This is a genomic window from Butyrivibrio sp. VCB2006, assembly GCF_000420945.1.
In the GTDB taxonomy this organism is placed as follows: domain Bacteria; phylum Bacillota; class Clostridia; order Lachnospirales; family Lachnospiraceae; genus Butyrivibrio.
In genome coordinates this window covers 1-115,343 of record NZ_ATVX01000004.1, presented here as the reverse complement: position 1 = coordinate 115,343, position 115,343 = coordinate 1, and the positions used below count along the sequence as shown (strand labels likewise).

The following is a 115,343-nucleotide window of genomic DNA, read 5'->3' as shown; positions in this document are numbered from 1 at the left end:
GATAATCTTTCTGAGTATAAGCCTTCTGTAGAGGATTTAAGGAAGGAACTTAAAAGAGAGAACAACAAAAAAGAATATAGAAATGTTCTGAGAAATACACTTATTGTTGTGGTATTTGTGGCTGCTATAGCAGTGTTGATCTCCAGCTTTTACGTAACAGTTCTTAAGGTTACTGGAGATAGCATGACACCAACTCTAGAAACTGGACAGATAGTAATCGCCCAGAACAGTAAAGAATTTGAGGCGGGAGATTTGCTTGCTTTCTACTATAACAATAAGGTTTTGGTAAAAAGAGTAATCGGTTCACCGGGAGATTGGGTGAACATTGACTCAGAAGGTAAGGTTTCAGTAAATGGCGTTGCACTTGATGAGACCTATGCATCAGATTTCAGTTTGGAACCAACAGATATTGAATTTCCTTATCAGGTTCCGGAGAACAGATGGTTCGTACTGGGGGATCACAGAAGCGTATCCATTGATTCCAGATCAAGCGTTGTAGGTTGTGTGACCAAGGAACAGCTGATCGGTAAGGTTGTTTTCAGAGTATTTCCATTCAATGTATTTGGTGGACTTTGATATAAAGATTTGAAGGTAGTCAAAAAAGATATTAGAGGTATATCGGCATGCGCATAGTTGATGAGAATCGCGCACAAAACTACATAAAGAAGCATCGAAATAACAAGAGATGGCTTGCTTTTGCATTATGCGTTTCTCTCTTTACTGGTACGGTGACGCTGTATCTTTTGAACAAGCCGGCAACTGCTATGACAGAAGACGGTGCGGCGCAGGTTGGACTTGTTTTGGAAACAGCTGATTCGGACTTTGAAATGGGTCTTATTGAGCAGATGAAAGATAGAGAGTCAGATGCTCAGAAGGATACAACGGTAACAGATTCATCTGACAACATTGTTACCGTAGATGTTTCACAGCTGGGTGACGGGGACCTGGGTGATGGTGAAACGTCTAAAACCTGGGAGGATATCATAGAAGCAATTCCGGAGGATGAAACTGGGAAGAATGCAAATGCTGCAAACTCAGCTTCATCCGGGGAAGCTTCTGCTGCTTCTTCCAATGCTTCTTCAAACGAGAGCACGGAGGCAGTTTCAGATTCTTCTTCCGATGCTGATGCGGCATCAAGTGCTTCGTCAGATGCGGCTGCAGCAACAAGCGCTTCTAGCGCAGAGGTAGTAAAGGTTGACAGCTTAGAAGATGTCAAGGATGTGGCTCTTACAGCCAGGTATGTTGATAATTCGGAAAAAGAGATCGCGCAAAGCGGTGAGCTCTTCGGTGCTGACGAGGAGAACGACAAGACAGCACTTGATTTTACCAAGGAATACAAGGTAATTGAGAATTACTACTTTGTAGATGCCAAGTATGATGGCAAGAAGATAGTAAGTCTTGAGAAGAAGACCGGAGAAGCTGAGGTAAAAGCCGAAGCTAAGGATTCAGACAAGACAGACGAGGCAGCAGCTCTTTCAGCAAGTACTGATGATGAGATTACTTCCTCAGATAAAAAAGTAAAATTCACCTATTTCGAAGCTAAGACTTCCGAGGGTGAGAAGATAGAGATCAAAAAGGATGCTGAAATAGTATTTAACTACGTGGCAGCCAACACAAAAGAGAGCTTTGAGTTCAAAAATGATGAAGTTACAGTAACAGTTAAGCTCTCCAAGCCGGGAATACTTCCTGAGGGCGTAGCACTTTCAGTTAAGACAGTAGATAAGAATACAGAAGGCTACAACTACGAAGCTTATATCGATGCTCTTAACAAGAGCGCGGAAGAGATAGCTAAGACCACCGGTGATGACAAGCAGGAAACATATGATGAGAACAATGTAGTTCTTTTCGATATCGCATTCATGCTTGATGAAATCGAATATGAACCTAAGGATGGAACAGTTTCAGTTTCAATCAGCTTTAACAATAAGCAGATTTCAGATGGACTTGGAACGACAGATTCTGAAGAGGTTTCACTGGTTCACCTTCCTGTTGCGGAAGAAGTAATGCAGGAACTTGACACAACCAGCGAGGCTACAGAGATAACAGCAAGTGATATTTCCGTAGAGATTCTTACAGGCAGCAATGTAGAGCTTGGTGGCAGCAAGGATGTAGTTTCTTTTGAAACAAATGCCTTTTCAATGTACGGTGCCATCAAGAATAGCTCAGAAGATAGCTGGGATGGTAATAAGATATACACAGCCAAGGAAATAATTAAGTGGCTGGGTGATGCTACATTCTTTGGCGTAGTTGCCAATTACTATGACGGTGGTAACAACCACAGTGAAGCAAACATTGCAGTAAACACTATCGGAAAAGTTCAGAACTATACAATTGGTATTTCAACGCAGGTTCTGACAACCATTGATGATTTTAAGATCACTGTTGAGAAAGTTGTAAAAGGATCTCCTAAGGTTGGAACATTTAACTTCGGATTATTCTCAGATGTTAAGGGCAAGACCAAGATAAATGGTGGCGATTTCACTATAACAACTGATGGAAACGGTAAGGGAACATACACCTTTGATTTGTCCAAGCTTCAGAAGGATAATGGCACTACATATCCTAGAGTTTATGTATACGAGCTTGATGATGAAGGCAATGCTGTCATGGACGGCGATGTTTCCGGAGCATACAAGGTAACTTATGGCGGCGATGCCATAGAGGCTCCTGCTGATGCAGTTGGATTTTTCAGTGACAACTACATTATCAACATGAACGGTTATGATCCTGTGAATGTTCTTGAGAAGGTCGATGGAGCAACAATCTACTATGCAACAGGTTGGGATACTTACATCGGCATAACCTACTATCAGAATCAGGTATATGGTAAGAAGCCGGACGGCACAATGGGATATACCAATTATGTTCGTACCGATTACAACAAGCGAATGCCTGTTGATATCGATACTATGAGAAACCAGGCTCGTGAGGCTTCACAGAAACTTGCTTATGCGACATCTAGTGGCGATGTTGAGGTTGTGAATATAGTTGCAACCAAAACTAACGGCGATTTACAGACAGACCTTAGTACCAAGTACTTCAAGAATGAACAAGATAAAAACAATTATGCCGTAAATACTGGTTTCAACTTAAGTGATGATAAGATCCTTGTTATAAATGTTGATTTGACCGGAGCTACAAACTATACGCTCCAAAAGATTAAATACAATGGTAAAGGAACAGGAGATTGGAGCGAAGCTGCTAATCACATTGTTCTTAATCTTGTACAGAGGGATACTAACGGAGACTTTGTTCCATATACAGGATCTGTTACAGCCAACATAATGTCAGGAACTTTGATAGCACCAAATGCTACCATAAGGACTACAGGTTCCTACAGCGGAACCATTGTAGCAGATTCAGTTATCAAGGAATGTGAGATTCACAAGATGGATATGAGACGTTACCTTGATGCTTCTGCAGACATTACTATTACAAACGAAGGTAACGAAGAAATCGTTCCTTTTGAAATCAAGGCATACAAATATGTTAACGACGTTGAGCCAGATGGCAATGAAGTCTTTGATTTCACTTTGAGATTCCTCGATGCGAATAAAAAGTGGAAGGTAGTTAAGACAGACTTACATAATGACAGCGATGTTATCAAGTATGCAATATCTAATCCGAGTGATGAGCTTGGAATGCACTATGACAATGGCAAAGATAATAGCACCTATTACTTCCTTCTGACTGAGAATGATACAACAGGTTATTACGAGAAGGATGAGACAGGAATTCTTGTAAAGGTTAAGTATTATCCTAAGAGAGACATAAAGGGTGATGTAACCAGGGTAATAGATGAGGTCAACTATTACAGAGTACCTGCTGAGGGCGTCACAAACATGATAAACTCAGGCACCATCGATAATACCTATAATGCTGATAAGTATAGGATTAAGGCTGACAGAGAAGCCAAAGATGGTAAAGAATACGGTAAGGTTGCATTCTTTAACAAGAATACCAAGACAACACTTCTTAGAATCCACAAGATGGTAGTAAACGATCTGGGATCCAAGGTAGTAAGAGATGCAATTGATGGAACGGCGCTTCTTGATACTGTTATGTTCCGTATTACCAATAATGATACGGGTAATTATATAATCCTGGATGGATTTATTGCTGAAAAAGGGCAGATTAAAACTAATCCATGCTATGAGTATGATGCAAAGACTCATAAGCAGACAGGTAAGGCATATACTGCAACATACAATCAGAGTGCACAGTGGACAATAGAAGGACTTCCTTCCGGCATTTATACGGTAGAAGAGGTTGCGGATGGAAAGACCTTTACCTACAATTACGACACCAATACCAGCACGGTAAAAGAGGACACAGCAGTCTGCCGAGTTACCAAATATGATGTAACTGTTGATGATGAAGAAACAGGACTTGCAACATACGGAACAGGCGGTGAGAACTACAGAAAGGTATTCTCCTGTGACTTTAACAGTAAGAGCGATAAGCCACCTGCCGTTGTAAAGGTTGGCGGTGCGGTTCAGACTGTTCAGGTATGTAACTACTACAGTAGCCCTGTTGGACCGATTCAGGTGACCAAGAACTTTACTGGTGGTACTTGGACTGACAAGATGAATTTCGAATTCAAGCTTGAGGCTATAAGCTGCGAGGCACACGATTCGGAAGGAAATCCAATATCGATTTCCAAGGAAAATATTCCGATGCCGGCAGGTGGTAACACTGTTACATTGACATCAAGTGATGCTACCTATGATGAAAACACCGGTAGGTACACAGCTGTTGCAGAGTTTGATTCAATACCTTACAGATATGAAGGTACTTACGTATATAAGATTACTGAGACACCCGGTGACATAAAGGGAGTAACCTATGACTCTACTGTCTACTATGTAGAGGTTAAGGTTTCCAAGAAACACACTACTTTTACGAACAGGCATAATATCAAGAACCTGACACATCCTATGGCTGACCACAATTATGGCGGCAAGTACGATGTGGATGGACAGACAGTAGTAACGGATGATTTCTTCTATCTGGGAGCAGACATCAGGTATGCGACAGATGAAGGCTTCACCAATGTCATTCACGAATGTGAACTGTACATTAAGGAGAATCCTGATACATCCAAGCCTGAAGAACTTAAGTTCCTCGTTCGTACTAAGAGCGGCTCGGTTTCAGATGTAGCCTTTAACAACTCGATAGCAGGAAAGCTTACTGTTGTAAAGGAATGGTATAACTCTGAAGGCAAGAAAAATCAGGACTCTCACACATCTTTGACTCTCCAGATTTGGCAGAGAACAGTAGATAAAGATGGAAATGCATCTGATTGGAAGATATATGAAGGAACAACAATTCAGCTGTCCAAGGACAATAAATGGAAGCAGAAGGTTGAGAATCTTCCACTTCAGGATGAGCACGGTAACTCCTATGAGTACTGCGTAAAAGAGCCGGATGAATACCTGTTAACCTATCAGGTATCCTACTCCTATGGCAAAGATACTAAAGGCAATGCAAAGACTTATAACGGAAATGCGCAGAGCAAGATAACCGTTGGACAGTCTGAAGTTACAGATACAGGATATGCCATGTCGGTCAAGAAAAATGGTACAGATTATGGCACAGTAACTATAACCAACAGATCTCTTGTGACCAACACACTTCCGTCAACAGGCGGAATCGGAGAAGGTCCGGTCAGAGCATTTGGAATTATGCTTCTTGCATTTGCACTTATGGGATACGGTTTATACCGAATCAGCTTTAGAAAAAAGCGTAACTAATAACATGTATTTAGAGCACACAGCGCTTTAAAGAATAAAAGATCAAAAGACAAGATTCAAAAGGAGAAGAAAATGAAAGCACTTAAGAGACTAGTAATTGCACTTCTTGTATCAGTAATGGTACTTGGTGCCAGCATCACAGCCTTTGCTGCTGATGGAAGTATTAAGATCACAAACGCAAGAAAAGGTCAGGAATACAACGCATACCGTGTATTCGACTTTGTTGTAGCTGACGAGACAGATGTAAATGATAAGAACCAGTATACTGGCGGTATTTACAAACTTTCAACAAAATTTGCAGACTTTACAAGCAGCTATTTCACAGTAGGTGATGGCGGAATCCTTGATACATCAAATATCGCTACAGAGACTGACGCTAAGGCATTTGGTCAGGAAGTTCTTGCATATGTAGCAGAAATGAAAGCTAAGAAAACACCAATTGCACCTGATGCAACAAAGGTTGCTAACGGAGAAGGTGAAGAGCAGGTAGTAGAAATGCTCGGTCTTGAGTATGGTTACTATGTAATCGATTCTTCACTTGGTAGCGTAGTTACTGTTGATACAACTCGTCCTTTCGCAGAAGTAACGGAAAAGAATGATGTTCCTGATATTGAGAAGGAAGTAATTGAGAACTCAACAGGCAAAGCTGGACAGAACAACGATGCTCAGATTGGTGACACAGTAGTGTTCACTATCAAGGCTACTCTTATGGCAAACGGTGAGAACTACGAGATTGTCGATACAATGACAGAAGGTCTTACACTTGTTCAGGATAAAATTGAAGTATCATTTGAAGAGGGCCCTGCTGTAGCATATGATGCTCCTGTTACAAATGAGCATGGTTTTTCAATTAAGTTCACAGCAGTTCCTACAGCTAAAACAGTATGTAAAGTTACATATCAGGCTGTTGTAAATGAAAATGCACTTATTTCAAGCGATGTAAACAAGAACGAAGCTTATCTTAAATATGGTAACAACACAGAAACAACACACAAAGAGACTGAGACAAAGACTTATCCATTAAAGCTTACAAAGGTTGAGACTGGTAAAAACGTTATTCTTCCTGATGCAGAATTCAAGATGATCAGAAAGTCAACCGGAGAAGTTCTTAAGTTTACAGTTTCAGCAGATGGTACATATAGAGTAGATCCTAACGGAAATGAAGTGATCAAAACAGTTGCTGAAAACGCATTACTGATTGTTGGTCTTGATACAGAGACATATATTCTTCAGGAGACAAAGGCTCCTGCAGGATACAACCTTCTTGATACAGATGCTACAGATGCTAAGGGAACCAAGTATACACACGCTACTGAAGTAACTGTTAGCGCTAACTCATCAATAGTTAAGGATGAGGAGGGCAATGTAAGCTTCGAAAATGTTCAGAATGCAAAGGTTGAGGATAGCACTGGTTCAGTTCTTCCTTCAACAGGTGGAATCGGAACAACAGTATTCTATATCCTTGGTGGTGTTCTTATCATCGCTGGTGTAGCATACTTCATGCTTCGCAGAAAAGCTCAGGCAGAGTAATCGGCCCGGTATCGAAAAGTTTTGTATATTTGAATCTTGTTTCTGAGATATAAAGAAACTTCCTGTATTTTCCGAAAGAGTTATATATGCTCTTTCGGGAAGTACAGATTTGATTCAAAATGATTTGTTTTTACTGATGGAAGTAGGATGAATAAGAAACTTAAAAAACAAATACCCAATATAATATTTGCTTTGGTGTTTTTGGTTGGATTAGCAATCTTCCTATACCCTTCAGTTAGTAATTACATTAACTCCAAGCATCAGAGTAGGGCTATTTCCAATTATGAGGAAATGCTTAATACCATATCCAAGGAAGATTATTCCAAGTTTTGGCAGGAAGCAAAAGCCTACAACGAAGAACTGGCTCAGAAGACCTTGAATTTTTCTCTTACTGACGAGGAACTTGCCCAGTACAACAAAATCATGGATCCTACGGGAACCGGAATTATTGGATATATTGAGATAGAGAATATCGGAGTCAACCTGCCGATATACCATGGAACAACGGAATCTGTTTTACAGGTTGGAATAGGACACTTAGAGGGAACATCTTTCCCAACAGGAACAAAGAGTACTCATGCAGTGCTTTCAGGCCATAGAGGCCTGCCATCTTCCAAACTGTTTTCTGATCTTGATCAGATGATAGTTGGAGATACATTTTTACTTCATATATTGGATCAGACTTTTGCATATCAGGTTGATCAGATTAACATTGTGCTTCCCGAGGAAACCAATGACCTGGCAATTGTCGATGGAAAAGAATATGTCACGCTGGTGACTTGTACACCTTATGGTGTCAATACTCACAGGCTCCTTGTAAGAGCAAAGCGTGTTGATTATAGCGAAGAAACGAAGCTTATCGTTCCGGCGGATGCTACAAGGTACGGAAATATGATAGTAGCACCATTTATCGGAGCACCGCTTCTTTTGATAGCATTTATTTTGTATTTGGTATTTACATCCAAGTGGTTTAGAAATAGAAAGAAGACTAAAAATAAGCCGCATAAATGAGGAATTATTTGATGAAAAGAAAATTTGCGTGGCGAAAACTTAATATACCGGCACTTCTGCTGATTGCCCTGATAGTTTTTCTTAGCTTGCCTGTTTCTGTAAGCGCGAGAAAACCATTAGATACCAACCAGGCCGGAGATTTGACACTGCAGTATCTGTCAAATGAAGCAGAGAACTCGGATAATATCATTCCAATCACAGGAGTTCCTGTTAAGATTTATAAGGTTGCAGAGATCAATCCTAATGGAAGCTTTACTCTGTGGAATACTTATAAAAATATCTCTAATTTCCCGGTTACTGACATCAATAAGATTGATAATCAGGACACTTGGAAGCAGGTAGCTAATGTTATCGGTGGATTTATTTATCAGAATAAAATCGGGCCGGTAGCAACAATGACCACAGATGGTGAAGGAAACGTTCATTTTACAGGAATAGATATGGGTCTGTATTATGTTGGGCCTGTTGTTAAAGAGGCTAATGACTGTATTTACTCTTTTGATCCATTTATGATCTCTGTTCCAGGACTTGACGATGATGACAATTGGGTCAACCCTGTAAATGCTGTAGTAGCTAAGGTTAAATGTAAGATAACAATGCTGCCTAAGGATGTTTCCTATGAGGTACTTAAAACCTGGAACGATTCCGGCTACGAGGCATACAGACCATCATCAATTACCGTTACATTGTACCTTGATGGCGCAGAGTATAAGACTGTTACACTTAGTGCAGCTAATAATTGGAGATACTCCTGGACATATATGGAGGGCCATATATGGACTGTTTCTGAGCATGTGACAGGAAGATATACAGTTTCACTTACAACAGGTGGTAATACCTTTAGGATTACAAATACCTATAATCCGCCTGAGACACCGGATACTCCGGATACTCCTGATACACCGAATACACCACAGACTCCGGACACACCACAGACACCTCAGACACCTCAGACCACAAGCTCAACTAATGTGTTCCCTGGACTTCCTGAGGTTTTGGGCGCTGTAAGAGATAAGCTTCCACAGGTTTTGGGCGCAAGGAGACTTCCTCAGACCGGACAGCTTTGGTGGCCACTTCCTGTTTTGGTTATCGTTGGTATTCTTTTGATCATTAGGGGAATCAAGAAGAATAAAGAGGCTTGATAGTAAGGAGCTATAGATCAGGGGATAAAAAAGATCTATAGGGTATGATGCAGATGTAAAGGGCATCATTTATGAAGAAGATAGTAGGTTATATTTATATACTGATGGGTGCGGCGTGTATATTGATTGCAGCCATTATCATCAGAAACAATTTAAATGAAAATGCTCAGGCAGGAAGCGCTTCTGATGAATTTTTGGAGGGCGTTATTGCTCAGATTCCCGACACGGTTCTGGCAGCTAGCGGAGATATGCCTGTAGTTGATGTGGAAGGTCATAGCTTTATCGGTACCGTAGAAATTCCTTCATTGGGACTTCTTTTACCGGTTCAGAATGAATGGGATAAGGCTAATGCCAAGTATGCTGTCTGCAGATATACAGGATCTGTCTACGACAATGATCTTATCATTGCAGGTCACAACTATGATGAACACTTCGGTAAGCTAAAAGAGCTAAATACCGGAGATGATGTCATAGTAACTGATATGAACGGTATCAGCTTTTACTTCAAGGTTTCGAATATTGAGACCCTTGGACCAATGGATTCAGATAAGATGAAGTCCGGAGACTGGGATCTGACACTATTTACCTGTACAATCGGCGGAGCAAACAGGGTAACAGTAAGATGCGAAGCAACAGGAGAATATACTGAAACCGGAGCAACTCCTGATGTACTTGACGCAGCTGAAAAGAGCAAACATATAAGAAAATAAGAATATATAAGACCATCGATTTTCAACTAAATCGGTGGTTTTTTCTTACGTTTTTTTCATAATAGTTTAATACAATAAACATACAAATTTGATTAAGAATGCTGGCTTTTTTGGTATAATTACCTTAGGAAAGGATAATTTTTTACCGATATAGCAAATATAGAACACACGCCATTTTAATTTTTTAAAATATAATTAGCACTCTCGAGTAGACAGTGCTAAAAAACGTGATATAATGTCATCAAAGGAGCAAGTTGTCATTGTGCGGATGAGACAGTTACATGAAGTAACTGAGCACGATGTATTCCAGGGAGAGGAGTTGATGCGTAGTGATTATAGTAAAAATGAATGAAACGACTGTAGAATGCAGTATCGCGGCATCAGAACTTCATGAGATTGGTCTTACTCCGGAGGCAGTAATAAATGGCGCAGAGAACACCACATCATTTTTTGCCCAGCTTAATAAAGAGGTTGGAGCGCAGCTTGATTATGACCCTGAGACGGAGGTTATGATGATGAGCAAAAATATGATGATGGATGGTAGTGTTCGTATTTTTGCGGTTAAAATGAGCAATGAAGATATTCAGAAAGCAACCGAACGTATTCGCGGAGCAGCTGAGACTATTCTGAAGATGCTGACTCAGGAGAGAGTGGACGAGATCAAGTCCAAGACAGGAAGAGATAAGGGCGTTGCGCTTAATGAGGTCATCACTAACGTAACAGATACTATTAACAGGATTTACGGCAGGGATATGGAACCTGAGTTTTCACCGGAAGGCTCTCAGGCAAGATATCAGCCTATTTCCGAGTATGCCAGATACATGATGGAGTTCGATGAGCTGGAAGAGGCAGAGAGGTTCTCTAAGGTTGTACAAAGGCTCCCTATTGTGGATTCAGTTCTTTACAAGTACAAAGACCGGTACTATATGCTTGCGGGACTTATGTCTTCGGACGAGGGCATCATTTATGAGATGAGAAGAGCCGGAGTTGAGTACTCACAGATGCTGACAGTTAATTCACCGGAGTCCATGTTCATAGCCGAACACGGAGATTGCCTGATTGGAGAAGATGCCATAGTTCACTTGGCAGATCTGACTAGATGAAGAAAAAAGTTTCAGTTTTTAATTTCACTAATGTCTATGAGAAACAGAGCTTTTATCAGTTTGATAAAAGCTCTATTTGTGTGTCTGATAGTACAATTCCGGATGCGAAGAAAGTAGACCTTACCGGTATTTCAGGCACCAATTGTATGTGTGACGACGCTGCTATGGATGCAATCAGGAAGGCTATTTCTGATAACAATATTGGAGCTGATGAAATACACTTTATAGATAACGGCAATTACCACTACATGTCTGCAATCATGCTTGAGCAGATTATAGAGCCTATTTCACTGGTTGTGTTTGATCATCATCCGGATATGCAGCCACCAATGTTTGGAGATATCTTAAGTTGCGGAGGCTGGGTTTTATACGCGCTTGAGCATAATCCTAATATTAAGGATATTCATATCATCGGAGCGGATGAGAAGCTTATTTCTGAGCTTCCTGAGGATGTGAGAAGCAGGGCTTTATTTTATAGTGTAAGTGATGTTATCAGAAAGGCGGATTCTGATAGCGAAGAAGCTTGTGTGGTAAATCTTCCTTCAACGCAGTATCCGGTGTATCTTTCAATAGATAAGGACGTTTTGTCAGCTGAGGAGATCACAACTAACTGGGACCAGGGAGAAATGACAAGGAACCAGCTCTTTTGCCTGATAAAAGAACTATTGACCTGCAGAGAAGTTATTGGGGTTGATATCTGCGGTGAATGCGCTCTGGACCAGGAGGGTATTAACGTGGATGAGGCTGTAGCAGAAAATGATAAGCTTAATAAAGAGCTTCTTGGCATATTGCTGAATTCATGAAAGGTGAGGATTGAAAATAATGGTTTGTTTTGGGGTTACTATGTGTGCGCTCCTTGTTCTGAGCGTTTATATTGCTGGTAAAAACAAAGTAAATATCGGTGATGGACTGGCTGTTGCAGCTTCTGGGCTTATTCTTTCGATGTATGCATTGGCTTTTTTCAGGGCCATGAAGCTTATATGGGTCGTGGCTGCAATAGTGATACTTGTGGTTTTGGCAAATGTCCTTCGGGCAAAAAAGCAGAAGGGTGATGCTGATTCCAAAAAAGATGCGGTAGTTAAGATGCTATTTTCTCTGTTTCTGTTTATAGCTTCTGTATTTGTTGTATGTATGCTTGCTTCAGGAAACGTGTTTTCCTGGTGGGATGACATTAATTTCTGGTCTTCCGATGCAAAGCAACTTTTTTATATGAATGGCTTTCCTGGGAAATACGGAAATGTTTCGCCTGAGTTTGGAGATTATCCACCTGTTACTTCGATTTTTAAGTGGCTCTTTTTACAGATAGGAGGAAACACTTATATTGAGGGGCTTCAGTTTGCGGGATATTATGCGTTAAATGCAGTGTTCCTGATGCCGCTTGCTGCTAAGGTTGTAGATTACATCTGGGATAGCAATAAGGCAATAGGATTCAGAGTGGTTTTCTCAGTAATATCATTTCTTGCAGTAATGGCCTTTCCTGGGGTTTTCAACGGGATTATCTATTATGGCACACCTGCTGATATTACCATGGGAATAGTGTATGGAGCTCTTTTACTGGCTATTTATGAGCAGGATAAGTGTACTGAGGCTTTCTACTACGTTAGGATAACACTATATACAGCGGTTCTTTTGCTGACCAAATCAGTGGGAATTGAGTGGGCAGTTTTTGCGCTGATTTTCTATGCTCTGGTTGCTAAAAAGAATGTGAAAATGATCTTTGCAATTGCCGGAAGTGGACTGTTCTACGGAAGCTGGCTTGTCTTTTGCCTGATTAACAGGAGAGTTGCCAAGCTCACCGGAGCGGGAATTAAGATGGCGACGTCAGGAACCTACACAGCACCTCAGAATACGGCAGATAAGGCCGGATTTTTCTGGGAAGGACTTTGGACCATGCCTATGCATGCAGATCGCAATCTGACCCTGGACCTTCCTACGGCAGTTATGGTGCTGATCATATTTGCGTTCATGGCTTTCCTTTTATGGAAGAAGATTTTTGATAAAAAGACTGGTGTAAAAATCCTTGTATTTATGCTTGTTACAGGTCTTTTGACCTATGGAATAATATTCTTTGCCCATATCTCAATCTTCCAGGGAGAGGATCAGTACCTTGATGCCTATGCAATGGCAGTGTCTGTGGCAAGATATGGATTTCCTTTTGCATTTGGTTGTAGCTACTTCCTGATAGGGGCTGCTATGCAGAATGGCCAAGAAAAGAGTATTCCTGCCCCAATTGCTATAATTGCAGGCTTTTGCGTCTTCGTACTGCTTACCGCTGATTACGCAGGCATGTACAAACATCTTTTGGGCTATAGGGCTTCAGCTTCGGAAATTCAGGCTAGTAACAACGAGATGGTTGGAGATGATGGTAGAGTAATAGTTAATGCTGTTCTTGAGGATGACAGTCTCTGGGGAAAAAGAGTTCTTGTAATGCGTGATGGACATACCTATCACTGGGTGCACGATACCTACATAAGCAAGGAAGCATCGCCTGTTCCGCTGGTGTATGATGCCTTTATGGCAGAGAGTGAGGACAGCGCAACCATGACCAAAAAGATATTGGAAAAGCATGCCTCCTATGTATATGTGGAGGATGAAGAAGGTCTTTCCAAGGACTTGTTTGAGCCGTTGATGGCAGATGGTGTGGAATATAAGCCCGGAACGATATACCAGGTTGTTTCGTACAATGAGTACATAAAACTCATAAATAAGAAATAACGAGATTGCAGATAGTGTGCGTAATAGCGTATAATAATAATTGCGTATATCGCATAAAATCAGTGGCTGGGGGATTCGTTATATGGAGAAGAGATTTAGAGAGTATCTGAAGCACTTTGAAAAGCTTGATTATGATGTTTTGTCCGATGAGGAGATTCAGGATGAAAAGAGTAATCTTGAGCTTAAGATGACGATTCTGCATCAGGAGCTTGTAAGAATACTTATTGTCATGATTGGTATGCTGATCTGTACCTGTATTTTCCTGGCAAATGGGCTTTGCGGCAGCAATCTTATATGTCTTATTCTGGCGGTAGTAACAGGGCTTTGTGTTATCTGCGCAGCTATACTGTATAAATCTATTGCGGGAGTTATAAAAAAGTTGGATATGTTTGTAGACAAACTCACATTGTTGTGATATTATAATTTTTGTCGCTCGCAGGAGTGGCGGAATGGCAGACGCGCATGGTTCAGGTCCATGTGTTGGCAACAACATGAGGGTTCAAGTCCCTTCTCCTGCACTTTCTTTATGAGCGGCTGCGAATTCAATATATGGAATGCGGAAGTGTCGGAATTGGCAGACGAGCAAGACTAAGGATCTTGTGATGCTTACATCGTGAGGGTTCAAGTCCCTTCTTCCGCACTACAAAAAGGATCAACTCAGATGAGTTGGTCTTTTTTTTATTGTGCGAGCAAGGAATGGTATAATTGTTATAATAGACTAGATACTAACAATACTTGATTTCGGAAAGGAAAAAGCAATGGGAGTATTTTCAAAAGTACATCGTTTCAGAGAAGCCGGAGAAGACGCTAACGTTAATAACGTGGAGAGATTTGGAACACCGGCAAAATCAATGTTTACTACATCAAAGGTATTTACACTGCACAGACTTATTGATATCACCGATGAAAACGAGAATGTGATCTATCATTCTTCAACAAAGTTTCCGTCAATTCGTGACAAGACTGATATTACTGATGCCCAGGGCAATCAAGTAGCACATGTTGAGAGAAAGATATTTACTATCCATGAAAGACACTTTGTTACCATGGCAGACGGACTATCTTTTGAAATCTCCAATGAGGTCATGCATATAGTAAAAGATATAACCAACATTGTGGGCCTTGGATGGCAACTTAAAGGAAATGTATTGGGGCTAAACTTTGAACTATATGATGAAAATGGCGAAGTTATTGCTGTAATATCTCAGAAGATGTTTTCAATCCATGATAAATACTGCATTGACATATATAAGCCTGAACATGAGAAGGCAGTAGTAGCTATCCTTGTTACACTTCAGCATATGATCAGGGACAGACAGGCTGCTTCCGGTGCATCAGGCTCATCATCTTCATCAAATTGACGCTAATAATACATGGGGTAAAAAAATCGAAAAAAAGTTTATAAATTTTTGTTGACGTTTTGGATTATTCTTGCTATTATATACAAGTCGCCGCGAGTTAGCGACGACGGTTCGCGGAAGTGTCGGAATTGGCAGACGAGCAAGACTAAGGATCTTGTGATGCTTACATCGTGAGGGTTCAAGTCCCTTCTTCCGCACTGCAAAAAGGATCAACTCAGATGAGTTGGTCCTTTTTTCGTAGTGCGAAAGAGGAACTTAACCCTGTGTTGTTACCAACACAGGGTTTCCTGGCAGCAAAGCTGTCAGGACTAGGAACATGCAGTGCATGTTCCGTCGCAAGTCCCTTTCTTTCGCGGTGTATTTAATCGCTAGGTATTTCCTAAAGTCACCATCTTTTTAATTTAGAGTTATCTTCACGTTCCGACCTATGATTTCATCGATTCCACTTACGGTTACAAAGCAGTTAAAGTCAGATAAGATGTCTCTAAGCTGTCTTAGTTCATAGTGGCTTATTACTACGTACAGAGCCTTGTTCTGGCCACCTATGTAGCCTTCGGTGTTCCATTCGGTACAGGTTCGGCCAAGCTCCTGGTAAATTTTATCTTTTATGGCAGATACATCATCGTGGGTAAAGATAAGGCAGCCTCTTTGGGCATCAAAGCCTTCTTCCACCTTGGTCATAACGATTGATACCAGGACATAAGTAAGGATTGAGTAAAGACCTCTGTCCCAACCATAAATGAATCCGACAATAAGATAAAGAACTATGTTGAAACACAGGACCTGTCTGCCGATGGAAAGATGAATCTTGGGACTTAGGATTGAAGCTATTATCTCAGTTCCGTCAAGGCAGCCGCCATATCTGAGAACTATACCTACGCCAACGCCCAGGATAAGTCCGCCAAAAGTTACGGCCAAAAGATAGTCTTCTGTAATTGCGGGAGTCTTTTCGAAAAAGGCTACAGCGATAGCGAAAACAGTCATGGCGAAAACAGAGCGTATTACAAACATATGGCCCTTCTTTTTCCAGCCAAATAAAAGAAATGGCACGTTAAAAAGCCAGGTTACGATACTTAGCTTAAAACCTGTCATGTTGGCAGTAATCATGGAAACACCGACGATTCCGCCATCAAATATATTATTCGGACCAAGGAAATCTTCTACTGAAAAAGCAGCGATGGTTGCACCTATTGCAATCATGATGAAACAGAATACTTCTTTTCTAAATGCTGAAATCTTTGATTCTTTTAGCATCTGCAGCTCCCCACTTATATGAAAAGACGTCTGACGATTTATAGTTGTAATAATATTTTATCACAATAATGCTCGGTAAAACACGCACCATGTCTTTGCAACTATCTTTGTGTTAATATTGTTTAGTTAATAGAAAACGTCTGGGGGATTATTATGCATATCCTGGTTAATATCAAACAAATTGGAAAAAAGAAAAACAAGATAGACAAGATGTCTTTTTATCTTGAAAACAAGCCGCAAACGGTCAGAGATCTGATAACTGAGTGTGTTCGTACCTGTGTGTCTGATTACAATGAGCAGGTAAAAAAGGGCGAAGTGTACAAGCCGTTATCTACTGAGGAAATTGATGATATGGCATCTATAGGAAAGATAGCCTTTGGAATCAATTACGGTGGGAAGCTGGCTGATGAGAAAAAGGCTGTAAAGAATGCTTTGCAGAGCTATGAAGACGGACTGTTTTGTATCTTCGTGGAAGGTAAAGCGTTGGGATCATCAGGGGATATTATTGAGGAAGAAGTATCAGACAAGGAAAGCGTCCTTGATGAAAGAGTGACCATAGAAGAGAACACGGAAGTGACCTTTATTCGCCTTGTAATGCTATCGGGCAGAATGTGGTGAGAAATGATGCTGAGCAGGGGAAGCTTAGCCATAAAAATATATAAATAAATTGTTGGGGAAAAATACAATGGCGCAGATTACAAATGAAGAAAAAACGAGACTATCCAAACTGGGTTTTCACTATTCCTATGAGGAAAATCAAAGAAGGCAGGAATATCTAAAAACTCTTCCGGAGAACATCCAGAAGTTCCTTGAACCTTACAGAACTAACTTTTTAAGTACTCAGTATGCAAAAGAACTAGTGGAGAATCTTAGAAAAGATCCTTCTTATAAGCCCTCGGATTTTGTTAAGGCTAAAATGCCACAGCTATTTAATGGCTTTCTAAATCCCGATCACGCAGAGGGGATTTTCTACACAATCGATCATATTCCCGAAAGAATTTACTCCTATGGCTACGGCAGAAGGTCTCTTAGAAGCGCTGATCCAGAAATTGTAGCAAGCGTAGTAGCAAGAAAACTACAGTTTTTTGGTCAGTATGATTTTGCAGATGACAATTTATGTGATTACCTGGAGGGGAAAGTCAGTGATGAAGTTCTTGGTTACATGCTTTATGACTTTAACTCAGGACTTATGCTTGGAGATCTTATCGCAGCAGAAATTGATTTTGGTAATGAGAGAATGATCAAAATCCTTACTGACTGCATCAATGGTGAAAATGAGGTTTCAATCAGAAGGGCATTTTTCCAAGCTATAGTTAAAGCTCATAACACTGAGCTTTACGAGCTTCTAGGTAAGCTCCTTTGCGCAGCCAAGCTTCAGGAAGGGCTTCGTCAGTCAATCTGTGAGTCCATGGATGAAGGCACACCAAAAGCTTTTATGTACCTTCTTAAGGTTATAAAAGACAATAACTTCATCAGATTTTCTTCTGTGAAAAGAGCTTTCGCAGTCTGGCTTGGATACATGACAGAAGACAGTAGTAAGCTTGAGAGAATTTCTGATAAGATGGTTGACTACGTATACGACTGTCTGAGCGATACTACTAAACGCGATGAGTATCTTCACAGCGAAGACTCCATGAAAATGCACATTGCCCTTTGGTCTATCGGGTTCTATGAAGTTACGGATCTAATGAATACTATGCAGAGACTTGCCAAGGAAGGCACCAGACACCAAATCCTTACCATGTCCTTTAGCATGCACCTGTTAAATAACAGTTCTTTTGCCCATAGAACTGCAAAGCCCATCATTGATCAGTATTACGAAGACCCTGAAATAGTTACGGCCTATATGAGATATTTCATGCCGGGACTACGCCTTACTGACAAGGAGGATTTGCCAAGAGTAGATAAGTATTTCGATGATGAAAAGCAGGCCCTTCATTATTACAACAGGTTAAAAGAAATCTATGATAACTTCCAAGGCAAAAAACAGGCCTATGACCCATTCATTTTCCCATGGTACTCGGCAGAAATTACAAAGGGAGAACTTGTTTTCAAAATGGCATATATTGCCTGCGCCTTGAAAGACGAATTGCTAACCGATGATATCTGCAATATGTTTGCGGACGCCGGTGCTGATGGCCGTGGCTATATTATTCTGGCCCTTTTGACAAATCCGACTACTGAGCTTCAGAGAAAAACACTCACCGCAGCTCTTTGCGACAAGGCTGAATGGACCAGAGACAAGGCCTATGAGGTTGTATGCGATGCGAAAGCTCTTTTAACCTCTGATAATTATCTTCAGATGGAGGAAATGCTCAAATACAAGGCTGCAGATGCCAGAGAGAACCTGATAAAACTTCTTCTTGAGCAGGAGGATAAGGCTCTGGAGGGGTCAATAGCTAGGCTCCTTTCTGACAAGAAGGAAGAAAAGAGAACAGCAGCCCTTGATATGATCCTTAATTTGTCCAAGGATACTGCAAGGAAGAGCCTTTACAACAGATGCGTTATCCTGGCAAAAGAGATGGAAAGCCCCACTACCAAGGAGCAGATTCTTCTTCAAGGAATCCTTCCTGCAAAAGAAACCGAACGAACAGTGGAAACGGAAGTTCTTTTTACTGACAAGGACAAGTACGAACCTGAAAATGTTAAGGACAATCCTATATTGAAAGACTGTGTGGATACCTTTATGAGGTATTTCCCGGAATCCTCGATAAAGGCAGATCTATATCCGGAGCCTACTAAGGGTGGACTTATCGGCAAGATAAAGGAAGCTCTGCATGGAACGGAAAGCAGCGATGCAGCCCAAAAGGCTAAAGAAGATCTTAAGGCCCTCGGTAACTTCGTAAAGCTCCATGAAAAGGACGAATTTGAGTTTAACGGGGAAAAGCACCTTGTAGGCGGCGATGTCGGATTATTCCATCATTGGGATCAGGAGGGACACAGAATTATTCCGTTTACAGAGCTGTGGAAGGGATATCTAGAAGAAAATGTTAAGAGTCCTGAACAGTATCTTAGAATGTGTCTTGCAAATTATCCCGTAAACCAATGGAATGAGTCAAATTCGGCTACAAGTCCATATGCGCATAGGGTTTACGGCGAGGAATATTTCGAAGCCTTTGCATATGAATATCCGGGGCATTGTCACAGGATTCTTGCCACACTTTTGGACGACTTTGTTCCGAAAAAAGACCGCCAGAAGCTTGCAATTGCCATTGCTGCTTATTTTACCTATGGAGTTAAGGGGGCAGGTCTTTATACCAATTATCAGTCAAGAAGAGGCGTTTTAAGTACCAAGACAATTTCAAATGAGCATATTACCTGGTTGCTGTCCAAGATAGATAGAACTGATGAAGAGACCATGAGCGTTACATTCCCCATGATCACAGAAATGTTCAGAAATCATGTTGATGCATACCCGGAAAATAAGAGTTTAGAAGAGTATTATTATCCTACATCTTCAAATCGCCATGCCAGAACAATGTATCCTGATTACATGAAACCAAATGCCAAGGTGACAATCCTTGCTTGCTATAGAGGCGTCATAACAAAGGGGCAGATGTACAGTCTTTTACTTGATCCGCCGGATTTATCGGATACCCTGACGTTCATTTCTTCCGCAGTATCAGCCATCAGGGAAAAAGACAGACTGGTTTCCACAAGGGGATATATTCCCTGGGAAAAGGTAAGAGTTTTAAGAGATATTTCTGCTGAAAACGACGAAAAGCTCCTTAGCTTCATTGATGAAATATACGAGAAGGTTATTGCTCAGGTTCTGGCAGTAGAACTTACGAGAGGTGATTCTCAGACCATTTATTCAAACTGCATTAAGCAGATTCACAGAGTATATGGAGTAAAGACCTTTGTTTCTATAATTGCTGCTTTGGGAAAAGAGACATTGGAGAGATCCGACTATTACTCAACTGCCAGCAAAAAGGGTGCGCTGTCAAGGCTTCTTGCTGTGTGCATCCCTGACGCAACCGATAATGCCGATAAGCTTCGAAAAGAACTTGAGGGAACTGACATCACAGATAAGAGGCTTGTGGAAGCATCACTTTATTCTACGGAATGGCTTGAGATAGTAGGAGAGTACCTGGGCTGGAAGGGCTATGTATCCGGCTGCTATTATTTCATAGCCCACATGAACGAGCGATTTGATAACAAAAAAACAGCTGTAATAGCCAAATATACTCCACTTGAGACAAGAGACCTCATGGGCGGAGCCTTTGACGTCAATTGGTTTAAGAGCGTTTATGAAGAGCTGGGAGAAAAGCGCTTTAATGTAATTTATGATGCAGCCAAGTATATTTCAGATGGCAGTAAGCACTCAAGAGCCCGCAAATATGCTGATGCTGTTCTTGGAAAGGCAGATGTAAAAGAAACAGAGGCTGCTATTTCCGATAAGAGAAATAAGGACCTTCTCATGTCTTATCCGCTTATTCCGCTTAAGGGTGAGGATGATATCTGTGCCAGATATCTTTTCCTTCAGAAATTCCTTAAGGAGAGCAGGCAGTTTGGTGCTCAGAGAAGTGCCAGTGAAAAGGCAGCTACAGAAATTGCCATGCAGAACCTTTCAATCAGCGCCGGATATAGCGATGTGATGAGACTTACCCTCAGAATGGAGACCAAGCTTGTTGAAGATATGAAGGAGCTCTTTGAGGAAAGAGAAGTTGGCGGAGTAACTGTTAAGCTGGTTATTGACGAACAGGGAAGCGCATCTCTTGTGGCCATCAAAGATGGAAAGACTCTTAAGTCTGTTCCTGCAGCAATTAAAAAGGATGAGTATATTAAAACACTCACAGATGCCAAGAAAAAGTTGACTGAACAGTACAGAAGAACCAGAAATATGTTTGAGCAGTCTATGGAGGACAGGACATACTACACTGTGGGAGAATTGGGTATTCTAAGTAAGAACCCGGTAGTTGAACCTATCATCAGAGACCTTGTATATGTTACGGAAAAAGATAATCAGGTAGGATTCCTTAGAGAATGCATTCTTACTGACTATGAGGGAAAAGAGACCAAGCTTACAAAGGATGATCAGGTAAGAGTTGCCCATTCCTTTGATGTTTATAAGGATGGTCATCTTTCCGATTATCAAAAGAACCTCTTTGACAGAGGCGTAATACAGCCCTTCAAGCAGCTGTTTAGAGAACTGTACGTCAAGACCGAGGAAGAAATGGAAATGCTTGACAGCCGCAGATATGCAGGCAATCAGATTCAGCCCGGAAAGGCTATTGCTCTTCTTAAATCAAGACGCTGGACACCTGATATTGAGGATGGAATACAGAAGGTTTATTACAAGGACAATATCGTGGCAACTATCTATGCTTTGGCAGACTGGTTTTCTCCTTCAGATATAGAAGCACCAACCATGGAATGGGTGGCCTTCTATGATCGTAAGACGGGTGCGGCAATTAAGATAAAAGATGTGCCTGACATCATCTTTTCCGAAGTAATGAGAGATGTAGATTTGGCTGTAAGTGTAGCTCATGCAGGTGGTGTTGATCCGATGACAACTCACTCTACTATTGAGATGAGAGCAGCGCTTGTGACATTTACAATGCCTCTTTTCAAGCTTTCAAATGTTACTGTAGAAGGAAGTCATGCTCACATAGAAGGCAAGTACGGAAGCTACACGGTTCATCTCGGAAGCGGAGTTGTGCATAAGATGGGTGGTACCATGATAAACATTCTCCCGGTACATTCACAGCACAGAGGAAAGCTCTTCCTTCCTTTTGCAGATGAGGATCCCAAGACAGCAGAAATTGTAACAAAGATTCTGTTTATGGCCCAGGATAGTAAGATAAAAGACCCAACTATCTTAAGTCAGATAAAATAAAACAAAAGATGTCGAAGTTGTATAAACAACTTCGACAATTCTTTACATAAAAAAGTAATATAAAATACCGATTTAGCAATAATATCAATTGAATAGCGGCTTGAATTGTGATAAAGTACACGTGAAATTTTATTCTAAATTTAGGGGGTATATATGGAAGAAAATTTTAACGAGTCTAAAGACAATGAGATCAAAAATAACGATACGTTGGCTGAGCTTTTAAAACTGACCAAGAAGCAGCTCTTTTTCCAGAGAATAGCAGCAGTAAGCTTGGCAGGTGTGTTTGTTGTAGTGGCGATTGCCATGCTTATCATGATTCCACGAGTGACAACCACTCTTAGCCATATTAATAGTGTGGCTGTTAAGGCAGAGGCATCACTTGATAAGGTTGATACCATGACTTCGGATATATCCGGATCGGCTCAGAACTTCGATAAGCTTTTAAATGACAATGGCAAGAAGCTTACTGATGCCGTTACTTCAATTTCGGAAATTGATTTTGAGGGACTTAACACAGCTATCAAAGATCTTCAGGATGCAGTGGGACCTATGGCTACATTCATGAATAGATTCAGATAAATATTATTTTTTTATGATATAGGATTCTTCATCAGTGCTAAGGGGGAAAGCGGTATGAGGTATCTGGTTTTGCGGGAGGAAAGAGTTAATGAAATGCAATTTGTTGAGGAGAATACTGGTATGTGCTCTTGCATTTACCACTGTATGCTCCGGTTTGGGGACTACTGTCGTTTACGCAGGCGATGTTGACGAGACTGCTATTGTTTATGATGCCACTGAGGCTTCAGCTTCGGACGGCTCTACATATACAGAAGAGACAGAAGAGACTGCTGAGCCTGAAGACTTAGAAGATTCAGAGGAATCAAAAGGATCAGAAGAAGTAGAAGAGGCTTCAGCAGGAGATACCTATGTAGCAGATGAGGCGACAGAAGAAGATTCTGAGATAACAGACGAAGCAGCTGAGGAAGATACAGGCATAACAGACGAAGCAGCGAAGGAAGATTCAGGTGTTTCAGACGAAGCAGATGAGGAAAACAGTGGAGTAACAGATGAGGCTGCAGCGGTAGATACAGTATCTATCCTTGATTCCAAGGTTGCAAAGGCCGCAGCTCTGACTCAGAGTGCGGGAATCGTTACTGACCTTAGCAATCCTGAATTTGGCTATATAGAGAAAATAACCGTACCGGATAGCATTTCGAATATTGGTGAAAAGATATATTTGGGATTTAACTTTTTTATCAAGAATGCAGAAACCATTCCGGATGGAAGGTTTACTTATACATTACCTGATAGCTTAGACTTTTCTGCAGTTGTTGGCAAAACTATTCCTGTAAGCGAAAATGGCGTAGAGATCGGAACAGCTATTGTAGGAAGTGATAATGTTATATCTTTTCAGATCAATACTGACGTATTGGAGAAAAAGCCAAATGGTCTTCATGGAAGTGTAGGTCTTACCTGTGTTGTTAATTCCAACAAGACAGGGGGAGATGAGAACGTTAAGATCTCATTTTCTGATGGCACAGATGTTGAAATAAAAGTAATTAACCCGGTTATTACTGCAAGTAAGGGGAATGTTGATATCCAGGTAGGCAAAGCTACATGGAAAGTGGAATTTAATGTAAGTGCTGCGACAGACGGCTTTGTAATTACTGATGAACTTGGAAGCAATCTGATTTTTGACGGGGATGTTTATTTTGGCAACATAAAGGGTGAGATTCAGGATGGCAGAGTGCTCACAATAAATGTTGGACATATCGAAAAAGGAACTTATACTCTGCGTTACAATGTTAAGGCTGTAGGTGACCTTAGTACTGCAGGAATGAGCGCTGAGGAGATTTTTAAGGCGGGAAATGGTAATGTATGCACTTGGACATGGACCGGTGCCACCGGAAATCATAGTGTTTCTGGATATGCTACTCAGTCTTCTGCTCATTGGCTTGATAAGTATGGCGCAAATATGTCTAATCCTGGACTTATTTCTCCGAGTGGAATTGCGGATTGGCAAGTATATATTAACCGAGGATCAAGACCTAATGATATTTCAGGATATACTTTTGTAGATGTGCTTGATTCAAGGATGAAGTTTTCTTCATTTAATCCAATCATAAAGATTTCCTATGACAATAAAAAATGGGCAAACTACAAGCAACTTGACAGTTCTAATTTTGTTTTTGAGGATGGAACCTGGAAAATTAAATATACATTTCCTGAAACAGCTCCAATAGCGTATTATAAGTTGTTTTATAGTACAGAGATAGTTGGAGATCTCCCTAACACAAAAACTCCCTATTTCAATACTGCATATATTTATAAAGGCGATGTAAAAGTAGCAGAAGCAAAGGCAAGAAATGTATATGATTATTCTGGCAAAGTTTCTGCAGGTATTTCAAAGTTTATATTGGATGAGACCAGTGATGACGGAGTCCTTCTTGATAGAAACGAAGATGGTATAGTACGTTGGGAGTCCATTTTTACTTTAGAGGGTGCTAAGAACAATTATACGGTAACAATAACAGATAAAATAAATCCTAATGCCGGAAATAACGCGATTAATGGCAAGCAAGTAGCGGCCAAAGTCCTTCCGGAGACAGTTGAGGTTTATAAACTTGATGCTGCTTATAATCCTGTGGGGAAGGCGCTTACAAACGTAACAGTAACAACCGAGTCGGCTAATTCCTTTAAGATAGTTGCTAAAAACCTTACTTCCGGACAATATGGAATCTTTTATCGTACTCAGGATTATTATGATTCTGTGGACAACCACGTATTCCCAAGTGGAAGTACTGTAAGATTTGATAATCATATTGAAATGCTTGTAGATTGGACAACATATAAAGCAGATGCTTCATATATTGTTGAGTCAAAAGGCCTTCCAATGAAGAAAACGGCTTCAGAGGGATATTATGATTCCTCCATTAAGCAATATGTCATTCCTTGGAGTATAGTTGTTAATCAGAATGATTTTGGACAGGCTAATGAGAGTATATCTGCAGGTATGGATACTACTATTAAAGACTATCTTCCTGACAACCTCGAATACAAAAAGGGAAGTGCTAATCTTAACACTCTTGATGGGACATTGATTAGTAGTATGGAGCCAAGTGGTAATAAAGAGCTTACTTGGACATTTAAGTGGCCTGAAGGGGTGCAGGGAAATGGCAATGCTTGTGTAATTAGTTTTGAAACTGTTGTGACCAAAGATTATTTTGATTCATTAAAGAATCAAAATGGTGGTGGAATAGTCACTTTCTCTTTTGAAAACAGTGTAACTGGTCAGGTAGGCGGAAATGCCGGAATGACTAATGCAACAAGCGTTAATTCACTTACGCTTATTGATAAAACGGCATCTTTGGACAAAAAGAATCAACTTATAAGCTACTCCATTGTTATTAATGACTCGAGTGTTGACTTGATAAATGGATATGAGATTAAGCTTTCAGATAATCTTACCAATGGAACACTTGTAGCCGGATCACTTCATGTTTATGAGTATGCTAATGGAAGCAAAGGTACAGAAATTGTTCTGGGAGATGGCAAGATTACTACCGGAAATAAAGGAAAATCCTTTGAAATAGTAGTTCCTGATGAAAAAGCTTTATTGATTGAATATCAGGTTATGGCTGATATGGAAGAGGGGGATAATCTTGCTAATGGAAAAACTTCTGTTACCGTCAGCAATAAGGCTACTCTTTTTGGAGAAGGTGCAAAGAGCGATGCTGTTGAAGATAAGTATACATTTGACAGGGTTTCAGCAAACATCACCAGTGAGAGAGGCGAAATCAAGATTACCAAGGTAGAGACAGGTAATATTCTCACAGGACTTGCCGGAGCTAAGTTTGGACTTTATAAGGTTGATCTTGATACCGGCAAAGAAACCAAGGTTTCAGAAAAAGATACTACAGCACCGGGCTACTGCATTACCTTTAGTGAAGATGGCAAGTATGATTCACTGATATTTGATACACTTTACTACTATCAGGAAATCAAGGCACCAAATGGTTATAAGCTTGATGATACAAAGCACTATGTAGTGTTCAAGGCTAGAGACTTTGAGTCAGTTGAAGCTAAGATAAATGCTTATCTAAACAGCCTTCAGAAGAGTGTGGATTTCAAGATTGTGGATGTTACTTCCGGAGATTCCACTGTTGAGGCAGTTGTAGAAAACAGCAAAATAACAAAGATTCCTGATGATCCGGACAAGGACAATGACACACCGGAGGATGACACAACATATACTCCTTCAGAGGAGACTTCCGTTGTGACACTTACAACTACAACAACTACAATAAATGGTTCTACTGTAACAATGCTTGATCTTCCTGAGGTTCTTGGCGCAAGCAGAAATCCTGATGACCTTCCCGAGGTTTTGGGAGCAAGAAGATCAAGAACAGAGGATCGAGGCATGGCAGGAGCATTTGGGGCAATTATCCTTTCATTTATCGGACTTGCAGTTCTTTTGACTAAAAGAAATAAAGAAAGCAGAACAAGTTTGTAATTCTAACGGAATAGGCAGGATTTAATTTATATCATGGCAATAGAGCTTAATACTTTCTTTAATCTGATGCACTATGAATACGGAGAAGCTTTTTTTGGCAGCTACAAGGGAATGCGCTACAGACTTGCAAGAGAACCCCTTGAAAATGTCAAATTCGTGCCTGTTGATAAGAGAGGGCCGGCGACACTTATGGCTACAGTTTGGCCGGAGCCTTACTCCTATGGAATGACTGATAAAGAGCTTATGACTTCAGAAAACTTCGAGGTTTCCCAAGAGGGACTGGAGGCAGCAGTAAAGTGGATAAATGATCAGTACGAATCCAGGCAATGGCAGTAATTTTAATTGCTACAACTTTTCTAAAAATTTTTTACAATTAAAAAAAGGATTTTCAAACCCCACGTCGAATATTAGTAGATGTGGGGTTTCTATTTACAAGTGTAGTATTCTTTGCAGAGTGCGAGGAGACCAAATGAAAATCAGAGAGCAACTAGAAGAAAGAGAAGCACAGATACTTAGTAAGTATGCAACACTTAGTACTAATTCCAAGGGAAGAGACATTGATGAGAAACCATGCGATATAAGGCCCTGTTTTCAAAGAGACAGAGACAGGATACTTTATTCCAAGTCCTTTAGAAGACTCAAGGATAAAACGCAGGTTTTCCTGGCTCCGGAAGGTGATCATTACAGAACCCGTATGACACATACCCTGGAGGTTTCACAGAATGCCAGAACTATTACCAAGGCACTTAGGCTTAACGAAGATCTGGCAGAGGCAATAGCCCTGGGACACGATCTTGGACATACGCCTTTTGGCCATGCAGGCGAAAGAGCACTTAATGATGTATGTCCCTTTGGGTTCAAACACAACGAACAGAGCCTTAGAATAGTGGAGAAGCTTGAGAATTACGGTCAGGGTCTTAACCTTACCTGGGAGGTAAGAGACGGAATCCTTAACCATGAGATGAATCTTCAGCCCGCCACACTGGAAGGCAGAGTTGTGAGATTATCAGACAAGATAGCTTATATGCATCATGATATGGACGATGCCATAAGGGGCGGAATCCTGGTGGAAAGCGATATTCCTGAGGATCTTGCCAAGGTCATCGGTCATTCCAACAGAGAATGGATTGATACCTTTATCCATGACATCATCCTTAGCAGTATGGATTGTGATGACATCAAAATGTCTGACGAAGTTTTTGATGCATTTCATAAGCTTCGTAAATTTATGTTTGAAAGAGTTTATACCAATCCTGTGGCCAAGAGCCAGGAGGGTAAGGTAGAAGATATGATCAAGATTTTGTATCAGTACTATCTTGACCATATAGACATGCTTCCACCATATCTAAAAACTATGTTGGAGGAGGGCGCTGCCAAAGAGCGTCTGGTATGCGATTATGTCAGCTCAATGACTGACAGATACGCAGTAGCAGTATTTGAAGAGGTATATGTACCTCGTTCCTGGGGAGTATTATAACAATGCGATATTCGGACGAAATCATCGAAGAAGTCCGCAGTAGGAATGACATTGTTGATGTGATTGGGCAATATGTCCATCTTCAGAAGAAGGGAGCCAACCATTTTGGCCTTTGCCCTTTTCACAACGAAAAATCCGGGTCCTTTTCCGTATCGTCCCATAAACAGATGTATTACTGTTTTGGATGCGGAGCAGGCGGCAATGTCATTACTTTTTTGATGAAATATGACAACTTAACATTTCAAGAGGCAGTTAAACAATTAGCCGACAGGGCAGGAATCAAACTTCCGGAGGAAGATGATTCGCCGCAGGCCAAGGCTATGAGAGACAAAAGGCAGATACTTCTTGATATCAACAAAGAGGCTGCCAAGTATTATTACTATCAGCTAAGAGGCAGAACAGGCCAGAAGGGCATGGAGTACTTCAGGGAAAGAAAGCTTACCGATGAGACCATGCAGCACTTTGGACTGGGATATGCCAATATTACAAGCGATGATCTGGTCAAACACCTTAAGAGCATGGGATATGAGGATTCGCAGATAATAGATGCAGGTCTTGCATCCTACGATGAGAAGTACGGGACCCATGATAAATTCTGGAATAGAGTAATGTTCCCTATCCAGGATGCATCTCAGAAAGTTATAGGATTCGGCGGCAGAGTTTTGGGAGATGGCAAGCCCAAGTACCTGAACTCACCGGAAACACTGATCTTTGATAAGAGCCGTAACCTGTTTGGTCTTAATTATGCCAAGAACTCAAGGGCAGGTTACATGATAATCTGCGAAGGATATATGGATGTTATAGCAATGCATCAGGCAGGCTTTACGATGGCTGTGGCATCCCTTGGAACTGCCTTTACTACGGGACAGGCAATGATCCTTAAGCGATATACGGATGAAGTTATTTTGTCCTACGATAGCGATGAAGCCGGAACCAAGGCAGCGCTTCGCGGAATCGGTATTCTCAAGGAAGCAGGACTTAAGGGTAAGGTTCTTGACCTTCGCCCTCACAAGGATCCCGATGAGTTTATCAAGAATGAAGGAAAAGAGGCATTCGAGGAGCGAATCCGTAATGCTCAGAGCACTTTCTTCTTTGAAGTAAGGGTTATGGAATCTCAGCATAATATGGCAGATCCCGAAGAGAAAACCGAATTCTACAGAGATATCGCCAAGAAGCTCTGTGAATTTGAAGAACCCTTAGAAAGAGAAAACTATACGGAAGCTGTGGCAGCCAAGTACAACATAGCCATAGCAGATCTTAAACAGCTTGTTGCATCTTATGCAGGACAGGCCGGAATGGTAACCAAGGCATCAAGACCGCAGTCAGGAATACAAAAGAAGACAAAGCCTGAGGATGGAGCCAAGAAAAACCAAAGACTCCTTCTGACATGGCTTACAGATGAGCCTGAAATCTATCCAAAGGTCGCAGCCTGGGTTAAACCGGAAGACTTTTCTGATGATCTGTACAGAAAGGTTGCAGCAGAAGTCTTTTCCGGAATGGAAAACGGTAACTTTTCCCCGGCAGCTATACTGGATCACTTCACTGAAGAAGAACAGTATGGTCAGGTAGCAGAGATGTTCAACACCAACCTGGTGGACATAGAGACCAAGGAACAAAGGAAGAAGGCCTTCAGGGACATTATCCTAGGAGTAAGACAGGCAGGATATGACAGGCAAAAGAGAGAACTCAAACCTGACGATCCCGAGTTCCTGACTAAGACAATCCAGGGCAAAAAAGCTTTGGAAAAACTGGCACACGCTGATATTTCACCGGATGATTAAGAAAATAACAGAAAAGGAATATAAAAAATGGCAAAGAAAGAGACAACACCAAAGGAAACAGAAGCTAAGAAGACTGTAAAGGCTGCCGCTAAGAAAGAGACAGCCGCTAAAGAGACAACTAAAAAGGAAACTGCTAAGAAAACTTCAAAGAAGGCTGCAGCAGCCAAGGAAGAGGCAGTAGTAGAAACAAAGGCTAAAAAGTCCAAGAAGGCAGCTGAAGCAGAGACCATTGACGAGGCACCTGTAGAAGAAAAGAAACCTGCAAAGAGAGGCAGAAAGCCTGCAGCTGAGACTGCAGCAGCCAGCGAGGAACCAGCTAAGGCCGGAAGAAAGTCCAAGAAGGCAGAAAAGGCAGAGGCAGCTCCAAGCTCTGACGATGGTGAGATCGATGAGGCTACCAAGGAGCTCTTTACTCAGAAGGTAAAAGAAATCCTTGCTCTTGCCAAGAAAAAGAAGAACGTTCTTGAGTATGCCGAGATCAGTGATTTCTTTGCTGAACTCAACCTCAATGAAGATCAGTTTGACAATGTCCTTGAAGTTTTAGAGAACTCAGGAATTGACGTACTTAGAGTATCTGAGGACGATGTTGATGATATCCCTGATGATGAGGATATGCTCCTTGGGGATGACGATGAAGAAGTTGATATGGAGAATATCGACCTGTCAGTGCCTGATGGAATCAGCATCGAGGATCCTGTCAGAATGTACCTCAAGGAAATCGGTAAGGTACCTCTTCTTACAGCTGATCAGGAAATTGACCTTGCTAAGGCAATGGAAGCCGGAATTGAGGCTGAAAAAGAACTGGCTGAGGACAAGGAGAACAAGCTCTCAGATGCCAGAAAGAAAGAACTTAACGCAATTATTTACGAGGGAGAAGAAGCTAAAAAGCGTCTTGCTGAGGCCAACCTTCGACTTGTTGTAAGTATTGCCAAGAGATATGTTGGTAGAGGAATGCTCTTCCTTGATCTTATTCAGGAAGGTAACCTTGGCCTTATCAAGGCTGTAGAGAAGTTCGATTTCCGTAAGGGATTCAAGTTCTCAACATATGCTACATGGTGGATCAGACAGGCTATCACAAGAGCTATTGCTGACCAGGCCAGAACAATTCGTATTCCTGTACACATGGTTGAGACTATCAATAAGCTCATCCGTGTAAGCAGACAGCTCCTTCAGGAACTGGGCCGTGAGCCACTTCCGGAAGAGGTAGCAAAAGAGATGAACATGCCTGTTGAGCGTGTTCGCGAAATACTCAAGATTTCTCAGGAGCCTGTATCTCTTGAGACACCTATCGGTGAAGAGGAAGATTCACATCTTGGTGATTTCATTCAGGACGACAACGTACCTGTACCTGCAGATGCTGCAGCATTTACTTTACTTAAGGAACAGCTTGTAGAGGTTCTCGGAACTCTTACAGAGCGTGAGCAGAAGGTTCTTCGTCTTCGTTTTGGTCTTGATGACGGAAGAGCAAGAACTCTTGAGGAAGTAGGTAAGGAATTTAACGTAACCCGTGAGCGTATCCGTCAGATTGAGGCTAAGGCTCTCAGAAAACTTCGTCATCCAAGCCGTAGCCGTAAGCTCAAGGATTATTTGGATTAAGATATGACAGATGACAGAACTATAAGTGTTGTCACAAGAATGTCGGACAGACTCCTTCAAATTGCAGAGATGCTAAGAGAAGGAACCACCAGCTCTTTAAGTGACAATGAACTGAACGTTGCGCAAAACTCATATGATACAGTTGCCGATGTGGGCTGTGACCACGGCTATATTTCCATTTATCTGGTACAGAGTGGAATAGCCCCAAAAGCAATTGCCATGGACGTGAGAAAAGGCCCTCTTGATGGCGCTAAGAGCAACATTAGTGAATACAGCCTTACAGACCACATAGAGACCAGACTCTCCGATGGTTTGTCTTCTCTTAATCCCGGGGAGGCGGATGCACTTGTTATCGCAGGCATGGGCGGAAAGCTCATGATGCGAATACTTGAAGACGGTGATCCAAAGGGCCTTGGAATAAAAAGAGCTATCCTTCAGCCACAGTCTGACATAGACGAGTTTAGAAGCTACCTTCGCGCAAAGGGTTATTCTATTCTTGACGAAAAGGTGATTCTTGATGAAGGAAAGTATTACTTTCCAATTAAGGTATCATTTTCGGGAGAAGCTCCTGTAGGAAGACTTGGCCGGGAAAGAGACTATCTTAGTGAGGCTGTAGCTCTTTTAACAGGTAAGACAGGCTGCAGTACAGAAACCGCTACGAATATATGCAACAGATTCGGCGAGTGTAATTTGCTTAGGGGCGATGAGCTTTTGCAAAGCTACTTAAAGCATGGGGCAGAGGTCACAAGGTCAATTATGACTGAATTATCAAATGCCGGTCACAGCAAGCGCTACGATGAACTTAATGAAGAGCTTGCTGAAACAGAAGCAGCTTTAAAACTGTATTTGGAATAATAAAGAATACAGAATATATTAGGAAAAGGAGAAGTCCTTATGCCAATAATCACAATTAATGGAGTACAAAAAGATTACAATAAAGGCGTTACCTATGAAGAAATAGCTCAGGAATATCAGTCTGAGTATAGCAGCAAGATTGCAGCCGTAATGTTTAATGGCAAGATCAGAGAGCTTATGAAGACCGTCAAAAAGGACGGAGAGCTTTCTTTTATAACTTTCAGTGACACAATCGGATACAAGACCATGCGAAGAACAGCCATTATGATTCTGATCAAGGCAGTTCGCGATGTGGGCGGTGATAAACAGCTCAAGACCAGAATTGAGTTTACGGTAGGTAATGGCTACTATTGCACAATCAGAGGCGATGTTAAGGTTGATGATGAGTTTGCCCGGAAAGTTTCTGACAGATGCAAAGAAATCATCACTGAGAAGATGCCTATAGTTAAGAGAGTATATCCTCTTGATGATGCTATTGAGATTTTCAAAAGACAGGGTATGGATGATAAGGTTACTCTTCTTAAGTATAGGAGAAGCTCAGAGATTAACATTTATAAGCTTGGAGATCTCTACGATTACTTCTATGGCTATATGCTTCCTAACACTTCATATATTCAGAATTTCCATCTGGAGTGCTATCACGGAGGTCTGCTATTTACACTTCCAACAAGACAGGACCCTGACAAGGTAGTAGTTTCTGAGCCAAGAGAAAAGCTCTTTAAGACCATGATGCTGTCTGCAGATTGGGGCTCTATGCAGGGAATTGACAATGTTGGTGACCTTAACAATATGATCTGCGAGGGCAGGATCAATGAGATGATTCTTGTTCAGGAAGCCCTTCAGGAGAGCCGCATCGCAGATATAGCCAGAAAGATTTTTAAGAGAATAGACGTTAAGTTTGTAATGATTGCCGGACCAAGTTCCTCAGGTAAGACCAGCTTTGCAAACAGACTTTCCATACAGCTTCGAGCTTTTGGACTTAATCCGCATCCTATCAGCCTTGATAATTATTTTGTGGACAGGGAAAAGACTCCTCTTAATGAGGATGGAAGCTACAACTTTGAATGCCTTGAGGCTCTTGACGTTGAGAGATTTAATCAGGATATGACAAGACTTCTTAAGGGTGAGAGAGTTGAAATGCCGGAGTTTAACTTTGTTACCGGAAAAAGAGAAATGAACGGCGAATATCTCCAGCTTGGTAAGAACGATATCCTTGTTATCGAGGGTATTCACGGACTTAACGAGAAGATGAGCTATTCACTTCCAAGTGAGTCAAAGTTTAAGATATATATCAGTGCACTCACAACACTTAGCATTGATAACCATAACCGCATTCCTACAACGGACGGAAGACTTCTTCGAAGAATCGTAAGAGACGCCCGTACAAGAGGTGCTTCTGCCAAGAGAACTATCAGCATGTGGGGCTCAGTAAGAGCAGGAGAAGAGGCCAACATCTTCCCGTTCCAGGAAGAGGCTGATGAGATGTTTAATTCAGCTCAGATTTATGAACTTGCAGTAATTAAGCAGTACGCAGAGCCACTTTTGTTTAATATTGGAAAAGATGAGCCGGAGTACTACGAGGCTAAGAGACTTCTTAAGTTCCTTGACTACTTCGTAAGTGTTGACAGTTCATTCCTTCCTAGAAACTCAATCTGCAGAGAGTTTGTAGGCGGAAGTTGTTTCAAAGTATGATGACATAAATAGAGCCATAGCCGGCGGATAATTCGCCGGGCTATGGCTTTTTCTTACTTATAAATCACTTACTCTTTTAGTGCCTTTTTGTTTTCGTACATGAGCTTGTCGGCTCGTCCAAAGACTGTGGCAACGTCAGGATCTTCATCAAAGGTGGAAACACCTACGGCAATTACTACTTCGCCGCTAAGCTTGTGGTTGATGTTCTGAATATTAAAGGCTTCAACCAGATCTTCCCTGCTATCAAAGTCTTCACCCTGAAGTATGGCAACAAATTCGTCACCGCCAATTCTGAATACCGGGCTATGTTTGAAATGGTGACAGATAAGGTCACAGCCGTTTCTGATAAATTCATCTCCGGCCTGATGGCCCTTGGTATCATTTACTTCCTTCAGACCATTAATATCAAACACAGCAATGGCAAAATCTGAAATGCGATCCTTGTCTATAAGACCATTCATCTTTCTTTCAGTCTCAGCATATGCGTGCTTATTTTTGATGCCGGTTAGCTCATCTATATTAGCCTTGTTCTCGGCGGCAAAAAGATTCTTTTCAAATTCCTGTTCTTTTTTTACCCTTTCATCTACATCTATAACGCCAAATATTACATAATCTTTATCTTCTTCGTTAACTATTGTGGCTTTTAGCATGACATAGACTGGCTTGCCATGGATCATAAGCCTGTGCTGGTTCTCGAAAATACCGGTATTATGAATTTGGGTTAAGACATTTTCCTGGGTGAATGCTGTAAGGAACGCATCTACATCTTCGTGATAAATACCTTTAGGGATATGAGGTATTACAGTTTCAAAGAAATTATCTCCTTCTTCAGGAAGCCCCATGTCAGACTCAATACCCATTGGCTTAAATCTGGTAAAGTGCATTGTTTCAATATCGACTGTGTATATGTAAATGAAGTCACCGGTAAGCGCACTAATCCTGGAATAAATAACTCGTTCTTCTTTTGCTTTTTCCAGAGCTTCTCTGTCCTTAATCTGTGAGTCTACATTACAAAGACCGATGATAATATGATTGCCTTCTCCGCGGACCTTTACTGCCTTAAACGAGGCGTAGACAGGCTTATCATCAAGGATTATCTTGGTAACGATTGAGTGAGTGCCATTATTTTCAAGACCCTTAATAAAGTTTTCCTTGGTGAAGACTTTTTCCAGGGTCTTTCTGTCTTCAGGCAGCATTTTAAGATCAAACTCATTTCTTGCAATGTTGAAATAGTCGGTACCATGCTTTTCAAGGTTGATATCACGGCTTATTCCATTGGCAGCATACTCCGTGAATTTGTCAGTATCCATGTCAACAAAGTATAGCTTGATATAATCCTCGGAAAGGGCTCTTGCTATATAGTTATAATTTAGATTTTCATCAGATGCACTATTTGATATTGAAAGGATGCAAACCGCAACAGCAGCGGATTTTGTCACAGGATTAATGGCAACCCTTCGTATAAATAGCTGGACTATGCGCCCATCATCAAATCTGTCGTCAATAATGACTCTTTTGCCATCTGCAGAGCACTGCCTGACTGCATTAAATGAATAATAGCCAACTCCAGGCTTTATATCAGTAAATTTGACACTTTCGGGTATTGTGTCACCTTCAAAGTTTTCAGATGCAAAGCTTCGAAAACTCTGATTACACCGGATAAAAGAAACTTTTTCATCATCTAGTGAGAATACTGCCATTGGCAGAGTGTCGAAATAGTTATCCAGGGAATCATCGTCGTCTTTGGAAAAAGAAAGATCGTACAGGTTGACCCTTCCAAGATGCTCAAAGTACTCAGACTCTGCGGGATTTTCAAATCCAATCTGAATTCCTTCCTGGTTCCTTTTGATAATGTCAGCAAGAGAAATAGGTTTGGTATAGTAGTAGCCCTGAAGCTTGGTACAGCCAACTTCCATAAGAAAATCAGCTTGTTCCTTGGTCTCAACACCTTCTGCTACAGTGTCCATTCCCAGAGAAAGGGCGGTCTTTATTATTTCCGTCAGGATTATTCGTCCATTTTTGCCTTGCTCAATCTGATCAATGAAAGTTTTATCTATTTTTAAAAGGTCAAAGTGCATCTGTAAAAGAAGTAGTAGCGATGAATTGCCACTTCCATAATCGTCCATCCAGACTTTGATACCCTCAGATCTAAAGCGTTCAACCTGGGTTTTCATGAATTGAACATCAGAAGAAATCGTTCCCTCAGAAAGCTCGACAGATAATTTCTCTCTTGGAAGGCCGGCTGCATCTACGCGTTTTATAATCTCGGTTACCATATCACAACAGTCAAAATCGGATCTTCCGATATTAACAGACTCAGGCACTATAAAAAGACCATGCTCGCCCTGGCCTTTCATTTTCTTAAGGACTCTTTCAACCATGTACAGGTCAAGCTTATAGGTCAGTTTTTCTCTTTCTAAAATATGGATAAATTCAGAGGCTGAGATTATGCCTCTTTCGGGATCTTCCCATTTGGCAAAGGCTTCCTCATCAGAGACTCTTCCGCTGGCAGCACGAACAAGAGGCTGATGGTATGCCTTGATCCATTCCTCTTTAATGGCTCTATCTAGGTTGTCTACGATATATTGTTCGAATTCTGCTTGCATATTTTTTGTGATGTTCACCGGCTGCCCTCCTGATGGGAGTCATTTTTTGTGGGGGGGGTAAACATATTTCCGTAATTATTTTATCACTTTAAAATGCAATAATATTGATTATGGCGTAGAAATAATACTTTTTTAAGAAAATTTATAGTTTGTTTTACTTATTTTGCAACATGGGTACATATGGATGTGTTTACAGTTTAGAAGGTGATAAACACAGAATGATTTCTGTGTAACACGGAGGGAAAAATTATGAAAAAGAATGCAAAAGGTTTGTCATTACTACTTGGTTCATCAATCCTGATGACCACACTTGTTGGATGCGGTGGTAACAGTACTGCCATGACAGAAACCACTACAACCACAACAACTACTACAACCACTACCTATGATACGACAGAAGCCTGCGAAGCTCCGATGACAGATGCGTCACCTGTAGAGAGTAGTGGCAGAGGAAAGTTCTCTTTTGGCAATAACAAAAACGAAAGTACTACTAAATACGGATCATATGATTATGAGTACGAAGAAGAGACTATTCCTGAGAACAATGAATCCTATACAAAGCCTGAGGAAAACGGATTCTATCTTGTACAGACAGATCCTCTTTCAACCTTTGCAGCAGATGTAGATACAGCATCCTACGCAAATGTTCGCAGAATGATCGAAGATGGTTATTCAGTAGGAATGATCGATCCTGAGGCAGTAAGACCAGAGGAATTTATCAACTACTTTAACTATAATCTTTACGAGCCTGATAAGGGCGATCTTTTCGGAATCACAACAGAGGTTTCCACATGTCCTTGGAACACAGATCATCAGCTGATGTTCGTTGGAATGAAGACCGGAGGGATTGACTATGAAGAAGCTCCTGTAAATAACCTGGTATTTTTGATTGATGTATCAGGCTCAATGAATTCAAGAAATAAGCTTCCTCTTTTACAGTCATCCTTTGATGAGCTTGTTGATTCTCTTCCTGACGAGGGAACAATTTCAATCGTTACATACTCCGGTGAGGAGAAGGTTGTTCTTGCCGGCGAACCAATGAGAAATAAGAAGCAGATCAAGAAGGCTATAGATAAGCTTCATGCCAGCGGTAGTACAAACGGCCAGGCAGGTATGCAGAAAGCTTACGAGATTGCCCAGAAGTACTATGTTGAGGGCGGAAATAACAGAGTTATCATGGCAACAGACGGTGACTTAAACGTAGGTATTTCAAGCATTGAGGATCTTGAGAAGTTCATTACAGATAAAAAGGATGAGGGAGTATTCCTTTCAATTCTTGGCTTTGGTGATGGCAACTACAAGGACGACAAGATGCAGACCCTTGCAGATTGCGGAAACGGCAACTACTCATACATTGATTCCCTTGCAGAGGGAAAGAAGGTTTTAGTTGAGGAAATGTCATCAACTCTTTACACAGTAGCCAAGGATGTTAAGCTCCAGGTTGAGTTTAACCCTGTAAATGTTAATGCCTACAGACTTATCGGGTATGAGAACAGAGTAATGGATGCTCAGGACTTTAACAACGATGCCAAGGATGGCGGCGAGATTGGTGCAGGACACAGCGTAGTTGCTCTTTATGAGATCATTCCTACAAATGGTACAGGTTCAATCAGCCTTAAGTATCAGGACAATGAGAAAAAAGATGCAGGCCAGTATGCAGATGAATTTGCAACAGTAAGTGTTCGTTACAAGGATCCTGAAGAAGATAAGTCACAGCTCTTTAGCATTGTTGTTGGGGACGAAGTTGTAACAGATAACCCAAGTGATGATTTCAAGTTTGCAAGCAGCGTTGCTGAGTTTGCAATGATTCTTGAAGACAGCGAACATAAGGGAACAGCAAGCTTTGACGATATCATGAAGACCTACAAGCAGCTTGAGGATACAGATGAGTATCAGGATGAGTTCTACTACCTTGTAAGAACCCTTAACAAAAGAAGCTGAAAGTTAAGAAACAACTGAATTTAAACAGATTTTTTTACAATTTCTCCGTAAGGCATGGTATACTACTAATACTGTGTTTATAAAATTTTTAGAATTTGGTAGTACCATAGCTTTACGGAGGGGATAATGGAAGTAGCTAACAAGTCTGCCACAGAAAGAGCGGCAGAACTAATGGATAAATACGGGAATATGATACTTAGAGTTGCATATTCCTATTTACATAACATGGAGGACGCAGAGGACATTTTGCAGGACACACTAATTCAGTTCCTGAGGAATAATCCTACCTTTGCCAACGATAATCATGAGAAGGCCTGGCTTATCACCGTGGCTTCCAACCTTAGTAAGAACAAGATCCTGTATCTTAAGAGAAGACAGGCAGATGAACTTTCCGAGGAACTCGTGGCAGACAAGGATAAAGAGGACCTATCATACGTATGGGATGCGGTTAAACAGCTCCCAGAGAAATACAGAGAGGTTGTGCATCTCTTTTACCAGGAAGGTTATTCCACCAAGGAAATTGCAGAAATACTTAATCGAAATGAGTCTACGGTTAGGTCTGATCTGAAACGTGGACGTGACAGGCTCAAAAATATTCTGAAGGAGGCATACGACTTTGAGTAAATACAATGACATCATGAACAAAATAGAAGTTACTGAAGAAATGCGCTCAAGAATCCTTCAGAACATTGCTAAAGAGTTCGACGAGCCTAAGGGGACGGATCTTGATAACTCGCAGACAGATGATGCTATTAAAGATGTACAGGATGTTACGGAATTTACAGTGAACAATACAGCTTCTGCAAATAATAATGTTAGAAGCTTCCAGCCTAAGGGCGGTTTATATAATTTTACCAAATATGCAGGTCTTGCAGCTGCAGCAGTTATTCTTTTAGTTGGTGCAACAGTTGTATTCGGACCTAAGGAAAAGGGTGCTATGGAGACTGCTTCCATGAGTGATATTGCTATCAGCGTAGCACAGGAGGCAGCAGCAGACATGCATCATGAAGCAGAGCTTATAAAGAGCAGCTGGGTTAAATATGATTCAGTGGAGCAGCTCTCAAGTGTTGCTAAGGCTGAATTTACAGATATCGAGTACCTGAGCAGTATTTCTTCAGAAGTTGATTACTACCTTGATAACTGCGACACTGCCACAATAGTTTATGACGTTACAGGCAACCAGATTACAGTATCAGAAGCATCTGTAGTTACAGAAATGACAGAAGAAAGCGTTATGGAAGCTGCAGAGGAACCTGCCATGGCAACAGATGCAGGAACAGCCCACAATATTTTGGGAGGCGGAATTGCAGGCGCTGACAAGGCTGGCAAGACCAAGACTGTGGCTGATACATTTACAGTCGGAGATACTCAGATAAATGTTTACGGAACAGAGGATGGCTTTAATCGCGCAAGCTGGACTGTTGGGGACATTGAGTATACTCTTGAAAGCGTTGAGAAGATCAGCCTTGATGAGATGACTGAACTTATGACTAATATATTGTCATTCTGAAACATATATAGACCGTCCCTTGTTTTTTAAGTAAGGGACGGTTTTTTAATGCTTAAATATAGGAGAACGTGAGTATGAAAAAGAGATTTCTATGCGGAATCTTGGGGGCAGTCATCTGCATGACAAGTGCCTGCGGAATGAATGAGGGGAATGCAGAGCCAGCTACTTCGGAAGCATCTGTAGATGACCCAAGATATCAGGCATTTCTTGATGGTAAGGCTCCTGCCTATTTTGGCAAAGAGTGGCAGGGCTACAGAATGAGGGATGTAGAAGACTGCTTTGATAATGATGAGAAGTTTACCCTGGATGAGATTATTTCCGGCGTGAAAGAGGCTCAGGGCGATTACTACGATAAATCCAAGAAGCCTGTAATAGATAGTAGCCTTATAGATTGCGGCATGGATGGAGATAAAGAGCTTCGTGTATGTATTTCTTTTCCCGGTTCCGGAGACCCTGACATGGAAAAGGTTATGGTGGTAAAAGAGGTAAATGGCGAACTTAGAATTGTGTATTACTGGACCAATTATCTCAGGGATGCAGAGAGTGTTGATGAGAGCGGATATATTTCTGTAAGTGGAGCTGCCAGTGGTGATATATTAAGCGGCGTGTATGGATATCTCGACGCTGACTGTAAGTGGAATTTTGACTACTACTATGAGTATTTTCTTTCTGCCCATGACTATGAAACATGGCTTTCTGACAGAGGCATCGATGTGGATATGACTAATGGCCCCTGGGAAAATGCACAGATTGAGAGATACAGCTTTGACGAGGACTTTGATTACTTCTCAGGTGAGGACAGGTCTTTTATCACAACCTTTAGCGTATATAAGATTTCTGACGGGAAATTTGAGGATTTGGGTGATCCGACAATATATGACGATGACAGTGTTTATATGAAGACCTTCAAGGAGGCTGGAATCAAAGCCTATTCTCCTGACGAGATAGAAAAACTTGTGGAGAAAAGAGAAAATCCTGATGATCCAAGAAAGGTTTTTGATGCCTTTTTAAAGGATGAACTTAAGGGACAGAAAACTTACTCTGACTATGTTAAAGAGGATGAAGTCTATAAGTACGATTTCTTTGATGTGGATAATGATGGTGTTAAGGAGCTGGCTCTTTTTTCCCTAAAATACTATCCTATGGCGTTCTTTGATGTACATGATGGGAAAGTTGAGAGAATCTGCGGCGGGGAAGGCCCTGATGCGTATCTTAAGATTGTAGAAATATCCAGGAAGAACTATCTGTGCTATTACTACACTCATGATGATGGCAAGATGGTCTACTCATTTTACAGAATGAACCATAAGGATGAACATTTCGATCTTTTTGGGCTGGTGGGAAACTATTCCCCTGATCCTAACACCACTGACCCAACTTATACCTACAAGGGAAAAGAAATTACTCCCCAGGAGTTTGAGGACCTCAAGGAAAAGATGGTTTATGAAGGGGAGGTTTTTGGCAGCAGCTATATAAAAAGAAAAGTTGATAGCGGTGATTCTTTTACTTTAGATGGGCAGAAATACTATTTTTATGCAAGCTTCGATGAGAAAAATAATGAAGAGACCTACACTCTGTATCGTGATGGAATAAAGAAGGAGATTACGATATTTGCCAATAGCCACCAGGCTTTTGTAGTAAAGGCCACAGATGGTAAGGATTACTTCTGGGTATGTACAACCGGAGATGGCATGGCATGTAATATCCTGGTTCTTGATTTTGATAAGTTTGATCAGGAAGGTTTCATAGATTCAGGCTGCCCATACGGTTTATATAAATACATGTATAAGGGCGGAGCTTATATTACTCTTGCAAGTCCCAGCTGGATATTTGGAACCTGCTCTATAAGGAGCAATTTCTATATCGGCGATAAGGGAATTCCGATGCACGGAAATATGTATTATTACTATGACAGTAACTGCCTGAATGGTAGCGGAGGCAAGGAGCCTGGGCCAACAGTTACGCTTAAGGTAGATATGGAGGCAGGAGTAGCTTCCGACTGGCTCAGTGATGATTGGGGCTTTGTGAAACAGGTGGTTCCTGCAGGAACTAAACTTACAATGTATAGAACTGATAATGACAGCTTCATTGATCTTATGATGGAGGATGGAAGGATAGTGAGGTTCTATATGACTGCGGTTAGAGAGGCTGGAAGAGATTACGATGAGTATAAGCTCATCAACGATAAATACAGTATCGAGGATATCGAGGGCGTTCCCTATTGGGGATGACGCAGTATACCATGATTAACCGCAAGTGATGTGGATGTCATGCTAGTTCGTATATATCCGTTTAATCCTCCGATGATACTTCGTATCAAATCGGATTAGAACGGATATACACTTACTAGAATGTATTTGCAAATCAATGCGGTTTATTCAGGCATATCTGCTTACAGATTTTAGAGTGATATGGAGGATGTTTTTAGTGAAGAAGAGGTTAGTTGTTGGGATTATTGGGGCAGTGATGTTTTGTATGAGCGGCTGTGCATCAAATGGGGATTCTGGAAGTGCAGTGCTGGATACATCTGCAGTGGAAGTAAGTGCAGACGATGTATCTGATGTAAGTACATTAAGCAAAAACGCTGTAGAAGACGACCAGGAAGGTACAACTGCTGTAGCTGGTAGCCTTGACAGGATTCTTAAGTTTACAGAAGCAGAAAGGCCTGCTGGCCCTGATATTAACCAGACAGCGTTTGATGCATTCCTTCATAACGAACTTCAGGGACAGAAGAATTACCAGGACTATGTAAATGAGGATGAAGTCTATGGCTATTCTTTCCTGGATGTTGATAATGATGGGGAAAAAGAGCTGGCTCTTTTCTCTATTTACTACAATCCAATGGCATTCTTTGATGTTCATGACGGAAAGGTTGAAAGAATTTGCGGCGGCGAGGGAACTGCACAGCAGCTTAGAATTTCGCAGATAGATGGCAAAAATGTCCTGTGCTATTACGACACAATGCACACAGGAAGAAGCCTTTATTATCTGGTCAGAATAGACCACAATGGAGGCCAGTACGACCAGCAGCGTCTGGAAGCTATTTATGACAATAAGGACAGGTATGATGCTTCTGATAAATTTCTTTTCAATGACCAGCCAATCACCCTGGATGAGTTTGAAAAGCTGAGGCAGGAACTGGTTTATGACCCGGAGGTTTATGTTGGAAGCTATGTAGAGCGTGAACTTGAAGATGGAGACAGCTTTATAATAGATGGCAGAAAGTATAGCTTTTATGCTGAATCTACTGATGTAAATCCACATACTACTTTTAAGTTTATATGTGAAGGCAGGGAGAAAACACTTACGGAAGACTCCTTATATCATTATAGTGCTTATGTAGTGAAGGCGATTGATGGTAAGCACTATCTGTGGATTGCTACATCACATGATTCAGACGATTACAGTTTTTATACCTTTGACCTTGAAAAGTTTGGATCAAGTGAATTCAAGCAGGCAGATCATGGCTACGTAATGTATAGAGATGAGAATAATTCTTCCAGAGTTGGTCTTTACAGAGGAACTGACATTCTTGGAACAGGAAGTATCGAAGGATCATTCTATGCAGGCAAGGATGGACAGCCGGTGCTGGATGGATATATGTATTATTCCAGATTTGAATACAACAGTGATGGACTTACAGGCACCGGAGATGTTGTAACTTTGAAAAAAGATATGGTGGCACCGGTAGGAAGAAACAGATACGCCAGCAGCGCTGATTTCGTAGAGACTACGCTTCCAAAAGGAACTGATCTTGTTAAGTACAGAACTGATGGTGAGAGTTTTGTGGATCTTATGATGAAGGATGGAAGGATTGTAAGGTTCAATATGACTAAAGATAAAGATGAGTATGGGTACAGTATTTACCGAATCATCAATGGTAAGTACACCATCGATGATCTTGACGGACGAATTGGATTCGCAGGGTAATGGTTAACAGGACGCGGCCCCGGACGATGCGTATATATCCGCTTAATCCTCCGATGATGCTGACGGTCAAATATATTCGTATATGTGTGTCCAATCCTCCGATGATACTTCGTATCAAATCGGATTGGCCGCACATACACTTAAATATTTGACCTGCATCAAATCGGATTAGAGCAGATATACACTTATCATCCGGGGCCGCTGTGCATTGTAAGGCGTTACGCATGTGAAGCATAATTAGTTGCTTACGCTTTAGCCCTGATTATCTTCTTGGTTTTCGACGCCTTCGTTGTTGTCTTGGTTTTCTTCGCTATAGTTTTCTTCTTGCTGGTCGTTATTTTCTTGGTTTTCCTGATTTTCCTCCTGCGGCTGTTCTTCTTGCGGCTGTTCTTCTTGTGGCTGTTCTTGAGGTTGTTCTGCAGGCTGTTCCTGAGGTTGTTCGGCGGGAGCTTCCTCGGCAGGTTTGGTGATCCAGCGGTAGAAGAAGGCGTGGTTACCGATCATGTTGTACTCGCTGATGCGGTAGTAGTCAGCCCAGTACTTGGTCATGAAGAACAGGTAATCGCCAACACGGGCACCATTTAGAACTTCACGGGCTGCGTTTACGCAGGTGGAGTTGGGGCCTCTTGAAATAATAAGTTCTACCTTACCTGAGCGGTAGGAGGCGAACTGAAGATTCTGAGTGATTACGCCTACGATTGTGTTAGGGAAGGAGGAACTCTTTACCCTGTTCATGATAACGGAGCCTACAGCAAGCTTTCCGGTATAGGATTCGCCGTCAGCTTCCGCCTGGATTGTAGCGGCAAGCCAGATCAGTTCTTCGTCACTGGCTGAGTAGGAGCCGGATGTATCTTCTTTTGTGAGAGCAAGTCTTTCTGCAATCTGTTGAGCCAGCTTGGCCTGGGCAGCAGCAACCTGTGATTCAAGACCTTTCATCTTTTTATCCAGGTCCTTGAGCTGTTGATCATAATTTGCCAACTTGTTCTTTTCTGAATTAAGAGAACTGTTGGTGCTGTTTAGCTGTCCTTTTACAGTATTGGTGAGGTTTGTGAGCTCGTCGTGTTTTTCGTCCAGAGAGTTTTGATACTGATCAAGCTCGGCCTCTTTTTCTTCCACGATATCTTTCTTTGCCTGAATGTTTGCCTGAAGAGCCTGAAATTCCTGGATTTTCTTTTGGTCGTAGGCCATGATGGCATTTATGTACTCGAACTTGGTCAGGAATTCCCCCATGGAGCCCGATTCCAAAAGAATCTGCAAAAGACCTCTGCTGCCTCCTTGTTCATAGGTGGATTTTAGGCGTTTTTTCAGTGCTTCGTATCTGTCTTTTTCCTGTTGCTGTGCTTCGGATAATTCGTTGTCGAGTCTGACAATTTCAGAAGAGACTTCTGCCATCTGGCTTTCCGTCTCAGAGATTTCCTGATTTAGAGTTGTAAGTTTATTAGAATATCCATTGATTGTATTTTGCAGAGAACTGCTTTGGTTTTGAAGATTGGAAACGTTGGCCTGAGTCTGTTGTTGCTGACCCTGGAGCTCTTTTATGGCATCCTGGGTCTCTTTGGTCTGTTTCTCAAGATTTGATATTGTTTGCTGCGTCTCTTGTTCCTGCTGTTGCATGACAGCAATGGTTTCGTCAAGCTCGTCGGCCTTAGAAACCGTGCACACACTGCAAACTCCAAGTATGATTATCAAAATCCCCGCTAATAATCTGTCTTTCATACGCTCCCCATAAGCAAAAAAATATCTTTTGTACAACTATATAATATACATTTTTGCGATAAATGAAAAGACATAGAATTATCTTAAATTGTTATATAATTGTCTGTAAAAATCTAGCTTTTTCATAGCATTATAAGGTGAAATTTGTTATACTAATTCTTCGGGTGTGCAAACAGTTTTGGGAGGTAGATTAGTAAAGTGAAACATCCGGTTTTTCTTTTCTGTAGAAAGATAGTAGAGATATGGTGCCCGGTATTTCAGGTGGAGGGAGTTGAGAACTTGCCTGACGGACCGTCGGTTGTTGTGGGTAATCATTCCCAGGCTTATGGACCGGCTGCAGCCGAGCTTTATTTTCCAAGAGAGCACTATACCTGGTGCATTTCCGACATGATGGAAAGGGACAGAGTTGCCGATTATGCCTACAAAGATTTCTGGTCCAAGAAACCTGTTTTTATAAGACCTTTCTTCAGGCTTCTGTCATATATGATCCCAAGGCTTTCGGAGATTATTTTTACCAATGCAGACACTATTCCTGTTTACAGGGATAAGCGCCTTATGAAGACGTTCCAGATATCCTGTGACAGATTGCAGGAAGGCGCGACAGTAGTTATTTTTCCGGAGGAATACACGGAATATAACAATATAGTCCATAATTTCCAGCGGGGCTTTGTCCATGTGGCCAAGTATTACTATAGGCAGACGGGGGAAGCCATTTCTTTTGTCCCTATGTACGTTTGCCCCGAGCACAAGAAACTTATCTTTGGTAAGCCGATTTACTATGATCCAGCGGCCAAGATAGGAGATGAGGCAGAGAGAATCTGCACATACCTTCAGGAAAACATATCCGAAATGGCTTATAGCCTGCCGAGACACCGGGTGGTACCTTATCCCAACGTGTCCAAAAATAAATATCCATATAATGAAAGATTGTCATGAAGAAACCTGTTGTTGATTATAGAAAGTTAAGATTATCGAATATAAATAGTAAAGAGTACAGACATTTGCTGCTTCTCCTTGGATGGGTAGTGTACTTCTTTATGTACTTTGTCACAGAAAGGCTCATTCCGGAGAGTAAATGTCATGTGGTTCATAGCGTAGTGGATGACATAATCCCCTTTAATGAGTACTTTGTTATCTTTTACGTCTCCTGGTACGTTTTCATGGTGGCATCTCTTCTGCATTTTATGCTGTATGACATAAAGAGTTTTGTCAGAGCCCAGAAGATCGTCATCGGAATGCAGATTATTGCAGTGATTACTTATATTGTTTGGCCCTCAGTCCAGAACCTTAGGCCTGAGCATTTTGAACATGCAAATATCTGCACCTGGATACTTGGAATTATTTACGCCTTTGATACACCTACAGGAGTATGTCCTTCCCTTCATGTGGGATACACTCTGGCTGTTCTGTCTGCCTGGATTACAGCGGATGGAGTCAAGGCGCTTAAAAAAGTGTTCATGACCCTGTGGGGCTTTATGATATGCATTTCAGTATGCCTTGTTAAGCAGCACTCCTATACAGATGTATGGGCTGCGCTGGTTTTATATCTTTTTCTGGAACTATTGTTATTTGGGAGGAATATTAAATTGGGAAATAGGAGAATAGGAGACCGCCGAGACGGAGCACTTCTTAGAGATATTGACGCCATGCATTATGTGATGCCTCTGATGTATCCAAACAGATGCGACAATGAGGCTTACATGAAACTCACGGTAGATATTTCAAACACCGAGAATTATATCAAAGAGTACAATAAGGCTCATCCCGAGGACAGGATTGCTATTTTTGATCTGGTGATCGCAGCAACTCTTAAGACCATAAGACACAGGCCTCAGATGAACCGCTTTATCGCTAATCAGACCCTTTATCAGAGAAATCATATTTCAGCAGCATTCACTGTCAAAAAAGAATTCAGGGATGACGGAGATGAAACTCTTGCAAGGATTGTGGCGGAGGATAGTGATAACCTTGAGAGCATAAGCCGCAAGGTCAGACAGCAGATAGCTTTTTGTAAGACACAGAATGATGAATCCACAGAGGCTATGAATTTTATCATGAAGCTTCCCGGCAAGCACCTTATAGGAGCAGTAGCAAGATTCCTTGATAAGCATGGCTGGATGCCTCAGTCGGTGATTGCCACGGACCCTTATCAGTGCTCTGTAGTACTTACCAACCTGGGTTCACTTGGAATGGATATCGGTTACCATCATCTGATGAACTGGGGAACCAACTCCATCTTTATCATTGTGGGGACCAAGAAAAACAGACCTCACTTTGACAGCGAAGGCAATATTACCATGAAAAGAGAACTTGACCTGGCCTTCACCATTGACGAGCGAATCTCTGACGGCTTCTACTACGGACGTTCTCTTAAGATGATAAAAATGCTGATTGAAAAGCCTGAGCTACTTGAAAAGCCTCTTTCAGAGGAGTGCTATAAATAATTGGGCTTATGTCAGTTGCCTTTTTTGGCTACATTGTTGCACAGATTGTAGATCAGCTCCGCAAGTTCTTTTACCGGAGTGACAAAACCGCCTTCTATCCAGGCTCTGAGGATATTGAGGGTTCCGTGCATAACAAAGGTAAAAACATAATCTACGTTTTTGTAATCTAATATTTCTGGAACTGATTCTTTAACGTCCTTTTCAATATTTGAGATTATTGTCTTCTGAAAATCTTCGGTCTCCGGCTGACACAGCAGGATTCCGAAGGTTTTTTTGTTATCTTTAACATATTCTAGAAATGACTCTATGGATTCTGTTGTATTCCATGCTCCATCTAAATTTCCAAGAGAAGTTGCACTGTTAATCAGTACTTCATTTTCCAGATCAGAGAGTAACTCATACTGATCCTGATAGTGGAGGTAGAAGGTTGAACGACTCATTTCCGAAAGATCACAGATTTCTTTTATGGAGATTTTGGAAATGGGTTTATCCTGCATGAGCTCAATAAGTGATTCTCTCAGAATTCCTTTGGTTAGAAGCTATTATGATGACGAAAAGGGCGCACATGGCTTTTGCTTCCTATAACAGCGTCTATGGTAAGGTGGAGAGCAGCTGGGAAAAGAAAGATGGAAAGATTGTTTATAAGATAGTAGTTCCATCAAACTGCACTGCAACTATAAATCTTCCCGGAATGGAGGAGAGAGAAGTAGATACAGGAGAGTATGTGATTGAAGGATTTTGACGATGCATGTAAAATAGTAATCAGTAAATGATTTATAGATTATTATTTATCATGAAAAGGTAGTTGGCATGGCGGATTATATAAACTATGTGTTGGCAAATTTTGCATGCATTGTCTTTTTGAGCATAGTGGTATTCAATCTGGAAAGAGGCGTGGACAAGCAGTTTTCTACAGTGATTCTTTCTCGGATAATGAAAATGTTGGTCCTTTATTTTGTTACGGATTCTGCCTGGATACTGTTTGAATGCGGTGTTTTTCACAGTAACAAAATTGGTATGTATATCGCAACTATCATTCCTTATATATGTCTTTTGATGACCTCATGGTTGTGGTACTCGTACTGTGAAATAGTTCAGGGAAGCACCAAAATACTTACACGTAAAGGAATCTTTACCAGTGCGATACCTTTTTTTGTAGCATTACTGATCCTTATTATTGGCGTATTTACAGATTATCTTTTTAAAATTGATGGAACGGGATATCTGGAGTATGGACCGTTATATGTAGTTTTGCTCAGCGTTCCTTTCGGATACTTAATGTATTCTTCTATAAGGGCCTTTTACAGGGCATTTACCAGTAACAGATATTATGACCATGGATTGTTTGTAGCTATGGGATTGTTCCCTGTAACGCCTTTGACCTGCGGAGTTTTACAGGCATTCTTTTTGACTGTGCCTATTATGTGCTATGGTGCCACGGCAGCTATGCTTCTTTTATACATAACAGCCATAGAAAACCATATTTCCACTGATCCTCTGACTCAAATCAACAACCGTCAGGAGATGCAACGATATCTTACGCAGAAAATGAAATCCAAGAATCAGGACATGGATCTTTATTTGATGATTCTGGATGTGGATCATTTTAAGAGCATAAATGATAAATATGGTCATGTAGAAGGAGATAAGGCACTGGTGACTGTTGCAGAGGCTATGAAGGCTTCCTGCAGTGATAGTAGAAACAGAGCGTTTCTATCTAGATTTGGAGGCGATGAATTTATAGTCATCATGGAGGCTGAAGGTAGGCATCAGGTCCAGGAAACAGCGGACCTTATCAGAGCCAATGTTGTGAGACTCAACGAAGAGTCTGGCGCACCCTTCAAACTGGAGGCCAGCATCGGATATGCCAAATACGACTTCGACAATCCGACGACTATTCCGCAGTTTATTGCCAAAGCTGATGAGAAGCTGTATGAAATGAAGGAAAATCGATAGTATCATGAATAGATTACTAGAAGATATTGATGACTGATAAAGTTGGATGTAGTTAAATATAGAAATAGATAAAAGAAAGTGCCCCTGTTCAGTGTGAACAGGGGCATTGCTATTTGCATATGTATGAGTAGAACTGTAAGCCGGGTTATGTCGTGGATGATCATCTATCTAGGACTGTCGTCACCGACAGCCTCAAGCGACCCACCTGAAAGCGAACCGGGCCGGTTCATAGCTCTCTGTTCGGTCTTGCTTCGGATGGGGTTTACATGGCTACTGATGTTACCACCAGCACGGTAGTCTCTTACACTGCCTTTCCACCCTTACGCTAGTCCGGCGGACTCGAAATGCAAGCATTTCTCGTTACGCGGCATTCGCCGCATATCTGTGACAATCTGTGCCATATTTCATGCAAGCATGAATATGTCCCATCTTGTCACAGCTGTCCGCCTCATTGCTAACGCGGTATATCTCTGTTGCACTATCCTGGGAGTCACCTCCACCAGACGTTATCTGGCATCCTGCCCTGCGAAGCCCGGACTTTCCTCTCCCATGCCCTTTCGTTTGCATGGCAGCGATCATCTATCCTACTCAAGTTTCTTCTTATAATTATAATAAGAACTAACCAAAATTACCACAGATTGGAAATCTTTGCAATCCCTATATGAATATGCGAGTTACTGTTCAGACAGAAATGCGCACTGTGCTGCGCATTTCGTGAGAAAGTGATTCAGGAGTGAGCGCATTCCTTCGACGAAGTCGAATTGGAATGAATGCGCGAATCAGTTACTGGAGGGAGCTGCAAGCGAGTGAACAGTAACATATGCGATACAAACATAGCTGGAGAAAGACATGCAGAGATAGATATATATAGATAGAAACACAGATAAGTAAGATGGTCTTCAGATATCTGCAGAAAACGAAGTTCAGTAATAGCAAAAGCGTTCTTCAAAAGCAAAAAGCATTCCTCAAATGCAATAGGCAATTCCTACATGCAAAATGCACTCCATAGATGAAAAATGCCAGAAAATAAAAGCTAAATGCCAGAAATAATAACAAAATGACACTTCCAAAAGATAAATGTAAAATATAGTTGACATCATTCTACTACAGTGCTAGTATAATCTCATCAGGAGTAATCCGGATGGAATAATTTCACCGAGAGAAAACCATCTAGGATTATTTATCAGGAGAGATATGAGAATGAACAGATGATAACGTCGACTAATTACCTGCTCAGGATCATGATCTACAAAAGAATAATAAAGAGTATTGAGAAAGGTAAGGTATTAAATTATGAAGAGTACATCATACATGATGGGATTTGCATTGGGGATTAGTTTTGTGGCGATTTTTTCTATAATCGCATTGTTTGTTAACAAAAAGCGCGGAGTGAACAAGTATGACGAAATGCAGGAAAGAGTAAGAGGAGTAGCTTACAAGTATGCATTTTGGGCAGTGATAATTACAGAAATTGTCTTTGGAATATGTGCAGAGGCAGGGAATATCATTCCTATGGGAGTTATGACACAGCATTTTTGTGCAATCATGATTGGAGTTTTGGTACATGTTGTTTATTCAGTTTGGCATGACGCGTATATTGGACTTAACACAAATCCAAAGAGGTACGGAATATTATGTGGAGCTCTTGCAGTCATTAACCTTGCTAACGGAATCAGAGGCTTTTTAAATGGCAGTATGATTGTTGATGGTGTGCTTGCTTTCCCATTTGTTAATCTTGTAATTGGACTTGTATTTATCATCATTGGTGTAGAAATGCTTATCAAAAAAGCTATTGATTCCAAGCAGGAGTAAGGAGGGAGCCTATGAAAAATCTTAGATTAAAGGCAGCAAGAGCAGGTAAGGATCTCTCTCAGGATGATCTTGCCAAGCTTTGTGGAGTATCAAGACAGACAATAAGTGCTATAGAAAAGGGTGATTACAACCCTACAATCAATCTGTGTATTGCCATTAGCAAGGCACTGGATAAGACTTTGGATGAGCTGTTCTGGGAGTGATAGCTTCCAACAGTCATAAATGACTTATACTAAAAAGAATAATCATCTAGAGTAATATACATGAAGGTGGCTATGTGAATAGATAACCTTACATAGCAATAATTGGTGTGTTTTCAACAAAAATGATTTAGAAGAATTAAGGCCGGGTGTGCTACATTTTATATGTAGACATCTGGCCTTTCGTATTGTGTTATTGGCGATATCAGGTTAGGCCCGTCTACTATTTAGATATTACGGGGAAAAGATAAATTGGAGGAGTTACAAAATGGCACAAAATGCTAAGATTACGGTGCATCCGATGTACCAAATTGGGGAAATATCAGAAAGGCTTTTTTCTGCGTTCCTTGAACCTATAGGAACAATGGTGAATGGGACAATGTTTAATCCCAAGCACCCTACAGCAGATGAACAGGGCTTTAGAACAGATTTTATCAAGGCGTTAAAAGAGACAAATCTGCCGGCAGTCAGAATGCCGGGAGGAAATTTCGTATCTGCCTGGCAGTGGAAGAATTCAATTGGACCATTAGCTGACAGAAAAGTGGTTCTTGATCCTGCATGGCACCAGTACTACACAAATGAAGTTGGACATGATGAGTATCTTCAGTGGGCGGCTAAGGTTGGAACAGAGCCTCTTTACACTGTAAACATGGGAACCGGAAGTATACAGGATGCCATGGATCTTGTTGAATACACCAATCATGAGGGAGGAACCTACTGGTCAGACCTTAGAAAGAAATATGGTCATGAAGATCCATACAATGTCAAAATGTGGTATCTGGGAAATGAGATGGATGGACCATGGCAGCTTGGATCCTGGAATCAGAATCCTGAAGGATACGGAGTCAAAGTTCTCGAGACTTCCAAGGCAATCAAGTGGATTGATGAAACTATAGAAACTGCAGTTTGCGGCTCATCAGCACCATTTATGGAAGGGTTCCCGGAGTGGGATGAAACAGCCCTTAATAAGTGCTACGATGTGGTTGACTATGTATCTGTTCACCATTATCACAGCGCAGCACCGGGCGATATCAAGGCTTTACTTGGCGGATCGCTGTACTACGAAGATTTCATTAACACAGAGGTGGCAATGATTGACTACGTTGCTTCCAAACACAGATCCCCAAAGCAGGTCAATATATCTTTTGACGAATATGGTGCAATGGTCAGACCTCTTCAGGAGCTTCATCCTGGCTATGGCCGCTATAATATGGCAAGAAACCATTACCGCTTTGACCCTGAGAGAAGATATATTCGCCACGATCCAGATAACATGCCTGATCGCAGATTCCCTGGTGGAGACATGCTTCACGCTCTTTCAATGGCGTCAATTCAGCTTGCGCTTTTAAGGCACGCTGACAGAGTCAAGATTGGCTGCATGACAGGCGGACTTTCTGCCCTTGCTTCATCAGATCACGACCATGTATGGAAGTCAGCTTCACACCACGTGTTCATGGATCTTATTAACTATGCCAAGGGTATTTCTCTTGATACCAAGGTGGAGTGCGAGACCTATGATATGCCTGGTTACGCAATTGAGGACACTTCTCAGTACACAGGAAAAGAGGGTGTTAACTTTATCGACTCTGCATCTGCCTGGGATAGAGATAATAAGCGCCTTACAGTATTTGTTATCAACAGAAACGAAGATGCTGAGTATCCTCTGACAATCGACCTCAAGGGCTTTGAGGGCTACAAGCCATCAGCTGCATATAGAATGCACACAGATGACATGGAAGCAAAGAATACTTTTGAAAATGAAAATGCACTTGTTCCGGAGAAAGAGGAGAATTATACCTTTGAAAATGGAGAGTTTAAGCTTCACGTTAAGCCACTTTCCTGGAATGTATATGTATTTGAAAGCTGACTACTATCGATATATATATTTGAGGGGATAGCAGTAGGCTTTGCATTAATGAGGATTTAAAATGAGTAAAAACGAATCACAGGTTTTAAATATGACCGAAGGGAGTCCGGTTTCCCTTTTAATCAAGTTTTCTATTCCAATGCTTATAGGAAATCTCTTCCAACAGCTATATAACCTGGTGGATTCGGTTATTGTGGGACAGTTTGTAGGAGCTGATGCCCTGGCTGCTATAGGAGCTACCGGATCAGTTACCTTCCTGTTCTTTGCACTATGTAATGGTATAGGAAGTGGAGGAGGAATCATCACTTCTCAGTTCTTTGGAAAGGGAAATCCTTCTGAGGTAAAGAGCTGCATAGTTAATACTGGCTATATCATGCTAGTGTTCCCGATAATAGTAGGCTTTATGGCATTTGTATTAACTACACCAATACTGGCGATTCTTAGCACACCTGATGAAATCATGGGTGATGCTGTAGCCTATATGAGAATCATGTGCGTTGGGATAGTGTTTGTTTCGCTTTATAACTACGCATCCTCAATGCTGAGAGCTCTTGGCGATTCCAGAACACCGCTGTATTTTCTTATTTTTTCATGCCTTCTCAACACTGCTCTTGATATGCTATTTGTATACATTATGCATTGGGGCGTTGTAGGTGCCGGCGTTGCCACCGCGATAGCACAGTTCCTGTCAGGAATCAGTTGCCTTGTTTATGCAATTAGGAAAAATGAGTATTTCAAGATGACCAGATCTGATCTTAGGTTCGACTCATCTATAACCATAAAGATACTTAGACTTGGAGTTCCGTTGTCCCTGCAGTTTTCACTTATTGCCATTTCCTGTATGGCGCTTCAGAAGGTAGTTAACTCCTATGGAAAAGTGGCAGTGGCTGCCTTTACTGCAACCAGTAGAATAGAACAGGTAATTCATCAGCCCTACCAGACTTTGGGAGCAGCTCTTTCTACCTATACCGGGCAGAACTACGGAGCCAGCAAAAAAGACAGAATTGTTGAAGGCTACAGAAAGAGCCTTGTACTCATGGCAATCTTTTCAGTTTTGATGCTTCCGATAATGCAATTTTTCGGCGAGGCAATTACCCGCATTTTTGTTACAGATGAAGCGGTAATAGAAATGGGAGCGATGGCTCTTAGGATCACAAGCTACTTCTATATCATGCTTGGGCTCATTTATGTGGTCAGGGGAGTACTGAACGGTCTTGGAGATTCATTTTTTGCTCTCCTCAATGGTATTGTGGAAGTCATTGGAAGATTCATAGTGCCTGTGGGCCTTACATCAATCCCGGTTATCGGTTTATGGGGAATTTGGTGGTCTGTGGGAATCGTATGGTCTATAAGTGGCCTGACAGCGTGGATGAGATATCGCAGCTTCAAGAAAAAGACGCTTGCTAATTAATCTTCCTCTAATAAGAACCCTCAGTGGAGCATACCACTGGGGGCATTTTTTTGCCTATCTTTTTCCGGGGGATTGGGGTAAAATGTAAAAAAAGTGAAAGCTCTTACATTATGTCAAGATTTGCAAGTTTTTATAACAAAAATGAACTGACAAAGAATAAATTATACAGTATGATACAAGAGCATAAAGAGAATAATACCATTTAGAGGATGGTAAATATAAAGGAGATGGAGTTATGGAACTTAGAACTGCATGTTCACCAAGAGACGAGAAATACTATGACACCAAGAGACTTAGAGAAGAGTTTCTGATTGATGATCTGTTCCAGCCGGACGACATCAAGCTTGTTTACAGCCATATTGACAGAATCATCACAGGATCTGCAGTACCTGTAAATAAGGAGCTGGTTCTTACAGCCGGAGATGAGCTTAGAGCTGAGTACTTCCTTCAGAGAAGAGAGATGGGAGTAATCAACATCGGCGGTGCCGGAGTCATCACTATTGATGGCAAGAAGTACACTGTAGAGTACAAGCAGGGAATGTACATCGGAATGGGAGCAAAAGATATTTCTTTTGCCAGCGTAGATGCATCAAAGCCTGCTAAGTTCTACATCAACAGTGCACCTGCTCACAAGACATATCCAACAGTTCTTATCAAAAGAGAAGGAACACCTGAGGAAGGCGTTGTTATCATCAAGGATGAGAACAAGAAGGAGCTTGGAAGCCTTGAGGGTGCTAACCACAGAGTTATCAACAAGTACATTCTTCCCGGTCAGGTTGAGACCTGCCAGCTTGAGATGGGTATGACAGAGCTTAAGCCTGGTAGCGTATGGAACACAATGCCATGCCACACACATGACCGCAGAATGGAAGTTTATCTTTACTTCGATATTCCTGAGGATGCATTCGTTATGCACTTCATGGGCGAGCCTCAGGAGACACGCCACATCATCATGAGAAATGAGCAGGCTGTTATCAGCCCTAGCTGGTCAATCCACTCAGGATGCGGCACACAGGCTTACACATTCATCTGGGGAATGGTTGGAGAAAACCAGGATTTCGATGATATGGATGACTGCGCTATGCAGGACTTGATGTGATACAAGGGATTCAAAGTCAAGCATATTTCATGCTTGCATGATAATATGCTTGACCTTGAAGACCGAACAGACATGAGGAAAAAAGATATGCGAATGAAATGAGTATATCGATTTCCGAATGGTTGTAGGATTGCGAGAACGTAAGTGAAGCAATCCGTACATCAATGTTTTAGTAGTGATAAGAAACAATTCACATAAAGAGACAATTAGGAGGATTTTAAAATGGGAGATTTTTTAAAGAACTTTTCACTTGAAGGCAAGGTAGCTTGGGTTACTGGCGCTTCTTATGGACTTGGACTTGCTTATGCAGTAGCATTCGCAGAGAGCGGAGCTAAGGTTGTATTTAACGATATCAACCAGGAACTCGTAGACAAGGGACTTGCTGAGTACGAGAAGCACGGCATCAAGGCCTTCGGTAAGGTTTGCGACGTTACTAAGGAAGATCAGGTACAGGAATTTGTAGCTGCAGTTGAGAAAGAAGTTGGTACAATCGACATCCTCGTTAACAACGCAGGTATCATCAAGAGAATTCCTATGCACGAGATGTCAGTTGATCAGTGGCAGCAGGTTATCGATGTAGACCTTACAGGTCCATTCATCTGCTCTAAGGCAGTTCTTCCTGCAATGATGAAGAAGGGATCAGGTAAGATCATCAACGCTTGCTCAATGATGTCAGAGTTCGGTCGTGAGACTGTATCTGCTTATGCAGCAGCTAAGGGCGGACTTAAGATGCTTACAAGAAACATCTGCTCTGAGTATGGTCAGTACAACATCCAGTGCAACGCTATTGGACCTGGTTACATTGCAACACCTCAGACAGCACCTCTTCGTGAGAAGCAGGCTGATGGATCAATGAACCCATTTGACAGATTCATCCGTTCTAAGACACCAGCTCAGAGATGGGGCAAGACAGAGGACCTTATGGGACTTGCAGTATTCCTTGCATCTCCAGCTTCTGACTTCATCAACGGACAGGTAGTTTATATCGATGGTGGTATTTCTGCTTACATCGGACAGGATCCTAACAACCTTGATCCTTCTAAGTTCCAGGATATCGACGAGAGCCAGGCACAGTGAGCCAACTGGTAATAGATTAAATTCAATGTGCAATCGTGCTTGCGCATGATTGCACCATTTATAAGTTATAAGGAAAGAAAGGCAATTAAAATGGATAAGATTTGCGAAGAGTTATACAAAATTGGTATCGTTCCTGTAATCGCTATTGACGATGCTAAGGATGCAGTGCCACTTGCTGAGGCACTTATAAAGGGCGGCCTTCCAGCTGCAGAGGTTACATTCCGTACAGCAGCTGCTGAGGAAGCAATCAGACTTATTTCTGAGAAGTTCCCAGAGATGATCGTTGGTGCTGGTACAGTTCTCAATGCTGAGCAGGCTGACCGTGCTAAGGCAGCAGGCGCTAAGTTCATTGTTAGCCCTGGATTCAACAGATCAAATGTTGAGTACATTCAGTCAATCGGAGTACCTGTAGTACCTGGTACAGCAACACCAGGCGAAGTTGAGCAGGCTATCGAGCTTGGTCTTGACTGCGTTAAGTTCTTCCCAGCAGAGCAGAACGGTGGTATTGCCAAGATCAAGGCTATGGCAGCTCCTTATACAAAGATGCACTTCATGCCTACAGGTGGTGTTAACAAGAACAACCTCAATGATTACCTCAGCTTCAACAAGGTATTCTGCTGCGGCGGTAGCTGGATGGTTAAGAAGGACCTCATTTCTGCAGGTAAGTTCGATGAGATCGAAGCTATGACAAGAGACGCAGTTAATGCAATGCTTGGCTTCACAATGAAGCACGTTGGAATCAACGAGACAGATGCAGCAGCTGCTGAGAAGACAGCTGAGATGTTTGAGCTCTTCGGCTTTGGCAAGAAGGTTGGCAATTCTTCTGTATTTGCCGGATCTGTTGTAGAAGTTATGAAGTCTCAGGGACGTGGAACACACGGACACATCGCTATCGGAACTAACAACGTTGACAGAGCAGTATATCACCTTGGCAAGCAGGGCGTTAAGTTTGATGAGTCTTCATTTAGCTATGATGCAGATAATCATCTTAAGGTTGCTTACCTTGCTGATGAGTTCGGCGGTTTCGCAGTTCATCTTGTTAAAAATTGAGTGATATAGCAGACAGAAGTCATACAGACATGTGTTTACACAAATGTCTGTATGACCTCGGGATGCGAACATACATGAGGAAAAAAGATATGTGAATGAAATAAATATATCGATTTCCGAATGTATGTAGGATTGCGAGAGTGAAACGGAGCAATCCGTATATCACTCATATTGTATATTTGTATATAAAGAAAGAAGGATTTTATTATGTCAAAGAAAGTCGTTACATTTGGTGAGATCATGCTTCGTCTTCAGCCAGACAACTACCTTAGATTTGTTCAGGTTGATCATCTTGAGGCTACATTCGGTGGTGGAGAGGCTAACGTATCAGTTTCTCTTGCTAACTATGGCCTTGATTCTGTATATGTTACAAAGCTTCCTAAGCACGAGATTGGTCAGGCAGCTGTTAACTCTCTTAGAAAGTACGGCGTTGATACATCCAAGATCACAAGAGGTGGCGATCGTGTAGGTATCTACTACAACGAGAAGGGTGCTTCACAGAGAGGCTCTAAGTGCATCTATGATAGAGCACATTCAGCTATCGCTGAGGCAGTTCCAGCTGACTTTAACTGGGATGAGATTTTCGAGGGCGCAGAGTGGTTCCATTTCACAGGTATCACTCCAGCTGTAAGCGATTCTCTTGCTGAGATCACACTTGAGGCTTGTAAGAAGGCTAAAGAGCACGGCCTTACAGTATCTTGCGACCTTAACTACAGAGGGAAGCTCTGGAGCAAGGAGAAGGCAGGCAAGGTAATGGCTGAGCTTTGCCAGTATGTTGATGTATGTATCGCTAACGAAGAGGATGCTAACGATGTATTCGGTATCGCTGCTTCTTCTACAGACGTTACAACAGGTAAGCTTAACAGAGAGGGCTACATCGAGGTTGCTCAGAAGCTTACAGAGAGATTTGGCTTCAAGAAGGTTGCTATCACACTTCGTGAGTCACTTTCAGCTAACGACAACAACTGGAGCGCAATGCTTTACACAGACGGACAGGCTTACTTCTCCAAGAAGTATGCTCTTCACATTGTTGACCGTGTTGGTGGCGGAGATTCATTCGGCGGCGGACTTATCTACAGCTGCGTAAATGGCTTCGATCCTCAGGCAACAATCGAGTTTGCTGTAGCTGCATCAGCACTTAAGCACTCTATCGAGGGAGACTTCAACCTTGTTACTGTTGACGAAGTTAACAAGCTCGCTGGCGGTGACGGATCAGGACGTATCCAGAGATAATCATGATCAAGTAAAGAGTAAATATGGAGCTCTACCGGTTTTTATGAAGCCGGTAGAGCTCTTTTTATTTAGTTTATTAAAATATCATAGATTAATAACTGCTTTATCAATTGTATTTAGTTATAATGTACTCGTAGTAGTGTGTGAAAATGCGCTTATCAGGGACTAACGATATGAAAATGGAAAGACCTCTAAACACATTTATGATGTTCATGGCAGTGCTTGTTATGCTCCTTTCGGCATATTTGGTTAATAAGTCTGCTATTGAAAATAATGTGTCAGCTGAATATGTTTCTGATTTGAACCTTAACGGCGCCAGACTTTCTGACGGCGTATATGCTACTGTGAAAAAAAACAGCGAGACCAGAGGGGCTGTGGGATATGATACGGAATATGAGTTTCTTATAACCAATATAGGCGACACTACAATGTCTAACTGGAAAATCGGACTTACTGTCCCTACCGGTACGGTTATAAAGAACTCCTGGGATGCCGCTATAAATCCGCATTTAGATAAGAATAATATTGTTTTTACGCCTGAATACTACAACATTGACATACATTCATACGAAGCCATAAGCTTTGGAATCCTGCTTAATACTCCTGAGCCTTTTTCACCGGATTTTCTCAGATTTGTAGGTTATGAGATAGTCGATGCCAAAAAAGATTTGGTGGGACCTTTTATCATAGCAGGAATAATTGTTTGGGCTGTAGTATTTGTGGGTTACTGGGTAACTAAGTTTAATCTCAGAAATTACAAGGAAAGACAGCAAAATGACGTCAAGATAATTCTCCAGTCAATGAACACTTTCATAAGTTTCATCGATGCCAAGGATCCATATACAAGGGGACACTCAAAGCGAGTTGCCATGTATGCAGCGGAAATAGCAAAAAGAATGAAACTTTCGGAGGATGAGGTTCAGAACATTTACTATGCAGGTCTTTTGCATGATTCAGGAAAAATAAGTATTCCTGATGCGGTACTTAACAAGCCGGGCAAGCTAACCCACGAAGAGCGAAAACTTATCCAAAACCACACTATAGCAGGTGGAAAGATGCTTAAACAGCTTTCTTCTATCAGAGGAATTCGCGAGACAGCACTTTATCATCATGAAAGATATGATGGAACTGGTTATCCTGAGGGGCTTAGAGGAGAAGCTATTCCTTTGTATGCGAGAATTGTGGGTGTTGCGGATTCTTACGATGCCATGTCCAGTAACCGTGTGTATAGAAGGCATTTGAATAAAGATGAGATCATTGAGGAAATCCAAAAAGGATCAGGAAGTCAGTTTGATCCTGAAATTGTTAAATACATGGTAGACATGATAAATGACGGATATGTTAACGTGGTCAAGATGGAAACAGCCGATAACGAAGATGGTTCCAATAAGTTCCACCTGACAGAAAGTGATATCCCCGGAGTTTATATGGGATATTAGCTTAAAAGAAATGGTGGAAAATAGCGTATTGACAAGATGAATGATATTTCGTAATATGTAATTGAAATCGGTTTCAGACAGTCCCCAAGACGGAGTTTTTTTATGGAAAACGATAGACTGAATGCCGGTAAGTCGATTACAATCTATGACATTGCAGCGGAAGCGGGTGTATCTGCTTCTACTGTTTCTCGTGTCCTTAACGGTAGTGCTTCCGTTCGCAAAGAGAAAAAGGACAGAATCCAAAGTATAATTGATAAATATAATTTTAAGCCAAATGCTTTAGCTAAGGGCCTTTCTGACACTGCGACCAAAAATATCGGTATTATTGCAGCTGATGTCAGAAACCCATATTATTCAGCTCTTTTTGTGGCTTGCGAGATAGCAGCCGAGAAGGCCGGATATAGTGTGGGTCTTGCTAATTCGCTTGGCGTAAAAGAGAGAGAACAAGCTCAACTTGATCTTTTAATGCAGCAGAAGGTGGATGCAATCATTCAGATGGGAGGCCGTGTAGACGACCTTATAACTGATGAAGCCTACGCTGAGAAGGTCAGGACTGTTTGTATAAATACTCCTGTGATTGTTACAGGCAAGCTGGATAAAGCCCCGGTTCACAGAGTGGTAATTGATGAAGCAGAGGGCATGAACCTTGTAATGGAGCATCTTATCGGACTTGGGCATCACAAGATTGCTCTTGTTGGAGGTGAGATGCGCGTTGCTTCTACTTTTTACAAGTATCAGAGATATGAGGAAAATCTCAAGGCGCATGGCATCAAGGTAAACGGGGAATATGTAGTAAATGGATATTATGATCCTGAATCAGGGTATGACGCAACCAATAAGATTCTGAAACTAGAGGACAGGCCTACAGCGATAATAGCAATAAATGACTTTGCTGCCAGTGGAGCTCTCCGGAGTATAAGAGAACATGGGTTAAGAGTGCCTGAAGATATATCCGTAGTAAGTTTTGACAATACATATATCGCTGATCTGATGTCGCCTAAGCTTACCAGTATAGATTATAACTATGATAAGTATGGCCAGAAACTGATAGATACAGCAGTTGCTGTATCTGCCGGAAAAGAAGTAGAAGATCTTCAAATGGTTGATCCGGTGCTGGTTATCAGGGATAGTACAGGGATATGCTATAACTAATGGCAAAAGATAGAAGGATATATGGATAAACGTTTTTGAAACTGTGATATTGCTATTTGGTATTTTTGTATACAATATATGGCAAAATGTACAAAAATAGGAGGAAGTAACTAGTATAGCTTCCTCCTATTTGTATTAATTCACTAAAACTGCAATCGGTTTCAAAAAAATCATTGACTAATATATGGCATTAATGATTAAATAATAATATGAAATCGGTTGCAAGTTGTTAAAATGCACAATACGGGGACTGTGTTTTAGAATTAAAATAGCAATCGCGAGTAAATTGGAGGAACCAATGAGTAAGAATAGTAGTAAAACTTCTACACAGGTAGTAAGGAAGCGCGGAGTTTTAGAGACTCTGTGGAGATACAGAGTTCTTGAACTTATGTGTCTGCCTGCAGTAGTATTTTTCTTCCTTTTCAGTTATATGCCAATGCCGGGTATCTGGGTTGCATTCGTTAAGTACAACTACAGAGACGGAATTTTCGGAAGTAAGTTCGTAGGACTCAAGAACTTCCAGTTCCTTGCAGAGTCAGGTAAGCTTTTCGAACTTACCAAGAACACAATTCTTTACAATATCGCATTCATCATTCTTGGTAACTTGCTTGCTATTCTTGTAGCTATTCTTCTTAATGAGATGCAGAACAAGATGTTCAAGAAGGTTTCACAGACAATGATGTTCCTTCCATATTTCATTTCACAGGTTTTGGTTGGTATCCTTGTTTATAACCTTTTGAATTATGACTATGGTTTTGTTAATGAGATTTTGACATCCATGGGAAGAGAAAAGTGGGGCCCTTATTCAGATCCATCTGTTTGGCCTGTGATTCTCGTAATCGTTCACTTATGGCAGCAGACAGGTTATAACTCAGTTGTTTACTTCGCAGCTATCTGCGGTATCGATGCAGAGATCATCGAGGCAGCCAAGGTTGATGGTGCCAACGCTTTCCAGAAGATCAGATACATTATTCTTCCGGGACTTAAGCCTACAATAGTAATCCTTCTGTTGTTTGCTCTTGGTGGAATCGTAAAAGGTAACTTTGGTCTGTTCTACAACATCATCGGTACAAACTCACTTCTGTATCCAACAACAGATATCATTGAGACATATGTGTATCGTGCTACAATCAATGACTTTAACTTCTCTACAGCTTCAGCTGTTGGTTTGTATCAGTCAATTATTGGTTTTGTTATGGTTATGGGCGTTAACTACATAGTTAAGAAGATCGATCCTGACTATTCACTGTTCTAATTACTGATATTGATAAGAATCGTTAAAGAGAAGAGGAGTTTAAAATGTCTAAATCAAATGAAATTGAGATGACTGGCGTTAAGGTTAAGCTTGGCGTTTCAGATATTATTATAAGAGTATTCGGATATGTACTTATTACATTCTATGCTCTTGCATGTATTTTCCCATTCCTGATCATCATCGGTACATCTTTTACCAATGAGTCAGTAATCAGAGCAGAAGGTGTTCAGCTTCTTCCTAAGGAGTTTACACTTAAAGCTTACGAGATGGTTGTAAGAGGCGGAATGATCTGGAAGTCCTACGGACTTACAATCACACTTACACTTTGTGGTACTGTAGTAGGTCTTTTGATCATCGCTATGACAGGTTATGCACTTCAGAGAAAAGATTTCCCTCTCAGAAATGCCATTTCCTTCTATATTTACTTTACATCACTGTTCTCAGCAGGTCTTGCTCCATACTACCTTCTGATGACACAGACTTACAAATTAAATGACAGCTATTTGGCAGTATTTTTCCCACTTCTTATGTCACCATGGCTGATCATTCTCATGAAGAACTTCGTTAAGGCTATTCCTCATGAGATCACAGAATCAGGTAAGATTGACGGCGCTGGAGATATGGTTATTTTTACAAGACTTATTCTTCCAATGCTTAAGCCTGCTCTTGCTACAATAGGTCTTTTCCTTGCACTTGGTTACTGGAATGAGTGGTATCAGTCATCACTGTTCCTCAGCTCAAGAGTAGCTGTTAAGCCTCTTCAGTTCCAGCTGTACAAGGTTGTTAACGAGACACAGGCTCTTAAGAACTCAATTGCCGGACAGTACATCACACTTACAGATGTTCCTACAGAGTCTCTTAAGATGGCAACAGCCGTTATGGCTACAGGTCCTATCGTATTTCTGTATCCTTTCGTTCAGAAGTATTTCATCGGCGGTATTACAGTCGGTGCGGTAAAGGGCTGAGAGAACTTGCTGAGGTATTTTCGAAGCTAGTTCGAACGTCTTCCGGCGAGCGTATGCGAGAGCGGAAGTTCCTTGTTAGTAACTCACGTAAGTGAGACGAAGTCGAACTTAGTGAGAATCCCAGAGAGGACAATTGGAAGTTCCTTGTTAGTAGCTCACGTAAGTGGGTTCACATATTCATTTTCTTATCAAAAAGGAGGATAAAAATGAAGAAAAAGTTATTAGCAACATTACTTAGCGCAAGCATGGTAATGGGAATCGCAGCATGTGGCTCATCTACAGCTGAAACACCAGCTCCTGCAGACACAACTGCAACACAGACAGAAACAAAGACTGAGGCAACTACAACTGATGCAGGCAGCACAGAGACAGCTGATGCTTCTGCTATTGACACATCTGAGCATGTAGTTATCACTTACATGACAACAGGTGGTGCTCCTGAAGGAAACCAGACAGATGAGATGCTCAGACAGCTCAACGAGATCCTTACAGAGAAGGTTAACGCAGAGCTCGAAGTTTACTACATCGACTGGACAGATTACCTTTCAGTTTACAACTTAACTCTTGCACGTATGGATGGTACTGTAGACCTTGTTGGTACAGCTTCTGACTGGCTTGATGCTTGGCCAAATGCTAAGAACGGCGCTTTCCTTGAGCTTTCAGAGGATATGCTCAAGACATACGCTCCTAAGACATGGGCTTCAGTTTCACCTGAACACTGGGAACTCTGCAAATATGATGGAAACATCTACCTTATGCCTGAAGATAACTATGCACAGTGGACTAACCATGGATTTGCATATCGTCTTGACTGGGCTAAGGAAGCAGGCCTTGCTGATGGCGTTAAGAGCTGGGAAGACCTTACAACATACTTCAAGTATGTAAAAGAGACATATCCTGATGTTATTCCTTGGGATTCAGACGGCACACAGTATGCAACAATGGTTGGTGGATGGATTACATCTCACTCTAACTATGTTTCAATCGATGGTATCAACTCCGGCGCTATGTGGGGTGGTACAAAGGATGACCTTTACACAGTATATTCACCATATGTAACAGATACAGATTCACTTGTTGAATTTGCTAAGATGATGAAGGAATGGGATGAGATTGGAGTTTGGAAGACAGACGTTCTCAATAACACAACTTCTGACAACAGAGAAGACTTCAAGATTGGCCGTGTAGCAGCTGAGCAGCACCACACACAGACTTGGACAGATCTTTGCTCACACAAGGATGGTTACACAATTTATGACGATCCTAACGCAGAGACAGGCTTCTTCTACTTTGGTGAAGAGACTAAGAACCTTGTAGCTCTTTCAATCACTCACGGTGCTATGGCTGTATCTGCAGCTTCCAAGAACCCTGAGAGAGCTCTTATGGTTTATGACCTTATCAGAAACGATCCTGAGTGCTACAAGCTCTTCAACTATGGTGTAGAAGGTGTTTCTTACGAGCTTACAGATGATGGCATGAGAAAGACTCCAGAAGGATACAACTCAGCTACAGATGGTATTTCTGTAAACTACTGGTGGGGACGTAACGATGACCTTGAGATCAAGGACGCTACAATGAACTGGGATGCAATCGAGAAGCTCTACAAAGAGTACGATGCAATCAAGATCGACTATCCATATGGACAGTTCGTTCCTAACGTAGATGACATTCAGTCTAAAATCGACAACATTAACGATATTCACACAACATACATGAAGCAGATCGCATTTGGTAAGTACCAGGGATCAGCTGAAGATATCGTTGCTGAGTATCAGGAAGCTCTTAAGAAGGCTGGTATCGATGATGTAACAGCTGAGCTTCAGAGACAGTTCGACGAACTCTATAAGTAATCACTTAGCGAGGCATTTTCGAGCTTAGTGTACTACTTAGTTCTGGCGAGCAAAGCGAGAGCAGAACTTCATTATTACACCATGGAAAAAAGGGAATACTGTGATTTACTCCAGTATTCCCTTTATCTTAATAAAACGGAAACCGAAAGAGTATTCTTAGTTTACAAAAATTTAATATGTAATTATAAATGCGCTTTTTGTAATGATCATAAGTGGATATGCAGTGGGAAAAGAGTGCATTTACAAGGACATATTTGTCTATGGTTAATTGTAGATTTTCTACGAGGTTAAAGGAGAGTTATTATGGGAAAATTTGAGATTAAGGATACCTTCTATCTTAATGGAGAACCATTTAAGGTAATATCAGGTTCTTTTCATTATTTTAGAACTGTGCCTGAATATTGGGTAGACAGACTTGAAAAATTAAAAGCTTTGGGATGCAATACAGTAGAAACCTACATTCCATGGAATCTTACAGAGCCCAAAAAGGGAGAGTTTAATTTTGAAGGCTTCTGTGATATTGAGAAATTCATTCAGACTGCAACTGAACTTGGGCTTTATATCATCATCAGACCATCTCCATATATCTGCGCAGAGTGGGAATTTGGCGGACTTCCTGCATGGCTGTTAAAAGATCGCAACATGCGTCTCAGAGTAAGCTACAAGCCTTTCCTTGATGCTGTAGAGGATTATTATAAGGTTCTGATGCCCAAAATTACCAAGTATCAGATCGACAACGGCGGTAATATCATTCTCATGCAGATTGAGAATGAGTATGGCTATTATGCCAACGACCATGAGTACATGAAGTTTATGCATGATCTTATGGTTAAGTATGGCGTTACAGTTCCTCTTATCACTTCAGATGGCCCTTATCACGAGAGCTACAGAGGTGGATTTGCTGAGGGTGCTCACCCAACAGGAAACTTCGGCTCCAAGACAGAGGAGCGTTTTGATGTGATCAAAGACTACACAAATGGTGGCCCTCTTATGTGCGCCGAGTTCTGGGTTGGCTGGTTTGACCACTGGGGAAATGGCGGTCACATGAAGGGAAATCTGGTGCAGAGCACAGAGGACCTTGATAAGATGCTTGAACTTGGAAATGTCAGCATTTACATGTTCCAGGGTGGTACAAACTTTGGATTCATGAATGGCTCTAACTATTACAATGAGCTTACACCTGATGTTACAAGCTATGACTATGATGGAATCCTGACAGAGGATGGTCAGATTACTGAGAAGTACCGTAAATATCAGGAAGTAATCGGCAAGTACGTTGATATTCCAAAGGTTGAGTTTTCAACCAAGATACAGAGAAAAGCTTACGGAACATTGACTTGCAAGGATAAGGTATCTCTTTTTGCAACTCTGGATGACCTTAGCACTCCTGTACATCTTCCTTACACTGTTAATATGGAAGAACTTGATCAGAGCTATGGATATATTCTGTACAGATCAAGACTTCATTCAGAGGCCGGCATTGCTAAGCTTAAACTTTGGGAGACCGGAGACAGAGCCAATGTATTTGTGGAGGAGAATCCACTTATCACTCTTTATGACCTTGAGCTTAATGATGAGCATGATATTCCTATGGACAAGTACCTTGCATGCTCACAGCCTGCACAGATGCTGGCCGGTAAATTTATGATGGAGCATGGCCTTACTCCTGAGACTGCTGCTGCAGCAATCGGAGAGGCAGGCCTTTCTACAGGAACTCTTCAGGGACTTAATGAGAAGTTTGATGTACTTGTTGAAAACATGGGACGTGTTAACTTCGGACCTCGTATGGAGACTCAGAGAAAGGGTATTGGCAGATGTGTTCAGATAAACGGCCACATCCATAATGACTGGGATATCTATACACTTCCGCTTGATAATATCGAGAAGGTTGACTTCTCCAAGGAGTACAAAGAGAGTGCGCCAGCATTCTATCGTTTCACCTTTGATGTTACAGAGAAGGGCGATACTTTCCTTGATTTCGAAGGCTGGGGCAAGGGCGTAGCGTTTATTAACGGCTTTAACCTCGGAAGATTCTGGGAGATCGGACCTCAGAAGAGACTCTACATCCCTGCACCACTTCTTAAGGATGGAGAGAATGAAATCATTATCTTTGAGACAGATGGCAAGCACAAAGATACTATCGAACTCAAGGACGAACCTGATATCGGCTAAAACGTTATTGGCAAGCATTTCAGTCATGATTCATTGATTGAAATGCTTGTTTTTGTTATGGAAACCTATTATATTTATCTAGTGAATTTAAGATAACAAGAGTTGAAAGAGGATTACCAATTGGAAAAGCATTATTACAAAATCTATGGGTTGACCTTAGCTTCGGATTATGAATTCCCGCAGTTTGTTAGTATAGAGAAAAATGATAAAGAACCAGACATAATTATTGAACATGGGGATATTTCTGAGGAAATAAAGTTAGCTGCAGATAAAGGACAGATATGTGATTATGGAAAGAAAGAGTTATGGTTTAATAACCAAACTGGGTATTTCTGGATTAGGGAAAATAAGATTTCTTTTTTAGAAAAAGAAGATGTCTCTGTTGATGATGCGGCACAATTTCTACCAGGAATGTGTCTTGCTATTTTGCTGTGGTTTCATGAAAATATCATGCTCCATGGCGCATGTATTAGAATAGATGACAAAACCATTGTGATTGCAGGTAATAGTGGCAGCGGCAAATCTACACTAATGACAGAACTAATAAAAAAAGGTGCAAAGCTAATTGCAGATGATGTTACCTGTATCAGACAGTCTGATGGTAGGTATTTATCATATCCGGCTTTCCCGGCTCAGAAATTGTGCTTGGATCAGATCGAGAATAATAATATTTCTACAGATGGACTAAGACAGGTCAGATACGATTTGAATAAATATGAGATACCACGTAACGAGGAGTTTTTTGATGAGCCAAGTGAAGTGAATACCTTATTCAGAGTAGAGGTTGGAAACTGCGAAGAGCTTGAGATGAGTAAGATTGATGGTGCCGAAAAAATAAAAGTAGTTACAGATTCCATTTTTATAGAGTGGCTCTTCAATCAGGAGTTCAGGGTTGAACCGGAAGATTTGCTCAGATGTCTTGGATTTGCGTCCGGTATTTCAATTCACAGAATAATAAGGAATAAAGAGAAAAATACGCTTGATAGCATTTTGGAATATATTTTGAATAATATAGATTAAGGGAGCAGTTATGTCAGCAATTTGGGGATGCATAGACTTATCAGGAAAAGGGCTTGAACAAGATATTTCGGGCAGAATGAGCAAGTGCATTAGTAAATATAAGGTAGATGATGTTAGACATTTACAAAGCGGTAATGTTTATATGGCCTGTGGAATTCAATTTATAACTAAAGAATCCCATTTCGAGGTACTTCCATATAGTGAAGACAGCATATTTTTTACTGCGGATTGTGTATTAGATGATAGAGAAAAACTGATTTTGGAGCTAAACAGGGAAATTTCAGGTGAGAAGCTATCATCGGATACTCCTGATGGTAGATTGTTACTTTTGGCATACCAAACCTGGGGCGAGGCATTTGGCAATCATGTATTAGGACTGTTTTCTTTTGCTGTCTATGACCAAAATAAAAATGAGTTTCATTTATATACGGACCATACTTCTTCACGATGTGTTCACTATTATGTTGAGGGAAGCAAGGTCTATTTTGGAACGCTTACGAGTTGCATAACAGATGCAGTTGACAATATTGAATTTGATGAAAAGTGGATGACAGCCTGTATGGCCACAGATAATCCAACAACTCTTCTGTTTGTCGGTTTAACACCATTTGAAAATGTATATATTTTGCCATATGGTACCGGCATAAAGGCTGAGTATGATAAGGGTGAGATATCAGTAACTAAAATCAAGTATTATGATCCATTATCAAATATCAAGATGGATAAGAAGCTTACTGAAGAAGAATGTAGGACACTTTTTGTTGATACATTTAAAAAATGTGTAGAAGACGCAACCAGAACTGATGCTAATGTGGCTATTTCACTTAGTAGCGGATTAGACTCTTCGGCAGTGGGAAGTGTAGCAGCAACTTTTTTACAGGAAGAAAATAAGCCTTTATATAGTTACACATCAATTCCTTTAAAAGAATTTGATCATAAACACGAAAATAAGTATGGCTATTGGATTGATGATGAAACTAAAGGTGTGGAGATAATATGCCAAAAATATAAGAATATTATTCCACATTTTCTGGATTGCGAAGGCAAGAGCGCATTGACAGATCTGGATAAGCTGGTTGATTATCTTGAATTTCCAAGTAAGGCTGCAATTAACCACATTTGGATGTCTGAAGTATATAAAAAGGCAGTGGAAGACAAGTGCAAGATTGTCTTAGATGGTGCTTACGGAAACATGACCATTTCCTATGGGGATATATTTAAAAGTGCATATATGGCGCTGACTGAGGGCAAAGTTATTACGGCTGGAATGCAGCTGTCTAGGTATGGGAAAAATATAAAGGTCAGCAGAAAAAGATTGTTACGTATTTTTTGTGAGGATACATTTGGCGCTCAAAAAGTACAGTTAGATGGCTTTCTGGATGAAGAACTTCTTCGAAAAGAACTCTCTAAAAAATATAATATTAGAGAAACTTGGGAAGAAAGATTTAAAAGAGATGGCCAAAGCATGAAAACAATTGGGCAATACAGAAATAATACTGTTTCGCCGCTGCTGCTTCAGCTTATGGGAATTTACAAAACAAAGGATGGATTGTTTAATGGCTGTATTATAAGAGATCCAACTGAAGATAAGAGGATTATAGAGTTATGCTTGAAGCTTCCATATAGATGCCTGGCTTGGGATGGCGTCGAGAGAAAATTGGTTCGCAGTTATCTTAATGAATATGTTCCCGACGAGATAAGAGGGGTCATTTCAAGGAGAGGAAGACAAAGTGGCGATGCCGTAATGAGATATGAGAAGTATGACAATCAGGATATCAGGAAAAATGGAGAAGGCCTTAATTCCAACTTGACGAGATACTTTGATACTAATAAAGCAATAGATGTGCTAAAAGCTAAGACATCTGAGGATAATCTTATGAGAAAAGTGAAAATCCTGTCATGCAGTTCGTTTTTAGATAAATACGGAGAAAAATAAGAAAGAGCTTGGCATTACGCCAAGCTCTTTCTGGAATTACTGACCACTTACTTTCTGGAATCCGGTCCAATCACCGGATACATCGTGACCATGTTTTCTGAGAAATTCGATTTCCTCTTCTGAAAGATACACATGATCCATTTTCTGGCTTCTAGGGCCGCCGCCTGCTGTCTGGTTAAGAGCAAGCTCTTCGAGAACAGGTCTGTTCCAAGTCTTCATACGTCATTCCTCCTGTTTGATATATATATACCTAAAACTTAACGAAATAATAACATGTTTATTTAAAAGCGTACACAATTCTTACAAAAATGTAACAAATTAGTTTTATAAAGATTTAATATTTGCACAAAAAAAGAGTTTGACACATTGCTGCGTCAAACTCTTCTGATCTTGTGATTATTTACCGCTTACTTTAGCGAAACCAGCCCAATCGCCGGTAACGTCAAAACCAAGCTTTCTAAGAGCGTCTAACTGCTCATCTGTAAGGTAAATGTTGTCGAAATTATTGCTCTTTGGGCCGCCGCCTGCTGTCTGGTTGATCTCAAGCTCTTCGATAACTGGTGTGTTCCAAGTTTTCATTACTTCTTTCCTCCATGATACTTTTATACTCCTGTAAGTTGGCCAACTCACAAGACGTAATGTTAGCACTGCGTCTGAGCAGAGTAAAGAAATCTATCACTTCTGTAACAGCTGTGTCCAAATTGTTAAAAGTTTACCATAAATTGTAAATATACATTGGTAAAATCGAAAAACAATATAAATATATCGAATAACAATAAAAATATATTGACATTCGGATTTATGTGTATTATTCTTAATTCAACAAATCGTAAATATGAGAGAAGTTATTAAATATTAGTTTGATTTTGGAGGAAATTGCGATGGGTAACGGAAAGGAAAAAAGCAAAGTTGGAGAACTGGCCAGTATAGGAGCAACCAAGGCTTTTATTGTTGTTCTTACAGTTGCAGCAGTGGTTATGTGTGTCTTGGGGCCGAAGATTGTAGAAATAGTCATGACTAAGACGACACCACTGGCCCCGGATGCGTATAGATATTGGATTATGTTAATTGGCGGATATATTCTTGCAACTATTCTGTTTATCTTTTTGTTTATGTTATATAAGCTGGTTTGCAGAATAGAGCTTGGAGAAGTTTTCGTTGAACAAAATGTCAGAGCTCTGAGGATTCTTAGTAATCTTGTATTTCTGGCCTGCGTAATCACATTTGCGATTGGAATTACCTGTACATACATGATCTTTGTCATCACAGTTACAACTGCTTTTGTGACACCCATCATAAGTGTTATCAGCCATGCATTTGCCAAGGCAGTTGAGATGAAAGATGAACTGGATTTAACAGTATGAGGAGGTAGTCATGATAAGAGTTAATCTGGATGTGGTAATGGCAATGCGCAAGATTGGCGCGGGGGACCTGGCAGAGAGAGTAGACATTACACCGGCAAATTTGTCTATCCTTAAGAATAATAAAGCTAAGGCAATAAGATTTTCTACACTGAATGCAATTTGTAAAGAGCTAAATTGCCAGCCCGGAGACATCCTGGAATATGTGCCGGAGGATGGACCGGACAGTGATGAATAAAAATTCATCAGGTATCAAGATCAGACCAATAATATAAGTCATTTGGAGGACAGTATGGAAATTAAAGAAAAAAAGGCAGTATTCAGGTGGGCTGCCATCATTAGCTATGTAATCGGTTTTATTTATATCAAATACATGGCATGGGGAGCCGGTGTTTGTGACGTTCCATTTCTTCAGAACAGATACGGAATCAGAATGCTTGGATTTGCCGTTATATTCCTTATTTGTACAGAAATATTTGCTAACAAGGTTGGCGTGACCTATCAGAGTATTGCTGAGAAAAAGAATTCCATGTATGAACCTATTATCTTTGTGGGATGCATTATCTTACAGTCAATTGGACTTGCTTTATGGAATTTCCATGATGATTGGGAGTTTTACCAGATCTTTTTGTGGCACTTTACCATTATCTATTATGTTCTTGCAAGGACCGGATCCCTTGCAGCCGGACGAAGCGGAATACTTTTCATTGTAGACTGTTTCCAGGGCTTTATAGCAATCCCTATTACAAATATATTCCTCAGAATCATAGCTATATTCAAAAGAGAAGAGAAACCTGAGGATGCTTACGATGTAGCTCCAAAGAAAAAAAATTTTGCCAAGACAGTATTTACAATTGTAATATCTGTTTTTATAGCATTCTGTGTATGTTTATATGCTTTTGTGCAGCTCTCCGAAGCATCCGAAACCTTCAGGAAAGTGGGAGAGAAGTTCCTGGAAGCCCTTGATGAGTTCTTTACACAGAAGTTCTGGGATTACACAGTAGAGAACATTATTTATATTATTGCTTCAATTCCTGTCAGCTGGTTTTTATTTAGCCTTGTTGGCGGTGCGCTCAACAAGAGTATGCCTTTCATAACAGAAGAGAGTTTTGAAAAAGAGACCAAGGGATGCCATCAGCTTCCTGCATATTCAGCATATATCGTAATTGGAAGCGTATGCTTTCTCTACACATTATTCCTTGGCACATCAATTTATGATTTCATCAATCACAAGGGCTTATTTGCAGCTACAGCTCATGAAGCATCAGTTAGAGCCGTGGGAAGTTTTTGGAGCCTTATAAGAGTGGTACTTTTAAACTTTGCGATTTTAGCCGGATCATGTTTCCTTTCCAAGAAAGCTCTTTGGGAAGAAAAGGCTACCAGAATCCTTGCAACAGTGCTCTTTGTGTTTGCACTTGGCTTTGCAATTCTTGCAGCATGTAACCTTATGGGAGTATACATCGCAATCTTTGGAATCACACCAAAGAGAATCCTGTCTTCATGGGTAGTAATGAATGTTATCGTATGGTGCTTCCTTATGATCATTCGTTTCTATAAAAAAATACCTGCCGCTCAGATAGGTATTATCCTTGCGGCAGTATCATTTTCAATTGTAGTATGTTTCAGATTTTGACGGATTTTTAGTAAAAAGAATTATCTGATAAGGGTTCCGTATAGATGACCATCAAATTCTTTGAAGTATGTTTCTTCGATCTTGCGCATAAAAATGGTGATATCATCATCCCCAAAGTATAGCTCAAATCGAAGACTTCCAACGCATTCATCAATCAGGTGAATGCGGACATACAACACGTTTCCTCTAAGCCAGATGGCACCTGCTGTATAGTGGGTGCCATTTTGGACTTCATAGGGCAGTTCGCCCTTGATATCATAGCACTTTGTAATAACCTTTTTAAGCTCACCTTCAAGCATGCTTTGAAATCCAAAAGTTATATCGTAGACCGGTGAAGCTTCTTTGTTTTCACCTGCATAAAAGCGAATGAAAGATTTATCTTCTGTAATCTCAAGCTGAACTTTGGAAAATCCCTGACGATTTTTGGAAAGGGTATAATTTAAAATTATAGGTTTGGAATTAGCATCCGCTAAAGCCTTAATGAATTTGGGAGTTTGGCTGGCTCCTCCAGGGGCTTGAGAAGTCTCTTTTTCCGGAATCCTTGGAAGAGAGATATTCAGGCCATTGGCGGTTTCACAAAGCGCCTCGTAATCTGATTTTTCTTTTACCCGATGGCTGGAATTTGCGGAAGCGAAATCTGCAGACTCTGTATCAGATATTCCCGGTAAAAGAATTCTGTAAATCCCATCATATATAACCTGATTTCCACCGGCGATTCCCTGAGTATCTGCAGTGGTCATGATAAGAAGCTCTTTGTCCGGAATGCTGATTGCCAGCTGCCCGCCCATACCATACATTACAAAGCCTCCCATTTCGTTTTGCCAGATCTGCATTCCGTATCCGGCAGATTCGCTTGGAAGAGGGCCGGTCATTATGTTATCGGACAGGTTAGAAGTAGCAAGCTCGATAAATTCAGGATTCAAAAGAGTTCTGACTATGCCATCACTGCAGGTGACAGTACCTTTTTTATCAAGGACATACAGAACCTTAAGGATATCCATAGGAGTTGCCATAAGTCCGCTTCCACCCATGGAAATGCCAAAGGGATCCTTTACCATGTAGGAGTTTTCGCTGAAATCCAGATGATGCAGTAATTTGTCTTTCAGATAATCAAGCATTGGCATCCCTGTGAGTTTTTCTACAAGGGAGCACAGAACGTGGGCTGCAGAGGTGTCATAGTGGAACACTGTGCCCGGTTTGTGGGTTGGAGCTACGTTAAAAAAGCTTTCGACCCAGTCGGACTTCATGTCGACCTTATAGGTGGTTGAAGCGTGACAGGTCCTCATCATCAGCATATTCCTGATGGTGGTGGCCTTTATCCAGGGATGTGTGGCTTCATTTGTGTATTCCGGGAAATAATCAGTTATGGAATCGTCCAAAGAGAGTCTCCCTTCGTCAGCTAAAAGAGATATGGCAAAGGCGGTAAAACTCTTACTGATTGAAAACATCCTGTGAAGAGTATCTTTTTGGTATGGGGCGTAGTATTTTTCAAAGATAAGCTTATCCTTTCGCATAATGAGAATTGAATGCATTGGGATATCTTTTTCGTCCAGATATAATAATAAATCCCTTATGGAACCGGAGGAGACTCCGACTTCCTCGGGCAGAGAAGTGCTAAATGAAAACATAGTCAATGTGCCTCCTTATAGATTCATCTTAACCAATGAGAATGGCGGATGCAATAAAAGTTGTTTTTGAACGTGTCCCTATGCTATAATTTCACTTGGAATATCACTTTTGGAGAGGGAGTTATGTCATCAATAATACAGAATAACCAGGTTTTTAACAACGAAGTTCCTTTTTGCAGGGTTTACAGCATCGAGAGCAAGAAGCAGTTAGAAGAGAGATTCCTTGCACATAGAATTTCGTATTTCATAGAATGGCAGGACAAGTCAATTCTTCAGCGCCTCTTTGACAGAAAGGGCAGCAAGATTGTATGCACCTTCAGAATCAATAAGAGCGAAATCCTTAGAGCCAGAGAGCTTGCCCAGGGCATCGAGGGAATCAAGTTCAAGGATAACGGCGATATCAAGTTTAATGATCGTATCCGTAGGAGAAGCGAGGCTGTTAAGTCTGATGACGAGAGCGATGGACTTGAGATGCCTGAACTGAAATTTGAGAATAGTACTGAGGACTATGAAGAGGAAAACGAATAATGAGTAGGGGACATGCGCCCCTACTTTTGTTTTGATTATTTGTTTGAATAAAAGAGGATAGATATGTCATATCATCAGAATGTAAAAAAGTTTGAGAAAATCAATGAGAAGATGAATAAAGGCAAGGTACCAAAGAGTGCCGGAGTCGAGAAAAAGGAGAAGAAGGAAAAAGCTTCTTTTACTGATGGGCTTAAGGAAAGCACAAAAAAAAGGGTAGCAAATGATGAAACCAAGAAAAAATCATCAGTAAGCTATTCTGATAATGGAAAGAAAACAGTTAGAAAAGGATTAGTAGACAAGAAGACTAATTCTAAGACTGGCCAGGACAGTGAGAATGGCAATACCAAGAAGAGCCGCTGCCCATATTTCAAGAAGTGTGGCGCATGTCAGATGATCGATACACCTTATGACAAGCAGCTCCGTCAGAAACATGCCCATGTGGCTGAGCTTTTGGAGCCATATACAAGGGTAGCTGCTTTTGTGGGAATGGAAGAGCCTGAGCATTACAGATGCAAGGTTCATGCGGTATTTACCCATGATAAAAAGGGTAATCCTTTGTCCGGAATATACAGAGAGGGAACTCATGACGTGGTGCCTATCGACAGCTGCCTTTTAGAGGACCAGAAAGCAGATGCTATTATTGGCACAATCCGCGGAATGCTCAAATCCTTTAAGATTAAAACTTATGACGAGGACAATGGTTATGGCCTGCTTCGCCATGTTCTTATCAGAATAGGCAAGAATACAGGGGAAATCATGGTAGTACTTGTAACAGTGTCGCCTATTTTCCCTTCCAAGAATAACTTTGTGAAGGCTCTTTTAAAGGAGCATCCTGAGATTACAACTATTGTTCTTAATGTTAACGACAAGCAGACCAGCATGATCCTGGGAGACAAAGAAAAGCCTATGTATGGCCCGGGATTTATCTATGATATCTGCTGTGGTATGAAGTTCAAGATAAGTCCTAAGTCTTTCTATCAGGTTAATCCTATACAGCAGGAAGTTTTGTACAATACTGCTATTGAGATGGCAGATCTTAAGGGAGATGAGGTTGCTCTTGACTGCTATTCAGGTGTTGGAACAATTGGAATCATCGCAAGCCCTCATGTTAAAGAGGTTATTTCTGTTGAGCTTAATTCGGATGCCGTAAGCGATGCCAAGCTTAACGCCAAGATTAACGATGTTAACAACATCACTTTCTATGAAAATGATGCTACGAGATTTATGCAGCAGATGGCTGATTCGGGGGATAAGGTGGATCTGGTATTTATGGATCCTCCAAGAGCAGGCTCAACACCTGAGTTCATCACTTCCATGATCAACCTGGCGCCCAAGAAGGTCGTATATATTTCCTGCAGCCCTGATTCTCTTGCAAGGGACCTGGAACTTATCACCAAGGGCGGATACAAGGTTAAAAAGGCTGTGCCGGTGGACATGTTCCCATTTACAAGGTCTATAGAGACCTGTGTACTGCTGACCAAATAATGCGTTACAGCCTGGGGAGGCTGTGTTATTCTAAGAATAAATAATTAGGAGGATTCAAACGTATGAAAAAGAGTGTTTTTGGGACTGGACAAATCGTTATTACAGCAGCGCTGCTTGCTATCTGCATAGTGAGCCAGTTTTTTAAGAACCTGAGCGTGTTTATTACAGGACCGATCATAAATGCCTGCCTGATCATAGCAGTTCTAGCTGTTGGACTTGCTAGCGGCCTGGTTCTGAGCATTATAACACCTGTTACGGCTTATATTATTGCCGCGTCTCCGGTTATGATGGCTGTGCCATTAATTATTCCGCTTATCATGGCAGGTAATGCAGTGCTTGTAGTTGCAACCTATTACCTTCTGAGAAAAGACCTTATAAATGGCAAAGGACTTCGTGATATCAAGAGTTATGTTAAGGCTGTGATCTGTGCACTACTTAAGGGATTGTTCATGGGACTTACTATAGCACTTTGGCTTCTGCCTACATTTATTCCGGCTGATAGCCCTCTTATGAACAAACTTCCTGTATTTCAGACTACGTTTTCAACGACACAGTTCATTACAGCCTGCATCGGATTTGTGTATGCTTTTATCATCTGGGCTGCCCTTAGCAGATTCCTTAAAAATGAGCATTAAAGCCAACTGACTGGATATTTATTGAATATGGATTATTATGAATCATCTGCTACATTGACAAAAAAGTAGCAGATGATTTTTTCAATTTTAGCAAGAATCTTTACATGATTTTAGGTTTTTCTAAAGCTTAATTCTCTATAGAATAGTCCAAAAGGGAGGATTATTCTATGTCTGTACACGTTATTGATGAAGCAAACCGTTGTTTGCAGTGCCCAAATCCCAGATGCAGGGAGAATGGGTGTCCTATTCACACCAACATTCCGGAAATGATACGTCTATTTAAAGAGAATAAGATGATGGAAGCAGCTCAGATGCTGTTTGAAAACAATCCGCTGTCTATGGTATGTTCTCTTGTATGCAATCATGAGAATCAGTGTGAAGGAAATTGTGTTCGCGGGATAAAAGGGGATCCCGTCCACATTTCGTCTATAGAAAACTACATATCGGATTCATGTTTTGAAAGACTTGAGCTCAAAAAAGCTCCTTCAAACGGGATGAAGGCAGCGGTGATCGGAGCAGGGCCTGCAGGCATAACGATTGCTATCATACTGGCTCTTAAGGGCTATTCAATCACTGTTTTTGAAACTCACGATAAGATTGGCGGTATTCTTCGCTACGGTATTCCTGAATTCAGGCTTCCAAAGTCAATTCTCGACAGATACTATGTCAAGATGAGAGAGCTGGGAATAAAGTTCAGACCAAACTTTTCCATAGGTGGATCCACAACTATACAGGATCTTTTAAACGACGGATACAAGAGTGTTTTCATTGGAACCGGAGCCTGGAGACCCAGGAAACTTGGCATTCCCGGAGAGACTTTTGGAAATGTTTTTTACGCCATCAATTATCTGAATAATCCTGATGTATACGAACTTGGGGACAAGGTTGCCATAATAGGCGCCGGAAATGCAGCAATGGATGTGGCAAGAACGGCTATACGCCACGGATCACGTGATGTCACAGTCTATGTTAGAGGAGAATCCGTATCTGCTTCCAAGACAGAATTTGAATACGCCAAGGTTGACGGCGTTAAATTCGAATACAATATGTCCATTGTGAGAATTGAGGATGATGGCCCTGTATTTAAAACGGAAGATGGGGAGAAGCTTATTCCGGCAGATAGCATCATGATTGCCATTTCTCAGGTTCCCCAGGACAGAATTGTCAGCAAGGAAAAAGACCTTAAGCTCAATGAAAAGGGAAATCTTGCCACCAATGAATTGGGCGAAACTACTATTCCGGGGGTATTTGCATCTGGTGATGTTGTTACAGGTGCCAAAACTGTAGTTGCTGCTGTTGCGGTATCTAAACAAATTGCTGAAGATATGCATAATTTTATGCAGACAAATAGGTGATATTTAAGGTATAATATTGGTGCTGTCGGCCCACGATTGCTTGCCGGCGGCATCAATATTTTTTTGTATTGGAAATGTAGGGGATGAAGCAAAATTATAAGCTTGTTATCAGCTATGATGGAACAAGATATCATGGCTGGGAGAAAAAGTCCGGCGTTGATACCATTCAGGGAAAGCTTGAAAGTGTCCTTAACAGAATGGTTAATGCTGAGGGGAATGAAGAAGTAAATCTAATAGGCGCGGGCAGAACTGATGCCGGTGTTCATGCCAGAGCCATGACTGCCAGTGTCGTTCTTGATACGCAGCTTTCTGAGGCGCAAATCCAATCATATTTGAATTCATATCTTCCTGAGGATATAAGCGTGGGCGAGGTCAAGGCCTGCTCGGAGAGATTTCATGCCAGATACAATGCTATAGGCAAGACTTACAGGTATACCTGTTGGTATGGCTCAAGTAAGCCGGTATTTGACAGGAAATATGTTACGGTATTGGATAAAGAACCTGATGTTGCCAAGATGAGGAGAGCAGCTCAGTACCTTGTGGGTGAGCACGATTTTAAGAGCTTTTGCGGCAATAACAAGATGAAGAAATCAACAGTCAGATGCGTTGATACTATCAATATCGAGGAAAGTGGCAATTACATCCGTTTCTATTTCCACGGTAACGGATTTTTGCAGAACATGGTACGAATCCTGACAGGAACTCTTTTGGAGGTGGGATATGGAAATATAACGCCTGAAGGGGTAAAAGATATTCTGGAAGCCTGTGACAGGAGCAAAGCAGGGCCTACGGCGAGACCTGAGGGACTCTGCATGATGAAGGTGGATTACTAGGGTACTAGTAACTATATATTTTTATTATTTATGGGGTGTGTATGAACAAGAAACTTATCAAAAATCTATTTATGACTGCAGCAGGAGTGCTTGCGATAGCATTTGTTTTTTTAACAAATCCTGTTAGCGTTATGGCCGCCGGAACCGGTGCTGTAGCCATCAATTCCGTAACTATCGGAGGTAGTAATGTAAACATTGTTGCGTCTGCATCAGACCTTCCTGCCAGCGATGACGGAATCTATTATCTTTATGCTGAGAAGGTTTATCAGAATGGCCCTTCCGGTAATGCTGTAGCGACAGCAGCTGTTGGTCCTAATGCTGTCTTTTCAGTACCACTTGGTATGAATACAACAGAATGCCGTCTTTACGACAAGTTCCAGATTTGTGTTCTTCAGGGAGGCTCTATGGTGCCTGTTACCAATCCAAGGTACATTACAAATCCTGAAGTTCTCGGTACAGCAGTAGCAGCCAAGAATAATGGCAAAAAGGGAATTATCCTTGACGGTGCCAAGATTGGAAACGGCAACAATGAAGTTGTTGAACTTGGCGTTCAGCAGGCTGCTTACAATATTAACCTGGAGGACGTAATCGGCGGTAATGGTGCGGTTCAGTATTCTTACAACGGAAAAGTATACGGCTTTGACTCAGTAAAGCTTTCACAGTACGATCACTGCGTAAGAACAACATCAAATCAGGGTATTGGCCTTACAATGGTTCTTTTGAACCCATACGCCAAGGGAGAGGAATTTATGATCTCTCCTTCTTCAAGAGGTGGCATAGGAAGAAGTAACTACTATATGATGAATACTTCAGAGCAGAAGGGCCTTGAGTATCTTGAGGCGGTTGTTTCTTTCCTGGCAAACAGATATAACGGTCGTAATGGTTTTGGACAGGTAGATAACTGGGTTGTTGCCAATGAGGTTAATGCCAAGAACGTATGGAATTACTCTTCAGTTTCCGATGAGCTTACCTATGCGCAGCTCTATGTGGATTCTCTGAGAGTGTGTTATAACGCAATCAAGAGTAAGAACTCAAATGCCACAGTTTGCATCAGCCTTGATCAGAACTGGACACATGTACATAATCCTGGATCTTATTATTCAGCAAGAAGTATGATAGAAGCTATAAATGCTGTGGCTAAAGCTCAGGGTAATTTTGACTGGGCCGTTGCTGAGCATCCTTACAACTATCCTATGACCTGGACAAGCTTCTGGACTCCAAAGAATGAGACAGCTGCAGCTATGATCCAGCACAATATTAATACTCCATATCTGTCAATGCAGAATATTGAGCAGCTGACAGATTATCTTTCACTTCCTGAAATGCGCAATACTAAGGGAAATGTCAGACCTGTTCTTTTAACTGAGATAGGTTATTCCTCAACTCAAGGCGAGGAGGCTCAGGCATATGCCATGGTTTATGCGTATCAGAGGGCTATGACTAACAGCCATATCAAGATGATCATATTCAACAGACAGACTGATTACCCTCTTGAGGTCAGACAGGGGCTTTCCGTAGGCCTGACAGACCAGAATGGCAGAAGAAAACTGGCTTTCGAGGTCTTCAAGCAGATGAATGGAGCTAATGGTGGGACCTATGTACAACAGGCAGCTGCGTACATGGGAATAGCCAACTGGAATGCTGAAATGAATGCCCGCTAACCCAGTACTGGTGCGGGTTTAATACAATTTTTAGAAAGCTAAAAAAAGGATTAAATAACCACTGATACCATCGATTAATTAACCCAAAACTAGGATAATAAAATTATCAAAAATCTAGTTGGAGGGCGCCTTATATGAGGAAAAAATCTACTTCTGTCATGGTATCTTTAGCAATGTCTTTAATCCTCATTTTACTGAACTGCATATTGGATTGTGGTCAGCTTACTGTCTATGCAGCAGCTCCTTCCGCAGATAATATCAAGGTTAACAATGAGTATGTTATTCCTGATGGCTATGACTGGTGTACTTTTTATGTTGTTGTTGCTACTAATAATACCGGCAAGGATATTACGATAAACGCCGAGTTTACTGCAGTTGACAAGAATGGAAATGTGGTTGCCAAATCTCAGGATTATTCAGATGCAGTCAAGAAGGATCAGCAGTTTATCCTGTATGGACAGTTCAAAAATGTAGATATACAGGGCGTTTCAAACTTTAGGTATTCATTCAATGTCGGCGAGACAGACAACTGTACTTACAATTCTGTGGATATAGATGCAGTGAATAACGGCGAGTGCCTTCAGGTATCCGCAACTAATTATTCCGAACATGATATTCAGGGTGTTGGAGTCAGAACAGTTTTTCTTAAAAATGGCAAGGCTGTTGGATTTGACACGGTAAATATTGCAGATGTAGGATATACCTTCCATGGTGGAAGCACCAATTCGCAGGTGGTTGGCCATAACACAGCCAAGTATGATACTTATATATTGACCTATACTTCAGCAGGTAATGACCCGTTAATGGATTTTTAAATATCAGTAGTTTTTTAGAGCGCAGGAATTAGACCTGCGCTCTTTCCTTTTGGGCATAAACTATGCTATACTATTCACTGGTTACATATTTTGAAATGAAAGAGATTTATTGTAATGACGTCTGACAAGGAGACCAGTAAAAAGGGGAAAGTTTATAGTAAGCGAATTCAGTGTTTGAGAAGGCTGATTGTTGCGACAGTTGCTGCTTCTTGTCTTATTCCAACATGTATCTGTATTATCCTTGCAATTAAATATGACAGACTTAAGGGCGATCTTGACCAGAGCAGGGCAGACCTCTCCTGGTACCGGGAACGGTATGGAACAGAGATGGAGATTTTTGCTCAGGAAGCAGAGGCGCAGGCTGATGCATCTGTGGAGGATGCAGCCGGTGAAGCCGGGTCTGTGGAAGAGCCTGTCAACATGGATGTGGATTATGCCAATGTTGATGTCAGCGGTGCGCAGAATCCCGAGGACATCGAGGGAACAAGGTACGTGTATCTTACATTTGATGATGGACCGAGTTCTTCTACCGCAGAGATTTTGGATATCCTTGCAGAGTATGATGTGAAGGCTACTTTCTTTGTATGTGGTAAGCCTGATGCCAGATATACAGATCTGTACAAGAGGATTGTTGACGAGGGACATACTTTAGGTATGCATTCCTACAGTCACAAGTACAACGTGATATATGACTCAACGGTTTCTTTCAAGGCTGATCTTGATAAACTTAGAGTGTTCCTTTATGAGACCACCGGAGTCTGGGCCAAGTACTATAGATTCCCGGGAGGCAGTTCCAACAATGTCAGCACAGTTGATATGAAGGAGCTTGTTGACTGCCTTAATGATAGCGATATTACATTTTTTGATTGGAATGTTTCTGCCGGTGATGACAGAGCCGGTTCCAACAAGACCACAATATACAACAACATTGTGGAGAATATTCCAAGGTTCAAGCACTGCGTAGTACTGATGCATGATGCAGCAGACAAGAAGGCTACAGTTGAGGCTCTGCCGGAGATAATAGAGGCTATCCAGGCAATGGATGACACAGTGATATATCCGATAACAGACGATACGTTACCGGTTCAACATATCAAATAATAAGATTTATAGTGAATGGAGGATATCAAGATGGGATTTTTTTCTGAGCTGAAGAATGACCTTTCACAGGCTGTCAACACTCTCATGCCTGATGACAAGGCAGACGAGACAGCTGCTCTTGATAGTGACAAGAATGGGGAAGGTTTCACTCGCGGGGACAAATCTGAAAAGGTAGATATCGACAGCATGCTCAACAAGCTTGACGATATCAAACTTGAGGAAATTGGCGGGGAAACAAACGAGGCCGAGGAGCCGGAAAAAGTTGAGGAGCCACAGGAGGTTGCTGAAGAGGTAGTGGAAGAGGAAGCTCCTAAGAGCGCACTTGACGTAATGGCTGAACTCAAGCAGAGCGCAGCGGCTGAGGCTGCAGCTGAGGTTGAACTTGAGGAACTTGAAGAAAAGATTGAGGAGCAGACCGAGGCTGAAACAGAGGTTTCACAGCCACAGTCAGGCTTTGAGGCAATTAGCGCCGCAGTAGAAGAAACCTACGTTGCGCAGGAGCCTGTAGAGAGATATGTTGCAGAGGAATCTGCATCTACAATCAATAATTCAAATAATGGGGGATATGAAACTATGGATTTTGAACAGCAGACACCAACAGATGAGACAGCTAGCATTACAGAAGGTATGGTCATCACAGGTGACCTTCAGACAACAGGATCACTTGATCTTATCGGTAAGGTAACAGGTAACATCAAGTGCCTTGGTAAGCTCAATGTAACAGGCGAGATTTCAGGCGATTCAGATGCAGCAGAGATTTATGCTGAGTCAGCAAGAATTACCGGAGAAGTTAGAAGTAAGGGCAGCGTTAAGGTTGGCCAGAGCACAGTTATCGTAGGTAACATTTTTGGTTCAAGCGCAGTTATCGCCGGTGCTGTAAAGGGTGACATCGATGTTCACGGACCTGTAGTTCTTGATACAACAGCAATTGTAATGGGTAACATTAAGTCCCAGTCAGTTCAGATCAACAATGGTGCGGTTATCGAAGGTATGTGCTCACAGGCATATGCTGATGTTAATCCATCAGAGTTCTTTGAGACACTCAAAAATAGATAATAAATAGTCGGAGAAAGTTATGAGAATTTTATTAAAACTCAGTGGTGAGGCCCTTGCGGGCGACAAGAAGACTGGCTTTGATGAGGAGACAGTCAGAAAGGTTGCGCTGCAGGTTAAACAGCTTGTTGATAACGGAACACAGGTTGGTATAGTTATCGGAGGCGGCAATTTCTGGAGAGGTCGTACAAGCGAGAATATCGATCGTACCAAGGCTGACCAGATTGGAATGCTTGCTACAATCATGAACTGTATTTACGTTTCTGAGATTTTCAGAAGCGAGGGCATGATGACCAATATACTTACACCTTTTGAATGTGGTTCCTTTACAAAGCTCTTTTCCAAGGACAGGGCTAACAAGTATTTTGCCAAGAATATGGTAGTGTTCTTTGCAGGCGGTACAGGACATCCATATTTCTCAACAGATACAGGTGTTGTACTGAGAGCTATCGAAGTTGAGGCAGATTACATTCTTTTAGCTAAGGCTATTGATGGGGTATATGATAGTGACCCTGCCAAGAATCCTGATGCAAAGAGATATGATACTGTTTCAATAAATGAGGTTATTGCCAATAATCTTCAGGTTGTGGACATGACAGCTTCTATTCTTGCCAGAGACAACAAGGTTCCTATGAGAGTCTTTGCTCTTCAGGAAGAGAACAGCATAGTAAATGCTGCATCCGGCAAGTTTAATGGAACAACAGTTACAACTGATTAATACTACTAGAGTTTAATAGGAGGAATCCGGTATGAATGAGAAAGTAAAAGTTTATAACGATAAAATGCAGAAATCATATGATTTCCTTAGAGAGGACCTTGCTTCTATCCGCGCAGGAAGAGCTAACCCTCACGTACTTGATAAGATTAAGGTTGATTATTATGGAACACCTACACCACTTCAGCAGGTAGGTAACGTTTCAGTTCCTGAAGCAAGAATTATCCAGATTGCTCCTTGGGACAAGACCCTTATCAAGGACATTGAGAAGGCGATCATGATGTCTGATCTTGGTATTACACCAAGTAATGACGGCACTGTAATAAGACTTGTATTCCCAGAGCTTACTGAGGAACGTCGTAAACAGCTCACCAAGGACATCCGCAAGAAGGGTGAGGATGCCAAGGTTGCAGTTAGAAACGTACGTCGTGATGGTAACGAAGCTTTCAAGAAGCTTAAGGGAACAGACGTATCTGAGGATGAGATCAATGATCTTAATGATGAGCTTCAGAAGATCACAGATAAGTTCATCAAGGACATTGATGCAGCTGTAGAAGAAAAGAACAAAGAAGTAATGACAGTATAAAAAACTATGACAGTCATGAAATATCTTTCGCTATGATTGATATTTCATGACTAGGTTTTTATAAGAAAAGATTTAAATTAGGTGAGTATATGGAAAACAATTCAAATATTCCTCAGCATGTAGCGATTATACTTGATGGTAACGGCAGATGGGCCAAGGCCAAGGGAATGCCCAGAAACTATGGACATATGCAGGGAGCCAAGGCTGTAGAGGATATTCTCGTAGATGCAAGAGATATAGGAATCAAATATCTTACAGTCTATGCTTTTTCAACTGAGAACTGGTCCAGACCTGAGGCAGAAGTTTCTGCACTTATGACTATTCTTCGTAATTACCTTAAGACCAGTATCAAGAAGTCCATGAAGAACAATGTTCGTTGCCGCGTTATCGGCGATAAGAGTGCTCTTTCTGCTGATATTCAGGATGCGATAAGAGAACTTGAGGAAGCAACTGCCGGCAATACAGGACTTACGTTTACAATAGCTATTAACTACGGCAGTAGAGATGAGATAACCAGAGCAGTCCGCAAGGTAGCAGAAAAGGTTCAGGCAGGAGAGATAGCTGCTGCGGATATTACACAGGATATGATAGCTGAGAATCTGGATACCAATTACCTTCCGGATCCTGATCTTCTTATCAGAACCTGCAATGAACAGCGTATTTCCAACTATCTTCTGTGGCAGTGCGCATACTCTGAATTCTATTTTACAGAGGTAGCATGGCCTGATTTCGACAAGGAGCAGCTCCTTAAGGCAGTAGAAGCTTATGGCAACAGAACCCGTAAGTTCGGGGGACTCAAAACTGAGTAATAAGGCTGGTATATAATTTGAAGACTAGAGTAATTAGCGGAATAATAATAGGTGTAGTGCTGGCTGTAGTTCTTTTGTCAGGCGGATACGTACTGGCGGCTACACTTCTGGCGGTTTCTTTTGTCAGCTTTTTTGAGCTTACAAGGGCAACCGGAGTTCACCTTCAGGGGCAGAAATGCAACGGACTTGAACTGTGCGGATACATATCTATAATTGTTCACTATGTGCAGATGATCCTGGTGAGAGACTATAGATATTACATCTTTTCTATTATGTTTGCGTTTTTCCTCATAATGGTGTGCTATGTGGTAAACTTCCCTAAGTTTACTGCAACAATGGCAATTACAACGTTCTTTTGCTTTGTGTATGCTCCTGTGAATATGTCTTTTGTCTATCTTCTGAGGATAAGACCGTTCGGACAGTACCTTGCATGGATTCCATTTATTGCCTGGGTATGTGACACCTGTGCATATTTCTCGGGACGAGCCTTTGGCAAACACAAACTGGCTCCCAAGCTATCCCCCAAGAAGACCATCGAGGGGGCAATCGGCGGAGTTGTGGGCTCTGTGATTGTAGGAATCATAATGGGTTACATAATCTATAACAGAGAAGCTCTTGATGTGAGTGTTATCATTGCATTTGCGGTTATCACATTCGCAGGAAGCATAATTGCTCAGCTTGGAGACCTTCTTGCATCCGGTATAAAAAGAGATCACGATATCAAGGACTACGGTAAGCTTATTCCCGGTCATGGCGGAATAATGGATCGCTTTGACAGTGTAATTTTTGTAATCCCTTGTATATATTTCTTGGCGGCAGTACTTGGGCCAATGATTAAATAAAGAAATTATTTTTCCCTCTAATCTTAGGATTAGAGGGATTTTTTCGCCCTTTGGATTCTTTCTGCGACTAGGAAAAAGATGGCTATAGTGATATAGTATACTTTGTCCGATTATAGATTTTTTGATGATAATATTAGGCTTTTGATATAAAGATTTTGTGGTAAAAAAGGAGATATTATGCATAGAAATATAGTGCTTTTGGGTTCTACAGGTTCTATAGGAACTCAGACTTTGGATGTTGTCAGAAACAATCCTGACGAGCTTACAGTAGTGGGACTTGCAGCTAATAGGAGAGTAGCGGAGGTTGAGGCTCAGGTTCGTGAGTTTAAGCCTAAGTATGTCTGCATGTACGATGAGACAGCTGCAACAGACCTTCAGACCAGAATCGCAGACCTTGGAATCAAGGTAATGTCAGGAATGGAAGGCCTTCTTGAGATCGTTTCCGTGCCGGAAGCAGATACGGTTCTTACAGCTGTTGTCGGTATGATCGGTATCCAGCCTACAATCAGAGCAATTGAGAGCGGCAAAGATATCGCTCTTGCCAATAAAGAGACACTGGTTTGCGCAGGCCACATCATTATGCCTCTTGCTGCCAGCAAGAAGGTTCAGATTCTTCCTGTAGACAGTGAGCACAGTGCTATTTTCCAGTCTCTTAACGGAGAACCAAGGGACAAGGTTGAGAAGATTCTTTTAACAGCCAGCGGCGGCCCATTCAGAGGCAAGAAGAGAGAAGAGCTTGCTAATATGACTGCGGCTGATGCTCTCAAGCACCCTAACTGGGATATGGGACCTAAGGTCACAATTGATTCTTCTTCTCTTGTTAATAAGGGACTTGAAGTTATGGAAGCAAGATGGCTCTTTGACGTGAGCCTTGATAATATCCAGGTTGTGGTACATCCTCAGAGTATTGTTCACAGTGCGGTTCAGTACGTGGACGGAGCCGTTATTGCGCAGCTTGGTGTGCCTGATATGAAGCTTCCTATTCAGTACGCGCTCTTTTACCCTGACAGAAGACCTATGGCGGAAAAGAGACTTGATCTGTTTGAGCTTCATAGCCTTACCTTTGAAAAGCCTGATACAGATACCTTTAGAGGCCTTAAGCTCGCTTTTGATGCAGCCTACGCCGGCGGAAGCATGCCGACTGTATTTAATGCGGCCAATGAGATGGCGGTTAAGGCTTTCCTCAAGGGCGACATCAAGTACCTTGAGATCTATGACATGATAGAAAGAGCTATGAATCACCATAAGAGAATTGATAATCCTGACGTTGCTGCAATCCTTGCGGCAGAGCAGGAAACATACGATTACCTTAGAAACTGATCATCATATTAAAACACATTAAGTAACTGACAATTAGGAGAAACATGATAGTAAGCATACTTATATTCTTTATAATATTCGGAGTTCTGGTAGCCTCCCATGAGTTCGGCCATTTCATTGTGGCTAAGTCCGGAGGCATCAGAGTTAACGAGTTCTTTATCGGAATGGGCCCAACAATCTGGAAAAAGCAGAAGGGCGAGACCCTCTATAGCATTAAGCTTCTTCCAATCGGCGGTGCCTGCGTATTTGACGGCATGGATCCTATTGCAGAGGAGAAGGGAAACTACGATGAGCGTTCGTTTTTGAATGCTCCTGTTTGGCGCAGAATAGCAACTCTTTTTGCGGGACCATTTGCTAACTTTATTATTGCTTATATTCTGGCTGTTATTCTGGTAAGCTTTTCAACCTGGGATTTTCCTGTTATCAGCAACATGACTGAGGATTCAGCAGCTGTAGAGGCCGGCATGCAGGTTGGGGATAAGTTTATCAGTGTTGACGGCGAGAAAGTGTACATGGCCGGAGAAGTTACTCTTATTTCGCAGTTTGCAGAGGGAAGTCCTATGGAGATTGTGTATGAGAGAGACGGTCAGAGATACACAACAACTCTTCAGCCCAAGTACAGCGAAGAAGCAGGCAGATACTACATGGGCATTTACCTTGGAGAGTATGGCGAAGTAAGAGGCCCTGCGGCTCTTAAGTATGCCTGGTATGAGGTTAGATACTATTTCAAGGCAACTTATAGAAGCCTTGCGCTTTTGTTCAAAGGACGTCTGTCCAAGGACGATGTTTCTGGTCCTGTGGGCATGGTCAAGATGGTGGACGATACCTATGAAGAGGTTAAGCCTTACGGAGTTTCTGCTGTGGTGCTGACTATGCTGTCTCTGACAGTTCTTTTGTCGGTTAACCTGGGAGTTATGAATCTTTTACCGATTCCGGCTCTTGACGGCGGCAGACTTGTGTTCCAGTTCATTGAAGTTATATTCGGTAAACCTGTTCCTCCGGAAAAAGAGGGATTTGTGCACATGATCGGAATGGTGGCACTTCTGGGACTAATGGTATTTGTGCTGTTTAACGACATTACGAAATTCACAAGGTAGTTCTATCAAGTGGCATACGATATGCATGTTTACATGCAATATCGATATGACATTTGATAGATAGGAAATAATGAGAAAAAAAGATACGCGAAGAATGAGCGGATCGATTTTCGAATTATTTCTAGGATTGTGAGAACGAAGTGGAACAATCCGTAACTACCTTGTAACTGTAGTGATAAGTAATATGAGAGATATTTTTGGAGGCAATTATGGCATACAGAGATAATACAAAGGTTATTCATATAGGTGACAGAGTCATTGGTGGTGGTAATCCAATCCTCATCCAGTCCATGACTAACACAAGGACTGAGGACGTTAAGGCAACTGTAGAGCAGATCCACAGGCTCGAGGAAGCAGGCTGCGAGATCATCAGATGTACAGTTCCTACTGAGGAAGCTGCCAAGGCGGTAAAAGAGATTAAGAAACAGATCAGTATTCCACTTGTAGCTGATATTCATTTTGACTATAAGATGGCTATTGCTGCTATGGAAAATGGCGCTGACAAGATCAGAATTAATCCCGGAAACATCGGAGCCAAGGACAGAATTGCAGCTGTTGTATCCTGTGCCAAGGAGAGGAATATCCCTATCAGAGTTGGCGTTAACAGCGGTTCTTTGGAAAAAGACCTTGTTGAAAAGTACGGCGGAGTAACTGCAGAGGGCCTTGTAGAGAGCGCTCTTGATAAGATTGGTATTATTGAGGATCTTGGGTACGACAACATGGTTGTCAGCATCAAGTCTTCAAATGTTATGCTCTGCGCTAGGGCCCATGAGCTTCTTGCCAAGAAGTGCCAGTATCCTCTTCATGTAGGAATTACTGAGGCAGGAACACTTTATGGCGGAAATATCAAGTCATCTGTTGGACTTGGAATTATTCTAAGCCAGGGAATCGGTGACACTATCAGAGTATCTCTTTCAGGAGATCCTGTAGAAGAGATCAAGACCGCTAAGTTTATCTTGAGAACCCTGGAGCTTAGAAAGGGCGGAATAGAAGTTGTTTCCTGTCCTACCTGTGGCAGAACCAAGATTGATCTTATCGGCCTTGCTAACCAGGTTGAGACCATGGTTCAGAAGTATCCTCTTGATATTAAGGTTGCAGTTATGGGCTGTGCAGTAAATGGCCCAGGTGAAGCCAAGGAAGCAGATATAGGAATCGCAGGGGGCGATGGCGAAGGTCTTCTTATCAAGAAGGGTGAGATTGTCAGGAAAATGCCTGAGAGCGAGCTTTTAGGTGCGCTGAAAGCAGAACTGGACAATTGGAAGTGAAAAAGTTTTGATTTATTGGGGAAGTAATGAGTAAGCAATTTTTTGATGTCTTTCCTGCGCTTAAGCTGGATGCAGGCACCAAGGAAATCATGGAACAGACCATGGTTGAGAAGGTGTCTACCACAAGGAAGCAGGATTTTATTAGAATATATATTTCCAGTAACAAGCTGATAGATAAGACAGACATTCTCAAAACAGAGTCAGGTATCAAGAAGCAGCTTTTTGGCAATCAGGACCTTACAGTCAAGATTTACGAAAAGTTCAGCTTATCAGCCCAGTACACTCCGGAAAATCTTATTGATCTGTACAGAGAGAGTATAGAGATGGAACTTAAAGACTATGACCATATGGAATATAGTCTTTTTCGTGCTGCTCAGTTTTCTTACCCAGATGAGGACAATATTGTAATTAAGCTTGAGGACACTGTTGTCGGCAAGAAAAAAGCTCCTGACCTTATGAGGGTATTGTCCAAGATCATCAATGAGAGATGCGGCCTTACTGCTGTAATTTCTCCTGAGTTTGTTAAGGTAGAAAAAGAAGAAACAGAACCCGATTATTCCGAAGAAGCAGCTTCAATGGCTAAGAAACTTGAGGCTGTTGAGCAGGAAGCGCTTGAGAAGAAAAAAGAAAAAGAAGAAAAGAAGGCTGCAAAAGAAGCAGAGAAAGCTGCGGCAGCCGGAGCCGGTAAGACAAGCAGTGCAGGTTCTAATGCAGGAAACGGACAGGGGGCAGCAGCTCCTTCACCTGCAGAGGGTGCCAAGAGTTCTTTTGCCGGAAAAGGAAAATGGACCGGAAGAAGAGACTTTGGCGGTGGCTTCAAAAAGAGTGATAATCCTGATGTTATCTTTGGAAGAGACTTCGATGACGAAGTAATGAAGCTGGTTGACCTGGTGGGAGAGCTTGGAGAAGTTACTATTCACGGGCAGATTACAGCCTTTGAGCAGAGAGATATCAGAAATGAGAAGAGTATTCTTATTTTTGATATTACTGATTTTACTGATTCCATCACAGTTAAGATGTTCATCAAGACTGAGGATGCCCCTGAAATTACCAAGGAAGTCAAGAAGGGTGCCTTTGTTAAGGTTAAGGGAATCGCAGCGGTAGATAAGTTCGACCATGAGCTTTCTATCCAGTCTGTTGTGGGAGTCAAGAAAATTCCTGACTTTACAACCAAGAGGAAAGATAACGCAGAGGTTAAGCGTGTTGAGCTTCACTGCCATACCAAGATGAGTGATATGGACGGTGTTTCCGAGGTAAAAGACATTGTTAAGCAGGCCTATAAGTGGGGAATGCCGGGAATCGCCATTACTGACCACGGCGTAGTGCAGGCTCTTACCGATGCTAACCATGTTTGGGAAGATCTTTATTCAGGTGAGTGTAAGAGAAGAAAAGAGGCCGGTGAGCCACCTATCGAGAGGCAGGATTTCTTTAAACTAATTCTTGGTGTAGAGGCTTATCTTGTAGATGACCTTAAGGAGATTGTTGTTAATGACAAGGGACAGCCCCTTGATGATACTACCTTTGTAGTATTTGATATCGAGACAACAGGTTTTTCTCCTATTAAAAACAAGATTATTGAGATTGGCGCCGTTAAGATAAAAAACGGTGAGATTGTAGAGAGATTCTCTGAGTTTATCAATCCACAGGTGCCAATTCCTTATAGAATCGAGAAGCTTACAAGCATTACAGATGAAATGGTTATGGATGCTCCGACCAGGGAAGTTATTATTCCTAAGTTTGTGGAGTTCTGTGAGGGCGCGGTTCTTGTTGGACATAACGTAGCCTTTGATATCAGCTTTATTAACCAGAACTGTAAGGAACTTGGAATTGACGTTGACTATACAACAGTAGATACTCTCTGGCTTGCGAGGTATTTCTTCCCACTGCATGCCAAGCACACTCTTGATTCGGTAGCCAAGACTTTGAATGTAGTTCTTGACCACCATCACAGAGCTGTTGATGATGCAGAGTGTACTGCCCTTATTTTCAACAAGTTTGTTCCTATGCTCAAAGAGCAGAAGGCCCAGAATCTGACTGATGTTAATATCCTGGGTAAACCAACCCCGGAGATGATCAGACACCTTCGCCCTAACCACTGCATTATTCTGGCCAAGAATACACTTGGAAGAGTTAATCTATATACTCTTGTCAGCAAGTCTCATATAGATTACTTCAGAAGATTCCCTCTTATTCCTAAGAGCGAACTGATGAAGTACAGAGAAGGTCTTATTATTGGTAGTGCATGCTGCGCGGGTGAACTTTATGGCGCAGTTGTTGAGGGAAGACCACCGGAAGAAATCGCAGGTCTTGTGAATTTCTATGACTATCTTGAAATTCAGCCTGTTGCCAATAACCACTTCATGGTTGGCTCTGAGAGATATGAAGATATTAACTCTGATGACGATATCAGAGAAATCAATAAAGAAATAGTAAGGCTTGGAGAGCAGTTTAATAAGCCTGTTGTAGCAACCTGTGACGCTCATTTTCTTAATCCTGAAGATGAGATTTACAGGACAATTATCATGGCCGGAAAGGGTATGGACGACGAGGAGCCGGCACCTCTTTTCCTGAGAACTACGGAAGAGATGATGGCTGAGTTTGACTATCTTGGCGGAGATAAGGCTAGGGAGATTGTCATCGACAACACCAGGAAAATCCTGGATATGTGCGACAGTATTTCTCCTGTTCGTCCGGACAAGTGTGCCCCTGTCATCGAGAACAGTGATGAAATCCTGACCAAGATCTGCTATGACAAGGCCCATGAAATATACGGAGAGAATCTGCCTGAGATTGTTCAGGAGCGTCTTGAAAGAGAGCTGAATTCCATTATTAAGAATGGTTTCGCGGTTATGTATATCATTGCTCAAAAGCTGGTTTGGAAGTCCAATGAGGACGGATATCTGGTAGGATCCAGAGGTTCCGTTGGATCATCTTTCGTTGCGTTCACTTCGGGTATTACAGAGGTTAATTCCCTTAGTCCTCACTATGTGTGCCCTAAGTGTAAGTATTCGGATTTTGATTCGGAAGAAGTTTTGGCATTTGGTGGTAATTCAGGCTGCGATATGCCTGACAAGAGATGTCCTAAGTGCGGAACTATGCTGTACAAGGATGGCTTTGATATTCCTTTCGAAACTTTCCTTGGATTTAAGGGAGACAAGGAGCCTGATATCGACCTTAACTTCTCCGGTGAGTATCAGTCCAAGGCCCATAAGTATACAGAGGTTATCTTTGGCTACGGACAGACCTTCAGAGCCGGAACTATAGCTTCACTTGCAGATAAGACAGCTTACGGCTTTGTTAAGAAGTACTATGACTCAATAGGCTCCAGCAAAAGAAAAAGTGAAATAAACAGAATCGTTCAGGGCTGTACCGGCATAAGACGTGGCACAGGTCAGCACCCCGGTGGAATCATAGTTTTGCCGGTGGGAGAGAATATCAATTCCTTCTGTCCTGTTCAGCACCCTGCCAACGATATGACTACAGCTACTATTACAACACATTACGACTATCACTCAATTGACCACAACCTTCTTAAACTCGATATTCTGGGACATGATGATCCTACCATGATCAGATTCCTTCAGGATTGCACGGGCCTTGATCCTAAGCTGGTTCCTTTGGATGACAAGAACGTAATGAGTCTTTTCATGAATACTACAGCTCTTAATGTTACACCGGAACAGCTTGGAGGCACCAAGCTTGGATGCTTGGGACTTCCTGAGTTTGGTACTGACTTTGCTATGCAGATGGTTATCGATGCAGGACCATCTTCATTGTCGCACCTTATCAGAATTTCCGGTCTGTCACACGGTACCGACGTTTGGCTTGGTAACGCACAGACACTTATTCAGGAAGGTACAGCTACAATTGATACCTGCATATGTTGTCGAGATGATATCATGATCTACCTGATCCAGAAGGGCCTTGATAAGTCTGAGTCCTTCAAGATCATGGAGGCAGTACGTAAGGGTAAGGTTGCCGGCGGCAAAGAGAAGAACTGGCCTGAATGGAAGAAGGACATGATTGACCATGGCGTACCGGACTGGTACATCTGGTCCTGTGAAAAGATCAAGTACATGTTCCCTAAGGCCCACGCTGCGGCCTACGTTATGATGGCCTGGAGAATTGCTTATTTCAAGGTATACGTACCTCAGGCATTCTATGCAGCCTGGTTCAGTATCAGAGCTAAGGCCTTCAACTACGAGCACATGTGCCTTGGAGAAAACCATCTTCATGCAATCATGCGTGACTATCAGAACAGAAAAGATGAGCTTACTAACGCTCAGCAGGCAGAGTACGGCGACATGAGACTTGTAGAAGAGATGTACGAAAGAGGCATTGAATTCATGCCTATTGATATATTTAAGGTTAAGTCAAGAGACTTCCAGGTTATCGGAGATAAGATCATGCCTGCTCTTACCAGTATCGATGGCATGGGTGAAAAGGCTGCCGACCAGATCGTGGAAGCTGCCAAGGACGGCCCATTCCTTTCCAAGGATGACTTCCGCCAGAGAACCAAGTGCCCTCAGGGTGTTATCGAGAAGATGGCCGATATGGGACTTCTCGGAGATCTGCCTGACTCCAACCAGATCAGCTTGTTTGATTTGATGAGATAATTTGGAATATTTTATTTATCAATTACTTTGTTCTAGGCGAAGAGTTGCTGACAGATAGTTGGTGAAGTGTTGGCGATTAGCTGGTGATGCTGACTATAGTAATAACAAATGTGGAGCTGAAAGAGCCTTGGTACTAGTGGTGAAAAGAAATAACACCAAAGCTAGATGAGTAGAACCTTTGTTATTACATGAAAAATCTAAAGTAATAACAGAATTGAATAGGATGTTATTTTGGTATTGCAAGAAAAAATAATAGTAATAACAAAATTAGAGCTGAGTAACTGTTGGTATTACAAGAAAAATGAAAAGTAATGACAAATCCAGATTTGAGACTCTTGTGGTATTACTAGATAAAAATAAAGTAATATCAAAGTTAGATCAGAAGTCCTTTTGGTGTTACAAGTGAAAAATAAAGTAATACCAGAGCTAGATATGTAATTACATTGATATTATCAGGAAAATAGAAAGCAATAACAAAATTGAATCTGATGATCTTTTGTTATTACAAGGAAAAAATAGTAATAACAAAACCAAATTTGAAGTTCTTTTGTTATTACATCAAAAAGGGAGAATGAATATGAAAAAGAATAGTATTACTAAGTTTATTTGTTCAGGGGTATTGTTTGTTCTTTTTTTTGTGCTTATTGCACTTATAAAGAGCTATGATGTAGATGCCATAGGACCAGAGTCAACTTCGATTGGTTTTTCTCATTTGAATCTTGCTGTTCATAATATCTTTGGATATAGCAAGTTCTGGTATTTTCTTACTGAGATTTTTGGGCTTGTGGCTATAGGTGTTGTCCTTCAGTACGCTGTAGCCGGTGCTTATCAGCTTATTAAGAGAAAGAGTCTACTTAAAGTTGATGCTCCAATTCTTTTACTTGGAGGATTATATGTTGTTGTATTTGCATTATATGGTCTCTTTGAAAAAGTAGTTATAAACTACAGACCAATAATAGAAGAGGGAGCAGAGCATGTTGAAGCATCATTCCCTTCATCACACACTATGCTTGTATGTGTTGTAATGGGATCACTGATCCTCATAATCAACAAATACAGACTTCAGGCCTCAAGTAGCGACAGATTACTTATCAGGATTATAGCTGCTGTAATTATTGTTCTTACAGTTATTGGCAGACTTGTGTGCGGAGTACACTGGTTTACTGATATTCTTGGTGGAGTAATAATCAGTGGAGCGCTGCTGTGCCTCTTTTCTGGACTGCTTGATAAGACTACTGTTAAGTGACTTACTGTTTTGTGATATCTAATTCAACTTATTTAGCTGTTGAAAATATGAAATTATTTATTGCCTTTGACTGCAATTTGTGGTCGAAGGCAATTTTTTTATTCTTAGAAAGCAGCATAAATACTGGCTTTGAAGAAAAAATGGTAAAAAAGTTTAAAAAATTTAAAAAAAGTGCTTGCATTATTTTCTAAGTTGGGATAATATAAACAAGTCGCCGCGATACAGCAGCGACAAACAAACTAAGCCTCGTTGGTCAAGCGGTTAAGACGCTGCCCTCTCACGGCAGAATCAGCGGTTCGATTCCGCTACGAGGTACTGACTGTTTAATAACAGCCCAACCCGAATCCCAAACCACTATGGTTTGGGTATTTTATTATCTACACAACTTTCTTGTGAAATGTCTTTAGTTTGTCATCGGATATTCTTCCGAATTTTCACAGATGTTTAAGTGGTTTAAAAAATGATAAAAATGAAGGAGGATGTGCCTATGGCCAAAGACTATTTTTTGACCAGAAAAAACGAGCTAGAAAAGGAAATTGAAAAAATAAAATTTGGATTGGAAAGAAGTCCGGAAGGGACTGTTGTGGCTTGCAAAGTAAATAATACTAATAGATGGTATCATCAGAAAAAGGCAGAAGATGGTAACTTTTGTCGTAAATATATTGGCGAGAAGGATATTGATCTTGCAAGACTACTTGCTAAAAAAGCGTATTGGAAAGCGCTTCTTAAAGATAGAGAAAATGAACTTAAGAGTATAAAACAGTATTTGAGAACACGAAAGACTACTGATTACCAGGAACTTCTTGGTAGCAAATCGAAATACAGAAGTCTGTTAATACCGGGCCGCTGGGATATGGAAGAATATGATAGGAATCCATCACACCCTGAAAATTTGATTGTCAAAGCACCTAAGGGAGAGCTTGTTAGATCTAAGTCTGAAGCACTCATAGCCAATGCACTATTTGATGCTGGAATTATGTATAGATATGAGTGTAGGTTGAATTTGGAAGGCTTGGACGTATACCCTGATTTCACCATTAAGAAAGAGGCGGATCAACGAATTCTTTTATGGGAACACTTTGGTAAGATAGATGACCCAGAGTATTTTGACAAGATGATCAGAAAGATAGCGTTATATATTAGAAACGGGTATATACCAGGTGAAAATCTTTTGATGACATTTGAATCTAAAATGATGCCTCTTACAGTTGATGTGGTTCAAAAGATGATGTTAGACAATCTTATGTGAAGATATTTTAAGGAAGATTGTCTATAGCAATGGCGATGAGGACTATGTTAATACCATGTTGTGAACGTGGAGTGAGATGGTATTACATATTGCAGAGGAGTGTATACCAAATTTGATTTTGAAAGCGGCTTGATATTATCAATAATATTTCATGTAATACCAAAGAAAATTTGCAAAGTTCATTGTTATTACAGAAAAATAATCCTGTAATACTAAAGAAAGGTTTAGGAAAATCATGGTATTACCCAAAAAGAATCTGGTAATAACAAGATAAGTTGAAAATTTAATATAGTATTACCAAAAAAGAATTCAGTAATAACAAAACAAGTTGCAAATCAATAATGGTATTACAGTAAACAAATTCTGTAATACCAAGGACAGATTTAACGCCAGTCATAGTATTACAGAAAAAGAATTCTGCAATAACAAGAGTGAGTCAAAATCAATTCTGGTATTACAGAAGAAAAGCAGTGATTTGGAAACATTCAGTCCATATGAAAGCAAAAATACAGCATAAATTCAGCAAAAATCAGTAATGAAATTTGACATTATTTCATTATCATGCTAATATGCATGTGTAACATAAGATTTAGACTAGTTTGAAGTGGACTTTCGCGAGTCCACTTTATTTATGCCAAAAAATAAAGGAGCCAGATATGTCCAAAAAAGACGACATTGAGAAGAAAACGGAAGCTCTGTTAACTCCTATTGCGGAGGCAAACGGCGTCAGGGTTTATGATGTTGAGTATGTCAAGGAAGCAGGCGAGTGGTACCTTAGAGCTTATATCGACAAGGATGGAGGCGTGAACATCAATGAATGTGTTGATGTAAGCCATGCGCTTTCTGATGCACTTGATGTTGATGACTTTATTGAGGAGGCCTATACACTTGAGGTTAGCAGCCCGGGACTTGGCCGTCAGCTCAAGAAGGACAGGCATTTTGCCAGCAGCATTGGTCAGGATGTGGAACTCAAGCTTTTCAAGGCTAAAGATGGAGTTAAGGAATTTGCCGGAACTCTTAAGAGCTTTGATGATACAACAGTAACAGTAACTATAAATGATGTAGATGAAACTTTTATTAGAAAAGAGATATCAGTGATTAAGCTTGCTCTTGATTTTTGATAAATTAACGAGCGGAAAAAGGAGATTACGATGAGTAAAGAATTAATGGATGCCCTTGACCTTTTAGAGAAGGAGAAGAACATCAGTAAGGATTCTCTGTTTGATGCAATTGAGAATTCCCTTATCACAGCTTGCAAGAACAATTTCGGCAAGGCTGATAATATCAGAGTAGAGGTTGACAGAAACAGCTGTGACTTCAAGTGCTACGCTGATAAGGAAGTAGTTGAGACTGCAGATGATGTAATGGATCCTCAGATTGAGATTAGTCTTGATGATGCCAAGAAGATCAGCAAAAAGGCTAAGGTTGGCGATATTGTAGCTGTATCACTTAACTCCAAGGAGTTTGGACGTATCGCTACACAGAACGCCAAGAACGTTATTCTTCAGAAGATTCGTGAGGAAGAGCGTGGCGCAATCTACAATGAATACTTTGAAAAAGAGCATGATATCGTAACAGGTGTTGTTCAGAGATTTATCGGCAAGAACATCTCTATCAACCTTGGACGTGCTGATGCAATTCTTAATGAGAACGAGCAGGTTAAGGGTGAGGTTTACAGACCTACACAGAGACTTCGTGTATATGTTCTTGAGGTTAAGAACGGTTCTAAGGGACCTAGAATCCTTGTTTCTCGTACACACCCAGATCTTGTAAAGAGACTTTTCGAGCAGGAAGTTGCTGAGATCCAGGACGGTACAGTAGAAATCAAGTCAATCGCAAGAGAAGCAGGCAGCCGTACTAAGATTGCTGTTTACTCTAACAACCCTAACGTTGATGCAGTTGGTGCTTGCGTAGGTGTTAACGGCGCAAGAGTTAACCTTATCGTAGATGAGCTTAATGGTGAGAAGATTGACGTTATCAACTGGGATGAGAACCCTGGTAACCTTATTCAGAACGCACTTTCACCAGCCAAGATCGTAGCAGTATTTGCTGATCCTGATGAGAAGAGCGCTAAGGTTGTTGTTCCTGATTACCAGCTTTCACTTGCAATCGGTAAGGAAGGTCAGAACGCGAGACTTGCAGCCAGACTTACAGGCTACAAGATTGATATTAAGAGCGAGACTCAGGCTAAGGATGCTCCTGGATTCCGTATGGAAGACTACCTCGACGATGAAGACTACGATGAGTACGAAGAGGGCGAGTACGAGGAAGGCGAGTACGAAGAATCTGAGGGCAGCGAAGAGTAATCTCTGGATAGGAGTTATATGCAAAAGAAAATTCCCTTGAGGAAATGTGTCGGTTGCGGTGAGATGAAAGAGAAAAAAGAAATGATCAGAGTTCTGAAGACCCCTGAAGATGAGATCATTCTTGATACAACAGGCAGAGCTAATGGAAGAGGCGCATATATTTGCAACAATTCCGATTGCCTCAAGAAGGCCATTAAGAATAAAGGCCTTGAAAGATCTCTCAAATCTCAGATACCAGAGGAAGTTTCAATTAGGCTACAAAAGGAGCTTGGTTAAGATATTGAATTCTAATAAGAATTATTCGTTACTTGGACTGTGTATGCGAGCGGGCAAATTAAAGAGTGGTGAGTTTGCTGTTCTTGAGGCAATAAGAGCCCACAATGCAGAACTTGTTATCGTGAGTGAAGATGCTTCCGATAACACGAAGAAACAGTTTAATGATAAATGTAGTTATTATAATGTCCCTATTGTTTTCTTTGGTACCAAGGAAGAATTAGGGCATGCAATAGGTAAGGATGTTCGAACAAGTCTGGCTATAACGGATAAAGGCTTTGCACAGTCGCTTCGGAAGAACTTACAGTTACCGTCAGAGGGCATTGATGGTGACGACTTACATTCGACAAACAGAAATACGGAGGAAATGTAATGGCAAAAATAAAAATATCCGATCTTGCATTTGAGCTTGGATGCGAAGGAAAAGAGCTTATAAGCTTTTTGCAGGAAAATGGCATTGAGGCGAAGCGTTCGAACAGTTCTATAGAAGAAACAGATGCAGATGTAGCTCGTAAGCATTTTGGCGGTGCTAAATCTGCAGCAAAGGAAGAAAAGCCTAAAAAGGCAGCAGAGAAGGCTGAAGAAAAGCCTGCAAAAGAGCCTGCAAAAGAGCCTGTTAAGGCAGCAGAGCCAGCTGAGAAGGCAGTAGAAAAGCCTGCAGAGAAGCCGGCAGTTTCAGACAAGCCAGCCGGTGAAGCTCCCAAGAAAAAGAAGAAGATTATCATGGTTACTAATGCCGGTAACTCCAAGATGGGCGGCTTTAACAACCAGAATAATAACGGAAACGGCGGTAATCAGCGCCGTGACAATAACAGAGGCGGTAACAACCAGCCTCAGCGCAAGCAGTTCGCGCAGTCACAGAATGTATATCATCCTATCAAGCCTTTGACAGCACCTTCACAGCTTGATAGCTATAGTTCTCCTCTCAAGAAGACACCTGCTCCGGCTCCCAAGAAGGAAGCTCCTGTTCAAGCACCTGTACAGGAACAGCCTAAGGCACCGGTTCAGGAGAAGGTTCAGGCTCCTGTTCAGGAACAGGCACCTGTAGTAAGTGCTCCTGTTGAGAACAGAAACAGAGATAATCAGTCATTCAGAAATGACAGAAACGATAGAAATGATCGTAACGATAGAAACGATCGCAACTCCGGATTCAACAGAAACGGAGACAGAAACCAGAACGGCCAGAACAGAAATGGTGGCCAGGGCGGCTTCAGAAGAGATAATAACCAGGGCGGCTTTAACCGTGACAACAGGGGCGGCTTCAATCAGGCTGCAGGCGGTCAGGGCAAGTTCGCTGGCAAGAACGACAAGTTCGGCGGTAAGTTTGATGGTAAGCGCGGTGATAGAAATGACAGAGGCGCTGCAGCCTTCGAGGCACCTGTAAAAGAGGGTGCAGGACACAGAGACGAAGAAAGACGTCGTATGGGTCAGGAGAAGGATAAGAGAAACAAGAAGGATCTTGCTTACGAGCAGGAAGAGATGATGCCAAGAAGTAAGAGAGTTGGCAGATTCATCAAGCCTGAGGTTAAGAAGGTTGAGGAACCTGAAGAGCAGATCAAGGTTATCACAATCCCAGAGAAGGTTTCTATCAAGGAACTTGCTGAGAAGATGAGAATGCAGCCTTCAGTTATCATCAAGAAGCTCTTCATGGCCGGACAGATTTCTACAGTTAACACAGAGCTTACATATGAGGAAGCTGAGAATATCGCAATGGAATACGAAATCCTTTGCGAAAAAGAAGTTCCGGTTGATGTTATCGAAGAACTTCTTAAGGAAGAAGAAGACGCACCTGAGACTCTCAAGAAGAGACCTCCTGTTGTCTGCGTAATGGGTCACGTTGACCATGGTAAAACATCACTTCTTGATGCTATACGTAAGACATCTGTTACAGACAGAGAGGCAGGCGGTATCACACAGAGAATCGGTGCTTACACAGTATCTGTAAATGATCAGAAGATTACATTCCTTGATACACCTGGTCACGAAGCATTCACAGCAATGCGTATGCGTGGTGCTAATTCAACAGATATCGCAGTACTTGTAGTTGCTGCTGATGACGGTGTAATGCCTCAGACAGTAGAAGCTATCAACCATGCTAAGGCAGCTGAGGTAGAAATCATCGTAGCTGTTAACAAGATTGATAAGCCAAACGCTAATATAGACAGAGTTAAGCAGGAAATGACCGAGTATGGTCTTATCTCTACAGATTGGGGCGGAACAACTGAGTTCGTTCCTGTATCAGCTAAGTCAGGTGAAGGTATTGAGGACCTCCTTGAGACTATCATCCTTACAGCAGATATCCTTGAGCTCAAGGCTAACCCAGACAGAGAGGCAAGAGGACTTGTACTTGAGGCAAGGCTTGATAAGGGCCGTGGTCCTGTAGCAAACGTACTTGTTCAGAAGGGTACACTTCATGTTGGAGACTTCATTTCAGCTGGAGCAAGCTCAGGTAAGGTTAGAGCCATGGTTGATGATAAGGGCAACAAGCTTAAAGAAGCTCGTCCTTCACAGCCTGTTGAGATCCTTGGTCTTTCAGATGTACCTAACGCAGGTGAAGTATTCCTTGCACATCCTACTGATAAGCTTGCTAAGCAGTATGCTAATACATACCTTCAGCAGCACAAGAAGGATCTTATCGAAGAGACTAAGGCTAAGATGTCACTTGATGATCTTTACTCCAAGATTGAGGAAGGTAGACTTCAGGAACTTGATATCATCATCAAGGCTGACGTTCAGGGTAGCGTAGAGGCTCTTAAGCAGTCACTTCTTAAGCTTTCTAACGACGAAGTTGTTGTTAAGGTTATCCATGGTGGTGTTGGTGCAATCAACGAGTCTGACGTAACACTTGCTGCAGCATCTAACGCTATCATCATCGGATTTGATGTTCGTCCTGATGCAACAGCTAAGAGCATGGCTGAGCACGAAGGCGTAGAAATCAAGCTTTACAAGGTTATCTACCAGGCTATCGAGGAAATCGAATATGCTATGAAGGGTATGCTTGCTCCTATTTATGAGGAAAGAGTTACCGGACATGCAGAAGTTCGTCAGATCTTCAAGGCTTCCAAGGTTGGTAACATTGCCGGTGCATTCGTTAAGGATGGTGTCATCAAGAAAGAGTGCAAGGTTCGTATCCAGAGAGAGGGCGAGCAGATCTTCGAAGGTGATCTTGCATCCCTTAAGAGATTCAAGGATGACGTCAAGGAAGTTAAGGAAGGCTTCGAGTGCGGTCTTGTATTTGACGGTTTCGATTCAATCCATGAAGGCGACTACGTAGAAGCATACGAGATGGTAGAAGTACCTAGACAGTGAGTGATATAGGGACGAAAAGTTACACTTATGGCTGCTTGCAGACGTATGAGTGTAACCTTGAGGACCGAACATACATGAGAAATAAAGATATGTGAATGAAATGAACATATCGAGTTTCGAATGTATGTAGGATTGCGAGAGTACATAGTACGGAGCAATCCGTATATCACGGAGGTAAAAAAATGAGAAAGAATAGCAATAAGAATAAAAGAATCAACGGCGAGGTTATGAAGGTTATTTCAGAAGCTCTCCGTTACAGCAAAGATCCCAGAATCAGCCCCATGACTTCTGTTATGGACGTTGAGGTTGCTCCGGACCTTAAGACATGTAAAGTCTGGGTAACTGTAATGGGTGACGACGAGGACAGAGCAAGAACTGCTGAGGGTCTTAAGAGCGCAGCAGGTTATGTTCGCAGTACTTTGGCCAAAGAGCTCAATATGAGATACACTCCTGAGATCAGATTTATCATGGATGATTCAATTGAGTACGCCATCAATATGTCCAAGAAGATTGATGAAGTTGCAGCTAAAGACAATGCGGCTAGAGTTGCTCGCGGCGAAGAAATAGAAGAAACTGATTTCGATGAGGAATCAGAGGATGAAGAATAAGAAAGGTTGTTATTGATGAAGCTTGATGAGCATTTAAATGGTGTAAAAACAGTAGGTATTTGCGGACATGTAAGACCGGACGGAGATTGTATCGGATCTACAATGGGATTATATCTTTACCTTAAAAAGAACTATCCTGAAATTAAGGCAGAGGTTTTCCTTGAGGATATCCCTGATGAATTCTTGTTTATCCAGGATGCTGACAAGATCAATCACACATTTACAACTGATGTTGAGAGTTTTGATCTTTTCATCTGCATTGACTGTGAGAAGGGCAGAACCGGCGGCGCAGAGAAGTTTTTTGATGCTGCCAAGAAGACTATCAACATTGACCATCACATCAGTAACCCTGGAACCGGTGATGTTACTTATATCGTTCCTACTTCAAGCTCAGCTTGTGAACTTGCATATAATGTAATGGATGAAGCTAAGATTGATAAAGAAATTGCACAGGCTCTTTACACAGGTATGGTAACTGATACAGGTGTGTTCAAATATAACAGCACATCTCCTAAGACCTATGAGATTGCCGGTAAGCTTACTTCCTACGGTTTTGATTTCACATGGCTTATAGACCATGTCTTTTACGAAAAGACCTATACACAGAACCAGATTCTTGGAAGAGCACTTCTTGAGAGTATTACACTTATGGACGGTAAGGTTATCGCTTCTGTAGTATCCAGACAGACAATGGATTTCTATGGTGTTAACGGTAATGACCTTGACGGAATTGTTAATCAGCTTATGTTCACTATTGGCACAGACGTAGCTATTTTCATGTACGAGGATGAGCCAATGCTGTACAGAGTAAGCCTTCGTAGTAATGGCAATATCGATGTATCCAAGGTTGCTAAGCTCCTTGGCGGTGGTGGTCACGTAAGAGCATCAGGATGCACTCTTAACGGAACTGCACATGATGCAATCAACAGCATTACCAACTACATTCAGCAGCAGTATGACGAAAAGAAATAAATATTATAGCCGCAGGATTGCCAGTCTTGCGGCTATTATTAACTGGGACGACATATGAACAAATATAACGGTCTTATAAATATATACAAGGAACAGGGCTTTACCTCCAATGACGTGGTGGCTAAGCTTCGTGGTATCCTCCATCAAAAGAAAATTGGTCACACAGGAACTCTTGATCCTGATGCCACAGGTGTGCTTGTAGTATGCCTTGGAACAGGAACCAAGCTGGTTGAGATGCTTACTGACCACGACAAAGAGTACATAGCAGTTTGTAAACTTGGCGTAACTACTGATACTCAGGATATGTCAGGAACAATCCTTGAGGAAGCAGAAGTTAATGTAACAAGAGCTGAGCTTCATGAGGCCGTGCAGGCCTTTGTTGGCGAGTATGACCAGATTCCACCTATGTATTCAGCCATCAAACAGAATGGTAAAAAACTCTATGAGCTTGCAAGAGAAGGTATAGAAGTTGAGCGTAAGCCTCGTAAGGTCAACATCGGAGCCATTACAATTCTTGATGACAGCAACCTGGAAAAAGATCATACCTTCGTTATGGAAGTTAAGTGTTCAAAGGGAACTTATATCAGAACTCTTTGCAATGACATTGGACTTCGACTTGGCTGCGGAGCTGCTATGCAGAACCTTATGCGCACAAGAGTAGGTGCATTTGCTCTCGATACTGCAGTTAAGCTCTCTCAGGTAGAAGAAATGAGAGACAACGGAACCTTAGATAGCATTATCCAGTCTCCGGAATACATTTTTAAAGACCTTGATAAAATCCATGTTAAGGACAGCTGCAGAGCTCTTCTTGAGAACGGTAACAGCTTCCGCAAGGATAATGTAATAAATGAAGATCCTGATGGCGTTAATGATACAGATTTTTCAAAAGAAATGTTTAAGGACGGAAATATGGTCCGGGTATATGCTGAGGATGAAACCTTCTTTGGAATATACAAATACGACGCGAAGATCAGACAGTTCAAGGTGGACAAGTTCTTTTTTGAAAAGAATTAACACCAACCGATAGCTACAGACAAGTAAGAAGATAAACTATGCAGATAATAACACGACTAGACGAACTTAATATAAATGACAAAACCGCCATAGCAATAGGCAAATTCGACGGAATTCATTTAGGACACAAAAAGCTTCTTAAATACATTCTTGATCAGAAGCAGGATGGCCTTAAGGCAACAGTTTTCACCTTCGAGCCATCTCCTGAGGAGTTCTTTGTTGGACATCCTGTTAAGCAGCTCTTTACCCGTAATGAAAAGAGAAATGCCTTCGAGGAAATGGGAATAGATATTCTTGTTGAATTTCCTTTAAATGCTCAGACTGCAGCAACTCCGCCGGAGGTCTTCGTCAAGACAATCCTGGTTGAAGACCTTAAGGCTGACTATATTGCTGCCGGAACCGATGTTTCTTTTGGCAACAAGGGAAGAGGAGATCAGTACCTTCTACGCAATATGAGTAAGGAACTGGGCTTTGAACTCTGCCTGATTGACAAGGTTATGCTTGATGGGCAGGAGGTTTCTTCTACAAGAGTAAGAAATCAGATAGCTGATGGCGAAATTCCTATGGCAAAGAGACTTCTTGGCAGTGACTACAGCATCATGGGAATTGTAGAGCATGGCAAGCATCTTGGTCATACCATTGGAATTCCTACAGTCAATATTCTGCCTCCCGTAGGTAAACTCCTTCCACCTTTTGGTGTGTATAGCAGCTTGGTAATTATTGATGGACAGACCTACAAGGGAATGACCAATATTGGCCGTAAACCAACTGTTTCCAACGATAATCAGGTTGGCGTTGAGACCTACATTTATGATTTTGACGAAGACGTTTATGGCAAGACTATTGAGGTCAGACTCCTTGAATTTAGACGCCCTGAAATGAAATTTGATAATGTTGAGCAATTAAAAGCTCAGATGGAAAAAGATATAGCGATGTGTTAAAAGTGCTGAAAAGCCTCTTGTTTACTGGACAAGAGGCCTTTTTTTATTGCCTTGAATTATAAAGTAAAAATAAACAGTTCTAAACCTATCATTAAACGAATATTAACAAACAAAATTTTGGTTTTTTATGATTATAAATATGATTTTGACGAGTGTATAACAGTTTCAAGGAACAGGAAATACTTATTATTTTCGGAATGAGAGGGATATGATATGAGAAAGAATTTATTTAACAAGAATTTAGTAAAGGCAATCGCAATAGGCATCAGTGCAAGCATGGCACTTCAGCCTATGACAGTTCTGGCAACAGAAGGCGAAGAGCTTACACCTGAACCAATTAAGGAAACAAAGGAAGATAATTCAGTAGATCAGGAAGCAGCTCAGGTTGAATTTGATAACGCAGTTGATACTGCAGCGCAGGCAGCTGATGAAGTAGTAGAGGCTTTTAAAGATGCAAAAGAAAATGACAGCGTAACAATAGAAGCCGGACACGTAGAAGTTGAAGTACAACCAATAAGCAATATCGGTAATACTATTATCGGTGCAGCTGTAGCAGGCGTTGACAAGAACGTTGATAAGGTTGATCAGAAGAACGCTCCTGAAATAAAGGAAGACGTTGCGAATATTACAACTACACAGGAAACAGTAGAAACTGCAAAGGAAAACGTAGAGAACAAGGCAGCCGAGATCCAGAGTATCGCAGAAAACGTAAACAATGAAGTTTCTGCAGTTAACAACGAAGTATCAGCAGCTAAGGCAGCAGCTGTAAATGCTAACACACAGGCAGACATAGATGCAGCTAACGCTCTTGTTAAGACAGCTGAAGCCAACGTAGAAACAGCTAAGGCAGCTGTTGAACAGGCTAAACTTGACTACGAAGAAAAAGAAAAAGAATATAACGAAGCTGTTAAGGCAGAGGCAGATGCACAGGCAGCTTATGAAAAAGCACTTAAAGAGACAGGTGCTGATATAGAAGCAGCAAGAAAGAATCTTGAAAAGGCCAAGATGGCAGCAGAAGATCTTTCTCATCTTACAAATGATGCAGCAAAGAATCTTGAAATGCAGGAAGCCGGATACCAGAAGGTTCTCGAAGGCCTTGCAAATGCAAAGGCAGCTGCAGCAGAGCAGGATAAGAAGAATGCAGAAAAGGATGCCAGAGATGCAGAACGTGATAAGAAAGATGCAGAGAGAAGAGCTAATGAAGCAGTAACAGAAAAGGCAACAGCAGAGAAGAAGGCAGGCGAGGCAGCAGCAGCTAAGGCAGCAGCAGAGCAGAGAGAACAGGAAGCTGATGCAGAGTATAAGGCAGCTGTAGCAAAAGAAAACAAGGCAAAAGAAGACAAGAAGGCAGCAGAGAAGAAGGCTGACGAGGCGGCAGCAGAAAAGAAGGCAGCAGAAGCTAAGGCTAGAAAGGCTGAGGAAGATAAGAAGGCAGCAGAGAATAAGATTAAAGATGCAGACAAAGAATTAAAAGATGCAAATAAGAAGGCAGAAGAAGCCAAAAGAGAAATAGCAGCAGCCAACAAGATGGCAGCTGATGCAGAGAGAGAATTACAGGATGCGATATCCAGAGGATCAGCAGGACTCAAGGATAAGGCAGAGGCAGAAAAGAAGGTAGCAGAGGCTGCAGCAGCAAAAGAAGCAGCAGAGAAGAAGGCTAAAGAAGCAGCTACAGATAAAGAAAATGCAGAAAAGAAGGCTAAAGAAGCAACTGCAGACAAGACCACTGCTGAGAATAATGCAAAACAGGCTCAGGCAGATATAACAGCAGCTAATCAGAAGGCTGGCGATGCAGCTACAGAGCTTGCCAACGCTGTGACAAAGGCTGGTGAGGCAGTTACAGATAAGGCAAATGCAGAGCAGAAGGCAGCAGATGCTAAGACTGAATATGAAAATGCAGATAAGAAAGAAAAAGAAGCAGCTACAGAGCTTGCAAATGCTATTTCCAAGGAAGGTCAGGCAAATTCAGAAATAGCAGCAGCACAGGAGAAGGCTGATCAGGCAGCAGCAGAGATTTCAGCAGCTAATCAGTTGATAGATGAAGCAACAGCAGAGAAGGAAGCAGCAGAAAAGAAGGCTGGAGAAGTTGGTGACCTCGAAGCTCTTAAGCAAGCAAGTGATAACGCAAATGCTACTCTTAATGAGCTGGCAGGCAAGATAAATGAAGCAAACGAAGCTAAGGGACTTGCGGATCAGGCAGCTATAGATGCAGCAAGTGCAGTTACAGAAGCAAATAAAGCTCTTGAAGAAGCACAGAAACAGTACGCAGGATATCAGCAGATCGAAGATCTTAGAGAGAATATTGAAGAAGATCTTCATAAGAATCGTACTCTTTCTATCAATACAGAAATTGCACAGAACCTTATCAGATATTATGTATACTCACAGGATAAGTCTATAGATCCTGAAAAAGATCTTGTGATTAGCGATCTGGTAACACACTTAAATTGGAAGAAGAATTATATTCAGGTCTATAACAAAAAGACCGGAAAGACCACTTACTATAACTTTACTACACTGGATTCTAAGGGCAACTATATAACAAGTTCCAGCCAGTACAAAAATACATATGATTTGGGTATTGTTGAAAAGGGATCCGCAACTAGCACAAATCTTAGCAAGGTAGTATTCTACCAGAACTGGTACAACGATGCTGAGCATGACCAGTACACAGCAGATACAGCACAGGCTCGTGAAGCAGCTGAAGCAGCAGCACAGGCTAAGGCAGATGCAGATGCAGCCAAGATAGCAGCAGATCAGGCAGCAGCTAATGCTCAGAAGGCTCTTGAAGAATGGCAGGCAGCTAACTCTCAGGCAGTAGCAGATGCAGCAGCAGCCAAGAAGGCTTATGAAGATGCAGTAGCTAAGGCAAACGAAGCAGCAGCAGAACTTGCAGCAGCTAACAAGAAAGCTCAGGAAGCAGAGGCAGCTCTTTTAGCAGCAAATACAAAGGCACAGGAAGCTGAAGCAGAGAAGGCAGCAGCACAGGCTAAGGCAAGAGAGGCTGAGGGAGAAAAGGCAGCAGCAGAAGCAAAGGGACAGGCTGGAGCAAATGAGAAGGCAGCAGCAGAAGCAAAGGCAAAAGAGGCTGAAGAAGATTTAGCAGCAGCCCAGACCAAGGCAAGTCAGGCTGAGGAAGAAAAGCAGGCAGCAGAAGCAAAGGCAAAAGAGGCTGAGGGAGATTTAGCAGCAGCAGAGGCTAAGGCAAATCAGGCAGAAGAAGACAAGAAAGCAGCTGAAAGCAAAGCTAATGAGGCAGCTGAAGAACTTAAGGCAGCAGGTCAGAAGGCAGAGCAGGCTGAAAAAGATATGAAGAAGGCAGAAGCTGACGCTAATAAGGCTGACAAGGATCTTGTAGCTGCTCAGAAGAAGATAGAAAAAGCAGAAAAAGATAAGAAGGCAGCTGAAGCTAAGGCAAAGAAAGCAGCAGAAGATCTGAAGAATGCGCAGAAAAAGGCTCAGAAGGCAGAAGATGATAAGAAGGCAGCTGAGAAGAAGGGACAGGATGGCCAGGCAGAAAAGCTAGCAGCTCAGAAGGCAGCAAAAGAAGCAGAAGAAGCTAAGAAGGCAGCTGAAGCAAAGGCAAAAGAGGCAGATGCAGAAAAGAAAGCAGCAGAAAAGGCTGAAAGAGAGGCAAAGGCAGCTGAAGCAGCAGCAATAGCTAAGGCAAAGAAGGCAAGAGAAGATAAGATAGCAGCAGAAGTTAAAGCAAATATTGCAAAGGCAGAAGCTAAGGCAGCACAAGAAAAGGGCAAGAAGGCAGAAAAGGACAAGATAGCAGCTGAGAAGAAGGCAAATAAAGCAGCTGAAGATATCAAGAAGGCAAAAGCTAAGAAACTTGAGGCAGAAAAAGATCTTGCTAATGCAGAATCTAAGGCTAAGGAAGCTTTCAAGGAAGCTCGCAAGGCATACGATGAGCTTAGTGAAAAGGCAGGAAAGGCAGCAGAAGCTGTTATAGCAGCTCAGAAGAAGCTGGCAGCTCTTGAATCAGCTCTTAAGACTCTTGTAGCAAATAACATCATTGATAAAGCTGAATTTGCAGCTAAAATAGAAGAACTTGCAGCTAAGATCAAGGAAGCTAAGGAAGAAATCGAACAGGCACAGAAAGACCTTGACGAAGCAACAGAAGAACTTGTAGATGCAAAAGAAATCCTTGATGAGAAACAGGACCGCATCGATCAGGAGAATGAGAATCAGAATGATGAAGCTTCTGAAGGTGGACAGGATGAAGGCTACGTAGTAATTGAAGAAGTAGCATCAGCCGGAACATATGATATCACAGCACCTGTACAGGTAGCATCTAATGCAATAGCAAATGAAGTAGCAGATGCAAACCAGGGCGGAGCAGTTCTCGGAGAGCAGAGAATACGCACAGGAAATGGCGCAGGCAGACAGGTAGAAGAAACAAACGAAACAGAAGATGATATCAAGGTAGCTTCAACCAAGGATAAGACTCCGGAGAATAAGGACAACACTAAGAAGTCAGTTGCAACCATCGAAGACGAAGATACAGCAAAGGCAGCAATGCCGGTGGATGAGACACAGAAGTCCTTCCCATGGTGGATAATCGTAATCCTTGCAGCAATCGCAGGTGTATCAACAGAAGAGTACCTTAGAAGAAAGAACATTAAGGCTGAGAATTCAGAATCAACAAAGTAAAAAATGATGAGAGCTTAAAACGCATCATATAAGTATCCCCCTATTCCTTACAAAGGGTGGGTTCCACTAACCGGAACCCACCCTTTTTCCTTCGATTTACAGGATTATGGAAACGATATAATAATCATACAATCATACAATCATACAAATAAATCATAACTACAAAAATAATATTCAATATGATTATGTTTATGATTTGCTTTTTGATATAAATATTATCGGTCGTTTTATAAGACCCAAATGTGTGTGACAAGAAATAAAAAATAAAAGAGGGATATGTGTAACATGAAAAAGAAACTTATGAACAAGCAACTCGTAAACGCAATTGCAATCGGAATCAGCGCAAGCATGGCTCTTCAACCTGTAACTGCTTTGGCAGCAGATGAGGGTAATAACCTTGTTAATGGTGCTCAGGGCGATGGTATTGTCAGTGCAGAACCTACAGATGTAGAGAAGGTTGAAAGTGCAGAGCAGTCATTTGATGATTCTATCAACAAGGAAAAAGATAGCGTATCTGAAGCAGTTAATGATATCAACACAAACATCGAGACAATCGATTCTGCATTTGCTTCATCTGAAGGATCAACTTCTGAGGAATCAGCTTCTGAAGAAGAATCTTCTGACGTTGTAACTAACCCTGATTTAAAGGAAATATATAACGACAACACAGAGGCTATTACAGATGATGCATCAGCTCTTGCTAGCGATGTAGATGTAATCAAAGATGATGTTAAGCTCTTAAATAAGGAAGTTCAGAGCATCGCTGATACTCAGGATGTTAGAAATGATGCTGTTAATGCGCTTGACAAGAAAGAGACAGTTGATGTGGCTGCTAAACAGGCAAGCGAAGCTTTTAATGAGGTTTCAGAGAAGATAACAGAAGCAAATGAGAAAATTGCTAATGCAAAGACTCAGAAAGAAGCAGATTCAGCATACGCAGAGGCTGAGGCTGTAGTTAAAGAAGCTAACGAAAGTCTTACAGAAGCTCAGAAGGATTATTCTGATAAGAAGGAAGCATACGAGAAAGCTCTTAGAGAGGCTAACGAGGCACAGGAGAAGTACCTTTCAGCAATAGAGACTACAAACGGAGATGTTAAAAAGGCTGAAGATGATCTTAAAGCTGCCAGAGATAATGCAGCTAAGCTTAAAGAAGATCTTAAGGCAGCAACAGATGCTCTTAATATTGCAAAAGACAATGCTGAAGCAGCTAAAGATCTTGATGTAGAAGGCAAGAAAAAGGCAGCAGAGGATGCTAAGACAGAGGCTGATAATGCAGCTGACGAGTTACAGAGACTCAAGGATGCTAAGGATGCTGGAGAAAAGGCAGCCAAGGAATTAAAGGATGCTCAGGATAAGGCAGCAAAGCTTGCAGAAGACAAGAAGCAGATTATTGCAGATGGCCAGCAGGCAGCCAAGGAATTAAAGGATGCTCAGGATAAAGCAACAAAGCTTGCA

The 115,343-nt window shown here is 41.5% G+C and carries 86 protein-coding genes, 4 tRNA genes and 1 other RNA gene (1 of these 91 running past the window's edge); 83 read left to right on the top strand and 8 right to left on the bottom strand.

Features of this window, described 5'->3' with window-relative positions; genetic code table 11:
* The 14 genes from lepB to G613_RS0104705 all read left to right on the top strand — a co-directional run.
* Window positions 1-576 carry the 3' portion of a signal peptidase I gene (gene lepB, locus G613_RS0104770; RefSeq protein ID WP_029231569.1) on the top strand. The gene continues 18 nt to the left of window position 1, outside the view, so 576 of the gene's 594 nt are visible here — the last part of the coding sequence; its start codon lies beyond the left edge, outside the window; its stop codon occupies window positions 574-576.
* Window positions 577-623: 47 nt separating this feature from the next.
* Window positions 624-5,753, top strand: coding sequence for a Spy0128 family protein (locus G613_RS0104765; protein WP_029231568.1), 5,130 nt, complete (start codon window positions 624-626; stop codon window positions 5,751-5,753).
* Between the two features lie 72 nt (window positions 5,754-5,825).
* Window positions 5,826-7,283, top strand: a complete 1,458-nt coding sequence (locus G613_RS0104760) for a SpaA isopeptide-forming pilin-related protein (protein ID WP_029231567.1) — start codon at window positions 5,826-5,828, stop codon at window positions 7,281-7,283.
* A gap of 147 nt (window positions 7,284-7,430) precedes the next feature.
* Window positions 7,431-8,294, top strand: coding sequence for a class C sortase (locus G613_RS0104755; protein ID WP_029231566.1), 864 nt, complete (start codon window positions 7,431-7,433; stop codon window positions 8,292-8,294).
* A gap of 11 nt (window positions 8,295-8,305) precedes the next feature.
* A complete protein-coding gene (locus G613_RS0104750; RefSeq protein WP_029231565.1) occupies window positions 8,306-9,436 on the top strand; it encodes a Cna B-type domain-containing protein in 1,131 nt (376 codons plus the stop codon).
* Between the two features lie 71 nt (window positions 9,437-9,507).
* Entirely contained in the window at window positions 9,508-10,146 is a 639-nt protein-coding gene (locus G613_RS18485; protein WP_029231564.1) for a sortase, read from the top strand.
* Window positions 10,147-10,475: 329 nt separating this feature from the next.
* Complete coding sequence (locus tag G613_RS0104740) at window positions 10,476-11,249, top strand: adaptor protein MecA (RefSeq protein ID WP_155828034.1); 774 nt, start codon at window positions 10,476-10,478, stop codon at window positions 11,247-11,249.
* A complete protein-coding gene (locus tag G613_RS0104735) occupies window positions 11,246-12,052 on the top strand; it encodes an arginase family protein (RefSeq protein WP_029231562.1) in 807 nt (268 codons plus the stop codon). The genes G613_RS0104740 and G613_RS0104735 overlap by 4 nt, the downstream gene beginning before the upstream one ends.
* 19 nt (window positions 12,053-12,071) lie before the next feature.
* Window positions 12,072-13,964, top strand: a complete 1,893-nt coding sequence (locus tag G613_RS0104730) for a hypothetical protein (RefSeq protein ID WP_155828033.1) — start codon at window positions 12,072-12,074, stop codon at window positions 13,962-13,964.
* A gap of 82 nt (window positions 13,965-14,046) precedes the next feature.
* Complete coding sequence (locus G613_RS0104725; protein WP_029231560.1) at window positions 14,047-14,379, top strand: hypothetical protein; 333 nt, start codon at window positions 14,047-14,049, stop codon at window positions 14,377-14,379.
* A 20-nt stretch (window positions 14,380-14,399) separates the two neighbouring features.
* Window positions 14,400-14,482: transfer RNA gene (locus G613_RS0104720), tRNA-Leu, on the top strand.
* A gap of 38 nt (window positions 14,483-14,520) precedes the next feature.
* Window positions 14,521-14,604 (top strand) — tRNA-Leu (locus G613_RS0104715).
* 118 nt (window positions 14,605-14,722) lie between these two features.
* Window positions 14,723-15,325, top strand: a complete 603-nt coding sequence (locus G613_RS0104710) for an LURP-one-related/scramblase family protein (protein ID WP_029231559.1) — start codon at window positions 14,723-14,725, stop codon at window positions 15,323-15,325.
* A gap of 113 nt (window positions 15,326-15,438) precedes the next feature.
* A tRNA-Leu gene (locus tag G613_RS0104705) sits at window positions 15,439-15,522 on the top strand.
* A 199-nt stretch (window positions 15,523-15,721) separates the two neighbouring features.
* Here G613_RS0104705 and G613_RS0104700 read toward each other — a convergent pair.
* Window positions 15,722-16,579: a YitT family protein gene (locus G613_RS0104700; protein WP_029231558.1), complete on the bottom strand. Its 858-nt coding sequence runs from the start codon at window positions 16,577-16,579 to the stop codon at window positions 15,722-15,724.
* 153 nt (window positions 16,580-16,732) lie between these two features.
* On the opposite strand from G613_RS0104700, the gene G613_RS0104695 reads away from it, so the two are divergent.
* The 10 genes from G613_RS0104695 (at window position 16,733) to G613_RS0104650 (ending at window position 34,332) form a co-directional block, all read left to right on the top strand.
* Window positions 16,733-17,197, top strand: a complete 465-nt coding sequence (locus G613_RS0104695) for a hypothetical protein (protein ID WP_029231557.1) — start codon at window positions 16,733-16,735, stop codon at window positions 17,195-17,197.
* A 67-nt stretch (window positions 17,198-17,264) separates the two neighbouring features.
* The gene (locus G613_RS0104690) at window positions 17,265-22,418 is read left to right on the top strand and encodes a DUF4132 domain-containing protein (RefSeq protein ID WP_029231556.1); all 5,154 of its coding nucleotides are present in this window, start codon (window positions 17,265-17,267) and stop codon (window positions 22,416-22,418) included.
* A 153-nt stretch (window positions 22,419-22,571) separates the two neighbouring features.
* The gene (locus G613_RS0104685) at window positions 22,572-22,997 is read left to right on the top strand and encodes a hypothetical protein (protein ID WP_029231555.1); all 426 of its coding nucleotides are present in this window, start codon (window positions 22,572-22,574) and stop codon (window positions 22,995-22,997) included.
* An 88-nt stretch (window positions 22,998-23,085) separates the two neighbouring features.
* A complete protein-coding gene (locus tag G613_RS0104680) occupies window positions 23,086-26,931 on the top strand; it encodes a SpaA isopeptide-forming pilin-related protein (protein WP_029231554.1) in 3,846 nt (1,281 codons plus the stop codon).
* Window positions 26,932-26,964: 33 nt separating this feature from the next.
* Window positions 26,965-27,267, top strand: coding sequence for a hypothetical protein (locus tag G613_RS0104675; RefSeq protein ID WP_029231553.1), 303 nt, complete (start codon window positions 26,965-26,967; stop codon window positions 27,265-27,267).
* A gap of 133 nt (window positions 27,268-27,400) precedes the next feature.
* The gene (locus G613_RS0104670) at window positions 27,401-28,408 is read left to right on the top strand and encodes a deoxyguanosinetriphosphate triphosphohydrolase (protein ID WP_029231552.1); all 1,008 of its coding nucleotides are present in this window, start codon (window positions 27,401-27,403) and stop codon (window positions 28,406-28,408) included.
* A gap of 2 nt (window positions 28,409-28,410) precedes the next feature.
* Entirely contained in the window at window positions 28,411-30,189 is a 1,779-nt protein-coding gene (gene dnaG / locus G613_RS0104665) for a DNA primase (RefSeq protein WP_029231551.1), read from the top strand.
* A gap of 384 nt (window positions 30,190-30,573) precedes the next feature.
* Window positions 30,574-31,785, top strand: coding sequence for an RNA polymerase sigma factor RpoD (gene rpoD, locus G613_RS0104660; RefSeq protein ID WP_029231550.1), 1,212 nt, complete (start codon window positions 30,574-30,576; stop codon window positions 31,783-31,785).
* 3 nt (window positions 31,786-31,788) lie between these two features.
* Window positions 31,789-32,640 (top strand): class I SAM-dependent methyltransferase, encoded by an 852-nt coding sequence (locus G613_RS18480; RefSeq protein ID WP_029231549.1) that lies wholly within the window; start codon window positions 31,789-31,791, stop codon window positions 32,638-32,640.
* A 39-nt stretch (window positions 32,641-32,679) separates the two neighbouring features.
* Complete coding sequence (locus G613_RS0104650) at window positions 32,680-34,332, top strand: nucleoside kinase (protein ID WP_029231548.1); 1,653 nt, start codon at window positions 32,680-32,682, stop codon at window positions 34,330-34,332.
* 68 nt (window positions 34,333-34,400) lie between these two features.
* Here G613_RS0104650 and G613_RS18475 read toward each other — a convergent pair whose 3' ends face one another.
* Complete coding sequence (locus G613_RS18475; protein WP_029231547.1) at window positions 34,401-36,956, bottom strand: bifunctional diguanylate cyclase/phosphodiesterase; 2,556 nt, start codon at window positions 36,954-36,956, stop codon at window positions 34,401-34,403.
* A 231-nt stretch (window positions 36,957-37,187) separates the two neighbouring features.
* Here G613_RS18475 and G613_RS0104640 point away from each other — a divergent pair, with 231 nt between their 5' ends.
* From G613_RS0104640 to G613_RS0104620, 5 genes are all read left to right on the top strand, one after another.
* Window positions 37,188-38,879: a vWA domain-containing protein gene (locus tag G613_RS0104640; protein ID WP_029231546.1), complete on the top strand. Its 1,692-nt coding sequence runs from the start codon at window positions 37,188-37,190 to the stop codon at window positions 38,877-38,879.
* 126 nt (window positions 38,880-39,005) lie between these two features.
* Window positions 39,006-39,503 (top strand): RNA polymerase sigma factor, encoded by a 498-nt coding sequence (locus tag G613_RS0104635; protein ID WP_029231545.1) that lies wholly within the window; start codon window positions 39,006-39,008, stop codon window positions 39,501-39,503.
* A complete protein-coding gene (locus tag G613_RS0104630; RefSeq protein WP_029231544.1) occupies window positions 39,496-40,389 on the top strand; it encodes a hypothetical protein in 894 nt (297 codons plus the stop codon). Before G613_RS0104635 ends, G613_RS0104630 begins: the two co-directional genes overlap by 8 nt.
* Before the next feature lie 74 nt (window positions 40,390-40,463).
* Window positions 40,464-42,620, top strand: coding sequence for a hypothetical protein (locus G613_RS0104625; protein WP_029231543.1), 2,157 nt, complete (start codon window positions 40,464-40,466; stop codon window positions 42,618-42,620).
* Window positions 42,621-42,816: 196 nt separating this feature from the next.
* Window positions 42,817-44,319, top strand: coding sequence for a hypothetical protein (locus G613_RS0104620; RefSeq protein ID WP_029231542.1), 1,503 nt, complete (start codon window positions 42,817-42,819; stop codon window positions 44,317-44,319).
* Window positions 44,320-44,571: 252 nt separating this feature from the next.
* Here the strand turns inward: G613_RS0104620 and G613_RS0104615 are convergent, their stop codons facing one another.
* Complete coding sequence (locus G613_RS0104615) at window positions 44,572-46,035, bottom strand: cell wall hydrolase (protein ID WP_029231541.1); 1,464 nt, start codon at window positions 46,033-46,035, stop codon at window positions 44,572-44,574.
* Between the two features lie 198 nt (window positions 46,036-46,233).
* On the opposite strand from G613_RS0104615, the gene G613_RS0104610 reads away from it, so the two are divergent.
* Both G613_RS0104610 and G613_RS0104605 read left to right on the top strand, forming a co-directional pair.
* On the top strand, window positions 46,234-46,971 hold the full coding sequence (locus G613_RS0104610) for a lysophospholipid acyltransferase family protein (protein ID WP_029231540.1): 738 nt from the start codon (window positions 46,234-46,236) through the stop codon (window positions 46,969-46,971).
* Window positions 46,968-48,479, top strand: a complete 1,512-nt coding sequence (locus tag G613_RS0104605) for a 2-oxo acid dehydrogenase subunit E2 (protein ID WP_029231539.1) — start codon at window positions 46,968-46,970, stop codon at window positions 48,477-48,479. The genes G613_RS0104610 and G613_RS0104605 overlap by 4 nt, the downstream gene beginning before the upstream one ends.
* A gap of 11 nt (window positions 48,480-48,490) precedes the next feature.
* Here G613_RS0104605 and G613_RS0104600 read toward each other — a convergent pair whose 3' ends face one another.
* Window positions 48,491-48,976 (bottom strand): TetR/AcrR family transcriptional regulator, encoded by a 486-nt coding sequence (locus G613_RS0104600; protein ID WP_029231538.1) that lies wholly within the window; start codon window positions 48,974-48,976, stop codon window positions 48,491-48,493.
* 47 nt (window positions 48,977-49,023) lie between these two features.
* On the opposite strand from G613_RS0104600, the gene G613_RS19430 reads away from it, so the two are divergent.
* Window positions 49,024-49,221 (top strand): alpha-L-rhamnosidase C-terminal domain-containing protein, encoded by a 198-nt coding sequence (locus tag G613_RS19430; RefSeq protein WP_155828032.1) that lies wholly within the window; start codon window positions 49,024-49,026, stop codon window positions 49,219-49,221.
* Between the two features lie 68 nt (window positions 49,222-49,289).
* A complete protein-coding gene (locus tag G613_RS18470) occupies window positions 49,290-50,435 on the top strand; it encodes a GGDEF domain-containing protein (RefSeq protein WP_029231537.1) in 1,146 nt (381 codons plus the stop codon).
* 120 nt (window positions 50,436-50,555) lie between these two features.
* Here the strand turns inward: G613_RS18470 and rnpB are convergent.
* Window positions 50,556-51,026: RNase P RNA component class A (gene rnpB, locus G613_RS18530), an RNA gene on the bottom strand.
* A gap of 702 nt (window positions 51,027-51,728) precedes the next feature.
* On the opposite strand from rnpB, the gene G613_RS0104575 reads away from it, so the two are divergent.
* The 16 genes from G613_RS0104575 to G613_RS0104500 all read left to right on the top strand — a co-directional run bounded on the left by G613_RS0104575 (window position 51,729) and on the right by G613_RS0104500 (window position 71,973).
* Window positions 51,729-52,247 (top strand): hypothetical protein, encoded by a 519-nt coding sequence (locus tag G613_RS0104575; RefSeq protein WP_155828031.1) that lies wholly within the window; start codon window positions 51,729-51,731, stop codon window positions 52,245-52,247.
* Between the two features lie 11 nt (window positions 52,248-52,258).
* The gene (locus G613_RS0104570; protein WP_029231534.1) at window positions 52,259-52,450 is read left to right on the top strand and encodes a helix-turn-helix transcriptional regulator; all 192 of its coding nucleotides are present in this window, start codon (window positions 52,259-52,261) and stop codon (window positions 52,448-52,450) included.
* Between the two features lie 265 nt (window positions 52,451-52,715).
* Window positions 52,716-54,314 (top strand): alpha-L-arabinofuranosidase C-terminal domain-containing protein, encoded by a 1,599-nt coding sequence (locus tag G613_RS0104565; protein WP_029231533.1) that lies wholly within the window; start codon window positions 52,716-52,718, stop codon window positions 54,312-54,314.
* Window positions 54,315-54,375: 61 nt separating this feature from the next.
* Window positions 54,376-55,725 (top strand): MATE family efflux transporter, encoded by a 1,350-nt coding sequence (locus G613_RS0104560; protein WP_029231532.1) that lies wholly within the window; start codon window positions 54,376-54,378, stop codon window positions 55,723-55,725.
* 235 nt (window positions 55,726-55,960) lie between these two features.
* Window positions 55,961-56,824: a 5-dehydro-4-deoxy-D-glucuronate isomerase gene (gene kduI / locus G613_RS0104555; protein ID WP_029231531.1), complete on the top strand. Its 864-nt coding sequence runs from the start codon at window positions 55,961-55,963 to the stop codon at window positions 56,822-56,824.
* Window positions 56,825-57,046: 222 nt separating this feature from the next.
* Entirely contained in the window at window positions 57,047-57,901 is an 855-nt protein-coding gene (locus G613_RS0104550; RefSeq protein WP_029231530.1) for a gluconate 5-dehydrogenase, read from the top strand.
* Between the two features lie 90 nt (window positions 57,902-57,991).
* Window positions 57,992-58,951: a bifunctional 4-hydroxy-2-oxoglutarate aldolase/2-dehydro-3-deoxy-phosphogluconate aldolase gene (locus G613_RS0104545; protein ID WP_029231529.1), complete on the top strand. Its 960-nt coding sequence runs from the start codon at window positions 57,992-57,994 to the stop codon at window positions 58,949-58,951.
* A gap of 207 nt (window positions 58,952-59,158) precedes the next feature.
* On the top strand, window positions 59,159-60,184 hold the full coding sequence (locus tag G613_RS0104540; RefSeq protein ID WP_013280330.1) for a sugar kinase: 1,026 nt from the start codon (window positions 59,159-59,161) through the stop codon (window positions 60,182-60,184).
* A gap of 173 nt (window positions 60,185-60,357) precedes the next feature.
* On the top strand, window positions 60,358-61,623 hold the full coding sequence (locus tag G613_RS18465) for an HD domain-containing phosphohydrolase (RefSeq protein WP_029231528.1): 1,266 nt from the start codon (window positions 60,358-60,360) through the stop codon (window positions 61,621-61,623).
* Window positions 61,624-61,725: 102 nt separating this feature from the next.
* Window positions 61,726-62,775 carry a LacI family DNA-binding transcriptional regulator gene (locus G613_RS0104530; protein ID WP_029231527.1) on the top strand — a complete coding sequence of 350 codons (1,050 nt, stop codon included), beginning with the start codon at window positions 61,726-61,728 and terminating at the stop codon, window positions 62,773-62,775.
* Between the two features lie 298 nt (window positions 62,776-63,073).
* On the top strand, window positions 63,074-64,030 hold the full coding sequence (locus tag G613_RS0104525) for an ABC transporter permease (protein ID WP_029231526.1): 957 nt from the start codon (window positions 63,074-63,076) through the stop codon (window positions 64,028-64,030).
* Window positions 64,031-64,074: 44 nt separating this feature from the next.
* Complete coding sequence (locus G613_RS0104520) at window positions 64,075-64,995, top strand: carbohydrate ABC transporter permease (protein ID WP_029231525.1); 921 nt, start codon at window positions 64,075-64,077, stop codon at window positions 64,993-64,995.
* Between the two features lie 206 nt (window positions 64,996-65,201).
* Window positions 65,202-66,845, top strand: coding sequence for an ABC transporter substrate-binding protein (locus G613_RS0104515; RefSeq protein ID WP_029231524.1), 1,644 nt, complete (start codon window positions 65,202-65,204; stop codon window positions 66,843-66,845).
* 303 nt (window positions 66,846-67,148) lie between these two features.
* Window positions 67,149-69,017 (top strand): glycoside hydrolase family 35 protein, encoded by a 1,869-nt coding sequence (locus G613_RS0104510; RefSeq protein ID WP_029231523.1) that lies wholly within the window; start codon window positions 67,149-67,151, stop codon window positions 69,015-69,017.
* 120 nt (window positions 69,018-69,137) lie between these two features.
* On the top strand, window positions 69,138-70,037 hold the full coding sequence (locus G613_RS0104505; RefSeq protein WP_029231522.1) for an HPr kinase/phosphorylase: 900 nt from the start codon (window positions 69,138-69,140) through the stop codon (window positions 70,035-70,037).
* 10 nt (window positions 70,038-70,047) lie between these two features.
* Entirely contained in the window at window positions 70,048-71,973 is a 1,926-nt protein-coding gene (locus tag G613_RS0104500) for an asparagine synthase-related protein (protein ID WP_029231521.1), read from the top strand.
* Window positions 71,974-72,009: 36 nt separating this feature from the next.
* Here the strand turns inward: G613_RS0104500 and G613_RS0104495 are convergent, their stop codons facing one another.
* Together G613_RS0104495 and G613_RS0104490 are read right to left on the bottom strand one after the other, a co-directional pair.
* Window positions 72,010-72,192 (bottom strand): hypothetical protein, encoded by a 183-nt coding sequence (locus G613_RS0104495; protein WP_029231520.1) that lies wholly within the window; start codon window positions 72,190-72,192, stop codon window positions 72,010-72,012.
* Window positions 72,193-72,369: 177 nt separating this feature from the next.
* Window positions 72,370-72,552, bottom strand: a complete 183-nt coding sequence (locus G613_RS0104490) for a hypothetical protein (protein ID WP_029231519.1) — start codon at window positions 72,550-72,552, stop codon at window positions 72,370-72,372.
* Window positions 72,553-72,854: 302 nt separating this feature from the next.
* On the opposite strand from G613_RS0104490, the gene G613_RS0104485 reads away from it, so the two are divergent.
* From G613_RS0104485 to G613_RS0104475, 3 genes are read left to right on the top strand one after another with little or no spacing between them, the layout of a single operon-like run.
* Window positions 72,855-73,337 carry a DUF2975 domain-containing protein gene (locus tag G613_RS0104485; RefSeq protein WP_029231518.1) on the top strand — a complete coding sequence of 161 codons (483 nt, stop codon included), beginning with the start codon at window positions 72,855-72,857 and terminating at the stop codon, window positions 73,335-73,337.
* 10 nt (window positions 73,338-73,347) lie between these two features.
* Window positions 73,348-73,572 carry a helix-turn-helix domain-containing protein gene (locus G613_RS0104480; RefSeq protein ID WP_029231517.1) on the top strand — a complete coding sequence of 75 codons (225 nt, stop codon included), beginning with the start codon at window positions 73,348-73,350 and terminating at the stop codon, window positions 73,570-73,572.
* A 54-nt stretch (window positions 73,573-73,626) separates the two neighbouring features.
* Entirely contained in the window at window positions 73,627-74,967 is a 1,341-nt protein-coding gene (locus G613_RS0104475; protein ID WP_029231516.1) for a DUF4153 domain-containing protein, read from the top strand.
* Window positions 74,968-74,987: 20 nt separating this feature from the next.
* On the opposite strand, the gene G613_RS0104470 is transcribed toward G613_RS0104475, so the two are convergent.
* Complete coding sequence (locus tag G613_RS0104470; protein ID WP_029231515.1) at window positions 74,988-76,595, bottom strand: serine hydrolase domain-containing protein; 1,608 nt, start codon at window positions 76,593-76,595, stop codon at window positions 74,988-74,990.
* Between the two features lie 123 nt (window positions 76,596-76,718).
* Here G613_RS0104470 and G613_RS0104465 point away from each other — a divergent pair, with 123 nt between their 5' ends.
* The 31 genes from G613_RS0104465 to G613_RS0104315 form a co-directional block, all read left to right on the top strand.
* Window positions 76,719-77,123 (top strand): hypothetical protein, encoded by a 405-nt coding sequence (locus tag G613_RS0104465; protein ID WP_029231514.1) that lies wholly within the window; start codon window positions 76,719-76,721, stop codon window positions 77,121-77,123.
* 63 nt (window positions 77,124-77,186) lie between these two features.
* Entirely contained in the window at window positions 77,187-78,608 is a 1,422-nt protein-coding gene (gene rlmD / locus G613_RS0104460) for a 23S rRNA (uracil(1939)-C(5))-methyltransferase RlmD (protein ID WP_029231513.1), read from the top strand.
* Between the two features lie 62 nt (window positions 78,609-78,670).
* On the top strand, window positions 78,671-79,243 hold the full coding sequence (locus G613_RS0104455) for an ECF transporter S component (RefSeq protein ID WP_029231512.1): 573 nt from the start codon (window positions 78,671-78,673) through the stop codon (window positions 79,241-79,243).
* Between the two features lie 167 nt (window positions 79,244-79,410).
* The gene (locus G613_RS0104450) at window positions 79,411-80,598 is read left to right on the top strand and encodes an NAD(P)-dependent oxidoreductase (RefSeq protein ID WP_029231511.1); all 1,188 of its coding nucleotides are present in this window, start codon (window positions 79,411-79,413) and stop codon (window positions 80,596-80,598) included.
* Window positions 80,599-80,681: 83 nt separating this feature from the next.
* Entirely contained in the window at window positions 80,682-81,431 is a 750-nt protein-coding gene (gene truA / locus G613_RS0104445) for a tRNA pseudouridine(38-40) synthase TruA (protein ID WP_029231510.1), read from the top strand.
* A gap of 41 nt (window positions 81,432-81,472) precedes the next feature.
* Entirely contained in the window at window positions 81,473-83,092 is a 1,620-nt protein-coding gene (locus G613_RS0104440; RefSeq protein WP_029231509.1) for a DUF5722 domain-containing protein, read from the top strand.
* A gap of 134 nt (window positions 83,093-83,226) precedes the next feature.
* Window positions 83,227-83,907, top strand: a complete 681-nt coding sequence (locus G613_RS0104435; protein WP_029231508.1) for a hypothetical protein — start codon at window positions 83,227-83,229, stop codon at window positions 83,905-83,907.
* Between the two features lie 114 nt (window positions 83,908-84,021).
* Window positions 84,022-85,008, top strand: a complete 987-nt coding sequence (locus G613_RS0104430; protein WP_029231507.1) for a polysaccharide deacetylase family protein — start codon at window positions 84,022-84,024, stop codon at window positions 85,006-85,008.
* A gap of 30 nt (window positions 85,009-85,038) precedes the next feature.
* Complete coding sequence (locus G613_RS0104425; RefSeq protein ID WP_029231506.1) at window positions 85,039-86,064, top strand: polymer-forming cytoskeletal protein; 1,026 nt, start codon at window positions 85,039-85,041, stop codon at window positions 86,062-86,064.
* Window positions 86,065-86,083: 19 nt separating this feature from the next.
* A complete protein-coding gene (gene pyrH / locus G613_RS0104420; RefSeq protein ID WP_029674534.1) occupies window positions 86,084-86,779 on the top strand; it encodes a UMP kinase in 696 nt (231 codons plus the stop codon).
* A gap of 31 nt (window positions 86,780-86,810) precedes the next feature.
* Window positions 86,811-87,362 carry a ribosome recycling factor gene (gene frr / locus G613_RS0104415; protein WP_029231505.1) on the top strand — a complete coding sequence of 184 codons (552 nt, stop codon included), beginning with the start codon at window positions 86,811-86,813 and terminating at the stop codon, window positions 87,360-87,362.
* 89 nt (window positions 87,363-87,451) lie between these two features.
* The gene (locus G613_RS0104410) at window positions 87,452-88,171 is read left to right on the top strand and encodes an isoprenyl transferase (RefSeq protein WP_029231504.1); all 720 of its coding nucleotides are present in this window, start codon (window positions 87,452-87,454) and stop codon (window positions 88,169-88,171) included.
* A gap of 17 nt (window positions 88,172-88,188) precedes the next feature.
* On the top strand, window positions 88,189-89,013 hold the full coding sequence (locus G613_RS0104405) for a phosphatidate cytidylyltransferase (RefSeq protein WP_029231503.1): 825 nt from the start codon (window positions 88,189-88,191) through the stop codon (window positions 89,011-89,013).
* 177 nt (window positions 89,014-89,190) lie between these two features.
* Window positions 89,191-90,333, top strand: coding sequence for a 1-deoxy-D-xylulose-5-phosphate reductoisomerase (locus G613_RS0104400; protein ID WP_029231502.1), 1,143 nt, complete (start codon window positions 89,191-89,193; stop codon window positions 90,331-90,333).
* Between the two features lie 44 nt (window positions 90,334-90,377).
* Complete coding sequence (gene rseP / locus G613_RS0104395; RefSeq protein WP_029231501.1) at window positions 90,378-91,430, top strand: RIP metalloprotease RseP; 1,053 nt, start codon at window positions 90,378-90,380, stop codon at window positions 91,428-91,430.
* A 209-nt stretch (window positions 91,431-91,639) separates the two neighbouring features.
* Window positions 91,640-92,695, top strand: coding sequence for a flavodoxin-dependent (E)-4-hydroxy-3-methylbut-2-enyl-diphosphate synthase (gene ispG, locus G613_RS0104390; RefSeq protein ID WP_029231500.1), 1,056 nt, complete (start codon window positions 91,640-91,642; stop codon window positions 92,693-92,695).
* A 26-nt stretch (window positions 92,696-92,721) separates the two neighbouring features.
* On the top strand, window positions 92,722-97,311 hold the full coding sequence (locus G613_RS0104385) for a PolC-type DNA polymerase III (protein WP_029231499.1): 4,590 nt from the start codon (window positions 92,722-92,724) through the stop codon (window positions 97,309-97,311).
* Between the two features lie 577 nt (window positions 97,312-97,888).
* On the top strand, window positions 97,889-98,557 hold the full coding sequence (locus G613_RS0104380) for a phosphatase PAP2 family protein (RefSeq protein ID WP_029231498.1): 669 nt from the start codon (window positions 97,889-97,891) through the stop codon (window positions 98,555-98,557).
* Window positions 98,558-98,800: 243 nt separating this feature from the next.
* Window positions 98,801-98,872 (top strand) — tRNA-Glu (locus G613_RS0104375).
* A gap of 172 nt (window positions 98,873-99,044) precedes the next feature.
* Entirely contained in the window at window positions 99,045-99,806 is a 762-nt protein-coding gene (locus G613_RS18460) for a hypothetical protein (protein ID WP_029231497.1), read from the top strand.
* 656 nt (window positions 99,807-100,462) lie between these two features.
* Window positions 100,463-100,927: a ribosome maturation factor RimP gene (rimP, locus tag G613_RS0104365; RefSeq protein ID WP_029231496.1), complete on the top strand. Its 465-nt coding sequence runs from the start codon at window positions 100,463-100,465 to the stop codon at window positions 100,925-100,927.
* Between the two features lie 30 nt (window positions 100,928-100,957).
* Window positions 100,958-102,112 carry a transcription termination factor NusA gene (gene nusA, locus G613_RS0104360; protein WP_029231495.1) on the top strand — a complete coding sequence of 385 codons (1,155 nt, stop codon included), beginning with the start codon at window positions 100,958-100,960 and terminating at the stop codon, window positions 102,110-102,112.
* A gap of 18 nt (window positions 102,113-102,130) precedes the next feature.
* Complete coding sequence (gene rnpM / locus G613_RS0104355) at window positions 102,131-102,388, top strand: RNase P modulator RnpM (RefSeq protein WP_029231494.1); 258 nt, start codon at window positions 102,131-102,133, stop codon at window positions 102,386-102,388.
* Window positions 102,389-102,392: 4 nt separating this feature from the next.
* Window positions 102,393-102,758, top strand: a complete 366-nt coding sequence (locus G613_RS17850; protein WP_029231493.1) for a ribosomal L7Ae/L30e/S12e/Gadd45 family protein — start codon at window positions 102,393-102,395, stop codon at window positions 102,756-102,758.
* Window positions 102,758-105,694 (top strand): translation initiation factor IF-2, encoded by a 2,937-nt coding sequence (infB, locus tag G613_RS0104345; protein WP_081647777.1) that lies wholly within the window; start codon window positions 102,758-102,760, stop codon window positions 105,692-105,694. The genes G613_RS17850 and infB overlap by 1 nt, the downstream gene beginning before the upstream one ends.
* A gap of 182 nt (window positions 105,695-105,876) precedes the next feature.
* Window positions 105,877-106,302: a 30S ribosome-binding factor RbfA gene (gene rbfA / locus G613_RS0104340; RefSeq protein WP_029231491.1), complete on the top strand. Its 426-nt coding sequence runs from the start codon at window positions 105,877-105,879 to the stop codon at window positions 106,300-106,302.
* A gap of 15 nt (window positions 106,303-106,317) precedes the next feature.
* A complete protein-coding gene (locus tag G613_RS0104335; RefSeq protein WP_029674531.1) occupies window positions 106,318-107,274 on the top strand; it encodes a DHH family phosphoesterase in 957 nt (318 codons plus the stop codon).
* Between the two features lie 54 nt (window positions 107,275-107,328).
* Window positions 107,329-108,288 carry a tRNA pseudouridine(55) synthase TruB gene (gene truB, locus G613_RS0104330; RefSeq protein ID WP_029231489.1) on the top strand — a complete coding sequence of 320 codons (960 nt, stop codon included), beginning with the start codon at window positions 107,329-107,331 and terminating at the stop codon, window positions 108,286-108,288.
* Between the two features lie 38 nt (window positions 108,289-108,326).
* Window positions 108,327-109,229: a bifunctional riboflavin kinase/FAD synthetase gene (locus G613_RS0104325; RefSeq protein ID WP_029231488.1), complete on the top strand. Its 903-nt coding sequence runs from the start codon at window positions 108,327-108,329 to the stop codon at window positions 109,227-109,229.
* Between the two features lie 213 nt (window positions 109,230-109,442).
* Window positions 109,443-113,888: a hypothetical protein gene (locus G613_RS18455; RefSeq protein ID WP_029231487.1), complete on the top strand. Its 4,446-nt coding sequence runs from the start codon at window positions 109,443-109,445 to the stop codon at window positions 113,886-113,888.
* A gap of 285 nt (window positions 113,889-114,173) precedes the next feature.
* Window positions 114,174-115,343 (top strand): hypothetical protein (locus tag G613_RS0104315; RefSeq protein WP_029674528.1); only part of this gene is annotated, 1,170 nt, incomplete at its 3' end.

Bases quoted from the DNA above. Each gene is read 5' to 3' on its own strand.
- G613_RS0104475 (WP_029231516.1), top strand. From the start codon at position 73,627: ATGGAAATTAAAGAAAAAAAGGCAGTATTCAGGTGGGCTGCCATCATT.
- G613_RS0104640 (WP_029231546.1), top strand. From the start codon at position 37,188: ATGAAAAAGAATGCAAAAGGTTTGTCATTACTACTTGGTTCATCAATC.
- G613_RS0104570 (WP_029231534.1), top strand. From the start codon at position 52,259: ATGAAAAATCTTAGATTAAAGGCAGCAAGAGCAGGTAAGGATCTCTCT.
- truA (WP_029231510.1), top strand. From the start codon at position 80,682: ATGAAGCAAAATTATAAGCTTGTTATCAGCTATGATGGAACAAGATAT.
- rlmD (WP_029231513.1), top strand. From the start codon at position 77,187: ATGTCATATCATCAGAATGTAAAAAAGTTTGAGAAAATCAATGAGAAG.
- dnaG (WP_029231551.1), top strand. From the start codon at position 28,411: ATGCGATATTCGGACGAAATCATCGAAGAAGTCCGCAGTAGGAATGAC.
- G613_RS0104440 (WP_029231509.1), top strand. From the start codon at position 81,473: ATGAACAAGAAACTTATCAAAAATCTATTTATGACTGCAGCAGGAGTG.
- pyrH (WP_029674534.1), top strand. From the start codon at position 86,084: ATGAGAATTTTATTAAAACTCAGTGGTGAGGCCCTTGCGGGCGACAAG.
- G613_RS0104565 (WP_029231533.1), top strand. From the start codon at position 52,716: ATGGCACAAAATGCTAAGATTACGGTGCATCCGATGTACCAAATTGGG.
- G613_RS18460 (WP_029231497.1), top strand. From the start codon at position 99,045: ATGGCCAAAGACTATTTTTTGACCAGAAAAAACGAGCTAGAAAAGGAA.
- G613_RS0104455 (WP_029231512.1), top strand. From the start codon at position 78,671: ATGAAAAAGAGTGTTTTTGGGACTGGACAAATCGTTATTACAGCAGCG.
- G613_RS0104500 (WP_029231521.1), top strand. From the start codon at position 70,048: ATGTCAGCAATTTGGGGATGCATAGACTTATCAGGAAAAGGGCTTGAA.
- G613_RS0104385 (WP_029231499.1), top strand. From the start codon at position 92,722: ATGAGTAAGCAATTTTTTGATGTCTTTCCTGCGCTTAAGCTGGATGCA.
- G613_RS0104495 (WP_029231520.1), bottom strand. From the start codon at position 72,192: ATGAAGACTTGGAACAGACCTGTTCTCGAAGAGCTTGCTCTTAACCAG.
- G613_RS0104550 (WP_029231530.1), top strand. From the start codon at position 57,047: ATGGGAGATTTTTTAAAGAACTTTTCACTTGAAGGCAAGGTAGCTTGG.
- G613_RS0104560 (WP_029231532.1), top strand. From the start codon at position 54,376: ATGAGTAAAAACGAATCACAGGTTTTAAATATGACCGAAGGGAGTCCG.
- G613_RS0104515 (WP_029231524.1), top strand. From the start codon at position 65,202: ATGAAGAAAAAGTTATTAGCAACATTACTTAGCGCAAGCATGGTAATG.
- nusA (WP_029231495.1), top strand. From the start codon at position 100,958: ATGAGTAAAGAATTAATGGATGCCCTTGACCTTTTAGAGAAGGAGAAG.
- G613_RS0104760 (WP_029231567.1), top strand. From the start codon at position 5,826: ATGAAAGCACTTAAGAGACTAGTAATTGCACTTCTTGTATCAGTAATG.
- rseP (WP_029231501.1), top strand. From the start codon at position 90,378: ATGATAGTAAGCATACTTATATTCTTTATAATATTCGGAGTTCTGGTA.
- G613_RS0104750 (WP_029231565.1), top strand. From the start codon at position 8,306: ATGAAAAGAAAATTTGCGTGGCGAAAACTTAATATACCGGCACTTCTG.
- rnpM (WP_029231494.1), top strand. From the start codon at position 102,131: ATGCAAAAGAAAATTCCCTTGAGGAAATGTGTCGGTTGCGGTGAGATG.
- G613_RS0104520 (WP_029231525.1), top strand. From the start codon at position 64,075: ATGTCTAAATCAAATGAAATTGAGATGACTGGCGTTAAGGTTAAGCTT.
- G613_RS0104510 (WP_029231523.1), top strand. From the start codon at position 67,149: ATGGGAAAATTTGAGATTAAGGATACCTTCTATCTTAATGGAGAACCA.
- G613_RS0104765 (WP_029231568.1), top strand. From the start codon at position 624: ATGCGCATAGTTGATGAGAATCGCGCACAAAACTACATAAAGAAGCAT.
- frr (WP_029231505.1), top strand. From the start codon at position 86,811: ATGAATGAGAAAGTAAAAGTTTATAACGATAAAATGCAGAAATCATAT.
- G613_RS0104755 (WP_029231566.1), top strand. From the start codon at position 7,431: ATGAATAAGAAACTTAAAAAACAAATACCCAATATAATATTTGCTTTG.
- G613_RS0104465 (WP_029231514.1), top strand. From the start codon at position 76,719: ATGTCATCAATAATACAGAATAACCAGGTTTTTAACAACGAAGTTCCT.
- G613_RS0104600 (WP_029231538.1), bottom strand. From the start codon at position 48,976: ATGCAGGATAAACCCATTTCCAAAATCTCCATAAAAGAAATCTGTGAT.
- ispG (WP_029231500.1), top strand. From the start codon at position 91,640: ATGGCATACAGAGATAATACAAAGGTTATTCATATAGGTGACAGAGTC.
- G613_RS0104635 (WP_029231545.1), top strand. From the start codon at position 39,006: ATGGAAGTAGCTAACAAGTCTGCCACAGAAAGAGCGGCAGAACTAATG.
- G613_RS0104730 (WP_155828033.1), top strand. From the start codon at position 12,072: ATGGTTTGTTTTGGGGTTACTATGTGTGCGCTCCTTGTTCTGAGCGTT.
- G613_RS0104470 (WP_029231515.1), bottom strand. From the start codon at position 76,595: ATGTTTTCATTTAGCACTTCTCTGCCCGAGGAAGTCGGAGTCTCCTCC.
- G613_RS18455 (WP_029231487.1), top strand. From the start codon at position 109,443: ATGAGAAAGAATTTATTTAACAAGAATTTAGTAAAGGCAATCGCAATA.
- G613_RS0104575 (WP_155828031.1), top strand. From the start codon at position 51,729: ATGAAGAGTACATCATACATGATGGGATTTGCATTGGGGATTAGTTTT.
- infB (WP_081647777.1), top strand. From the start codon at position 102,758: ATGGCAAAAATAAAAATATCCGATCTTGCATTTGAGCTTGGATGCGAA.
- G613_RS0104540 (WP_013280330.1), top strand. From the start codon at position 59,159: ATGTCAAAGAAAGTCGTTACATTTGGTGAGATCATGCTTCGTCTTCAG.
- G613_RS18485 (WP_029231564.1), top strand. From the start codon at position 9,508: ATGAAGAAGATAGTAGGTTATATTTATATACTGATGGGTGCGGCGTGT.
- G613_RS0104450 (WP_029231511.1), top strand. From the start codon at position 79,411: ATGTCTGTACACGTTATTGATGAAGCAAACCGTTGTTTGCAGTGCCCA.
- G613_RS0104685 (WP_029231555.1), top strand. From the start codon at position 22,572: ATGGAAGAAAATTTTAACGAGTCTAAAGACAATGAGATCAAAAATAAC.
- G613_RS0104480 (WP_029231517.1), top strand. From the start codon at position 73,348: ATGATAAGAGTTAATCTGGATGTGGTAATGGCAATGCGCAAGATTGGC.
- G613_RS19430 (WP_155828032.1), top strand. From the start codon at position 49,024: ATGATGACGAAAAGGGCGCACATGGCTTTTGCTTCCTATAACAGCGTC.
- G613_RS0104615 (WP_029231541.1), bottom strand. From the start codon at position 46,035: ATGAAAGACAGATTATTAGCGGGGATTTTGATAATCATACTTGGAGTT.
- G613_RS0104430 (WP_029231507.1), top strand. From the start codon at position 84,022: ATGACGTCTGACAAGGAGACCAGTAAAAAGGGGAAAGTTTATAGTAAG.
- G613_RS0104490 (WP_029231519.1), bottom strand. From the start codon at position 72,552: ATGAAAACTTGGAACACACCAGTTATCGAAGAGCTTGAGATCAACCAG.
- G613_RS0104695 (WP_029231557.1), top strand. From the start codon at position 16,733: ATGCATATCCTGGTTAATATCAAACAAATTGGAAAAAAGAAAAACAAG.
- G613_RS0104605 (WP_029231539.1), top strand. From the start codon at position 46,968: ATGAAGAAACCTGTTGTTGATTATAGAAAGTTAAGATTATCGAATATA.
- kduI (WP_029231531.1), top strand. From the start codon at position 55,961: ATGGAACTTAGAACTGCATGTTCACCAAGAGACGAGAAATACTATGAC.
- G613_RS0104725 (WP_029231560.1), top strand. From the start codon at position 14,047: ATGGAGAAGAGATTTAGAGAGTATCTGAAGCACTTTGAAAAGCTTGAT.
- G613_RS0104700 (WP_029231558.1), bottom strand. From the start codon at position 16,579: ATGCTAAAAGAATCAAAGATTTCAGCATTTAGAAAAGAAGTATTCTGT.
- G613_RS0104690 (WP_029231556.1), top strand. From the start codon at position 17,265: ATGGCGCAGATTACAAATGAAGAAAAAACGAGACTATCCAAACTGGGT.
- G613_RS0104625 (WP_029231543.1), top strand. From the start codon at position 40,464: ATGAAAAAGAGATTTCTATGCGGAATCTTGGGGGCAGTCATCTGCATG.
- G613_RS0104650 (WP_029231548.1), top strand. From the start codon at position 32,680: ATGCCAATAATCACAATTAATGGAGTACAAAAAGATTACAATAAAGGC.
- G613_RS0104410 (WP_029231504.1), top strand. From the start codon at position 87,452: ATGGAAAACAATTCAAATATTCCTCAGCATGTAGCGATTATACTTGAT.
- G613_RS0104425 (WP_029231506.1), top strand. From the start codon at position 85,039: ATGGGATTTTTTTCTGAGCTGAAGAATGACCTTTCACAGGCTGTCAAC.
- G613_RS0104680 (WP_029231554.1), top strand. From the start codon at position 23,086: ATGAAATGCAATTTGTTGAGGAGAATACTGGTATGTGCTCTTGCATTT.
- rbfA (WP_029231491.1), top strand. From the start codon at position 105,877: ATGAGAAAGAATAGCAATAAGAATAAAAGAATCAACGGCGAGGTTATG.
- G613_RS0104485 (WP_029231518.1), top strand. From the start codon at position 72,855: ATGGGTAACGGAAAGGAAAAAAGCAAAGTTGGAGAACTGGCCAGTATA.
- G613_RS0104710 (WP_029231559.1), top strand. From the start codon at position 14,723: ATGGGAGTATTTTCAAAAGTACATCGTTTCAGAGAAGCCGGAGAAGAC.
- G613_RS0104735 (WP_029231562.1), top strand. From the start codon at position 11,246: ATGAAGAAAAAAGTTTCAGTTTTTAATTTCACTAATGTCTATGAGAAA.
- G613_RS18480 (WP_029231549.1), top strand. From the start codon at position 31,789: ATGACAGATGACAGAACTATAAGTGTTGTCACAAGAATGTCGGACAGA.
- G613_RS18465 (WP_029231528.1), top strand. From the start codon at position 60,358: ATGAAAATGGAAAGACCTCTAAACACATTTATGATGTTCATGGCAGTG.
- G613_RS0104435 (WP_029231508.1), top strand. From the start codon at position 83,227: ATGAGGAAAAAATCTACTTCTGTCATGGTATCTTTAGCAATGTCTTTA.
- rimP (WP_029231496.1), top strand. From the start codon at position 100,463: ATGTCCAAAAAAGACGACATTGAGAAGAAAACGGAAGCTCTGTTAACT.
- G613_RS0104380 (WP_029231498.1), top strand. From the start codon at position 97,889: ATGAAAAAGAATAGTATTACTAAGTTTATTTGTTCAGGGGTATTGTTT.
- G613_RS0104530 (WP_029231527.1), top strand. From the start codon at position 61,726: ATGGAAAACGATAGACTGAATGCCGGTAAGTCGATTACAATCTATGAC.
- G613_RS0104525 (WP_029231526.1), top strand. From the start codon at position 63,074: ATGAGTAAGAATAGTAGTAAAACTTCTACACAGGTAGTAAGGAAGCGC.
- G613_RS0104675 (WP_029231553.1), top strand. From the start codon at position 26,965: ATGGCAATAGAGCTTAATACTTTCTTTAATCTGATGCACTATGAATAC.
- G613_RS0104335 (WP_029674531.1), top strand. From the start codon at position 106,318: ATGAAGCTTGATGAGCATTTAAATGGTGTAAAAACAGTAGGTATTTGC.
- G613_RS0104545 (WP_029231529.1), top strand. From the start codon at position 57,992: ATGGATAAGATTTGCGAAGAGTTATACAAAATTGGTATCGTTCCTGTA.
- G613_RS0104325 (WP_029231488.1), top strand. From the start codon at position 108,327: ATGCAGATAATAACACGACTAGACGAACTTAATATAAATGACAAAACC.
- G613_RS0104670 (WP_029231552.1), top strand. From the start codon at position 27,401: ATGAAAATCAGAGAGCAACTAGAAGAAAGAGAAGCACAGATACTTAGT.
- G613_RS0104400 (WP_029231502.1), top strand. From the start codon at position 89,191: ATGCATAGAAATATAGTGCTTTTGGGTTCTACAGGTTCTATAGGAACT.
- G613_RS18470 (WP_029231537.1), top strand. From the start codon at position 49,290: ATGGCGGATTATATAAACTATGTGTTGGCAAATTTTGCATGCATTGTC.
- truB (WP_029231489.1), top strand. From the start codon at position 107,329: ATGAACAAATATAACGGTCTTATAAATATATACAAGGAACAGGGCTTT.